General features: G+C 53.2%; 99 protein-coding genes and 2 pseudogenes (2 of these 101 cut by a window edge). 51 read left to right on the top strand and 50 right to left on the bottom strand.

Going from position 1 to position 115343, the window contains the following annotated elements; translation table 11 throughout:
* On the bottom strand, window positions 1-729 hold the 5' portion of the coding sequence (locus tag HV318_RS03340; protein WP_182271550.1) for a nickel/cobalt efflux protein RcnA. The gene continues 387 nt to the left of window position 1, outside the view; 729 of the gene's 1116 nt are visible here — the first part of the coding sequence; its start codon is at window positions 727-729; its stop codon lies off the left edge, out of view.
* 122 nt (window positions 730-851) lie between these two features.
* Between HV318_RS03340 and rcnR the strand changes: the two genes are divergently transcribed.
* A complete protein-coding gene (rcnR, locus tag HV318_RS03335) occupies window positions 852-1124 on the top strand; it encodes a Ni(II)/Co(II)-binding transcriptional repressor RcnR (RefSeq protein ID WP_182271549.1) in 273 nt (90 codons plus the stop codon).
* A 125-nt stretch (window positions 1125-1249) separates the two neighbouring features.
* Here the strand turns inward: rcnR and HV318_RS24325 are convergent, their stop codons facing one another.
* From HV318_RS24325 to HV318_RS03320, 4 genes are all read right to left on the bottom strand, one after another.
* The gene (locus tag HV318_RS24325; RefSeq protein ID WP_269062462.1) at window positions 1250-1375 is read right to left on the bottom strand and encodes a hypothetical protein; all 126 of its coding nucleotides are present in this window, start codon (window positions 1373-1375) and stop codon (window positions 1250-1252) included.
* 256 nt (window positions 1376-1631) lie between these two features.
* On the bottom strand, window positions 1632-2741 hold the full coding sequence (locus HV318_RS03330; protein WP_182271548.1) for a porin OmpC: 1110 nt from the start codon (window positions 2739-2741) through the stop codon (window positions 1632-1634).
* Between the two features lie 387 nt (window positions 2742-3128).
* A complete protein-coding gene (nifJ, locus tag HV318_RS03325; RefSeq protein ID WP_182271547.1) occupies window positions 3129-6653 on the bottom strand; it encodes a pyruvate:ferredoxin (flavodoxin) oxidoreductase in 3525 nt (1174 codons plus the stop codon).
* Between the two features lie 193 nt (window positions 6654-6846).
* Entirely contained in the window at window positions 6847-7728 is an 882-nt protein-coding gene (locus tag HV318_RS03320) for a hypothetical protein (protein WP_182271546.1), read from the bottom strand.
* A 206-nt stretch (window positions 7729-7934) separates the two neighbouring features.
* Here HV318_RS03320 and HV318_RS03315 point away from each other — a divergent pair, with 206 nt between their 5' ends.
* Window positions 7935-8201, top strand: a complete 267-nt coding sequence (locus HV318_RS03315; protein ID WP_182271545.1) for a putative hemolysin — start codon at window positions 7935-7937, stop codon at window positions 8199-8201.
* Here HV318_RS03315 and hslJ read toward each other — a convergent pair whose 3' ends face one another.
* The 4 genes from hslJ to HV318_RS03295 all read right to left on the bottom strand — a co-directional run bounded on the left by hslJ (window position 8202) and on the right by HV318_RS03295 (window position 11304).
* Entirely contained in the window at window positions 8202-8639 is a 438-nt protein-coding gene (gene hslJ, locus HV318_RS03310) for a heat shock protein HslJ (protein WP_182271544.1), read from the bottom strand.
* Between the two features lie 126 nt (window positions 8640-8765).
* Entirely contained in the window at window positions 8766-8894 is a 129-nt protein-coding gene (locus HV318_RS03305; RefSeq protein ID WP_182271543.1) for a DUF2474 domain-containing protein, read from the bottom strand.
* Window positions 8894-9904 (bottom strand): cytochrome d ubiquinol oxidase subunit II, encoded by a 1011-nt coding sequence (cydB, locus tag HV318_RS03300; RefSeq protein WP_182271542.1) that lies wholly within the window; start codon window positions 9902-9904, stop codon window positions 8894-8896. The genes HV318_RS03305 and cydB overlap by 1 nt, the downstream gene beginning before the upstream one ends.
* Complete coding sequence (locus HV318_RS03295) at window positions 9904-11304, bottom strand: cytochrome ubiquinol oxidase subunit I (RefSeq protein ID WP_182271541.1); 1401 nt, start codon at window positions 11302-11304, stop codon at window positions 9904-9906. Before HV318_RS03295 ends, cydB begins: the two co-directional genes overlap by 1 nt.
* A gap of 394 nt (window positions 11305-11698) precedes the next feature.
* On the opposite strand from HV318_RS03295, the gene ymcF reads away from it, so the two are divergent.
* The 7 genes from ymcF to patD all read left to right on the top strand — a co-directional run bounded on the left by ymcF (window position 11699) and on the right by patD (window position 19021).
* On the top strand, window positions 11699-11887 hold the full coding sequence (ymcF, locus tag HV318_RS03290; protein ID WP_182271540.1) for a cold shock small protein YmcF: 189 nt from the start codon (window positions 11699-11701) through the stop codon (window positions 11885-11887).
* 82 nt (window positions 11888-11969) lie between these two features.
* Window positions 11970-13379, top strand: coding sequence for an aminotransferase-like domain-containing protein (locus tag HV318_RS03285; protein WP_182271539.1), 1410 nt, complete (start codon window positions 11970-11972; stop codon window positions 13377-13379).
* A gap of 274 nt (window positions 13380-13653) precedes the next feature.
* Window positions 13654-14799 carry a putative ABC transporter substrate-binding protein YdcS gene (gene ydcS / locus HV318_RS03280; RefSeq protein ID WP_182271538.1) on the top strand — a complete coding sequence of 382 codons (1146 nt, stop codon included), beginning with the start codon at window positions 13654-13656 and terminating at the stop codon, window positions 14797-14799.
* Window positions 14800-14816: 17 nt separating this feature from the next.
* Window positions 14817-15830, top strand: a complete 1014-nt coding sequence (locus tag HV318_RS03275) for an ABC transporter ATP-binding protein (protein WP_182271537.1) — start codon at window positions 14817-14819, stop codon at window positions 15828-15830.
* A 7-nt stretch (window positions 15831-15837) separates the two neighbouring features.
* Window positions 15838-16776 (top strand): ABC transporter permease, encoded by a 939-nt coding sequence (locus tag HV318_RS03270; protein WP_182274520.1) that lies wholly within the window; start codon window positions 15838-15840, stop codon window positions 16774-16776.
* Window positions 16766-17572, top strand: a complete 807-nt coding sequence (locus HV318_RS03265; protein ID WP_182271536.1) for an ABC transporter permease — start codon at window positions 16766-16768, stop codon at window positions 17570-17572. The genes HV318_RS03270 and HV318_RS03265 overlap by 11 nt, the downstream gene beginning before the upstream one ends.
* A 24-nt stretch (window positions 17573-17596) precedes the next feature.
* Window positions 17597-19021: an aminobutyraldehyde dehydrogenase gene (gene patD / locus HV318_RS03260; protein WP_182271535.1), complete on the top strand. Its 1425-nt coding sequence runs from the start codon at window positions 17597-17599 to the stop codon at window positions 19019-19021.
* Window positions 19022-19507: 486 nt separating this feature from the next.
* On the opposite strand, the gene HV318_RS03255 is transcribed toward patD, so the two are convergent.
* From HV318_RS03255 to HV318_RS03245, 3 genes are read right to left on the bottom strand one after another with little or no spacing between them, the layout of a single operon-like run.
* Complete coding sequence (locus HV318_RS03255) at window positions 19508-19690, bottom strand: DUF1869 domain-containing protein (RefSeq protein ID WP_182271534.1); 183 nt, start codon at window positions 19688-19690, stop codon at window positions 19508-19510.
* A 4-nt stretch (window positions 19691-19694) separates the two neighbouring features.
* On the bottom strand, window positions 19695-20048 hold the full coding sequence (locus tag HV318_RS03250; RefSeq protein ID WP_182271533.1) for a TehB family protein: 354 nt from the start codon (window positions 20046-20048) through the stop codon (window positions 19695-19697).
* Between the two features lie 21 nt (window positions 20049-20069).
* Window positions 20070-20396 (bottom strand): TehB family protein, encoded by a 327-nt coding sequence (locus HV318_RS03245; RefSeq protein ID WP_182271532.1) that lies wholly within the window; start codon window positions 20394-20396, stop codon window positions 20070-20072.
* A gap of 245 nt (window positions 20397-20641) precedes the next feature.
* On the opposite strand from HV318_RS03245, the gene HV318_RS03240 reads away from it, so the two are divergent.
* Entirely contained in the window at window positions 20642-20815 is a 174-nt protein-coding gene (locus HV318_RS03240; RefSeq protein ID WP_032670341.1) for a GhoT/OrtT family toxin, read from the top strand.
* An 86-nt stretch (window positions 20816-20901) separates the two neighbouring features.
* Complete coding sequence (locus tag HV318_RS03235; protein WP_182271531.1) at window positions 20902-21660, top strand: alpha/beta fold hydrolase; 759 nt, start codon at window positions 20902-20904, stop codon at window positions 21658-21660.
* 29 nt (window positions 21661-21689) lie between these two features.
* Here the strand turns inward: HV318_RS03235 and HV318_RS03230 are convergent, their stop codons facing one another.
* From HV318_RS03230 to HV318_RS03220, 3 genes are read right to left on the bottom strand one after another with little or no spacing between them, the layout of a single operon-like run.
* A complete protein-coding gene (locus HV318_RS03230; RefSeq protein ID WP_182271530.1) occupies window positions 21690-23864 on the bottom strand; it encodes a virulence factor SrfC family protein in 2175 nt (724 codons plus the stop codon).
* The gene (locus HV318_RS03225; RefSeq protein WP_182271529.1) at window positions 23861-26842 is read right to left on the bottom strand and encodes a virulence factor SrfB; all 2982 of its coding nucleotides are present in this window, start codon (window positions 26840-26842) and stop codon (window positions 23861-23863) included. Before HV318_RS03225 ends, HV318_RS03230 begins: the two co-directional genes overlap by 4 nt.
* A 4-nt stretch (window positions 26843-26846) precedes the next feature.
* Complete coding sequence (locus tag HV318_RS03220; protein WP_182271528.1) at window positions 26847-28193, bottom strand: SrfA family protein; 1347 nt, start codon at window positions 28191-28193, stop codon at window positions 26847-26849.
* A 283-nt stretch (window positions 28194-28476) separates the two neighbouring features.
* Between HV318_RS03220 and HV318_RS03215 the strand changes: the two genes are divergently transcribed.
* A complete protein-coding gene (locus tag HV318_RS03215; RefSeq protein ID WP_182271527.1) occupies window positions 28477-30075 on the top strand; it encodes an ABC transporter substrate-binding protein in 1599 nt (532 codons plus the stop codon).
* A gap of 54 nt (window positions 30076-30129) precedes the next feature.
* Window positions 30130-30363, top strand: a complete 234-nt coding sequence (locus HV318_RS03210) for a YdcY family protein (protein WP_182271526.1) — start codon at window positions 30130-30132, stop codon at window positions 30361-30363.
* A gap of 3 nt (window positions 30364-30366) precedes the next feature.
* Here the strand turns inward: HV318_RS03210 and HV318_RS03205 are convergent, their stop codons facing one another.
* Together HV318_RS03205 and HV318_RS03200 are read right to left on the bottom strand one after the other, a co-directional pair.
* Entirely contained in the window at window positions 30367-30816 is a 450-nt protein-coding gene (locus HV318_RS03205) for a DMT family transporter (protein WP_182271525.1), read from the bottom strand.
* A complete protein-coding gene (locus HV318_RS03200; RefSeq protein ID WP_182271524.1) occupies window positions 30816-31331 on the bottom strand; it encodes a GNAT family N-acetyltransferase in 516 nt (171 codons plus the stop codon). Before HV318_RS03200 ends, HV318_RS03205 begins: the two co-directional genes overlap by 1 nt.
* Window positions 31332-31480: 149 nt before the next feature.
* On the opposite strand from HV318_RS03200, the gene HV318_RS03195 reads away from it, so the two are divergent.
* Both HV318_RS03195 and HV318_RS03190 read left to right on the top strand, forming a co-directional pair.
* Entirely contained in the window at window positions 31481-32056 is a 576-nt protein-coding gene (locus HV318_RS03195) for a helix-turn-helix domain-containing protein (RefSeq protein ID WP_182271523.1), read from the top strand.
* Between the two features lie 292 nt (window positions 32057-32348).
* Window positions 32349-33017 carry a GntR family transcriptional regulator gene (locus HV318_RS03190; RefSeq protein WP_182271522.1) on the top strand — a complete coding sequence of 223 codons (669 nt, stop codon included), beginning with the start codon at window positions 32349-32351 and terminating at the stop codon, window positions 33015-33017.
* A 146-nt stretch (window positions 33018-33163) separates the two neighbouring features.
* Here the strand turns inward: HV318_RS03190 and pqqU are convergent.
* Window positions 33164-35243, bottom strand: a pseudogene (gene pqqU / locus HV318_RS03185) (TonB-dependent receptor PqqU).
* Window positions 35244-35485: 242 nt separating this feature from the next.
* Here pqqU and yncE point away from each other — a divergent pair.
* Window positions 35486-36547, top strand: coding sequence for a 7-bladed beta-propeller protein YncE (gene yncE / locus HV318_RS03180; protein WP_182271521.1), 1062 nt, complete (start codon window positions 35486-35488; stop codon window positions 36545-36547).
* Between the two features lie 744 nt (window positions 36548-37291).
* Here yncE and ansP read toward each other — a convergent pair.
* The gene (gene ansP, locus HV318_RS03175; protein ID WP_182271520.1) at window positions 37292-38788 is read right to left on the bottom strand and encodes an L-asparagine permease; all 1497 of its coding nucleotides are present in this window, start codon (window positions 38786-38788) and stop codon (window positions 37292-37294) included.
* 426 nt (window positions 38789-39214) lie between these two features.
* On the opposite strand from ansP, the gene HV318_RS03170 reads away from it, so the two are divergent.
* Entirely contained in the window at window positions 39215-40198 is a 984-nt protein-coding gene (locus HV318_RS03170; RefSeq protein ID WP_182271519.1) for an aldo/keto reductase, read from the top strand.
* Between the two features lies 1 nt (window position 40199).
* Here HV318_RS03170 and HV318_RS03165 read toward each other — a convergent pair whose 3' ends face one another.
* Both HV318_RS03165 and HV318_RS03160 read right to left on the bottom strand, forming a co-directional pair.
* Window positions 40200-41054 (bottom strand): LysR family transcriptional regulator, encoded by an 855-nt coding sequence (locus HV318_RS03165; protein ID WP_182271518.1) that lies wholly within the window; start codon window positions 41052-41054, stop codon window positions 40200-40202.
* A gap of 41 nt (window positions 41055-41095) precedes the next feature.
* Entirely contained in the window at window positions 41096-43993 is a 2898-nt protein-coding gene (locus HV318_RS03160; RefSeq protein ID WP_001553819.1) for a Tn3-like element Tn5403 family transposase, read from the bottom strand.
* Window positions 43994-44087: 94 nt separating this feature from the next.
* Here HV318_RS03160 and HV318_RS03155 point away from each other — a divergent pair, with 94 nt between their 5' ends.
* Complete coding sequence (locus tag HV318_RS03155) at window positions 44088-44693, top strand: recombinase family protein (protein WP_000509966.1); 606 nt, start codon at window positions 44088-44090, stop codon at window positions 44691-44693.
* Between the two features lie 180 nt (window positions 44694-44873).
* On the top strand, window positions 44874-45272 hold the full coding sequence (locus tag HV318_RS03150; protein WP_182271517.1) for a (R)-mandelonitrile lyase: 399 nt from the start codon (window positions 44874-44876) through the stop codon (window positions 45270-45272).
* Here HV318_RS03150 and HV318_RS03145 read toward each other — a convergent pair.
* Window positions 45269-46804 (bottom strand): methyl-accepting chemotaxis protein, encoded by a 1536-nt coding sequence (locus tag HV318_RS03145; RefSeq protein WP_182271516.1) that lies wholly within the window; start codon window positions 46802-46804, stop codon window positions 45269-45271. The genes HV318_RS03150 and HV318_RS03145 overlap by 4 nt on opposite strands.
* A 460-nt stretch (window positions 46805-47264) precedes the next feature.
* On the opposite strand from HV318_RS03145, the gene HV318_RS03140 reads away from it, so the two are divergent.
* The 14 genes and pseudogenes from HV318_RS03140 to HV318_RS03080 all read left to right on the top strand — a co-directional run bounded on the left by HV318_RS03140 (window position 47265) and on the right by HV318_RS03080 (window position 58565).
* Entirely contained in the window at window positions 47265-48266 is a 1002-nt protein-coding gene (locus HV318_RS03140; protein WP_182271515.1) for an MsnO8 family LLM class oxidoreductase, read from the top strand.
* On the top strand, window positions 48263-49384 hold the full coding sequence (locus tag HV318_RS03135) for a M20 peptidase aminoacylase family protein (RefSeq protein ID WP_182271514.1): 1122 nt from the start codon (window positions 48263-48265) through the stop codon (window positions 49382-49384). The genes HV318_RS03140 and HV318_RS03135 overlap by 4 nt, the downstream gene beginning before the upstream one ends.
* Before the next feature lie 16 nt (window positions 49385-49400).
* Window positions 49401-50717, top strand: a complete 1317-nt coding sequence (locus HV318_RS24455) for an LLM class flavin-dependent oxidoreductase (protein WP_182271513.1) — start codon at window positions 49401-49403, stop codon at window positions 50715-50717.
* A 14-nt stretch (window positions 50718-50731) separates the two neighbouring features.
* Window positions 50732-51664 (top strand): ABC transporter substrate-binding protein, encoded by a 933-nt coding sequence (locus tag HV318_RS24450; protein ID WP_182271512.1) that lies wholly within the window; start codon window positions 50732-50734, stop codon window positions 51662-51664.
* A 9-nt stretch (window positions 51665-51673) separates the two neighbouring features.
* Window positions 51674-52183, top strand: coding sequence for a GNAT family N-acetyltransferase (locus HV318_RS03120; protein ID WP_182271511.1), 510 nt, complete (start codon window positions 51674-51676; stop codon window positions 52181-52183).
* 9 nt (window positions 52184-52192) lie between these two features.
* On the top strand, window positions 52193-53119 hold the full coding sequence (locus HV318_RS03115) for an amino acid ABC transporter permease (RefSeq protein ID WP_182271510.1): 927 nt from the start codon (window positions 52193-52195) through the stop codon (window positions 53117-53119).
* On the top strand, window positions 53103-53876 hold the full coding sequence (locus HV318_RS03110; RefSeq protein WP_182271509.1) for an amino acid ABC transporter ATP-binding protein: 774 nt from the start codon (window positions 53103-53105) through the stop codon (window positions 53874-53876). Before HV318_RS03115 ends, HV318_RS03110 begins: the two co-directional genes overlap by 17 nt.
* A 61-nt stretch (window positions 53877-53937) precedes the next feature.
* Window positions 53938-54555: a glutathione S-transferase family protein gene (locus HV318_RS03105; RefSeq protein ID WP_182271508.1), complete on the top strand. Its 618-nt coding sequence runs from the start codon at window positions 53938-53940 to the stop codon at window positions 54553-54555.
* Window positions 54556-54592: 37 nt separating this feature from the next.
* On the top strand, window positions 54593-54823 hold the full coding sequence (pptA, locus tag HV318_RS03100) for a tautomerase PptA (protein ID WP_182271507.1): 231 nt from the start codon (window positions 54593-54595) through the stop codon (window positions 54821-54823).
* Window positions 54824-55120: 297 nt separating this feature from the next.
* Window positions 55121-55228 (top strand): annotated as a pseudogene (locus tag HV318_RS24150) (recombinase family protein); the annotation flags it as partial.
* A gap of 55 nt (window positions 55229-55283) precedes the next feature.
* A complete protein-coding gene (locus tag HV318_RS03095; RefSeq protein WP_249421787.1) occupies window positions 55284-55808 on the top strand; it encodes a PAAR domain-containing protein in 525 nt (174 codons plus the stop codon).
* A gap of 3 nt (window positions 55809-55811) precedes the next feature.
* Window positions 55812-56990, top strand: coding sequence for a hypothetical protein (locus HV318_RS03090; protein WP_182271506.1), 1179 nt, complete (start codon window positions 55812-55814; stop codon window positions 56988-56990).
* Window positions 56991-56992: 2 nt separating this feature from the next.
* A complete protein-coding gene (locus HV318_RS03085) occupies window positions 56993-57388 on the top strand; it encodes a hypothetical protein (protein ID WP_182271505.1) in 396 nt (131 codons plus the stop codon).
* Window positions 57389-57542: 154 nt separating this feature from the next.
* Entirely contained in the window at window positions 57543-58565 is a 1023-nt protein-coding gene (locus tag HV318_RS03080) for an IS110 family RNA-guided transposase (protein ID WP_103856886.1), read from the top strand.
* Between the two features lie 486 nt (window positions 58566-59051).
* On the opposite strand, the gene HV318_RS03075 is transcribed toward HV318_RS03080, so the two are convergent.
* Both HV318_RS03075 and HV318_RS03070 read right to left on the bottom strand, forming a co-directional pair.
* Complete coding sequence (locus tag HV318_RS03075) at window positions 59052-60737, bottom strand: NAD-dependent malic enzyme (protein ID WP_182271504.1); 1686 nt, start codon at window positions 60735-60737, stop codon at window positions 59052-59054.
* Window positions 60738-60773: 36 nt separating this feature from the next.
* The gene (locus tag HV318_RS03070) at window positions 60774-61721 is read right to left on the bottom strand and encodes an AEC family transporter (protein WP_182271503.1); all 948 of its coding nucleotides are present in this window, start codon (window positions 61719-61721) and stop codon (window positions 60774-60776) included.
* A 418-nt stretch (window positions 61722-62139) separates the two neighbouring features.
* Between HV318_RS03070 and HV318_RS03065 the strand changes: the two genes are divergently transcribed.
* Window positions 62140-63465, top strand: coding sequence for a 2-hydroxycarboxylate transporter family protein (locus HV318_RS03065; protein ID WP_182271502.1), 1326 nt, complete (start codon window positions 62140-62142; stop codon window positions 63463-63465).
* A 116-nt stretch (window positions 63466-63581) separates the two neighbouring features.
* Complete coding sequence (locus HV318_RS03060; protein ID WP_182271501.1) at window positions 63582-64226, top strand: ECs1377 family protein; 645 nt, start codon at window positions 63582-63584, stop codon at window positions 64224-64226.
* 29 nt (window positions 64227-64255) lie between these two features.
* On the opposite strand, the gene HV318_RS03055 is transcribed toward HV318_RS03060, so the two are convergent.
* On the bottom strand, window positions 64256-64555 hold the full coding sequence (locus tag HV318_RS03055) for an ArsR/SmtB family transcription factor (RefSeq protein WP_182271500.1): 300 nt from the start codon (window positions 64553-64555) through the stop codon (window positions 64256-64258).
* A 160-nt stretch (window positions 64556-64715) separates the two neighbouring features.
* Here HV318_RS03055 and fusA point away from each other — a divergent pair, with 160 nt between their 5' ends.
* Window positions 64716-66818: an elongation factor G gene (gene fusA / locus HV318_RS03050; protein ID WP_182271499.1), complete on the top strand. Its 2103-nt coding sequence runs from the start codon at window positions 64716-64718 to the stop codon at window positions 66816-66818.
* Between the two features lie 206 nt (window positions 66819-67024).
* Window positions 67025-68899, top strand: coding sequence for a potassium transporter Kup (locus tag HV318_RS03045; protein WP_182271498.1), 1875 nt, complete (start codon window positions 67025-67027; stop codon window positions 68897-68899).
* A gap of 62 nt (window positions 68900-68961) precedes the next feature.
* Here the strand turns inward: HV318_RS03045 and HV318_RS03040 are convergent, their stop codons facing one another.
* Complete coding sequence (locus HV318_RS03040; protein ID WP_182271497.1) at window positions 68962-69534, bottom strand: flavin reductase family protein; 573 nt, start codon at window positions 69532-69534, stop codon at window positions 68962-68964.
* Window positions 69535-69644: 110 nt separating this feature from the next.
* Here HV318_RS03040 and nhoA point away from each other — a divergent pair, with 110 nt between their 5' ends.
* Entirely contained in the window at window positions 69645-70490 is an 846-nt protein-coding gene (gene nhoA / locus HV318_RS03035) for an N-hydroxyarylamine O-acetyltransferase (RefSeq protein ID WP_182271496.1), read from the top strand.
* A gap of 39 nt (window positions 70491-70529) precedes the next feature.
* Here nhoA and HV318_RS03030 read toward each other — a convergent pair whose 3' ends face one another.
* From HV318_RS03030 to HV318_RS03000, 7 genes are all read right to left on the bottom strand, one after another.
* The gene (locus HV318_RS03030) at window positions 70530-71498 is read right to left on the bottom strand and encodes an alpha/beta hydrolase (protein ID WP_220471150.1); all 969 of its coding nucleotides are present in this window, start codon (window positions 71496-71498) and stop codon (window positions 70530-70532) included.
* A gap of 302 nt (window positions 71499-71800) precedes the next feature.
* Complete coding sequence (narI, locus tag HV318_RS03025) at window positions 71801-72481, bottom strand: respiratory nitrate reductase subunit gamma (protein WP_182271495.1); 681 nt, start codon at window positions 72479-72481, stop codon at window positions 71801-71803.
* Window positions 72478-73173 (bottom strand): nitrate reductase molybdenum cofactor assembly chaperone, encoded by a 696-nt coding sequence (gene narW, locus HV318_RS03020; RefSeq protein ID WP_182271494.1) that lies wholly within the window; start codon window positions 73171-73173, stop codon window positions 72478-72480. Before narW ends, narI begins: the two co-directional genes overlap by 4 nt.
* Complete coding sequence (narH, locus tag HV318_RS03015; protein ID WP_182271493.1) at window positions 73173-74717, bottom strand: nitrate reductase subunit beta; 1545 nt, start codon at window positions 74715-74717, stop codon at window positions 73173-73175. The genes narW and narH overlap by 1 nt, the downstream gene beginning before the upstream one ends.
* Complete coding sequence (locus HV318_RS03010; protein ID WP_182271492.1) at window positions 74714-78454, bottom strand: nitrate reductase subunit alpha; 3741 nt, start codon at window positions 78452-78454, stop codon at window positions 74714-74716. Before HV318_RS03010 ends, narH begins: the two co-directional genes overlap by 4 nt.
* A 67-nt stretch (window positions 78455-78521) precedes the next feature.
* Window positions 78522-79907, bottom strand: coding sequence for a NarK family nitrate/nitrite MFS transporter (locus tag HV318_RS03005; RefSeq protein WP_182271491.1), 1386 nt, complete (start codon window positions 79905-79907; stop codon window positions 78522-78524).
* A gap of 210 nt (window positions 79908-80117) precedes the next feature.
* Window positions 80118-80693 (bottom strand): TetR family transcriptional regulator, encoded by a 576-nt coding sequence (locus HV318_RS03000; protein ID WP_182271490.1) that lies wholly within the window; start codon window positions 80691-80693, stop codon window positions 80118-80120.
* A gap of 115 nt (window positions 80694-80808) precedes the next feature.
* On the opposite strand from HV318_RS03000, the gene HV318_RS02995 reads away from it, so the two are divergent.
* The gene (locus tag HV318_RS02995; RefSeq protein WP_182271489.1) at window positions 80809-82296 is read left to right on the top strand and encodes an MFS transporter; all 1488 of its coding nucleotides are present in this window, start codon (window positions 80809-80811) and stop codon (window positions 82294-82296) included.
* 61 nt (window positions 82297-82357) lie between these two features.
* On the opposite strand, the gene HV318_RS02990 is transcribed toward HV318_RS02995, so the two are convergent.
* From HV318_RS02990 to yddG, 3 genes are all read right to left on the bottom strand, one after another.
* Window positions 82358-82798, bottom strand: coding sequence for a GFA family protein (locus HV318_RS02990; protein ID WP_395122705.1), 441 nt, complete (start codon window positions 82796-82798; stop codon window positions 82358-82360).
* Between the two features lie 80 nt (window positions 82799-82878).
* Window positions 82879-83961 carry a porin OmpC gene (locus tag HV318_RS02985; protein WP_182271488.1) on the bottom strand — a complete coding sequence of 361 codons (1083 nt, stop codon included), beginning with the start codon at window positions 83959-83961 and terminating at the stop codon, window positions 82879-82881.
* A 621-nt stretch (window positions 83962-84582) separates the two neighbouring features.
* Window positions 84583-85461 (bottom strand): aromatic amino acid DMT transporter YddG, encoded by an 879-nt coding sequence (gene yddG / locus HV318_RS02980; RefSeq protein WP_182271487.1) that lies wholly within the window; start codon window positions 85459-85461, stop codon window positions 84583-84585.
* Window positions 85462-85682: 221 nt separating this feature from the next.
* Here yddG and fdnG point away from each other — a divergent pair, with 221 nt between their 5' ends.
* From fdnG to fdnI, 3 genes are read left to right on the top strand one after another with little or no spacing between them, the layout of a single operon-like run.
* The gene (gene fdnG / locus HV318_RS02975) at window positions 85683-88730 is read left to right on the top strand and encodes a formate dehydrogenase-N subunit alpha (protein ID WP_182271486.1); all 3048 of its coding nucleotides are present in this window, start codon (window positions 85683-85685) and stop codon (window positions 88728-88730) included.
* Window positions 88731-88741: 11 nt separating this feature from the next.
* Window positions 88742-89626, top strand: coding sequence for a formate dehydrogenase subunit beta (gene fdxH, locus HV318_RS02970; RefSeq protein ID WP_182271485.1), 885 nt, complete (start codon window positions 88742-88744; stop codon window positions 89624-89626).
* Window positions 89619-90275, top strand: a complete 657-nt coding sequence (gene fdnI, locus HV318_RS02965; RefSeq protein WP_182271484.1) for a formate dehydrogenase-N subunit gamma — start codon at window positions 89619-89621, stop codon at window positions 90273-90275. Before fdxH ends, fdnI begins: the two co-directional genes overlap by 8 nt.
* A gap of 81 nt (window positions 90276-90356) precedes the next feature.
* Here the strand turns inward: fdnI and ppk2 are convergent, their stop codons facing one another.
* Window positions 90357-91175 (bottom strand): polyphosphate kinase 2, encoded by an 819-nt coding sequence (gene ppk2 / locus HV318_RS02960; protein WP_182274516.1) that lies wholly within the window; start codon window positions 91173-91175, stop codon window positions 90357-90359.
* A gap of 162 nt (window positions 91176-91337) precedes the next feature.
* Here ppk2 and araJ point away from each other — a divergent pair, with 162 nt between their 5' ends.
* Window positions 91338-92513, top strand: coding sequence for an MFS transporter AraJ (araJ, locus tag HV318_RS02955; protein ID WP_182271483.1), 1176 nt, complete (start codon window positions 91338-91340; stop codon window positions 92511-92513).
* 35 nt (window positions 92514-92548) lie between these two features.
* On the opposite strand, the gene HV318_RS02950 is transcribed toward araJ, so the two are convergent.
* Window positions 92549-94258: an ABC-F family ATP-binding cassette domain-containing protein gene (locus HV318_RS02950; protein ID WP_182271482.1), complete on the bottom strand. Its 1710-nt coding sequence runs from the start codon at window positions 94256-94258 to the stop codon at window positions 92549-92551.
* Window positions 94259-95130: 872 nt separating this feature from the next.
* Here HV318_RS02950 and HV318_RS02945 point away from each other — a divergent pair.
* Together HV318_RS02945 and HV318_RS02940 are read left to right on the top strand one after the other, a co-directional pair.
* On the top strand, window positions 95131-96579 hold the full coding sequence (locus HV318_RS02945; protein ID WP_182271481.1) for a PAAR domain-containing protein: 1449 nt from the start codon (window positions 95131-95133) through the stop codon (window positions 96577-96579).
* Entirely contained in the window at window positions 96572-96994 is a 423-nt protein-coding gene (locus HV318_RS02940) for a hypothetical protein (protein ID WP_182271480.1), read from the top strand. Before HV318_RS02945 ends, HV318_RS02940 begins: the two co-directional genes overlap by 8 nt.
* Before the next feature lie 548 nt (window positions 96995-97542).
* On the opposite strand, the gene HV318_RS02935 is transcribed toward HV318_RS02940, so the two are convergent.
* From HV318_RS02935 to HV318_RS02925, 3 genes are all read right to left on the bottom strand, one after another.
* Entirely contained in the window at window positions 97543-99240 is a 1698-nt protein-coding gene (locus HV318_RS02935; RefSeq protein ID WP_182271479.1) for an NAD-dependent malic enzyme, read from the bottom strand.
* A gap of 175 nt (window positions 99241-99415) precedes the next feature.
* Window positions 99416-99553: a stationary-phase-induced ribosome-associated protein gene (gene sra, locus HV318_RS02930; RefSeq protein WP_182271478.1), complete on the bottom strand. Its 138-nt coding sequence runs from the start codon at window positions 99551-99553 to the stop codon at window positions 99416-99418.
* Between the two features lie 100 nt (window positions 99554-99653).
* Window positions 99654-100505, bottom strand: coding sequence for a Vmh family MBL fold metallo-hydrolase (locus tag HV318_RS02925; RefSeq protein ID WP_182271477.1), 852 nt, complete (start codon window positions 100503-100505; stop codon window positions 99654-99656).
* A 111-nt stretch (window positions 100506-100616) separates the two neighbouring features.
* Between HV318_RS02925 and HV318_RS02920 the strand changes: the two genes are divergently transcribed.
* Window positions 100617-101498, top strand: a complete 882-nt coding sequence (locus HV318_RS02920) for a LysR family transcriptional regulator (RefSeq protein WP_182271476.1) — start codon at window positions 100617-100619, stop codon at window positions 101496-101498.
* 13 nt (window positions 101499-101511) lie between these two features.
* Here HV318_RS02920 and HV318_RS02915 read toward each other — a convergent pair whose 3' ends face one another.
* Window positions 101512-102423 carry a LysR family transcriptional regulator gene (locus tag HV318_RS02915; RefSeq protein WP_182271475.1) on the bottom strand — a complete coding sequence of 304 codons (912 nt, stop codon included), beginning with the start codon at window positions 102421-102423 and terminating at the stop codon, window positions 101512-101514.
* Window positions 102424-102566: 143 nt separating this feature from the next.
* On the opposite strand from HV318_RS02915, the gene HV318_RS02910 reads away from it, so the two are divergent.
* Window positions 102567-103316 (top strand): SDR family NAD(P)-dependent oxidoreductase, encoded by a 750-nt coding sequence (locus tag HV318_RS02910; protein WP_182271474.1) that lies wholly within the window; start codon window positions 102567-102569, stop codon window positions 103314-103316.
* Between the two features lie 37 nt (window positions 103317-103353).
* Here the strand turns inward: HV318_RS02910 and HV318_RS02905 are convergent, their stop codons facing one another.
* Genes HV318_RS02905 through HV318_RS02875 form a run of 7 tightly spaced genes read right to left on the bottom strand, consistent with a single transcriptional unit; the run spans window position 103354 to window position 110185 of the window.
* Entirely contained in the window at window positions 103354-104280 is a 927-nt protein-coding gene (locus tag HV318_RS02905) for an ABC transporter ATP-binding protein (protein ID WP_182271473.1), read from the bottom strand.
* Window positions 104273-105259 carry an ABC transporter ATP-binding protein gene (locus HV318_RS02900; RefSeq protein WP_182271472.1) on the bottom strand — a complete coding sequence of 329 codons (987 nt, stop codon included), beginning with the start codon at window positions 105257-105259 and terminating at the stop codon, window positions 104273-104275. Before HV318_RS02900 ends, HV318_RS02905 begins: the two co-directional genes overlap by 8 nt.
* Complete coding sequence (gene ddpC, locus HV318_RS02895; RefSeq protein ID WP_182271471.1) at window positions 105256-106152, bottom strand: D,D-dipeptide ABC transporter permease; 897 nt, start codon at window positions 106150-106152, stop codon at window positions 105256-105258. Before ddpC ends, HV318_RS02900 begins: the two co-directional genes overlap by 4 nt.
* Window positions 106149-107171, bottom strand: coding sequence for an ABC transporter permease (locus HV318_RS02890; RefSeq protein ID WP_182271470.1), 1023 nt, complete (start codon window positions 107169-107171; stop codon window positions 106149-106151). The genes ddpC and HV318_RS02890 overlap by 4 nt, the downstream gene beginning before the upstream one ends.
* A gap of 23 nt (window positions 107172-107194) precedes the next feature.
* Window positions 107195-108727, bottom strand: a complete 1533-nt coding sequence (locus HV318_RS02885) for an ABC transporter substrate-binding protein (protein ID WP_182271469.1) — start codon at window positions 108725-108727, stop codon at window positions 107195-107197.
* A gap of 15 nt (window positions 108728-108742) precedes the next feature.
* Window positions 108743-109318, bottom strand: a complete 576-nt coding sequence (ddpX, locus tag HV318_RS02880) for a D-alanyl-D-alanine dipeptidase (RefSeq protein WP_182271468.1) — start codon at window positions 109316-109318, stop codon at window positions 108743-108745.
* A 12-nt stretch (window positions 109319-109330) separates the two neighbouring features.
* Window positions 109331-110185: a MurR/RpiR family transcriptional regulator gene (locus tag HV318_RS02875; protein WP_182271467.1), complete on the bottom strand. Its 855-nt coding sequence runs from the start codon at window positions 110183-110185 to the stop codon at window positions 109331-109333.
* A 271-nt stretch (window positions 110186-110456) separates the two neighbouring features.
* Between HV318_RS02875 and HV318_RS02870 the strand changes: the two genes are divergently transcribed.
* Window positions 110457-111320: a DUF2971 domain-containing protein gene (locus tag HV318_RS02870; protein WP_182271466.1), complete on the top strand. Its 864-nt coding sequence runs from the start codon at window positions 110457-110459 to the stop codon at window positions 111318-111320.
* Between the two features lie 40 nt (window positions 111321-111360).
* Here HV318_RS02870 and HV318_RS02865 read toward each other — a convergent pair whose 3' ends face one another.
* The gene (locus tag HV318_RS02865) at window positions 111361-111999 is read right to left on the bottom strand and encodes a TetR/AcrR family transcriptional regulator (protein ID WP_249421786.1); all 639 of its coding nucleotides are present in this window, start codon (window positions 111997-111999) and stop codon (window positions 111361-111363) included.
* Window positions 112000-112104: 105 nt separating this feature from the next.
* On the opposite strand from HV318_RS02865, the gene HV318_RS02860 reads away from it, so the two are divergent.
* From HV318_RS02860 to HV318_RS02850, 3 genes are all read left to right on the top strand, one after another.
* Window positions 112105-112854, top strand: coding sequence for an SDR family NAD(P)-dependent oxidoreductase (locus tag HV318_RS02860; RefSeq protein ID WP_182271465.1), 750 nt, complete (start codon window positions 112105-112107; stop codon window positions 112852-112854).
* 69 nt (window positions 112855-112923) lie between these two features.
* Window positions 112924-113829: a fructokinase gene (gene cscK, locus HV318_RS02855; protein ID WP_182271464.1), complete on the top strand. Its 906-nt coding sequence runs from the start codon at window positions 112924-112926 to the stop codon at window positions 113827-113829.
* Between the two features lie 172 nt (window positions 113830-114001).
* On the top strand, window positions 114002-115343 hold the 5' portion of the coding sequence (locus HV318_RS02850) for a carbohydrate porin (RefSeq protein WP_182271463.1). The gene runs 176 nt beyond the window's last position; the window shows 1342 of its 1518 coding nt (coding positions 1-1342); its start codon is at window positions 114002-114004; its stop codon lies off the right edge, out of view.

Below are 115343 nucleotides of genomic sequence, written 5' to 3'. Positions count from 1 at the left end.
CGAGTGTTTATCCAGCCCTTCAGTACCCGGGTGATGATGGTCATGTTCACGGAATTCAAGATCGTAATCATGAACATGTCCGCGGTGGCCTAATGTGAGACGGACATCAAACTGATGCGGCTCAGGTATCGGGCGTGTTGATTCAAGGTAGTCACCCTTATCAGTGAAATCAAACACCTGGGAAAATGTTCCTTTGCCGCGGTGGGTAACCAGAGACACATCGGAGGCCTGCCATTTTCGGCCAGTGAGCGTTCGTAAACGCCAGTGCGGTGGCTGGTCTTCCTCAAAAATGGACAGTTCGGCCTGACCATGACCGGTATCGAACAGGCGGATGTCATCATGCTGATGATGTGCGTCATCACCCTGTTGCATCCCGTCCAGCCAGTTCTTTTCCCCTTTCCAGGTGCGCCATATCATCCAGATGGCGGTACCCAGAATAATGATGGCGGAAACCAGCTGTAACCAGGGTTCTGCCGTCTCCGCGGTAAATTTATGACTGACGTACATACCACCAAGGGCAATAAGCCAGACGATAGCCGTGTGCGAAACCGTGGCCGCCAGGCCAAGCATAACCGCCTGCCGGACGGTTCCCCTGATTGCAATGATAAATGCGGCCATCATGGTCTTAGAGTGACCCGGTTCCAGGCCGTGCAGTGCGCCAAGCAAAATGGCGCTGGGGATAAAGAACCAGGCATTGCCCTGCTGAAGCAGTGCTGTAAATTCGTTCATGAAAATCATTTCCGCCGGAGATGTAATGCCCCGGATGCTACTCCCCCTCAGTATAAAATACTACCCCCCAGTAGAATGTGAATGTTACTATCAGGCAGGTTTTCTGAACGATGAGGATATGTATGTCGCATACCATCCGGGATAAACAAAAACTGAAAGCACGCACCAACAAAATCCAGGGGCAGGTGACCGCGCTGAAAAAAATGTTGGATGAGCCGCATGAATGCGCAGCGGTGCTACAACAAATCGCCGCTATCCGTGGTGCGGTAAATGGGCTAATGCGTGAAGTTATCAAAGGCCATCTGACAGAGCATATTGTTCATGAAGCCAGTGAATTAAGACGCGAAGAAGATCTTGAGGTTGTCCTGAAAGTGCTGGACTCCTATATCAAATAATATAGCGCCGGACGACGCAGATGTTCTGCGACCTGAAATGGGGGACGCTGGGTTGTACGCGCCCAGGGGTTCCTGGCGCGGATACGTCATATCTTAAGGCAATCCTCTTTCTGTAAAGAGGCCGGCTAGTCATTTTCCAGCAGGTTTAACAACTCACCAAGGTGGTGAACGGCACCACCAAAATCAAAGAGTAGCGTAATCCAGATACAACTCAACAGGGCAAGCAGGACTAATGATACTCTGGGGAACACGCAGATATCCTTATGTAGTAAAACTCCGTTTTTACTGTACGCTGATTTTCTTAAATTTTCCCTTAACGATGCCGTCACAGGCGCATTTTATTTGAGATAGGTCTCATAAACCAGAAAATCTGCAGGCAGGAACATGCTGGTACTGAGATGTGGCGGGGAGCGAGAAAGTGGATTTCAGACGTGGTGCGGCAAGCTGAAAGGAGTATGGCGTAGGAGTATAAAAAGTTAGCCCGCAAAAATATGCGGGCTATTGGCATTAGAACTGATAAACCAGACCTAACGCTACGATATCATCCGTACCGATACCGTTGTTTTTGTAGAACGCGTCATCTTCGTCCAGCAAGTTGATTTTATAATCAACATAGGTAGACATGTTTTTGTTGAAGTAATAGGTTGCACCGACATCCGCGTATTTAACCAGGTCTTTATCACCTTCGCCGTTACCCAGGTCTTTGCCTTTTGACTGCAGGTAAGAAATTGCCGGACGCAGACCAAAGTCGAACTGATATTGAGCGGTAATTTCAAAGTTCTGTGTTTTGTTTGCCACGGCATCTTCGTTGTCACCGTAAGGTGTCATATTGCGGGTTTCAGAATACATTGTTGCCAGGTAGATATTATTGGCATCATATTTCAGACCTGCAGTCCATGCATCGGCTTTATCGCCGCCCGCTGTGGTGTTACGCACCTGGTCATTACTACGATCGGAGGAGGTATATGCCGCACCTGCACTGATACCCATACCGAAATCATACGTGGTGGAAATACCGAAACCGTCACCGTTCTCATGACGCGTGTCGCGACCGTTGTTAGTACCTTCCTGGTTGTTGCTGGCGTCTTCGTTCTTACCCTGATACTGCAGGGCAAAGTTCAGACCCTGAACCAGACCGTAGAAATCGGTGTTACGGTAGGTTGCCACGCCGTTGGCACGGCCGGTCATGAAGTTATCGGCTTTGGTGTAAGAATCGCCACCGAATTCAGGCAGCATATCGGTCCAGCCTTCCACGTCGTACAGCACGCCGTAGTTACGGCCATAATCGAAGGAACCGTAGTCGCCCACCTTCACACCTGCGAAGGCCAGACGGGTCCAGGACTGGTTATCCGAGCCTTCGGTATTGTTAGCCTGAATGTTGTATTCCCACTGTGCGTAGCCGGTCATCATGTTGTTGATCTGGGTTTCACCCTTGAAACCCAGACGCATGTAAGTCTGATCGCCATCAGCACCTTTGTCGTCGGAGAAGTAATGCAGACCATCTACTTTTCCGTACAGGTCTAATTTGTTGCCGTCTTTGTTATAGATTTCTGCCGCATGTGCAGCGCCAGCCATTAAAAGAGCTGGAATAATCAGAGCCAGTACTTTTCTTTGCATTGTGGTATTCCTTTGCAGTTGTTTTTATTTAATTACGTATTGAACTTTCTGAATGAGAAAGTTGTCTCATGCTAAATCACTCCCGCAAAGAGTAATAAAATATAATTGTTACTGATTAAGTAAAATCTAAACGGAATAATTCTGCGGTAATAGTGATTGGTTTCGTGAATGATTGGCGGCGATTTATACAAAAATAAAATTATTATTTCTCACGGGAAGACGGTAATCTCTGTGCTGTTATATGCCTTAAGATTGTTCATCCATAATTCATATGAATACTATTTAATAATTTAAATAGTTTATCTTTGATAATCTGGATTAGCCCGATGTAAATACATAGGGCATTTTTTTGCGTAAAAAAATGCCCGGACAAGCCGGGCAGAGAGATTATTCACCGGTTGACTTTTCCGCTTTACCGGCCATTTGTGCCAGGAAGTCATAGCGTTTCTGCAGGTCGGCGGCCGCATCTTTCCACAACTGCTCAGCCACTTCAGGCTGTTGCGCATTGAGGCGACGGAAGCGTTGTTCCTGCATTAACGTCTCGGCCAGGGCATCTGACGGCGGACGTGAATCCAGTGCCAGCGGCAATTTGCCTTCATCGGCACGACGTGGGTCGAAGCGATACAACGGCCAGAAGCCGGTTGCCGTAAGCTGACGCATCTGATCGTGGCTAAGTGCCAGATCGTAGCCATGCTCCTCGCAAGGGCTGTAGGCGATAATCAGCGACGGACCGGGGTAAGATTCCGCTTCCTGAATCGCTTTCACCGTCTGGTTAAGCTGGGCACCCAGCGAGATTTGTGCGACGTAAACATGCCCGTACATCATCATACTGACGCCGAGATCTTTACGCGCCTTGCGCTTGCCGTGTTCACCAAATTTGGTGACGGCACCCAGCGGTGTCGCTTTCGAGGCCTGACCGCCGGTATTGGAATAACACTGGGTATCCAGCACCAGAATGTTGACGTTTTCGGTCAGGCTCAGCACGTGATCCAGCCCGCCAAACCCGATGTCATAGGCCCAGCCGTCGCCGCCAATCAACCAGATAGATTTCTCAACCAGGGCGTCAGCGTCGGTCAGCAGTTGTTCTGCGCCGTCCACGCCCTGAAGGGCTTTGCGCAGCTCTGCTACCTGCTCACGGCGAACCTCTGGAGTCGCTTCGGCGTGCAGTGCCTCGTTCAACTCAGCGGGGAGCTTATCAGCAAACTGTGCCAGTAAACGCATCACGCGTGCGCGGTGCTGGTCAACGGTAAGGCGGAAACCCAGACCAAATTCGGCGTTATCCTCAAACAACGAGTTAGCCCATGCCGGGCCGCGGCCGTGTGCGTCGGTGGTGTAGGGAGTGGAAGGCAGATTACCACCATAGATTGACGAACAACCCGTGGCGTTGGCGATCAGCATCCGATCGCCATACAACTGCGTGAGCAGTTTAATGTACGGCGTTTCACCACAGCCGGAGCAGGCACCGGAATACTCAAACAGCGGAGTGATCAACTGCGAGGTTCGAATATCAATGCGTTCCAGTTTGCTACGATCGATTTCCGGCAGGTTCAGGAAGAAGTCATAATTCACTTTCTCTTCTTCAACGTGTTCCAGACGCGACATCATATTGATGGCTTTGATTTCCGGGTTCTGGCGATCTTTCGCCGGGCACACCTCGACGCACAGGTTACAGCCGGTGCAATCTTCAGGTGCAACCTGAAGGACATATTTCTGCCCACGCATATCGCGGGATTTCACATCCAGCGAATGCAGACTGGCCGGCGCGGCTTCCATATCTTCGGGAGAAACCACTTTGGCACGAATGGCCGAGTGCGGACAGGCGGCCACGCAGTGGTTGCACTGGGTACACAGCGCCTCTTTCCAGATAGGGATCTCTTCGGCAATATTGCGTTTTTCCCAGCGAGTGGTGCCCATCGGCCAGGTTCCATCCGGCGGCAGTGCAGAGACGGGAAGGGCATCGCCAAGCCCGGCCAGCATGGCTGCCGTGACGGTTTTGACGAAATCAGGTGCAGCATCAGACACCACCGGAGGACGGTTCGGGCTGGCGGCATTGACCTGCTGCAGTGGTACTTCGAACAGCGATTCACGGGCCAGCGCCAGCGCCTGCCAGTTACGCTCAACCAGCTCCTGCCCTTTGCTGCTGTAACTTTTGGCAATGGCACCCTGCAGTTCAGCCAGCGCGCTGTCCCCCGGGAGAATTTGGGTCAGATGGAAGAAGGCCATCTGCATGACGGTGTTGATACGCGCAGCCAGACCGCATTCGCGGGCAATTTTTGCCGCGTTAATCACGAAGAGGCGGGCTTTTTTCTGGTTCAGTACCGCCTGCACTTCCTGCGGCAGGCGTGCCCATACCTCATCCGCGCTGTACGGCGTATTGAGCAGGAAAATACCACCGGGTTTCAGACGTTCTGCCATCTGGTATTTGTCGATAAACTGCAGCTGGTGACACCCCACAAAATCGGCCTGCGAAATCAGATAGGCCGAGCGGATCGGGTGTTCGCTGACGCGCAGGTGGGAAACGGTCAGCCCGCCGGCTTTTTTGGAATCATAGACGAAGTAGCCCTGGGCATACCACGGTGTCGAGTTCCCGATGATCTTGATGTTGTTCTTGGTTGCCGAGACACTGCCGTCACTGCCTAAGCCATAAAATAGTGCTTCGAGTTTGGCCGTCGAGGGCAGGGTGTTTTCCGGTAAGACCAGGGAGAGATTAGTCACATCATCATAAATGCCGACGGTAAAGCGTGGCTTCGGTTTTGCTTCGTTCAGTTCGTTAAACACCGCAAGCACGCAGTCGGGGCCAAACTCTTTTGATGACAAGCCATAACGGCCGCCAGTCACGCGCGGCAGCGTTTCGCGTTCACCATTATTGAACGCTTCTGCCAGCGCGGTCATGACGTCCAGATAAAGTGGTTCCGCGTGAGCGCCGGGTTCTTTTGTTCGGTCGAGCACTGCCACGGTTCGTGCACTTTCTGGTAGTGCAGAGAGCAGATGCCTGGCTGAGAACGGGCGATAGAGACGCACTTTTAGCACGCCAACTTTTTCGCCACGCGCCAGCAGCTCATCCACCACCTCTTCACAGGTACCAATGGCGGAGCCCATCAGCACAATCACGCGTTCCGCCTGCGGGTGGCCGTAGTATTCAAACGGTTTGTATTCACGACCGGTAGCCGCGGCAAAGTCATTCATCGCCTGCTCAACATGGTCATATACGGCGTTGTACCACGGATTTGTCGCCTCGCGGGACTGGAAGTAGGTATCCGGGTTTGCGGATGTCCCGCGGATCACCGGATGCTCCGGATTGAGCGCGCGGGCACGATGGGCATCGATCTCCGCCTGTGGCAGAAGATTCAGGATCGTGTCGTCCGCCAGCGGAACGATTTTGTTGATTTCGTGAGAGGTGCGGAAACCATCAAAGAAATGAATAAACGGCACGCGGCTTTTCAGCGTCGCGATATGTGAAATCAGCGCGAAGTCCTGAGCTTCCTGTACGCTGCTGGCGCAAAGCATGGCGCAACCCGTCTGACGCACGGCCATCACATCTGAGTGATCGCCAAAAATGGAGAGTGCGTGGGTCGCAATGGTTCGGGCGGCGACGTGCAGGACAAACGGTGTCAGCTGACCGGCCAGTTTGTACAGCGTCGGGATCATCAACAGCAATCCCTGAGATGACGTAAACGACGTGGACAGAGCCCCCGTCTGAAGCGCGCCATGTACCGCAGCAATCGCACCGGCTTCGGACTGCATTTCAACCACGCGTGGGACATCACCCCAGACGTTTTTTAGCCCGTTCCCGGCCCAGGCATCTGCCTGTTCGGCCATTGTAGAACTTGGCGTAATCGGGTAGATGGCGATAACTTCACTGGTGCGAAACGCGACTGACGCGACTGCACCATTACCGTCAATAGTTTGCATAGGACGACACCCTTACATTGCGCAAAAAAGAGGGGTCTGTCATACCTCAACAGACCCTGAATATTATCTTTTCATTTTAGCAAAGGCCGGGTTTTGCGATTTTCGCTTTTGTGTCCTTGGCATTGTCGGCATCAATGAGTAGATCAATTTTTTGGCAGAAAATGCGCTCTTCTGCCCGTGCGATGTGTCGTGGTCAGTTCCAGTATTCGTATTTCGTCGTCAACACGGCTTTATGCTTTTCCACATACTGTTTACCCGTCCGGGAGACGGGTGTGATCGTGATATCCATATTGGCGCGTGTGCATTCTCCATGCGAATTCCACTCCTCGCAGGTGGTCAGATTTTTTTCGATAGTGAAATATGTCTGGGTCTTGCTGAGGGATAACTCACGGCCCTCGTTATCATAGGAATATTCTACGATGGTTGAGGGTGATTGAGTTTTGAGCAGACGATTATTGTCATCATAGCTGTATTCAGTCGTATTATTATCTATCGCCAGCGTTCCTTTGCTTGCTGCACTTGTCAGCAATCCTGATGAATTGAAGGTGTAGTCTATTTTGCTCACGGTGTTAATGTCTTTATCTCCCGGCCTTGTGGCCGCAATAACTGCACGGTTAACCGCGTGGCTGATAACGCCTTTATCGTTAAGCAGGAACTGTCCCTCCAGCGTCTGGCGATAGATCTGTGTGGTCTTCCGGCTGTTGTTATCGGTTGCTACCCCATTCGCGTTCAGCTGAATGCTCCAGCCAAACTCCTTTTTATTCAACTGAATATCATTAGTTGCCGTGAATACTGATTTCGGGCCTGTCGAGATTTTGACCTCTTTTACACTGCTGCTAATGAGCTCTCCGCATTGACTGAAGTGGCTTTGTGCCAGTGCGCGGATATACCCATCAGGACTCTCAATCGACATTTCAACAGATTTGGGGATGCCTGCTTTATTCTGCTGAGTCTGGAGGATGAAATTGTTCAGATTGTTTTTAGAGATGGTTTCCGCTGTGCATTGTGCTGCATAAGTCTGGAAGGTGCAGAGGGATAAGAGAGTAATAATCAGGTTCTTATTATTGAACGACATTATTTGTTGTCCTCAGAAATCCGGTAGTTATCTAAATGTAAGAAAGCAGGGGGCAATATACTGCAACCATAATGGTCTGGAACGAAACCCCCTAAAAATTGTGAGAAAACGTGAATGGAGCGCATAAATACGCACTTCCGCTCTCGACGACATGGTGCGTGATGCCTATGATGCATAGGTTTCGCTTTATTTATGGGGAAGAGAACATGCGTTCAGCGTTTTGGGTTGGGTGTGCCGCGTTATTGTTGTCGGCATGTAGCAGTGAACCTGTTCAGCAGGCAACGGCGGCGCACGTGACGCCAGGCATGAGAGCGGCTATGTCCAGCTCAGGACAAGCCAACTGCGCAATGGTTGGGGGTTCGCTTTCTGTCGCCCGTCAGCTCGACGGTTCCGCGGTTGGAATGTGCGCGTTGCCAAATGGCAAACGCTGCAGTGAACAGTCGCTTGCCGTTGGAACTTGCGGTAACTACTGATTACTCCGCGCGCTTAAACGTCAGCGTTTTTTCGGCTGTGGCCAGCGTTAACTGGTCTTCCGTCAGGTCGACCTGCGCGCCTTTGCGCAACATATCGCCGATGGCCTGATCCAGTGCATTAAGCTGTGGGTCGGTACATAATTTTCGGGTCATTGCCAGCGTTTTGACCTTCAGCTCGCCTTCGGACAATTTCCCCTGGCCGTTGAAGCGGTTGCACATTGCGCCGGAGACGGTGATGTTGTTCAGCAGGCTGATCTCTGGCAGGGCGCTGAAGCTGATCTCAGGTTGCGTTGTCGTGGTCTTCACGGCTTTACCGTCCACATTTTCCAGAACAAAACGGTGGTTCTGGAGTTGCTTAGGCTGAACGGACGCTTTACCTGGATTAACGCAGCCAGCAAGGACAAGACTGATAACACTTAACGCAACAAGCTTTTTCATTTTTCTTCTCAAACTATAAATACCGTAAATCAATTTTAGTGTAACGATACTCCGTGGCGTGTTAATGGGGTTTATCTGAAAGTGCGGGGCGTTACCGGGCAACACAGTGGCTGCCCGGGGTGTAAGTTAGTGAGATTTAAATCCTGCCGCCGTCATCAACATTCGAAAAAGCATACTCACGCAGGCCAGTGCCAGTACGCTTCCCCCCCAGATAATGACCAGCCATATCAGACGTTTCCAGACAGGTTGTTGCATCAGTGATACCCCTCGCCATGCTGAACTTTCCCGCGAAATACGTAATAACTCCAGAAGGTGTAGGCCAGGATAACGGGAATGATCAGCAGCGCGCCCACCAGCATAAAGCCCTGGCTTTGTACCGGTGCCGCAGCCTGCCAGAGGGTAATCGATGGTGGAATAATATGCGGCCAGATGCTGATCCCAAGCCCGCTAAACCCGAGGAAAATTAGCCCCAGCGTCAGAATAAACGGCAGGTTATGGCTATCAGGATTGTTCAGACTGCGCCACTGACACAGGCTCAGGGTAACAACCAGAGTCGGGACGGGCAGCAGGAAGAACAGATTTGGCAGCGTAAACCAGCGTGCGGCAATGGCCGGTTGCGCCAGCGGTGTCCAGAGGCTGATTACTGCAATGAAAGCCAGAAGCACGATTAACAACATTTTCGATACCCGGCGCATACGCTGCTGTAGGGTATTTTCACTTTTCATCACCAGCCACGTAGCCCCCAGCAGCGCGTAGGCTGCCACCAGGCCTGCGCCGCAGAACAGGTTAAACGGGGTTAACCAGTCAAATGGCCCACCGCTATACGCACGTTCTGTAACAGAGAACCCATTGATTACTGCCCCAACCGTAATACCCTGGGTAAACGTTGCCAGAATCGACCCGCCAATAAAGGCTTTATCCCAGAAGGGACGGTGTGCCGGTGTTGCTTTAAAGCGAAACTCAAAGGCCACGCCGCGGAAAATAAGTCCGATCAGCATTAATGTTAGCGGGATGGTGAGGGCGTCGATGATCACCGCGTAGGCCAGCGGAAATGCGCCGAACAGGGCCGCACCGCCAAGCACCAGCCAGGTTTCGTTACCGTCCCAGACGGGGGCGACGCTGTTCACCATCACATCGCGATCGTCGGCGTTTTGTGTGGTCGGGAACAGAATACCTATCCCCAGATCAAAACCATCCATCACGATATACATCAGGGTGGCGAAGACGATGATGACAAACCAGATAATGGAAAGATCGATACCCATTATGGCTTCTCCTTATAGTCAGTGGTGACAGCAGAAAGTGGGCGTGCCGGACGTCCGTCGGACTCGGTGGCGAACGATTCATGAGGCTGAGGCCCTTTCCTGATAAGGCGCACCATGTAGCTGTAACCCACGCCAAATACTGAGGTATAGACGACGAAGAAGGCCAGCAAACTCACGCTCATATGCAGATCGCCATGCGCAGAGACGGCATCTTTGGTTCGCTGTAGCCCGTAGACGACCCACGGCTGGCGGCCCACTTCGGTTGTCACCCATCCCGCCAAAATGGCAATCAGCCCGGACGGTCCCATCACCAGGGCAAACCACAGGAAGGGACGCGAAGAGTAGACGCGTTTTTTATAACGTAACCAGAGCGCCACCACGCCCAGCAGCAGCATCAACATGCCTAACCCCGCCATAATGCGAAATGACCAGAAGACGATGGTGGAATTTGGACGGTCTTCCTTCGGGAACTCCTTAAGCGCCGGAACCTGCTTTTCCAGGCTGTGCGTCAGGATCAGGCTACCGAGTGACGGGATTTCCAGACCAAAACGGGTGCGCTCCTGTTCCATATCCGGCCAGCCAAACAGCAGCAGTGGCGTCGGCTCACCCGGCGGATTTTCCCAGTGACCTTCAATGGCGGCAATTTTTGCGGGCTGGTGTTTTAAGGTATTAAGCCCATGCATATCACCCACCATTGCCTGAATGGGGGCCACAATCAGGGTCATCCACAATGCCATTGAGAACATGGCACGAATGGCGGGGGTATTATTGCCACGTAGCAGGTGCCAGGCTGCCGATGCTCCGACAAACAGCGCGCTACTGAGGAAAGCCGCTATCGACATGTGCAGGAGACGATAGGGGAAGGAAGGGTTAAAGACCACGGCAAACCAGTCCACCGGCACAACTTGTCCATTGACGATCTCATAACCCTGCGGGGTCTGCATCCAGCTGTTGGAGGAGAGGATCCAGAAGGTTGAGATGATCGTCCCCAGCGCGACCATGCAGGTGGCAAAAAAGTGCAGTCCCGGCCCGACTTTATTCCAGCCAAACAACATCACGCCGAGGAACCCGGCCTCAAGGAAGAAGGCGGTGAGCACTTCATAAGTGAGCAGCGGGCCGGTAATACAGCCCGCGAACTGGGAGAATCCGCTCCAGTTGGTACCAAACTGGTAGGCCATCACCAGCCCGGAGACCACGCCCATGCCAAAGTTAACAGCGAAGATCTTCGACCAGAAATGGTACAGCGAACGCCAGACCGGATTTTTGGATTTCAGCCACAAGCCTTCCAGCACGGCAAGATAGCTCGCCAGGCCGATGGTGATCGCCGGGAAAATAATGTGAAAGGATACGGTAAAGGCAAACTGTATCCGTGCAAGGTGAAAAGCATCTAAACCAAACATGCACAGCCTCAATGTCAAACGGTGTGCTGTTATGGTATAGGGCCGAAAGGGTAACTATCAGACGCAGAAAAGTGAAATTTATGTATAACAGTTACCTGAATCACCGCATTTTAGTCATCTGATATATATGATGTTCAGTGAATAAGAAATTTATTGTTATGAATTTTACGCATTAAACTGCTTGCCTTGTCGTCAACGACGTGCGTTAATGGTCTTCTGGTTTTGAGTCCAAATAAATATCTGACGTAGTTTTATAAAGCAGTTCTCATCACGTTGTGCCTCTCCGCAGCCTCTCTTGGGTCTTTATCTACATTCCGATTAGTTTTGTTTCAAACCACTATTGCCTGATCGGCCCATTAGTAATTTACGTGTTTTACGTTTACAGGAGAATCCTATGACTTCTTATATCCATTTCCGCTGCCCATGCTGTCATGGCTCGCAGTACCGTACCTCAGTTTTTGATGTGTCTGAGAAAAACCCTCATGGCGCGAAATGCATCTTTTGCAAATCGCCAATGATTACGCTCGACCACCTGGCCGCAGCGCGTATCGCACAACGTCACGTCACTGAGTTTCGTAAGTAATTAGCACCGCTTTCCATAACAGTTAGCAAAATCTTCTCTTTTTCTCCTGCTGATATACACTGTCGGCAATAAGGAGAATCTGATGAAAAAATACCAGCGTCTGGCGCAACAAATTATCTCGCAGATTGAGCTTGGCGTATGGTTGCCGGGCGATAAGCTGCCTTCGCTGCGAGAGCAGGTGGCGAGCAGCGGCATGAGTTTCATGACCGTTGGCCACGCGTATCAGATGCTGGAAAGTCAGGGGCGCATTGTCGCCAGACCGCAGTCGGGCTATTACGTTGCCTCGCGCCCGACCGCACAACAGCCTGCACCGCCTGCCCAGGTGATGCGCGACGAAGTGGTGGATATCAACACCTATATCTTCGACGTGCTACAGGCCAGCCGCGATCCGTCTGTTGTTCCTTTTGCTTCCGCGTTTCCTGACCCCCGACTTTTCCCGCTTCAGCAACTCAACCGTTCGCTGGCTAACGTCAGCAAAACCGCCACGGCGATGAGCGTGATTGAAAACCTGCCGCCGGGTAACGTTGATCTACGTCACGCCATTGCCCGTCGCTATGCGCAGCAGGGGATGAATATCTCACCGGAAGAGATTGTTATCACTGCCGGGGCACTCGAAGCGCTCAACCTGAGTTTGCAGGCAGTGACCGAACCGGGCGACTGGGTGATCGTCGAAAACCCCTGTTTCTACGGCGCATTGCAGGCGCTGGAACGCCTGAAACTAAAGGCGTTGTCGATTGCGACGGACGTTCGTGAAGGGATCGACCTGAATGCGCTTGAACAGGCGCTGAATGACTACCCGGTGAAAGCCTGCTGGTTGATGACCAACAGTCAAAACCCGTTGGGCTTTACGCTCAGCGTGGAGAAAAAAGCGCAACTGGTCGCGCTGCTAACAAAGCACCACGTCACGCTGATTGAAGATGATGTCTACAGCGAACTCTATTTTGGCCGGGAAAAGCCATTGCCGGCAAAAGCCTGGGATCGCCAGGACATGACGCTGCACTGCTCGTCATTTTCGAAATGTCTGGTGGCGGGATTTCGCATCGGCTGGGTGGCAGCGGGGAAACATGCGCGGCGTATTCAGCAGTTACAGCTGATGAGCACGCTTTCCACCAGTTCTCCCATGCAGCTTGCTCTGGTGGATTATCTGGCAACCAAACGTTATGACGCCCACCTTCGTCGCCTGCGACGCACGCTGGCCGAGCGCAAGCAACAGGCCTGGCAGTCACTTTTGCGCCATATGCCTGCAGGTGTCAAAATTCACCATAACGACAGCGGCTACTTTTTATGGCTGGAGCTTCCGGCACAACTTGATGCCGGGTTATTAAGCGAGAAAGCGTTAACCCACCATATCAGCATTGCGCCAGGTAAGATGTTTTCAACTTCGGATGCCTGGGTACCGTTCTTCCGTTTTAATACCTCCTGGACGTGGGGAGAGCGGGAAGAACAGGCCGTTATACAGTTAGGAAAATTAATTAGCGAGATGCTGGAATAATAAAGATTACCCGCTTATTTAAATAATCCTGTTTTATCTTTATGACGGCGCTGCAAATACCGCTCAGCGCCGTATCTCAGGCATTCTGCCTGCGCCCTCGCACTGCTAACCCCTTGTCTATAATCCAGTTAACGGGGAATGCGTCCTCGGTCACAACCTGATGAAATTTCCTTAAGCCGAACGGTGCGGCGCATTTGCGCGGTCTACGTTTAATAAGGGAGATATTTTTACGGCACGGCTGCCGCCAAATTTCATTGCGACAGGAGTAAATCTAATGAGCAAAAAATTTGCCCGCAGCAGCCTGTGTGCGCTCGGCATGGCTATCATGACAGCGCAAGCCGCTGAGCCACCCAAGGCTATCGGCGACGGGGAAGGACGGCTGGATATTATTGCCTGGCCTGGATACATCGAACGGGGTCAGACCGATAAAAACTATGACTGGGTCACGCAGTTTGAAAAAGAGACCGGTTGTGCAGTCAATGTGAAAACCGCAGCAACCTCTGATGAGATGGTCAGCCTGATGGCGAAAGGGGGCTATGACCTGGTCACCGCGTCGGGTGATGCTTCGCTGCGTCTGATCATGGGAAAACGCGTTCAGGCCATTAATCCCGACCTGATCCCAAACTGGAAAACCCTCGATCCGCGCATCGTCAAAGGCGAGTGGTTCAACGTGGGAGGCAAGGTCTACGGCACACCGTATCAGTGGGGACCGAACCTGCTGATGTACAACACCAAAACATTCCCAACCCCACCGGATAGCTGGAAGGTCGTCTTCGTGCAACAAGACCTGCCGGACGGTAAAACCAATCAGGGGCGCGTGCAGGCCTATGACGGCCCGATTTACATTGCCGATGCGGCACTGTTCGTCAAAGCCACTCAGCCCGCGCTGGGCATTACTGACCCGTACCAGTTGACGGAAAAACAGTATGCCGCCGTTCTGAAGGTGCTGCGCGAGCAGCATGCCCTGATCCACCGCTACTGGCATGACACCACGGTGCAGATGAGCGACTTCAAAAATGAAGGCGTCGTGGCCTCCAGCGCCTGGCCATATCAGGCGAATGCCCTGAAAGCGGAAAACCAGCCTATCGCCACCGTGTTCCCGAAAGAGGGGGTAACAGGCTGGGCAGACACCACCATGCTTCACGCGCAGGCAAAACACCCGATGTGTGCCTACAAATGGATGAACTGGTCACTGACGCCAAAAGTGCAGGGCGATCTGGCCGCATGGTTTGGCTCACTACCGGTTGTGCCGCAAGGGTGTAAGGCCAGCACGCTGCTGGGTGACAAAGGTTGTGAAACCAACGGGTATAACGACTTCGACAAAATAATGTTCTGGAAAACACCGATTGCAGAAGGGGGCAAATTTGTACCGTACAGCCGCTGGACGCAGGATTACATCGCCATCATGGGCGGCCGTTAATCGACCGGGAGCAGAACATGACGTACGCGGTAGAGTTTAATGACGTTTCCCGTCTGTACGGCGACGTGCGGGCGGTGGATGGGGTCACCATTGGTATTCGCGACGGAGAATTCTTCTCCATGCTGGGGCCTTCGGGCTCCGGCAAAACCACCTGCCTGCGCCTGATAGCCGGTTTTGAGCAGCTATCCGGAGGGGCAATTAGCATCTTCGGCAAAGAGGCGAGCGAACTGCCTCCCTGGGAGCGGGATGTGAACACCGTTTTCCAGGATTACGCGTTGTTCCCGCATATGTCGATCCTCGACAACGTCGCTTACGGGCTGATGGTGAAAGGTGTCGACAAGAAAAAGCGCCATGCACAGGCGCGTGATGCGCTGGACAAAGTCGGGTTAAGCTTTGCTGTTGCGCGCAAGCCCTCGCAGCTTTCGGGTGGACAGCGTCAGCGTGTCGCCATCGCGCGGGCGTTGGTCAACGAACCCCGCGTATTACTGCTGGATGAACCGTTAGGCGCACTCGATCTCAAACTGCGTGAGCAGATGCAGTTTGAGCTGAAGAAACTTCAGCAGGAACTCGGTATTACCTTCATTTTTGTCACTCACGATCAGGGTGAAGCCCTCTCAATGTCTGACCGGGTGGCGGTATTCAACAATGGACGCATTGAGCAGGTTGATACCCCGCGCGAGCTTTACATGCGCCCGCGTACACCGTTTGTGGCAAGTTTTGTCGGCACCTCGAACGTTTTTGACGCCAGTCTTGCTCAGCGGGTGTGCGGAATGGAAGGGATGTACTCCCTGCGCCCGGAACATATTCGCCTTAACGAAGGCGGCGAGGTTCAGGTGCAGGGCGTGGTGCAGGCGGTGCAGTATCAGGGGGCGGCTACGCGGTTTGAACTCAAACTCGCCGATGGCGCGAAACTGCTGGTGAGTCAGGCCAATCTTAGTGGTACAACGCTGCAGACTGGCGTTGAGCCTGGGCAGCCGGTGCTGGCATCGTGGTCGCGCGACGCCATGATCCGGCTGCATGAGGAGAGGTGACATGGATATGAGCGCTTCACACCCTCCCACACCGCGCAGCACCTTAAGCCGCCTTACCGCACTGTTCTGGCGCAAGCCGTCGCTTGGGCTGTTCCTGCTTTTGCTCGCGCCCCTGATGTGGTTTGGTATCGTCTATTTAGGCTCGCTCCTGACCTTACTGTGGCAGGGGTTCTATACCTTTGACGACTTTACCATGTCGGTCACGCCGGATCTGACCTTTGCGAACATTCAGGCGCTTTTCAACCCGGCAAACTATGACATCATCATCCGCACCCTGGTGATGGCGATTGCCGTCACAATAGCCAGTGCAATTCTGGCGTTCCCGATGGCGTGGTACATGGCGCGCTATACCAGCGGCAAGTGGAAAGCCTTCTTCTATATCGCCGTTATGCTGCCGATGTGGGCAAGCTATATTGTTAAGGCCTATGCGTGGACGTTGCTGCTGGCGAAAGACGGCGTGGCGCAGTGGTTCCTTAGCCATATGGGGCTGGAGCCGATCCTGGCATCTCTTCTTACACTGCCTGCGATTGGTGGAAACACACTGTCGACGTCAGGTCTGGGGCGCTTTCTGGTGTTCGTCTACATCTGGCTGCCGTTTATGATCCTGCCCGTGCAGGCGGCGCTGGAACGACTGCCAGTCTCTTTATTGCAGGCATCCGCTGACCTCGGCGCTCGTCCTCGCCAGACCTTCCGTTACGTCGTCCTGCCGCTGGCGATCCCGGGCATTGCGGCCGGGTCGATATTTACGTTCTCGCTGACGCTGGGGGATTTTATTGTTCCTCAGCTGGTAGGGCCGCCGGGTTATTTCATCGGTAACATGGTCTATTCCCAGCAGGGGGCTATCGGGAACATGCCAATGGCCGCCGCGTTCACGCTGGTTCCGATAATACTTATCTCTCTCTATCTGGCGTTCGTGAAACGTTTGGGAGCGTTCGATGCACTCTGAACGCGCACCGTTGTTCCTGAAAGTGGCAGCGTGGGGAGGCGTTATCTTTCTGCATTTCCCACTGCTGATTATCGCCACCTATGCGTTTAATACCGAAGATGCAGCCTTCAGTTTCCCGCCGCAGGGGCTCACGCTGAAGTGGTTTAGCGTGGCAGCAGGACGCGGGGATATCATTGATTCAGTGACGTTGTCACTTCAGATCGCTGCCTTATCGACCGGCGTTGCGTTAATACTTGGCACGCTTGCTGCAGCGGCGCTATGGCGAAGCGAGTTTTTTGGCAAAAACGCTATCTCGCTGTTGCTGCTGCTACCGATTGCGCTGCCGGGGATCATCACCGGTCTGGCGCTGCTGACGGCATTCAAAACCATCAACCTTGAACCCGGTTTTTTCACGATCGTCATTGGTCACGCCACCTTCTGCGTGGTGGTGGTGTTTAACAACGTGATTGCCCGGTTCAGACGCACCTCCTGGAACCTGGTGGAAGCGTCGATGGATTTAGGGGCAGACGGCTGGCAAACCTTCCGCTATGTGGTGCTACCCAATCTGGGATCGGCACTGCTGGCCGGTGGCATGCTGGCGTTTGCGCTGTCGTTTGACGAAATTATCGTCACAACATTTACGGCGGGACACGAGCGCACGTTACCGCTGTGGTTGCTTAACCAGCTCGGACGTCCGCGTGACGTACCGGTCACCAACGTGGTTGCACTGCTGGTGATGCTGGTCACAACCATCCCCATTCTGGGAGCCTGGTGGCTAACCCGCGACGGCGAAAACATTGCCGGTAGCGGGAAATAACTTTGATTTCAACAGGACAATGCTATGCAAAATCAACTGCTGATTAATGGTGAACTGGTGACCGGAGAAGGGGAAAAACAGCCGGTGTATAACCCCGCCACCGGAGAAGTCTTGCTGGAGATTGCCGAAGCCTCGGCGGCACAGGTTGATGCTGCCGTATTATCCGCCGATCGGGCATTTACTGAGTGGGGGCAAACAACCCCCAAAACGCGCGCTGAGTGTTTGCTGAAACTGGCTGACGTCATTGAAGCGCATGCAGACGAGTTCGCACATCTTGAGTCCCTTAACTGTGGCAAACCGCTGCATTGTGCGCGGGGAGATGAAATTCCGGCGGTGGTTGACGTCTTTCGTTTCTTCGCCGGGGCGGCACGCTGTCTGAACGGGCTGGCCGCCGGGGAGTATCTTGATGGCCACACGTCGATGATCCGCCGCGATCCGGTCGGCGTTGTCGCATCGATTGCACCGTGGAACTATCCGCTGATGATGGCCGCCTGGAAGCTGGCCCCGGCACTGGCGGCAGGAAACTGCGTGGTGATCAAACCGTCTGAAATTACCCCACTGACGGCCTTAAAACTGGCTGAGCTGGCGAAAGATATCTTCCCGGCTGGCGTGCTGAACGTGCTGTTTGGTCGCGGTAAAACAGTGGGTGACCCGCTGACCGGACACGAAAAAGTCCGCATGGTGTCGCTAACCGGTTCGATTGCCACCGGGGAACATATCATCGGGCATACGGCCTCATCCATTAAACGTACGCATATGGAGCTGGGTGGCAAAGCGCCGGTTATCGTCTTTGATGACGCGGATCTCGATGCGGTTGTCGAAGGTGTACGTACTTTTGGTTTCTACAACGCCGGACAGGACTGTACGGCGGCCTGCCGTATTTATGCCCAGAAGGGCATTTATGCCGCGCTGGTGGAAAAACTGGGGGCGGCGGTCGCCAGCCTGAAGATGGGCGCACCGGAGAACGGTTCGACTGAGCTCGGGCCACTCAGTTCTGCAGCGCACCTGTCACGTGTCTGTCAGGCCGTGGATGAGGCAAAAGCGCTCAGCCACATTCGCGTTGTGACGGGCGGAAGTAAAAAAGAAGGGGCGGGGTACTACTTCCAGCCAACCCTGCTGGCAGGGGCAAAACAGGACGATGCCATTGTTCAGCGCGAGGTTTTTGGCCCGGTGGTGAGCATCACCGAATTCGATGACGAAGCGCAGGTACTTTGCTGGGCTAACGATTCGCATTATGGTCTGGCTTCGTCTGTCTGGACAAAAGATGTGGGGTGTGCCCACCGCATGAGTGCGCGTCTGCAATACGGCTGCACCTGGGTTAATACCCACTTTATGCTGGTCAGCGAAATGCCGCACGGCGGAATGAAGTTATCGGGCTACGGGAAAGATATGTCGGTGTATGGTCTTGAAGATTATACGGTTGTACGGCATGTGATGATAAAACACTAACGGGCAATAGAAGTGGCTGAAATACCAGTTTATTGTATTTCGGCCACATTCTCGCAAGGCTCGAAATTTGATACCGTTTCCCCGATTCAAACCCTCTGCGTATTTTCGGGACGCTCTCTAAAAAAGAAGAACCGTGACCGTCACGGCGACAAATGCCATCAACAGTAGCACCATCACGGCTATCGCAAATGTCGTTGAATCCTGCACATATGTCTTTTCCTCCCCCTTCATTGGGCCGATAAGCATGATCCAGATGAAAATGAAGGTGATTGAGGCAATAAAAACTGAAACGAAAAACAGACTTTCTCTCAATGAATTACCTCAACGGGAATCTGTCAGGAATCAACAGGGTTCCCTGCAGCGACAATAATGACTCATTAAACCATCTCAATGGTTTCTGTGCCAGATTATAACGTCACGGCGCGTTCGGTAATAATAAAAGAAAGGGGTAGTGTAGCCCGACAGTACACCTGCCGGGCAGGCTGATTACCAGCCGCAGACCTCGTGTTCATTTTCCGTATCGTAGGCACGAACGGTATTTATCAGGTCTTTCACTACATCAGCAGCGATATCCGGAATTAAAAGCTCCATTGGGGCTTCTGTTTCATAATCCACCGAAACGCCATTGCTATTATTAGTGATGGTCACGGTGTAGGTCGCTTTACCCATGATATTACTCCTTATGTGTATTAACCACTTTACCTATGCCTGCACCGCTGAGCGTAATGTCGGGGTCGGCAAAAAAATCGATATTAAACAAGGTATCGTCGGTTAACAGTTCAATGCGGTGCCATTTTTGCGGTGGGGAGATCCCAAACGAACCGGCTTCAATCACCCGTGCCATATCCGGTTCGGTCGCGTCGCCATCAGCAAAGCCAAAGTAGCGCACTGCGCCCTGCATTACGGACAGACGGCCATACACGCCTGCTTTGGTATTGTGATGGGTGAGGAGAGCCTGGGGTACCGTCTCTTTGTTCCAGAATGGCGTCGCGCGGGTATGAACAAAATTTTCAGGAATACGTAGCATAATAGTTTCCTTATTAGTCTCTTAAAGAGATTTCAGCACTTCCGCTTCAACAAAGAAATCGATGTTAAACACGGCATCATCGGTCATGGCCTCAATGTGGTGCCATTTCTCCGGTGGAAAAACGCCGAAATGCCCCGCCTCAATAATCAGCTCGCTGTCATGTTCAGGCGTAAATTCATCGGCATAGCCCAAATAGCGCACTACGCCTTGCATAACAGAAAGGCGAGGGTAAACGCCTGGGCGGGTACCTTTATCGAGATGGCGTTGAAAGATCCCCGCAGGGGCGGTCTCTTTGTTCCAGAAAGGGGTCGAACGGGTATGAATACAACTCTGTGGAATGCGTAACATATTTTCTCCCTCGAATGTCTGGCTTTATTAGACTGCGTTCTGCGAGCGAGAATTTATCAAAAAGTGCATTTATAATGCGTCTTATCTTTAATGATAAGACCACCTCCTCCCATGTTGTAACGCACAATACTCAAATGTTATTACCCATGATATTTAAGTGGTTATTATGTAATGAAAAAACTTGATCTGTATCAACATATGACGCATATTGCGTGCGGTTATTTTTAACAGTTTGGGTTAGCAGGATGACGCTGTATCAAAAGATGTTAGTTTTTTACGCAATCATGGCGTCTGTCTGTGCACTAATTACCTGGTTCCTTTCTAAAGATCGCAAACGCATTCGCCTGTTGAGTGCTTTTCTGGTGGGATCGACCTGGCCGATGAGCTTTCCCGTTGCACTGCTGATCTCACTTTTCTGAAGCACGCTTCCACTTTTAAATACTGAATATAGCATTCCAGGTACAATAACTGTATAAAAACACAGTGCATCGTAAAAGGAATGCTTATGAACAGTTTTTACTCGCAATACGCTGGTTGCACCGTGCGCTGGCAAGACCTACCCGGTTCTGGTGAGCCTGTCGTATTTATTCACGGCCTGGGCTGCGCCTCTTCTTATGAATATCCCCGTATTGTCTGTGATGCACGGTTTGGTGCGCGCAGGGCCATTCTTATCGACCTCCCTGGTAGCGGTTATAGTGATAAACCCACGCATTATGGTTATCGAACCAGCGAACAGGCACAGGTTGTCGCTGAACTGTTGAATCACCTTAAACTCGATACCTTCTGGCTGTATGGCCACAGCATGGGGGGCAGCATCGCAATTGAAACGGCGGTTTTGATGCAGACTCGCGTCAGAGGTCTGATGGTCTCGGAACCCAATTTTCATCGCGGTGGTGGGGTGTTCAGCCGGTCTATTGCGGCACAAACAGAAAAGCAGTTTCTGGAACAAGGGTATGATGCGTTGCTTAGCGCGGAAACCACCGCGTGGGCGGGGAGTTTACAGAGCAATGCGCCCTGTGCCGTATGGCGTGGCGCGTCGAGCCTGGTGGCAGGCGTTGAACCTGAATGGGCAGAGCAATTTTTATCGCTAACCTGTCCGGTTACCCTTATTTTCGGGGCGTTGTCGCTGCCTGATACCGATGTTGATGCCCTTCAACAGAAAGGTGTTGAGGTGAAAATCATTCCTGACGCCGGGCATTCGATGTCCTGGGAAAACCCGTCCGCACTGGCACAGACGTTAGCGGATTGTATCGCGAAATCATGACAGCCCGCATTGCTGCGGGCTGGAACATACTAGCGCAATAGCGCCTGCAATGCCTGGCGCGCAGCAGGCTGAACATCATGCGGGTGCTGGTAATCAATGTTCTCAATCGCCCGGCTATAAAGTGCAACCAGCCAGTCATAAACGTACGCGGTGGCCGCGTGTACGGGTTGTTCCCCCAGACGCGTCAGGCGTGGTGTTGCGCTGCTGACCACAGGCGTCACAAAAATGGCCTGACCTTTACGGATGCGGCTTGCAGGACGCTGCACGGCAGGCGTCTGGTCGTAACCCAGCCAGCCGATGAAATTACCCATCACGGCATGCAGTTGCGCGGCACTGCTTTTGTCTGTTTCGACAATGCCCTGCAGCTGCTGAGGCAGGTTAAGACGGTAACTGGCTACCACCAGAACATCCGCAATATGCTGTAAGACCGCCGGCTCCAGCCCCAGGCGAGCGGCGGCTGCGTCATTACGGCTCCACTGGCGCAGATGGTTAATCCACACTTTATGCGCCAGACGCGCTTTGTCTTTTGTCTGGAACACACCGACAGTGTCCTGCGAATTATCGGCAAACAGATCGATGGTATCCGTAAACAGTCCGTTCACCTGCTCCTCACGCGGTTGCTGGACGGCCAGAAGTGTTTCAAAGGCTTTTAGTGGCGGCAGGAGTCCTTCGAGCAGTTCACCGTGGCGGGCGGCACTGCTTTGCAGCGTTCGCACCATGCTTTCGGCCTGAGCGCGTCTCGCGCCGGGTTCCTGAACCAGCGGGGCCAGATAGCTGTGCATCAGAGCCGAAAGCTCTTGCTGCAGCATCGTTTTCAGCGTAAGGAGACGTTTCTGCCGTTGCGCGGGTAGCGTGGCCTGCGACAGCCACTCGATCACGCGCTGCATGCTGTGGCTGTCCAGCGCTTGCAGCGTTCCCCAGCGCTGTCCAGGTTTGCCCAGCAGATGTTGTACGGCTTCATCAAGATTCTGTCGGGTGGTAAAGCGTGCATCGTGAGGCGTAATCGCCCACACCAGGCCTGGCAGGGCAGACTCTTCCGCAGGTTGTGTCTCTTTGACCCAGTTCAGCAGAACCTTCGCATTTTTTGCCGTTTGTTCGTGCTGTGCTGTGGCATTGCAGATAACCAAAACATCCGGCTGCAGTTGCTGACGATAATGCTCCAGCAGCCACTGGTATTTGGCCTGGCTTAACAGGTCGGTGCTGTGGTCTGAAAAAACAGGAATGTCAATAATATCAACGTTATCCAGCGTGCTGTTTTCCACGGGCATGACCAGTTCCCGGGTCAGAAACGCCAGTACGTCGACGGGGATGCTAATGGCGTTAAGCATTTCACCGTTGTTGAGCGGGTGGAGCAGCGTTTCCTGGGCTTCCGGAACGGCAAATGCACCGTGGGTGAGAAATCCTTCGCCCGGTAGGCCAAAGTTATCCACCAACAGGCTGAGCGGTGCGGCAAGCTCTCTGGCGTGGCTGGTCTGGTGCAGAACATGCGCTAGCTTTAACCACTGTTGGGTTAATTCCTGCTGCTCACCCCACAGCAGAGACCAGACGCTGGCACGCGTGCTGAGATCAAGTGAAGGGACAAGGAGCGCAAACTGATGCCACAGTGCATCATCAATTTGCTGTTTTGCCCCCGGGACCGTGCTCTGCCAGAAGCGGGCAATGGCACCCACTTCCTGAGCGGTGATCCCCGGTACCCCCTGGGGCTGGCGGAGTCCGCGCCACTTCTCAAGGCGCGTCTCAATAACCGCTTTATCCACCGCGCGGATCTGCGGGTGCAACGTCGTGCGGGCAATAAACAGCTGCACCAGTTCGGCTTCCGTCACCAGGCTCAGGCGTAGCGGAAACGCCTCATCAACGGTCTCCACATTTTCTCTGGTGAACCGGAGTGCCATGTTGGTCAGGGCATGCCCCGGGTTGATATGCGAAAAATAGTCGAACGTGCGTTGGCCGGGCGTAACGTTCAGTCGGCCATTACCACTGCCACACAGGGATAAAAGCAGGTGTGCTTTTGCTCCCTGGGAATGACCATACAGCCCAATGCTGCTCTGTCGGGTAAGGGCACGCGCAATGGCCTGTTCCCGCGCCTGCGCCGAGTTAACGCGGGCAAGCAGTGCATCGGCGTCGTTATCCAGCATCGGGGCGTTCAGGCGCGTCTCGTTAATCCACCCAATTAAGGCCTGAGTGGTGGTCGTCGTCGCAGTCATTTCAGGTATACGCTCCCGCTGTCGATCCAGTAGTGGCTGCCGCTATGACGGCGATCGGCCAGAGTATTCAGTTTAAAGGTCAATGCGTCCGGCGGAACCAGCGTGCCGTCCTGCAGCCAGGCCTCGCTCAGCTCAAAGGATTCCGGCCCTTCATGTTTGCTGCCCCCGCACAGTTTCAGTCGCACGTTCAGCACGCCGTCGCCTGCAATCGCTTTTGCCAGTTCGGCCGAGTTGATGCTCAGGGTATACAGCGGCGTCGCTGGCCAGCGTGCATTCGCCAGTTGGCGGAAGCCGAGCGTCACATTACCGCGCAGCGGGAAATGCAGATGGGCGTCCAGCTTAGCGCCTGGCTTATCAAGGTCGATGTCCTGATACCAGACGTTCTCCTCACGCAGCGTATTGACCGTGTTATCCAACACGCCCAGATAACGCACGGTAGAGTAGGCACCAATGTCGGCGGCCTTAAAGTTAAAACGCGGCAGACGCAGGTCGAGCGCCAGGCTGCACAGCATGGCCCCCACGGCGGCGGTTGATTTCGGGTTGCCAATGCGTCCTTGCTGACTGAAGGGATACCACTCATGTACCCGATACTTGTCCAGCCAGACGATGCGGTTGACCGGCACAGGCTGAAGGTGGCGAATTAACGCCTGGACGCCAGGCAGGCAGCCAGGACGACCGGTAATCAGCAAAATATCGCAGCCATAGTGGGAAATTGCCTCGCACACCGCATGGAGCGGGGCGGCCAGCGTGAACTGGCCGCCCAGCATCGCATCCTGCATTTCACGGAAATTCACATGCAGCGGAACGGCGAACAGGTCAAAGGCTTCTGAACCGGCAGGCAAGGCATGATCGATCGCCTGCTGCAGGTAATTCATGACGTTACGGGTTGGTTTCTGCGGGAGCAAGTCACCAATAGTGGCATGTAAACCGGCCAGCGGATCGTCAATATCGCTCGATTCCCATGCGGCCAGAATGGCATGACCAATCGGCATAAAGAGCTGAAGCGCCGTTTGCTGGCGCAATACCGCCTGGGTATCAATGCGCCCGGAGTCACCGAACAGCGATGCCATCAACAGAGACGCATCCGCCATGCCGGATTTTTGCAGTTGAGTTTGCAGGGCTGGCAACACATAGCGCTGGATCACATCCAGCAGGGTGTCGTCCCCTGCCACTTTAAACCCTTCGCGGAACAGGAGTTGTGGGGTGATCTTAACGTTATTACCGGAGCCATCATCAAGCTGATAGTGCGTAATCGCCATATCCGTTGTGCCCCCACCGATATCAATAGAGGCAACGCGCAGTGAACGTCCTGGCTGAGCACCCGGTTCAGATTCACGATCCGGGCGGGCGAGGGAGGCGAAGAATGCTTCCGTCTGGCCGCCGAAATGGGAGATGGCTTCGTTGTACAGCCAGACCAGTTGACCGCAGCTGGCTTCATCCCACTCCATTTGAATTTCAGGCACCGGCACCACGCTTTTTTCCTGCTGTTTGCGGCTGGCAAAATCTTCATCCTGCGGGTGCCAGCCCATCGCTTTCCAGACGATGGCAATCGCTTCAAACATACGGCGACGGAAGATCTCGCGCTCCTGTTTCGGCATGGCCGATGGCAGGGTGAGGATCAGCGTACGTATCTGGCGCGGAGAAGCCGGGAAACCCAGCCGTAAGCGCGTAGCCACGCTGTTGATCTGCCCCAGCGCTTGCGCCAGCAGTTCACACAACATGTGCGTCATCAGTGTGCTACGGCTGTACTGCGGTGAGAACACCGGCAGCCGCTCATCCTGCGGCAGCGTGAAGAGCGGCTCACCGTCGTCGTTCATCAGGTTCATCAGCGGGAACGCGGTTGCCAGCGGTTCTCGCTGGGTCTTACTGTTCATCTGGCTAAAGCGCCAGTCCTGCACCACCGGGGTTTCATCCCACAGGTAACGACGCGGGCTGGAGATGCCGCTGTTGCCTTCAGTTCCCAGACGCTGCATCGCCAGTTTGCGCGCTTCGTCGCCCACGCGAACAATAGACGGCCAGACGAACGCATCTTCACGGCCACTTTCCACTGAGAAATGCTGCTTGCCAAAACGCGCTTCTGAAAATTCCAGACGGCTGGTGAACAGCGGTTCATTCAGGAATTGCGGCTCACTTAACGAGCGCACCTGCAGCTCGGCGGTCTGGCGCAGACCATCGTTGGCATCGCCGTGATCTTCAATGATCACGCCGCAGGTATGGGTGTTCCCCACGTCGAGGATCAGGTCAACCGGAATAGCTGGCGTACTGAGCGTGTGGGTGACGAATTTCACTTCAGGTACGGTGAGCTGTTCACCCAGCATGGTCAGCAGGTTGAGCCAGTGTGCCTGATACTCAAAACTGCGCAGCGCCTGGTGCAGGTCACGTTCGGCGCGGTTTTCAACGCCTGCAGCAAACTGGGTAAACGCCTCGCGCAACCAGCCATCAATCCAGGTCTGATCGAGGAAACTTTCCACTTCGTCGTCTCGCCAGGCCAGTGCGAAGCGGGTACCGTTCAGAATATCGTTTTCGACCGGGGACAATGCAGAGGTGGCATGAGCCGCAATCTGGCTATCGAGTGCGAGGGTGACGCGGTGCGTATTGCCTGCCGCGTCGGGTGCATCCAGCTTACGCACCTGAACGCGTGCCCAGTTATCCGGGCCGTCAACAAAGGTGCGCGGCGGGTTGAAACGCAGGAATGGCACAGGGAGCCAGATGCCATCCAGCACCGTGAGCGACTGATGCAGTGCAATGGTCGTCTCGGGTTTCACCACTTCAGGCTGACCGCCGCCTGTCACCGGGAGCGTATAACGACCGTTGACCAGGTCGAAATCGAGACGCAGGAGTGGGCCATTGGCGGTTTTACGTACGAAACGCCCGTTGCTGGCGGTGTCCTGCGGCGTCAGGCCGAAATCGAGGAATTGCACGCCGCTGTTGGCAATAAGCGTGACGCTCTGTTTATAGTCGCAAAGATTTACCAGCATAGGGTCAGGCACCTGCTTTCTTGAACGTCAGTGGAACGACGGTTTTTGCATCATAACGGGCATTACATGTGGCGACATCGCTGGTACCTGCTTTGCAGGCGATTTCCGGCATCGGGTAGCGAGAACCGTCTGTACAGCGTGCAGTGCCGCGGCTTTTAATCATCAGCTCACCATTGCTGTGCAGCCCGGAGAACACTTCCACACGGCAGACAACATTATCGCCATGCACGACACGGGCGAGGCCCTTATTGTTCTGGATCTGGTAGCGCAGTGACGGCGGTTTGCCGGTCACCGGATCTTTCACATCCAGGATCGCGCGCCAGGTTCCATTCAGGAAGCGCGTCGACCCCGCTTTAACCTGGTTTGACTCCATTACCAGCGCATCTTTAGGGATAGCGGTAATCACCACCGGTGCAGGCTCTGGTGTGGGTGCAGGTTCTTTCACTTTACTCGCCAGCACTTCAGCCTGATGAAGGGGTAATTTCATTGCCAGCGGCTCCACCGCTTTAATCGGTTTTGGTGCAATCTCAACAGGAACAAGGGCCGGTGCAGGTGTGGGTTCTGCAGATGGAACCTGTTTTGGCCACAGCAGCGGCGCAGCAATTGCAGCAACAATCACGGCAGCAACCGGCAGTGACCAAAGGGGGACACGGCGTTTTTGGGCTACGACCACAGAAGCGGGGACTGGCTCTTCAACCGGTGGCACAACGACCGGGACAGGCTCTGGTTCATACAGCTCTTCCGGCGTGATGCGTACAACGGTTGTCGGTGAGACAAGTGGCTCATCGGCCTGTTCAAAGGTGATGATCGGAGCCGGTTCTGGTTCTGGCTCAGGGTCTTCAATGACAACGGGAGCAGGCTCAGGGATCAGCGATTCACGCAGGCATGCGAGCACATCGTCGCGCGCATTTTCGTTCAGATTAACAAAACCCCAGAAGCAAATGACCGGCTTCCCCTCAACCAGGTACAGGAAGTTTTCGTTCGGGAACTGGAAGGTTTTTGACAGCAGGGAACCGAAAAGTTGCTGTGCCGTTTTAGGCGACTGGAGGCATTTTTTACTCAGCGATTCGACGCTGGCAAGGGTATTTTCCAGATAGCGCAGGGCGCGAAAACGGGCGTCCTCGTCGGCGGCTTTCCAGCTGCTTACGGTGCCATCAACAGGTGAATACCAGTCAACACGATCGCCACCATCGTTTACCTGTGGAATGGCCAGACAATCAACAATGGCCTGTTGTTTGCGCAACCGGAGCGCTTCACGAATTTGCAACGCTGATTCAAAAACGGCCTGTCCGCCGCCGCCAACGGCCTGAAAATCATCCAGATTACCGCTGCGTAAAAGAGTTTTTGCCACGATTTGTTCCCATTTACTTCTTCACACCGTTACTTTAACGAAATCGGGGGGCAAGCAAACGGAGGAGGAGACGCCAAAAGCGCCGATTTCTTGTGGCATTGATCGTGACGGTTGTGCTTGACGGATAATGACACTTAAGGAAAATCGATGTTCATGTGCTGACTGCAAAAACAGCGAAAAACGAGATTTTAGAATAACACTGATAGTGTTTTGTTATTTGTCAGGCCATAACGGCTATGCTGTTATTACTGTCCGATATAATAAAACTGAAAGGGTTATAATCATGTCTACAGGGAAAACGCTGCTCGCCCTTGCGCTGAGCACTCTTTTACCGGCAGGTGCCGCATGGGCGGCGAACAATGACACCATTATTTACTGCTCTGAAGCTTCACCGGAGTCGTTTAACCCGCAGATCGCCAGTTCTGGCCCTTCGTTCGTGGCCAGCTCTCAGGTGCTGTATAACCGCCTGATCAATTTCGACCCGGTGAAAAATACCCCGGTTCCGTCCCTGGCGGAGTCATGGACTATTTCACCTGATGGTAAGACCTATACCTTTACGCTGCGTAAAGGGGTCAAATTCAACAGCAACAAATACTTCAAACCAACCCGCGATTTTAATGCCGATGACGTTATTTTCTCCGTCATGCGTCAGAAAGACCCTAAGCACCCATATCACAATGTTTCACAGGGCAACTACGAGTACTTTAACGATGTAGGCCTGGATAAACTGATTCAGGATGTCAAAAAGGTCGATGATTATCACGTCCAGTTCACCCTGAGCGAACCGAACGCCGCTTTCCTGGCCGACTGGGGGATGGATTTTGCCTCTATTCTGTCAGCCGAATATGCCGACGCGATGCTGAAAAAAGGGACGCCTGAGAACGTCGACACCTGGCCAATTGGCACCGGGCCTTATGTCCTGCAACAGTACAAAGTGGATTCGCTTATCCGCTACGTTGCTAACCCGAACTACTGGGATGGTGCGGTACCGACTAAACACCTGATCTTCTCCATCACGCCAAATGTGGAAACGCGTCTGGCGAAACTGCAAACTAATGAATGTCAGATCATTCCTGCGCCGTCGCCAGTGCAGTTTGATGTGATTAAGAGCAATAAAAACCTGACGCTGCATTCTGTGGATGCACTGAACGTGGGTTACCTGGCGTTTAATACCGAGAAAAAACCGTTTGATAACGTGCTGGTTCGCCAGGCACTTAACTACGCAACGGACAAAAAGGCCATCGTAAACGCGGTCTTTATGGGCTCCGGTACGGTAGCAAAATCGCCGATCCCACCGAATATGTTGGGCTTTAATAAAGAACTGAAGGATTACAGCTACGATCCTGAAAAAGCAAAGGCATTACTGAAACATGCCGGGCTGGAGAAGGGCGCGGAAGTGACATTGTGGTCAATGCCGGTGCAGCGCCCGTATAACCCGAATTCACGTCGTATTGCGGAGATGATCCAGGCCGACTGGGCAAAAGTGGGCGTGAAGGCCAAAATTGTCTCTTACGAATGGGGCGAGTACCTTTCCGGTATGCGTAAAGGTGAACATGACTCCGCCCTGTTTGGCTGGATGTCTGACAACGGTGACCCGGATAACTTTGCAGACGTGCTGCTGGGTTGTAACAGCATCAAAACCGGATCAAATGCCGCACGCTGGTGCGATAAAGGTTATGATTCCCTGGTGCAGAAAGCCAAACTGACCAGTAACCCGGGTGAACGTGCGAAGCTCTACAGCCAGGCGCAGGAAATTTTCTACCAGCAAGCGCCGTGGATTGCGCTGGCAAACGGGAAAACGTTCTACGCCACCCGCAGCAACATCACGGGGTACAGCGTGAGTCTGATGGGCAGTGATTTCTCGAAAGCGAAATTAAACTAAGTGCATCAAATGCCCGGTAAGCGCAGTGCCGCCGGGCAATTACAAGGAGTGACAATGTCACATTTAAATGAAGTCATCGCCCGTGTGGATGCGGCAATCGAAGAGTGTGTGATTACCCACATGAATGAATTGCTTATTGTATTAAGCGAGGATGCTGAGCTGAGCCGCGAAGATCGCTATACCCAGCAACAGCGTCTGCGTACCACGATTGCGCATCACGGTAAGCAGCATAAAGAAGAGATGGAAGCACGCCACGAGAATCTGACCAAAGGTGGTACCATCCTGTAACGGTCAAAACTGGCGTCGTGCCACCAGCCATGCCCCGATGACCAGCATCACTGCGCCACAAACAGGGCCGACCAGTGCGCGCAGCGGAATGCCATTGCTTTTTAGCACATCCATCACCAGGCCGCCAATCAGCTGGCTTGCCACCAGCACGGCGATGGTTGTCGCTGCACCAACGTTCTGATAGCCGCTGATGCTGGCAAAAACGAAAAACGACCCTAGCAGCCCAGGGATCAGCGTCCACCAGCGTACCGCCGAGGCCAGCTCGCTGAAGCCGGCGATACCTTGTCTGAGCAGCAAAATGCTGACAAACAGCACAATACCCACCAGTGAATTCAACAGCATCGCGATAAGGATGGTGGAGGAGGACTGTGTGATGCGCACCATCAGGGTGTTTTGCACCACCAGGCCAATACCCGCCGCCACCAGAAAAGCCAGCGTCAGTGATTGATTCATTAAATAGCATCCGGATCGCTGCGCTCATCAAGCTGCAGCTGCATGAAGGTTAAATCCAGCCAGCGACCAAACTTGGTGCCCACCTGCGGCATTTGGCCTGTTGTCACAAAACCGAGCGTCTCATGGAGATGGATCGAGGCATGGTTTTGCGCTTCAATGCCGGCCACCATAACGTGTTTGCCGATCTTGCGGGCTTCGATAATCAACGCTTTCATTAACGTCCGGCCAATCCCTTTCCCCTGATGGTCAGGGTGGACGTAGACTGAGTGCTCTACCGTATGACGAAAGCCGTCAAAGGCTCGCCAGTCGCCGAAGGAGGCATACCCGGTAATTGTGCCATCCTCTTCACTCACCAGTACCGGATATCCTGCGAAAGTCCGCGCCTCGAACCATGCGATACGGTTATCGGTATCGACGGTTTTATCGTTCCAGATAGCGGCAGTATGCAACACCGCGTGGTTGTAGATTTCACCAATCGCGGCGCAATCTTCTTTGCTGGCATGACGAACGATCATGGTTGAACCTCAGAATGTGTTGTTCACTATAGTATTACGATGTAGCTACGATATTACACAATAGTGTCGCCAGCGTGCTATGGCTTAAGTCATATTTTTTTGTGATGGAACGCCATTGAAATACCGTTCATACACTATAGTATGACGTCATGAACATGATGACAGATACGATGAATCAACGGATTAGCGCCCGAATTCGCATTGAACGTGAATCGCGCGGATGGTCGCTGAGCGAGCTTGCTGAGCGGGCAAGCGTGTCTCGCGCGATGATCCATAAAATTGAACGTGGGGACAGTAGCCCGACGGCGACCTTGCTTGCCCGGCTATCGGGTGCTTTTGGCATCAGCATGTCCACCCTGATCGCGAGAGCCGAGATGCAGGAAGGGAAGTTGCTGCGCCTGGCAAATCAGCCCGTCTGGCGTGACCCGCAAACGCACTATCTGCGCCGTCACGTTTCACCGCGCACTGACCTGCCTATTGATCTCGTCCAGGTTGAGCTGCCCGCGGGTAGCGATGTCCCGATGCCAGCCTCTTCCTATGCACTGGCACGCCAGCTTATCTGGCTCCAGTCCGGTGAGCTGGTGTTTCTGGAGGGCGATACCCGCCACGAAATGAAAGCGGGTGATTGCCTGGAGCTGGGGCCGCCAAATGACTGCCGGTTTATCAACGAAACAAACGAGTCCTGCGTTTATCTGGTTGTGCGACTTAACCAGTCTGGCTCGTGATCGCAGGTCCGGATTATGGCTACCGGATAACCAATAATAAGAGGAGGGTGGAATTTCCCGCCATAATAATTTGTGAAGATACGATGTATTGTCTTTAATTAAACCAGCATCGCTTTTTACGCCATCAGCATAGATGAGCCAGAAGCGACAAAAATGATGGTTTCCAGTATTTGGTTTTTTATATGCACTTCCCAGCACCAGGCAGGCATAACGATACAGGATATATCGAACCGGCGTCATTTTTTAAGCTGACGCTGAAAATAGCATTTTGTTTTGGCTACGGGAATTGAACATGCATAACTTAGAAAATTTAGAAAAAGCTCAGCGAATTAGTCTGACCATGCAAGTTGAGATCAGTTTGAAAGGGGCGTTAATTACGGGTTCACTAAAGCCTGGCGCGCGACTGATTACCAAAGAAATTGCCAATAAATTAGGCACCAGCATCACACCTGTCCGTGAGGCGCTTTTGCGCCTGGTTTCAGCAGGAGCGCTGCATGCCACACCGGCGCAGGCGTTTCTGGTGCCTGAAGTGACGCTGGATCGCTATAACGAAATTAACGCCATCAGAAAACAGCTTGAACCGATGGCGGTTGCTGCAGCCTGTCGGCATATGTCAGACAGTAAGCTGAGAACGCTGCGTGAACTGTCGGATGTGTTCCATGAAGCGATGCAAATGGGAAATATTCAGAAAATGCTGCACGCTAACCACGTTTTTCGTTTTACGCTCTATCAGTATGCAGAAATGCCCACGCTTAGTACATTAATTGAGCAATTATGGGTGCGCATTGGCCCATGTATTAACTTTTTACACCGGGAGCAAAGTAACATAATTGATTCTCCTTATCATTATGCTGATTTACTTTCAGCCCTCGAACGCAGAGATGCTGATGCCAGCCAGACGGCAATAAATAATCTGATTGACGAAGGGCATTCTCTTATACAACGGCAATATTTTGGTTAGGGAATGATTTAATCCAGGCTATATTTTTTCATTAAAATACCCACACCAGAAATAAGCCATTTTTTATATTTCAGAATGATAATTATTAACCCCCGATGGCGAAATATAAAAACACCCGGCAGCAATCCGCTACCGGGTGTTTTTACTTACTCGAAGCGATAAGAAACTGACAGGCCCACGCCGTAGTTGCGACCGGGTGCTGGCTCGTAATAGCGCCCGTTGGATTCGTTCACAATCACCGAGCCAACATACTCTTTGTCGAACAGGTTATCGACGCGCCCAAAGACATCCATGCCCCAGCTGCCGTAGTTGAATTTATACCCGGTATTCAGCCCGACCACCGTATAGGACGGAGCCTTCGCTGTGTTCTCGTCGTCGGCCATGATATCGCTCATATAGCGCACATCACTTCCCGCGTACCAGCCTTCTTCTGGCTGCCAGCCAAACGAAGCGTAACCCATGTTACGGGCAATGCCTGGCATCCGGTTACCGTTGCAGTCTGCATCGCTGCAGACGTTGGTACGGTAGGTGGCATCCAGGTAAGTCCACGCCATCTTCAGCTTCCAGTTTTCGGCAAACTGCTGATCAAGGGACACTTCCACGCCCTGACGACGGGTTTTACCGGCATTTTTATAGCTGGTGCGGCCACCGGAGCTGGTATCCACCACAATTTCGTCATCGGTATCGGTGCGGAACAGCGCCGCCGTCAGCAAGCCGTTACCGAGGCGAGTTTTGCTACCCACTTCATACGTATTATTGGTGGACGGCTTCAGGCCAAAGTTCAGCCCGCCCTGGTCATCGGAACGGTAGGAAAGTTCGTTGATGGTTGGGGTTTCAAACCCGCGTCCCGCTGCGGCATACAAATTCCAGCTGTCGGTCACGGCATATTTCACCGAACCTGCCGGGAGCCATTTATGGTAGTTCGCGTCGCCGCTGTCATCACCGTTGCCTGGCGTAATGTAATGATCGTTGGAGTCAAACCAGACTGAGCTGTAGCGGACACCTGCATCAACGGACAATTTTTGCGTTAACTGCCAGCGGGTTTGCAGGTAGGGATCAACGTTCCACATCAGATTGCGTTCATCGCGGCGTTTATTACCCTTCACGCCATAATCCGGTACGCCGTTGTCCATCACGAAGTTTTCATACCCGCGACGATCTTCGCTCATATTTTCGTAGTTCACCACGGTGTGTCCAGCGGGTATCAATGCCCTGATAATGACGCTGCATATCAATCACGCCGCCGGAGTGGGTGGCGGGTTTCTGATACTTAGCCATGATCGACTGGTACTGCGTCATTTCGCGCTCACCGGCGTACGTCATCACGCTGAGATCGTCCTGCGTACTGAGCTGACGGTCGTAACGCAGCCCGGCCTGCGTCTGCTTGATGGTCTTGCGGGTATTGAACTGCTCGCCGCGAGGAGACTGGCGCGGATTATCCCGCCACTCCTGATAATCCAGTCCACCCGGATCGTTGGCTTTCATGTCCACGCTGTTAACAATCAACGTCAGCTTGCTGACATCATCAATACGGACGCCAAGCTTAGCGTTGGCGAGATTTTTACGCGCACCGCTGTGATCGCGGTAACCTTTGGTGGTGAAGCGGGTAGTCGATACGGTGTAATCCACATCGCCCGCGTGCGTCCCGTCACCCATTGCTCCGGTGGCTTTCATACCGTAACGCCATGTTCCGTAACTCCCGTAATAACTGCTGGCTTCAATGGTTGGCGGTTGTTGCCCGGTTTGCGTGTTGATGTTGATCACGCCACCAGAGGCGTTGCCGTAAAGGGCGGAGAAGGGGCCGCGCAGCACTTCAACGCTATCCACACTGGAGAGATCAATGTTGGAGGTCTGCCCTTGTCCGTCTGGCATGGTCGCCGGAATACCGTCCACATACATTCTAATGCCGCGCACGCCGAAGGTGGAGCGGGCACCAAATCCGCGCATGGAGAGCTGGAGATCCTGGGCATAGTTCTGACGGTTCTGGATCTGCAGGCCAGGGACGCTGCCGAGCGATTCAGACAGGTTAATACGCGGAGTGGCCTGACGCATATCGTCACCACTCACGACGCTGACGGCTGCTGGCGTATCCAGCTCCGAGACGGTTTGCGGTGTGGCGCTAACGATCATGGGGGATTCTTCTGCACCCATCGTCGTGAGGGGGGATGAAATGAGCGGAACTAACAGTAGCGGGAGCGTTGCCTTACGGGCAGAAAAGATTTTCATGAATAAAACCGGTTGTAGATTAAGACGAACCAAACGAAACATATGTATGCATGTTAAATCTTTTGTAAATGTTTTGAAAATATTAAGCGCACATTGCGTTAAGGAAGAGGGCGAAAGGAAAGAAAAACTCCACATTTAGTTAATTAATGATTACTATTCTCATTAACAACGAGGCGACGCCATGACGTTGCCCGCCGGAAGCGATGTCAGCGGTACACCCCCTCTTTTAAAAAGGAATTGTTATGTCTTTACGTCATCTGTGCTCGCCGCGCCTGTGTGGTTCTCTGTTGTCAGGTGTTTTACTGTTTGCCGGAACGTTCCAGGTTCATGCCGCTGAAGAAATGCTGCGTAAAGCAGTGGGGAAAGGCGCTTATGAAATGGCCGTGAGCCAGCAGGAGAACGCGCTGTGGGTTGCGACGTCACAAAGCCGAAAAACCGATAAGGGCGGCATTGTTTATCGCCTTGATCCGGTCACGCTGGAGGTGACGCAGGCCATTCATAACGATCTTAAGCCGTTTGGTGCCACTATTGATAACGCCACTCAGACGCTGTGGTTTGGTAACACCACCAACAGCGCAGTGACGGCCATTGACGCCAAAACGGGGGATGTCAAAGGGCGTCTGGTGCTGGATGACCGCAAACGTAGCGAAACGGTCAAACCGCTGCAGCCTCGCCAGCTGGTAGCCGATGACGCCACCAATACCGTTTACATCACCGGTATCGGGAAAGAGAGTGTTGTCTGGGTGGTTGATGGCGCGACGCTGAAGTTAAAAGACACGGTCGCCAATACTGGCACGTTCAGTACCGGTCTGGCGCTGGATGCGCAGGCAAAACGCCTGTATACCACCAGTGCTGATGGTGAGCTGGTGACGATTGATACGGCAACAAACAAAATCCTCAGCCGTAAAAAAGTACAGGATGACGGGAAAGAACACTTTTATCTGAACCTGAGCCTGGACACCGCCGGTCAGCGCGCCTTCCTGACAGATTCAAAACAGCCGGAAGTGCTGGTGGTAAGCCTGAAAGATGGTAGTGTGATCGAAAAAATCGCCGCGCCTGAATCTCTGGCTGTGCTGTTTAACCCGACACGTAATGAAGCGTACGTCACGCACCGTGAAGCGGGAAAGGTGAGCGTAATTGATGCAAAAACCTACAAGGTAACCAAAACCTTTGATACACCTGTCTACCCGAACAGCCTGGCGCTGTCTGCGGATGGCAAAACGCTGTATGTGACGGTGAAACAGAAGTCCACCCGTCAGCAGGAAGCAACCCAGCCTGACGACGTGATTCGTATTGTGTTGTGATGCAAGGGAAGGCCGCTTGTCAGTTAAGCGGTATTAAGCCACTCTGTTATTTTAGTGGCATCGTTCCGTTCACTCGGACTTTCCTGCTACCTGCATAATCCGCTGCGGTGAACGTGCTAAGGGGGCTCCCGCCGCCCCCTTAGCAATCCCGGCTCCCGGCAAAGAAAATCGCCGCTTCGCGGTGCCCTCAGCTTATTCCTTCCGGCTTTTCGGGGACGGGCGGAGGCAACGTCCCTGTAAAGCCGCCCTCGCCGCGCATCCCTGCGCGTCGCCCCGGCCTCCAGGAAACGCTTCGGCGATTTTCAGCCGGACTCACGCTCCCTCAGCCTTCTTCATCGCCTGAATGTGGCACGGGTGTTGAGTCCCCGCTGAAATCGGCGAACCGGAGACCGGATGACAAGGGCTGGACGCCAGGGATGGCGGCCAGAGGCGAAACGAGACAGGACAAAATTGCCGGGAGCAATTTTGAACAACGCTTGCGTTGGCCCCGAAGGGGCGAGTCCCAGGGATGGGACGAGTAATCTTGAGTCGAGCCGACCGCAGGCAGCGGGTCGGGAGGTGAGTGCAGTGCGAAGCACCGATTTCTCTGCGGGGCCGCGGGGATTGATAAGGGGGCCGCGGTGGCCCCCTTGTCCCGTTCACAGATTGTGAGCGTATTATTTTCTGCGGATATTAAGGTGAACGGAATTATCCACCAGGTTTAACTGACAAGCATTAAGGCAAATGCCTTCCCTTTTTTGATAATTAACGCGAGGTCTCTTCAACCAGCGGGCCGTCTTGCTTTTCATCATCAGGATGAACCGGCGCGGTGCTGTGAATTTCGTGAACGCGTTTACGTACGCCAAACCAGCCTGCAATCAACAGCACTGCCAGCAGTGGGATGGTGGCAATGGTGTAGGTGCCGTTCGGGTAGTCAAACGCCATCAGTACCAGCACGCTGAACAGGAACAGCAGGGTGAGCCATGAGGTCACCGGTGCGCCTGGCAACTTAAAGCTGACGTCAGCGGCTTTGCCTTCTTTAATCGCTTTACGCAGACGCATCTGACAGACCACGATAAAGGCCCAGGAGGCGATAATGCCGAGTGCGGCAACGTTCAGCACGATCTCAAACACCTGAGACGGTACCAGATAGTTCAGGAACACACCGAAAACATACACCACCAGCGTTGCCAGAATGCCCGCGTAAGGGACATGCTGCTTGCTCATCTTCGACATGAATTTCGGTGCAGAGCCACCCATCGACATGGAGCGCAGAATACGACCGGTAGAGTAAAGACCGGAGTTCAGGCTGGAGAGCGCCGCAGTCAGTACCACGATGTTCATCACGCTGCCAACGTAAGGCACGCCAAGCTTAGAGAAGAAGGTCACGAACGGACTCTGACCTGCCTGGTAGGCATTCCACGGCAGCAGCAGAACCAGCAGTACCACGGAACCAACATAAAACAGGCCAATGCGCCAGATAACGCTGTTGATCGCTTTTGGAACCATCGTCTGCGGATCTTTACATTCGCCCGCCGCCGTCCCCACCAGTTCAATAGAGGCAAAGGCAAACACCACGCCCTGAACCAGAACCAGCGCAGGCAGCAGACCGTGCGGGAAGAAACCGCCGTTATCGGTTATCAGGTGGAAGCCCGTGGCATTACCGTCCAGCGGCTTACCGCTGCCGAGGAATACCGTACCAACCACCAGGAACACCACGATCGCCAGCACTTTTACCAGCGCAAACCAGAACTCCATCTCCGCGAACCACTTCACGCCGATCATGTTCATTGTGCCGACAATGGCCAGCGCACCGAGGGCAAACACCCATTGCGGCACATCGCCAAACGCGCCCCAGTAGTGCATATACAGCGCAACGGCGGTGATATCGACGATACCGGTCATCGCCCAGTTAACGAAGTACATCCAGCCTGCAACATAGGCGGCTTTTTCGCCGAGAAACTCGCGGGCATAAGAGACAAAACTGCCGCTGGAAGGGCGATGCAGTACCAGTTCGCCCAGCGCACGGAGAATAAAGAAGGAGAAGATCCCACACACCAGATAGACCAGGGCGAGAGCCGGACCCGCCATCTGCAGACGAGCACCAGCACCTAAAAACAGACCTGTGCCGATAGCGCCACCGATGGCGATCATTTGAACCTGACGGTTGCCCATCGCTTTGTGGTAGCCCTCTTCGTGGGAGTTCAACCAGCGACGTCTCGCAGCATGATGATCGGCTGCGTTTTTATTGCTTGTTTTCATTGAGTTACCTGTTTGCCTGTCTGAACCATTATCGTGATAGTCGTACCTGGCAGGGAGCGAAACAAACGATTGCTTCTGCGCAGACACATGTTGCCTTTCCAGTCATTCTGCGTATGGATAAGGCGAAACATGGCGAGGCATCCTACCCGCAATTGATAAGCGACGCAAAATATAACCGTGCCGAAAGTGATGCACGTCGAAGGAAATTGTGTGGTCAGAGCAGACGGGGATCACAACACGCTGAATCGTGGTGATTTTTTAGTCATAACATTCAGAGATGCGCTGATTTAATCATCAGATTAGCTTAATAGTTACGCGGCGGCATTGATGATTTGAATTCATAACGACAAGCTTTTCTTCTCTATAGTGCTCATAAAAGAAAGTGCATAGAGTTAATACATCAAAAGCAGATGTATGAGGTAAACAATGCAGCAGCGACAATTAGGACGACAGGGGTTAACGGTATCCGCACTGGGACTTGGCTGTATGGGGTTGAGCTATGGCTATGGTCCGGCCACGGAAAAACAACAGGCCATTGCGCTTATTCGTGCTGCGGTCGAACGCGGTGTGACCTTTTTTGATACCGCAGAAATTTATGGCCCTTTTATCAATGAAGATGTGGTGGGCGAGGCACTTGCACCCGTTCGCGATAAGGTGGTGATCGCCACTAAATTTGGTTTTGACTGCGATAAACCCGGTCAGATGCTTAACAGCCGCCCTGAGCACATACGCGCGGTAATAGAAGGTTCGCTAAAGCGATTGAAAACCGATTATATCGATCTCTATTACCAGCACCGTGTGGATCCGGATGTCCCAGTTGAAGAGGTCGCCGGTACGATTGCCGATCTTATCGCAGAAGGTAAGGTGAAACATTTCGGTCTCTCAGAGGCGAGTGCTGAAACCATCCGTCGCGCTCATGCAGTGTGTCCGGTCACGGCGTTGCAGAGTGAATATTCATTATGGTGGCGACAGCCTGAACAGGAGATCCTGCCGCTTCTGGCGGAGCTGAACATCGGCTTTGTTCCTTTCAGCCCGCTGGGTAAGGGCTTTTTGACCGGCGCAATTGACTCCCGTACCACCTTCGACAGCAGTGATTTCCGCAATATCGTCCCGCGCTTTAGCGAAGCGTCGCGTCTGGCGAATCAGCGGTTAATCGACGTGGTGAAAGCGCTGGCCGCAGAGCAGGGGGTCACGCCTGCGCAAATCGCACTGGCCTGGCTATTGGCAAAAGCACCGTGGATTGTACCGATCCCGGGGACAACCAAACTCCACCGTCTGGAGGAGAATCTGGATGCCGTTAACGTGACGTTGTCACAAAAAGCGCTTAATAACATCAACCACGCGCTGATGCAGATTGATGTTGTCGGTGACCGTTATCCGAAGCATCTGCAGGCACGCGTCGGGAAGTAACTTACTGTTTGCGCAGGGCTTCAACCAGTAAAGCAAAGGCAGTGGTGTGCTGGCGGCGACCAGGGTAATAAAGATGATAGCCGTCAAATGTCGGGCACCACTCCTGCAATACCGGGATTAACCGTCCCTGAGCGATGGCCTCCTGGACGGTGTCTTCAGGCACGTAGGCCAGCCCCAGTCCGTTTTCAGCGGCGTCGATACGCTGCGGTAGGTTGTTGAGCGTCAGTTGCCCCTCAACCCGAACGCGTAACTCGCGTCCGTCACGTTCAAATTCCCAGGCATATAACCCCCCGCGCGTTGGCAGGCGCATATTAATACAGCGATGCTGTTCAAGCTGCTCGGGTGTTTCCGGTACACCAAAACGCTGGAGATAATCAGCTGAACCCACCACGAGCATCCGCATATCTGGTGCGATCCGCACCGCAATCATATCTTTCGCCACCTGTTCACCCAGACGAATCCCTGCATCAAAACGGCCATCCACGATATCGGTCAGGCCGTTATCCACCGTCACTTCTACATTGATGTCGGGATATTTCACCATAAAGGGTTTCAGTACCGGCCACAGCACGGCGCTCATCGCGTGTTCACCGGCGGTGATGCGAATATTTCCTGCCGGTCTGTCGCGCGTGTCGCGCAGCGCAGTCAGTTCCTGTTCGATTTCCAGCAGATGCGGGCTTAAGCGCATAAAAAGCTGTTCGCCAGCCTCGGTTGGGGCGACGCTACGCGTGGTGCGGGTGAGCAGGCGAACGTCCAGCCGGGTTTCCAGATTGCGCATGGCATGGCTCAGCGCAGATTGCGAAACTCCAAGCTGTGCCGCTGCCCGCGTAAAACTGCGCTCGCGAGCGACGACCATAAAAGAGAGGGGTCGGTTCCGGCTGAGGGCGAAATGACACCCTAAGCTTTCGGTTCCTTGGGCCAAAGATATTCGCCAGTCAGTAGAATGTGCGCCCAGCCCAATGGGGATATGTGGGGAAGAAATTCAGGGGGAACATCCAACCCTTCGTTCCGCCGCTCCGTGACGGCATGACCAAGATGGACGGTATTCCAGTAAATGATCACCGCAGTCAATAAATTGAGCCCAGCGATTCGGTAGTGCTGCCCCTCTGTCGTGCGATCGCGAATTTCCCCCTGCCTCCCGATACGGAGCGCATTTTTGAGCGCATGGTGGGCCTCTCCCTTGTTAAGACCGATCTGAGCACGCCGCTGCATGTCCGTATCCAGGATCCACTCAATAATGAAAAGGGTCCGTTCAATACGACCAACTTCACGAAGCGCAACTGCAAGGTTGTTTTGTCGTGGGTAAGAAGCGAGCTTGCGCAGGAGTTGGCTGGGCCTGATTTTGCCAGCGGTCATCGTCGCGGCACAACGGAAAATATCAGGCCAGTTCGCAACGATAAGATCCTCCCGGGCTTTTCCACCTACCAACTTGCGTAACTCCCTGGGGGTCGTATCGGGATTAAATACGTACAACCGCTTCGATGGCAGATCCCTGATTCGCAGAACGAGATTGTAGCCGAGCAGGCTACTGGCTCCGAACAAATGGTCGGTGAATCCTGCTGTATCGGCATACTGTTCGCGAACATGGCGACCGACCTCGTTCATCAGTAGTCCATCGAGAATATACGGTGCCTCGCTCACGGTCGCCGGGATCGACTGACAAGCGAATGGCGCGAACTGGTCGCTTACGTGAGTATACGCTTTGAGGCCGGGAACAGAACCATATTTGGCATTGACCATGTTCATGGCTTCGCCATGCCGCGCTGTCGGGAAAAACTGACCATCGCTCGATGCTGACGTGCCCATCCCCCAGACGCGTGACATCGGCAGTTTACCCTGCGCGGCCACCACAATTGCCAATGCCTGGTTCATGGCTTCGCTTTCAACATGCCAGCGGGCAAGGCGTGAGAGCTGCCAGTAATCATGCGTGTTTGTAGCTTCCGCCATCTTACGCAGGCCCAGATTGAGCCCTTCAGCGAGCAGGACGTTGAGCAGACCGATCCGGTCGCGACATGGAGCCCCGGTTCTCAGATGGGTAAACGCATCTGTGAAACCAAGGGCTGCATCAACTTCAAGCAGCATGTCGGTAATCCGAACGGACGGCATTCGGCGATACAGATCCAGTATGAGTGCCTCGGCACCATCCGGCACGTCTGCTGTCAACCTGTCGATCCGCAACGTTCCATCTTCTATGCTACCGTGCGGAATAGTGCCGTTACGGGCAGCCCGGGCCAGCCGCTTAAGAGCGATCGTGAGTCGCGCCTTTCTGTCTGCCAGCCAATCCTGTGGGTTGGAAGGCACGGCCAGTTTTGCATTTTCCTGCGCCGCGATCATCGGCACCAGTACCTGCTTGAGGTCACCATAGCGGCGCGAATGAGCGAGCCAGACATCTCCGGAACGAAAAGCATCCCGGAGGTGAAAGAGTACCGCCACTTCCCAAAGACGGGTATCTCCTTTTTCCTGAGCTCGTAAATGACGGTTCCATTTGGAGCTGGGCCGCAGGAAACGCCTTTCTGGCGATGCAACACCTTTCATCTCTCCGATCGACAAAGCTGCTGCTACCAATGGTCCGGCGACCGGCGCGGCTTCGAGCTTCAGACAGCGCAACATGCGGGGCGCATAACGACGAAAGCGATGGTATCCCTGCCCGACATATGCAAGAGGCTCATCGGCTAGCGTGTTGCTGAGTTGAGTCCCTGTCGCTACCAGTTGAGCGAGCCGGTCCCATGCAACCGAACTGGCGACAGCCATCTCCAGCGGGGTTCCGTCACTGCGGGCCTCAAGCAACGAAGCTCCCAGCGCGGTGAAGGTACGGATCGTATCCGTGAGTGTGGCTTTAGAGCCGGAAATTGTTTCGTCATGCTGGCGCTTCGCTTCCCGCCAGGTTTTTCCTACGATCCTGTCATGGGTTTCGACTATGGCATCAGCAATCGCCGCTTCCCACTCCACAACACAGACGGCAAGGATCGCCCAGCGGCGGTCCGAAGTGATGTCACGCAAACCGTCGGTGAAGTAGCGTTCACCCTGCCGACGCAGCCGGGCAATGCGATGGGCAGGTATGCTGGCCAAAGCACTATGATTGATATTCAGGGTACGCAGAAATTCGAGCCTGTCGAGCAAACGGTTAGCAGCAGCCGAGTTGTTACCAACCTCGAAGTTGCGAAGCCAGATGAAACGACTGATATTGCCGGCGAGCATTTCACTCAGAAGTTTGTCCAGGTGATCGCGAACATCCGCTGTTAAATTTTCCGCAATCCGCGTTTCAATCCGCCGCTCAGCGGCGACCAGAGCATCCGCGCACAAGCGCTCGATTGTCGATACTGCGGGCAGAATGGTGGAAGTTTCCCGACACCGCACAATAAAACGATGAGCAAGATCCTCGTTTGATCTGGCATCTTCGGCCTGGCCGAAAGTCCACTCCCGCAGATCACGGGCACCACGGCCCGTGAAGGTCTTGTAGCCGTAAATTTCGCGCAGCGTGTCCATGTGCTGCTGACGGGTTTGGCGCCGTGTGGCATAAGTGAGAAGCGCATCAGCCGGAACTCCAAGCTGAGCACCGACGAAGGAAAGGACTTCACGCGGGATCATCTCACCAGGAGCCAGTGCACGGCCCGGATATCGTAAGGCACAAAGTTGCAGGGCAAAGCCAATCCTGTTTTCCGGTCTGCGGCGCTGCCTAATGTTTTCCAGGTCATCATCGCCCAGCGTGTAGAACTTCAGTAGCGACAGTTCGTCCGTGGGCAGATCGAACAGCGCTGCTCGCTGCCGTTCGGTGAAAATATGGCGTCGTGACATACAAATTCGTCCCTTTTGAAGTATAGTCTGTTTTGGACAACAGCCAGCCCATATAAATCAGGGCGTTCCGATACAAAAATCCAGGAGGGTTCAATTGGGACATCGTGCCGCCATTTACTGCCGGGTTTCAACAGCGGATCAGTCTTGTGAACGCCAGGAATTTGATCTGCGAGCCTTCGCCGGCCGTGCCGGCTACGACGTGGTGGGAATATTTAAGGAAACAGGTTCAGGAACTAAACTCGACCGGGCCGAGCGAAAGAAAGTCCTGGCGCTTGCCCAGTCCAGACAAATTGATGCAATCCTGGTCACTGAGCTTTCCCGGTGGGGGCGCTCGACGCTCGATCTGCTCAATACGCTACGTGAACTGGAGAACTGGAAGGTTTCCGTGATAGCCATGAATGGAATGGCGTTCGATCTTTCGTCGCCGTATGGACGAATGCTGGCGACGTTTCTTTCCGGCATTGCGGAGTTTGAGCGGGATCTCATCAGCGAGCGGGTCAAGTCAGGCCTTGCTGTTGCGAAGGCACGTGGTAAGAGGCTTGGTCGTCAGGCCGGAGTGCGACCAAAATCAGACCGACTTTTGCCTAAGGTGGTTGCGATGAGGGCCGAGGGACGCAGCTATCGCTGGATCGCACGCGAGCTCGGTATCAGCAAGAATACCGTCGCTGACATCGTGCAACGACACAGAGCTAACGCTTAGGGTGTCATTTCGCCCTCAGCCGGAACCGACCCCAAAGAGATCAGATCGTTGAAATTGTCTTTTAACATCACGGCTTACCCAATTTATGAATTACATTCATGGTTCCTTTCTTATTATGCAGTCTAATGCTCACGGCACACTTGCGCTACTGTTAGCACAACAGCAAATGAGGAGAACATCATGAAAATTATCTGTAGTGGTTCATTACCTTCGATTCAGGGACCAGAAGCCTGGTTTACCGGTACTGTTCGTATTGACGCGCCTTTCCAGGCGACGGAGCCCGCTAAAGTGGGTGGCGCAACGGTAACCTTTGAACCGGGGGCACGCACTGCCTGGCATACCCATCCTCTTGGACAAACGCTGATTGTCACCCAGGGACGCGGCTGGTTACAGGAGTGGGGTAAAGAGGCAGAACCGCTGAATCAGGGTGATATTGCCTGGATCCCGCCTGGCGTGAAGCACTGGCACGGTGCGAGCGCACAAACGGCGATGACGCATATCGCCATCGCCGAAGCAGTAAACGGCAGCCCGGTTGAGTGGCTGGAAAAAGTTACCGACGAGCAGTATCAGGGCCGTTAACCGCCAAAGACCGCAATCGCCTGCTGCAGACGCGTGGTGCGCTGCGTCAGGTGATTTGCAGCGCGGGTGACGTGATCCACCATCCCCGTATTGTTATGCGTCATCACGCCGATGCGGGAGATGGACTCGTTGATAAGTGCGAGTGCCTGAGTCTGCTCCTGCGTGGCATGACCGATCTCCTTAATCAGGGAAGACATCTGCAGTACGTTACCAACCATCACTGTCAGTTGTGTTTCGGTTTGCTCAACCATTTCCACGCCAGAGTTAACGCTGGAGACATTTTTCTCAATAAGCAGCTTGATCTCTTTGGCTGCTGTCGCGGAGTGTTGCGCGAGGTTGCGCACTTCTGCTGCCACCACCGCAAAACCACGCCCGGCTTCACCAGCACGTGCTGCTTCAACGGCTGCGTTTAGCGCCAGAATATTGGTCTGAAAAGCGATACGGTCAATCACACCAATAATATCGACGATTTGGCTGTTATCATGTGAAATGGACTGCATCATGCCGATGGTCTGTTTCATCATGGCTTCACCGCTGTTGGCGCTGGCGCTGGTGCGATCCGCCATCTGGATCGCTTCTTTTGCCGTTTCTGCCGTCTGTTGAACGGCGCTGGCAATTTCTTCTACTGCTGCGGCCGTTTGCTGCAGGTCATCTGCGGTTTCTTCCGAGCGCGCCTGTAATGCCACGCCTTCTTTTGCTACCTGTTGGCTAATGGTACCAATACCGGAAATTTGCGCGCCAACATCGTCTACCAGTGAATTAAGGTTTAACCCTGACTGATTCACCAGACGCATCATCAGGCCAATTTCATCGACTCTGTCAAAATGGTAATAGTCGGTTTTGCGACCCGAAACGACGCGCTGCATTTGGTGCACAATGGTTTTCACCGGGCGAGATATTTGTACATGCAGATAAAGAGCCAGAGCAATAAAGAGTGCAACAAGTCCACTTACCTGCGTAATACTTTGGGGGAATGAAAATACCAGCAAGCAGGCGAGCAGGGTGGTAACCGTAATTCCGCTATTAATGCGTTTTGTGGTACTCATTCGTTTAAAAAGAGAGGTGAAGGCAAGTATTCCTCTGCGAACCACTAACCCTTTATAAAAGCGATGCTGTTTTAATTCGTTGTTGCGGACTTTTTCATAGAGCTTTTCACTGGTGGCGATCTCTTCGCGGGTAGGAATATTACGTACCGAAATATAGCCAGTTAACGATTCATTCTGATACACCGGGGTGACGTTGGCGCGAACCCAGTAGTGATCCCCGTTGTGACGACGGTTCTTGACCAGCCCCGTCCAGCTCTCTCCCTGCTGCAGGGTGAACCACATATCTCCAAATGCCTCGGCAGGCATATCGGGATGGCGAATGACATTATGGGGTTCACCCAGAAGATTTTCTTCTTTATATCCACTGGCTTCAATAAAGGCTGAATTTGCATAGGTAATATGGCTATGCGTATTGGTAGTCGACATTAACGTCGAACCTTCGTTAAGTAAATACTCGTTTTGTGTAACGGGAGTGTTACGCCGCATGAGTAACTCCATAATGATATATAAGTAAAAGAAATACCACCCAATAAAACGCAGGCTAGATTGAGAATTTATTCTGTTGTTTTGCTGTCGGCGTATTCTCCACGAAAATGAAGATATTCTAAATACCCTAAGTTAACTATTTTTTACATGTTTAAAGAGGATGTTGTAATAAATATGAAAATAACTGCAGGTTCATTTTTCTACCTCAATGCAAATGATTGACCTAAACCAAATTATGAGCGCGACGTATATCCTCCAGTAAAACTGAAAAATTGAAATAGCGTTAGATTAACAGGGTGGCAACGTATGGTGGCAAGTACGCCATGCGCTCACTAAAGGCTTATGCATAGCAGGGTTTTGTATATCTGATTTCTGGCAATCTAAATGTAAATTAATTGTTTCTCAGCGGTGAAATACACCTTTAATAATGTCGACATGTTAAGTCAAACGAGAACGCAACATGTCCTGGCGAATCAGCATTCTGGATAAAAGCCCCATAGCTGAACATGAAACGGCCGCCGATGCGCTGGCGCGAACCTTAACACTGGCACAACAGGCGGAAACACTGGGTTATCACCGCTTCTGGATTGCCGAGCACCACAATACCCCGCAGCTGGCGAGCCCCTCACCGGAGCTGCTGATTGCCTGGATACTGGGACAAACAAAACGTATTCGCGTGGGGTCGGGCGGCGTGATGCTGCAACATTACAGCCCGTACAAAGTTGCCGAAAACTTCAATGTATTAGCGGCGCTTGCGCCGGGTCGCGTGGATCTGGGTGTCGGGAAAGCCCCCGGTGGTTTGCCACTCTCTACCCGCGCGTTACAGCACGGTCTGAATCAACAGGCAAAGGGCAGCTTTGCCGAACAGCTGACGCAACTGGACAGCTGGATCCATCCGGAAAACACGTCAGGGGAAGAGGCCGTACGCGCCACCCCGTTACCGCCGGTACCGGCACAGGGTTTTTTGCTGGGGGCGAGCACGGAAAGCGCGCAGCTGGCGGCATCACTTGACTGGCACTTTGTCTTTGCCGCACACCTGAATGGCGATCCCGAGCTTCTGCGTGACGTTGTAACGTTCTGGCGCAAAAACAGCACCCGAGAGGTGATTGTGGCCGTGCAGGTGATTGTTGCGCCGACACAGACCGAGGCAGACGCGCTGGCGCAAAAAGTTGAAGTGTGGGGCGTGGAGCTGGCAAACGGCCAGCGCGTCACCGTGGCCAGCGAAGAGCAGGCCTACGCCTTTGCACGCCAGGCGGGAAGTGAGCCGGTGCGGATTGCCCGTCGGGCGCAGTCTCTGCTGGCGGGTACCGCTGAGTCGGTACTGGAGCAGTTAGATGCATTACACCAGAAATGGGGCATTGCCGAATTTATGATCGACACGCCGGTTGCCGATGGCTCAACGCGCGTCCAGTCCCTGCGTCTGCTGGCGCAGGCTCGTCCCGACAAGGAGGTCACGGCATGAGTTTTGGTGAACAACTGATTGCCTGGCGTCGTGAGCTGCACCAGAACCCTGAACTGTCTGGTCAGGAGGTCGAAACGACGGCCCGCCTGCGCCAGTGGCTGACGAATGCCGGTATTACCCCGTTACCTTACGAACTGCCTACTGGGCTGGTTGCGGAAATCGGCACGGGTAAAAAGCTGATTGCACTGCGGGCCGATATTGACGCGTTACCCGTGGAAGAGCGCAGCGGAGTTGCGTTTAGCTCACAACGTGCAGGGGTGATGCATGCCTGCGGGCACGATATCCACACCAGCGTGATCCTCGGCGCGGCATTAAAACTGAAAGAGCGTGAAGCGTCGCTCAACGGTCGCGTGCGGATCCTGTTTCAACCCGCCGAAGAGAACTTTGGCGGTGCGAAGAGCATGGTTCGGGCGGGAGCCTTGCGTGATGTCCGCGCCATCTTCGGCATGCACAACGAGCCGGGTCTGCCGGTAGGTGAGTTCGCCACCCGTGGAGGACCGTTCTACGCCAGTGTCGATCGGTTTGTTATCCGCATTACCGGTAAAGGTGCGCATGCCGCTCGCCCACATGAAGGAAACGATGCCATCGTGCTGGCGAGTCAGCTGGTCACGGCGCTGCAAAGTGTCGCCAGCCGTAACGTCAATACGCTGGATTCTGTGGTGCTGAGCGTTACGCGTATCGCCGGTGGAAACACCTGGAATGTGTTGCCGGAAAGCGTCGAGCTGGAAGGCACCCTGCGCACACATCGCACCGAAGTCCAGCAGAATGTCAAAGCGCGTGTGGGTGAAATTGCCTCCGGGTTTGCCCGCGCGTTTAGCGCGCAGATTGATATCACCTGGTATGCCGGGCCAGATGCGCTGGTGAACGACGAACGCTGGGCTGAATTCGCCACATCTGTTGCCAGAGACGCAGGATACGAAACCCGGCACGCCGAACTGCATATGGGCGGGGAAGATTTCGCGGTCTATTTGCAGCAGATACCAGGGGCATTTGTCAGTATTGGCAGCGCCAGCCCGTTTGGTCTGCATCACCCGGCATTTAACCCGGACGAAGCACTCATTGAACCCGCCGCTCGCTATTTTGCCCAGCTTGCGGAAAAAGCACTTCATCAAATTTAATTTATCAGAGGTGAATATGTCTGCAACGCGTCAATTGCGGCTGGGAACCATTTTACATGGTGCCTCCGGAAATATGTCTGCCTGGCGTCATCCTGCGGCGATCGCAGATGCCAGTATTAACTTTGATTTCGTCAAAGCGACGGCGTTAAAAGCGGAGGAGGGGAAGCTCGATTTTTTATTTGTCGCTGACGGCCTTTATATTAACGAGAAATCGATCCCGCATTTTTTAAATCGTTTTGAGCCGTTAACGATGTTATCTGCACTGGCGGGTATGACTTCACGCCTGGGGCTGGTAGGAACGTTATCCACCTCCTACAGTGAGCCTTTTACCGTGGCGCGTCAGTTTGCCAGCCTGGATCACCTGAGCAATGGCCGCGCAGGCTGGAACGTGGTGACCTCGCCGCTGGAAGGCTCGGCGAAGAATTTTTCCCGCGAAAAACACCCTGAGCACGCCCTGCGTTACCGTATTGCCGACGAATATCTGGAGGTGGTGAAAGGGCTGTGGGACTCCTGGGAGGAAGACGCTTTTGTGCGCGACAAAGAGAGCGGACAGTTCTTTGATCCGGCAAAACTGCATACCCTCGATCATCACGGTGATTTCTTCCAGGTGGCCGGGCCGCTTAATATTGGCCGCACGCCGCAGGGTCGCCCCATTGTATTTCAGGCCGGGGCATCAGATGACGGTAAAAAACTGGCGGCGAAACACGCCGACGCCATATTTACTCATCACGACACGTTAGACGAAGCGAAAGTGTTTTATCGCGATGTGAAACAGTTGCTGGAAATAAATGGCCGCAGGGCGTCCGATTTACATATATTCCAGGGCGTCAGCGTAATTGTTGGAGAAAATGCTGAGGACGTGGAGAAGCAATATCAAACGACGGCGGCACTGGTGTCAGTTAACGATGCCCTGAATTACCTCGGACGTTATTTCGAACATCATGATTTTAGCCAGTATCCGCTCGACGAGCCGTTCCCGGATATTGGCGAGCTGGGGAAAAACAGCTTCCGCAGTACCACCGATGAAATTAAGCGTAATGCCCGTGAACGCCACTTAACCCTGCGTCAGGTGGCACGGGAGGCGGCGTCTCCGCGACCACGTTTTTCCGGCACGCCAGAACAGGTGGCAGACGGCCTTCAGGCCTGGTTTGAGGGATATGCGGCAGACGGCTTCATCATTCAGGGCGGTACGCCGGACACCTTCCCGCGCTTTGTGGAACAGGTGGTGCCTGTCTTGCAGGCTCGTGGCCTGTTCCGTACTGAATACCCGGGCACCACGCTGCGCGACAGTCTGGGTTTAGACGAACCTAAAAATCATTTCACACAACAATAAAAGAGAACACCGCTATGCAAAAAACATCGCTTATTCTGGCGCTCGCGCTGGCCTTTACCCCTGCCGTCTGGGCAGAGAATGTGAACATTAACGGTACTGGCGTGAGCATTGAGGCCAATAAAAATCCCGTCAATACCGCTAAAAATGGCGACGCGATCGCACAGTTACCGAAAGACTATCGTTTTGCCGTACCGGGTAAATTTACCGTTGCGGTGGCAGGTCTGAATCAACCGCCGCTGACGGTTTTCTCCGATGACAACAAAACGCTGCTCGGGAGTGAAGTCGACATCGCCCGTCTGGTGGCTGACAGTCTGGGGCTGGAGCTGAACGTGGTGCCCACCTCCTGGGAGGACTGGCCGCTGGGCGTGGCGTCCGGGAAATACGATGCCGCCATCAGCAATATCACCGTCACCAGAGAGCGCAAAGAGAAGTTTGATTTTGCGACGTACCGGAAGGATTCACTCGGCTTTTACGTGAAATCAACCAGCCCGATCACCTCGCTTCAGAAGGCGGAAGATATCGCCGGACTGCGCATTATCGTGGGTTCCGGCACAAATCAGGAGGCCATTTTGCTGGCATGGAATGCTGAAAACCTCAAAAAAGGTCTCAAACCCTTTACCCCTGTGTACACCAAAGACGATGCGGCGCAAACCCTGGCTATCCAGTCAGGACGTGCAGATGCGTACTTTGGCCCGAACGTGATTGGTGCGTGGAAAGCGGCATTGACCGGTAAAACTAAGCTGGTCGGCAGCGTCGACGGCGGCTGGCCGAAGGCGGCACATATTGCAGTGACGCTGAAAAAAGGCAGCGGCCTGGTTGAACCGGTACAAACCGCGCTTAACGGGGTGATCAAAAACGGCGATTACGACAAAGTGCTGAACCGCTGGGGGGAAGGGGTAGAGCGTATTCCCGGTTCAGAAGTGAACCCGGCCGGGCTGGGTGATTAAGGAGAGGATATGAGCGAGCAATTTCGTGACGTTTCGCCGGAAGATGCCGATCTTCAACCCATCATCGATGGGTTGTTCGGTGAGTACGCTGCCCGGTACGGGGACTACTTCTCTAAAGACGCCGAAGTGGAGCTGACGGAGTGGTACTTAGCGCCACAGGGGCTGTTTATTGTGCTGGAGCGTGACGGAGAGACCATCGCTACCGGCGCGTACAAACCCTTTGACGAACATACGGCCGAAATCAAACGCATCTGGACGCATAAGGCGTTACGTCAACAGGGTCTTGCGGCCCGCGTGGTACAGGAGCTGGAGCGTCGGGCTGTGCTGGCAGGTTACAGCCAGATTTACCTCACCACCGGTTTTCGTCAGCCGGAGGCGGTCAGGCTCTATATCAGCCAGGGGTATCAGCCGCAGTTTGATCTGAATCGCGATCCGGAAGAGTACAGCCAGCCGCCGTTTGATGGCCGGCTGCGTTTCACCAAAACGCTGGTACGCGAAGCGTTCAGTAAAACTGCATGAGGAACGACGATGAGCAACGTTGAAACCATTAAGGTTGTCCCGGCACGATATCCGCTGCGTGCCGTCGGTGCAGTCGCGGCGCTGTTTGTGCTGGCGATCGTGATACAGTCCGTGGCCTTTAATCCTCGCTGGGAGTGGGCGGTATTCGCCCGCTGGTTCTTTGACCCGGCGATCCTGGATGGTGTCGGGCAGACGCTGCTGTTGACGCTGATTGGTACTGCGCTGAGTGTGATAATCGGCGGCATGCTGGCGCTGGCAAGATTGTCCTCTTCCTGGTTGTTAAGCAGCCTGGCCTGGGGTTACATCTGGCTGTTTCGTTCTCTGCCGTTGATTGTGGTTCTGATCATCCTCTACAACTTCTCATACCTCTACGACACACTCTCCCTCGGGGTGCCGTTTACCCGCATCACCTGGGGCAGTTTTGAAACCATCAACGTGCTGGGGCAGTTTTCCACCGCCGTGGTGGGGTTAACGCTGGTGCAGAGCGCCTATACCGCTGAAATTATTCGCGGGGGCTTTCTTGGTGTCGATCACGGTCAGTATGAAGCCGCCGCCGCGCTTGGGCTGCCCGCCTGGCGTCGTACCGTGCGCATTATCCTGCCTCAGGCGTTGCGCACCATTCTGCCGTCCGGATTCAACGAAATCATCAGCCTCGCCAAAGGGACGGCGATGGTGTACGTCCTGGCGATGCCGGAACTGTTCTACACCATCCAGATGATCTACAACCGCACGCAGGAGGTCATTCCACTGCTGATGGTGGGCGCTGTCTGGTATCTGGTGATTACCACCGTATTGTCTGTTATTCAGCACGTTGTCGAACGCGGGCTCGCCCGCAGCGAACGCCGCTCTGCCGTTAATCAGAACCGGGTGACCCACCGCGTCCGTTCTGTCACCACCACACCAGTACAGGAGCCTGTCCATGCAAGCCTCTCCTGAAGGACATATTTCAATCACCGGCGTCAGTAAGTTCTTTGGCCGCCATAAAGCGCTCGATAACGTCACGCTTGAGATCCCGCCGGGTTCCGTTACGGTAATTCTTGGGCCGTCAGGCTCCGGTAAATCGACACTGCTGCGCACCATTAACCATCTGGAACGTGTCGACGAAGGGTTTATCCAGATTGACGGGGATTACATTGGTTATCGCCGTCAGGGTGACAAACTCTACGAGCTGAAAGAGAAAGAGATCCTCAAACAGCGCATCAATGTGGGATACGTGTTCCAGAACTTTAATCTCTTTCCGCATCTGACGGTGCTGGAAAACCTGATTGAAGCGCCTGTTGCGCATAAAAAACTCAGCAAAAAAGAGGCAGTGGAAAGGGCATACAGCCTGCTGGATATGGTGGGGTTGCGCGATAAAGCAGATGCGTGGTCGCGTCACCTCTCCGGCGGTCAGCAGCAGCGTATCGCGATTGCTCGCGCACTGGCGCTGCACCCCCGCGTGATTTTGTTTGATGAACCGACTTCGGCACTCGATCCGGAACGGGTGGGTGAAGTGCTGGACGTGATTAAAAAACTCGCCCGTTCGGGCACCACACTGGTGGTCGTCACCCATGAGATCGGTTTTGCCCGGGAAGTGGCGGATCAGGTGGTATTTATGGTTGACGGTAAAATTGTTGAGCAGGGCAGCAGTGACGACGTGTTGAACCGTCCGTCACACGCGCGAACGCGCCAGTTCCTGTCAAAAGTGCTGTAGGTGAACCCGTGACTGACTGATGCTGCTCTACACTTAGGGTTTTGAACCCTGAGGGGGCAACATGATTAAACTCTATGGCGTACCCGGCTGGGGCTCGGCAATCAGTGAAGTGATGCTGACCCTGGCAGACATTCCTTACCGCTATATCAACGTGAACGGGTTTGACACGCCCGGTCCGCAGCGCGACTTGCTGGAAAAGCTTAACCCACTGTGCCAGGTGCCGACGCTGGAGCTGGAAAACGGCACGATCATGAGCGAAACGGCAGCGATTGCCCTGATGGTGCTCGATCGATGTCCCGATCTTGCTCCGTCTGTCGGTCAGCCTGAACGCCAGCAGTTTCAGCGTTTGCTGATTTGGCTGGTCGCTAACGTTTATCCTACGTTCACCTATGCCGATTACCCTGATCGCTGGGTTCCGGATGCCCCTGATCAGCTCAGGCAGAATTGCCTCGAATATCGTAAATTTCTCTACCTGTGGCTGGATAACCATCTTCAGGCGGCACCGTTTACGTTTGGTGAGCAGTTGACCCTGATTGATGTCTATATTGCGGTGATGCGCACCTGGGGGCCACGGCACGAGTGGTTTGCGGAAAATACACCGAAGATAACGGCCATTGCGGATGTGGTCTGTTCGCTCCCTGAACTGCACAAGGTGTTAAAGGCGAACGAGATTATCTGATAACGTGGACCCCTGACTCACAACCGGAAGCCTGCTCATGCCACACGTAGATATCAAATGTTTTCCCCGCGATCTCAATGACGAACAAAAAACCGCACTGGCGGCGGATATTGCTGAGGTGATTATTCGCCATTTCAACAGTAAAGACAGTTCCGTGTCAGTTGCGCTGAACCAGGTGCAGCCTGAGGACTGGAAAGAGCAGGTCTGGGACACGGAAATTGGCCCGAAGCTGGATGAGTTGATTAAAAAGCCTGGGTATTCGATGTGATGCTTGCCAGTTAAGCGACACAAAGGCACTTTGTTATTTCAGTGACATCGTTCCGTTCACTCAGTTATTCCTGCTACCTGCATAATCCGCCGCGTGAACGTGTTAAGGGGACTATCGCGCCCCCTTAACAATCCCGTCTCCCGACAAAGAAAATCGCCGCTTCGCGGTACCCTCAGCTTATTCCTTCCGGCTTTTCGGGGACGGGCGGAGGTAACCTATATGGACACTCCCGGAATGCAATGCTTTCTTCAGTTCAGTAATAAAACGGGTAGGTGCAGCCATATATCTGGTTTCTTTAAGAAACTGAGTATCAGGGAAACAGCGGATGCAACAGGATACAGCCCTTCTCAGATATGCCGCATCCAGGCGCTGTACCGGCAATCAGAAGCGAGTAATTTTGGTTAAGTTGTGATTGTTGTATGATGCCAGCGAGTATAACCGCTTATATATTGTGGAATTAATGATGGCAAGAGCACTGGCCTGCCTTGGCGACAAAACGAGTTACGGTGAGATTATTTCTGCCACCGCGTCCTGGTTCGAAGGAAGTAAAGCAATAGCCCGGACTGGCGACAAGGCATCATGCAGCAAATGCAACGGGTATTTTGAAATCCTTGCCTCTGCACAGGACTGGGCAGAAGAAGGCAAAGCATATGCTGCCACGGGTGACAGAGTGCTGTGCCGTTGCCCCGATCACTATGTTTACGGTTCAGCCACACAGTCTACCAGCACAGGTACTGGCTCTCTGACCTTCCGCAATACCCGTCAGTCGTCTGTCCCGGTGCAGCAGACCCTGGATGCCAGCGCCCGGAACTGTATTCGCTTTCAGTGCGCCGGTGACGATGGCCAGCTAATGGCTGGCTGTCGTTACACCCTGATGTTTCCGGACGGACGTTCTGAAGCTGGCGTTACCGATGAGTACGGGGTTACGGGGTGGCATTATGCCGAATCCGCTGAAAATATTAACCTGCATATATTAATGGATTAACTTATGGCTGTTTACCACCTCAGTACACGTATTAACTCTAATGTTCCTGCTGATTATCTCCGGTATGACCTGTGTATTTACCGCATGGACTCCGAAAGGAATAAATCCCCCCTGATTGATGTGAAGCAACAGCCGTTTCAGGGAAATTATGAAACACAGAGTCATATGACCGGAAATATAAACGAGCCACTCTCGGCCATTTATATTATGGAAGTGAAGCTTTACCGAAAAACCATGTTGTATACACATTGTGTGACGCCCGTTCCATTCACTAAAATGTATACACTGGAGGAATTTGCGTCAGGCAAAGCCTGGTCTCCGGTGAAGCGGGAGAACCCCTGTTATTTTGAGTCAAAAGGGACAATGAAACCTGAGAGTCAGGGGGGAGAAACAAAGCACATTAAAATCACTGTCCCGGAACGACCATTTATTGAGAAAGAATACCCCATTGGTAATTCCAGAGACCCTTTTGATAAAAAATTAATAGAACGTCAAATTGATGAAAGATTTAACGGGTTTGATTTCCCTAATCAAATAGCTGCAAGTGTATGTGGCCCTGCTGCATTTTTTTACTGCCTGCAAAAGGATCGCCCTGATGCGTATGCGCAAGCTGCCCGTGAACTTTGCCGATACGGAAAAACTAAAATAGGCGATTTAATCATCTCACCAGGTGAAGGCTGTCGGCACCCGACAGGTGCATTTTACTATGATGACGGCAGGCCGAAGATAGCTGGTACTGACTGGATGACCCTGGCTGGACTCAGGGATTCAGAGAATACCGTGCTGAGCTTTGATGCTCTTGATTCTCCAGTTGCGGGGATCACAATGTGGCAAATACTGACGGAATGGTTTGAAAAAGCCGGTTATGAAATGGTCTTTAGTAATGTAGGAATCACTCAGGCGGGAGCCCAGGGGATAAGAGATTTAAATAAGTATATTGAGCAAGGTTATAAAGTTGTCACATTAATAAACGATGGACTTCTTGGAAATAGTACAAACAAAACAACGTTACCTACACACTGGGTTGTCTGGAATGGTTCAGTCACACAAGATTCCAACGGATATATTGGTTTGGAATTATTTTCTTGGGGAAAAATAAGAAACTGGATAAAACCCAAAAGAGATTTTCAATTTTTTATCAACAGATTTTTTGGAGGAATGGTTTTTAAACCATTAAAATAAAAATGAGAGAGGTATTTTTTGTTTTATCTTTGTTTTTACTATCTTCCTGTTCGTTACAGGCAGAATTTACTCCAGAAGGAGAAATTCTTAGTGATGCAACTGTTGGGGTCCCCTATTATAATCAAATAAATATATTTGGAGGAATAGTTCTTTCTTATAATCTTTATGGTAAGCAAGTCATTGCAGGAGATATTCATCCAGATAATTTAGGTCTCCATCTACAGTATTGTGATGATGATGAATTCAATAATTGCATTCAGATTAGGGGAACACCAACAAAAGCAGGTGTAGCTAAAGTGCGAGTACATGGCGGCTTAGGTGGCGGAATGCTTTCAAAATCAGGAGAATTCGACAAAACCTATACTATTACGATCAAAGATTCAGAAGGATCTTCTTAAGATCTTTTAAGTTGTGCGCCGTATTGAGCTTCTCCTGAAGATACGAGAAACGGTAAAAATTCAGCCTTAACGAATGGAAGGGACTTCCCCTGATTATGCGCCTGATTAACTCTTGTGCAATCATGGGGTACACATCGTCCCGGAGGAATTCGTTATGACTATCACGACTGTCGGTATCGATCTTGCTAAAAATGTGTTTGCTGTTCACGGTGTTGATCAAAATGGTAGAACTGTTCTGGTTAAGCCTAAAGTATCGCGTGCTGCACTTCCTGAGTTAATTGCAAGTTTTCCTCCCTGTGTTATCGGGATGGAAGCATGCTCCGGGGCTCACTACTGGGCAAGATTGTTTCGGCAGTATGGTCATGAGCCACGTCTGATGGCTGCTAAGTTTGTATCGCCTTATCGTATGGCCGGAAAATCAGGAAAAAATGATGCAGCTGATGCTCAGGCTATCTGTGAAGCTGTTCGTCGTCCGCATATGCGGTTCGTACCAGTGAAAGACGAAAGCCAGCAGGCCATGCAGTGTTTACATCGTACCCGTCAGGGTTTTATCGAAGAGAAAACAGCAACGTATAATCGTCTGCGAGGATTGATATCTGAATTCGGTGTCATCGCGCCACAAAGTGCTGATGCCCTGCGCCACATGGTTTCTGTGCAGAAGAGCTCTTTACCGCTTCAGGTTCAGCAATGTGTTGATGATTTGATGGAACACGTTGATCGCATTGAAGCTAACATCACTGAATATGACCGAATTTTGTCCCACATAGCCAAAACAGATCATCGCAGTCAGCGGCTGATGGAGCTAAAGGGCGTTGGTCCCACAACGGCCTGTGCACTGGTCGCCAGTATCGGTAATGCACATGATTTTAAAAATGGACGTCAACTGGCAGCCTGGCTGGGGCTGACGCCATCACAATACAGCAGCGGGGGAAAGTCGAAACTCGGCAGGATCACAAAAGCCGGTGATTCGTATCTGCGAACGCTTCTGGTTCAGGGGGCTCGTTCAGTGCTTATTGGCGCCGGGAAAAGGACTGACTCATTCAGCCGTTGGGTTTGTATGTTGGTTGAGCGCAGAGGGTACTGGCGGGCTGTTGTGGCCATCGCCGCCAAAAATGCGCGGCTGTGTTGGGCATCACTACATTACGGTGATGATTTCCGGCTGTACTCAGTCAACTAAAGCTCGAAGCTGTATAACCATCTGACCTGCAATTCGTTGATGATAAAGGGTTAGACCCCGTGAGGCCTATCTGGCTATTGTACAGGATATACGTATCCGCTTAACGAACAAGAACCTCACGCGCGTCTTTCATCAGGGCCCGAATCGATGACGATTCATCATGGCCGTTTATAGTACCGCAGTCTCTCCCCTTTATTTTTACTGAAGAGCAGACAGAAACCATAAATACCGGCTTTGACATGCCGGGGAAGTCCTTATAGTACAATATTTTTCGTTTCCCAAACGGAGCCCTTCTTCATCACGGGTGTTGAGTCCCGCGGGGATTGATAAGGGGGCCACGGCGGCCCCCTTATCCCGTTCACAGGTCGTGAGCGTATTATTGATAGTAAGGTGAACGGAACTCTCCACCAGGCTTAACTGACTGGCATTAGGGTATTCGATGTGATTTTGGGCCGGGTGACGTGACGCTTCACCCGGCCTGAGACGTTACAGTGATGACCTGCGATACGGCGCATAATCCGCCTGCCAGTACGTCTTCTCGATACGCGCCATGAGTTCCTCGTCATCTATCGCTGGCGCAATGCCTTGCTCAATGGCAGCACGGGCAACGGCAAACGCAATATTACGTGACACGGTTTCAATCTGATCGACCGGTGGCAGCAATCCGCCTTTTTCGGTGGTGACCAGTGGCGATTGTGCTGCCAGACTGCGGCTTGCCACCATCAACATCTCCTCGGTAACCCGGCGGGCATTGCTGGCCAGTACCCCCAGACCTAGCCCCGGGAAGACATAGGCATTGTTACACTGGGCAATGTCATACTGTGCGTTCTGCCAGAACACCGGGGCGAACGGGCTTCCTGTTGCCACAAGCGCGGCACCCTGCGTCCATTCGATCAGATCCTGCGGCTGTGCTTCTGCGCGTGATGTCGGGTTCGAGAGCGGCATAATAACCGGACGCGGGCAGTGGCGGTGCATCTCTTTGACAATCTCTTCGCTGAACAGACCTGGCTGCCCCGAAACGCCAATCATCACCGTCGGATGCGCATTTTTTACCACTTCCATCAGCGAAATATTGTTCGATTCCACCTGCCAGTCGCGAATGTCTTCACGCGCGGTCAGCAGCTTTTTCTGGAAGTCGAGCAGGTTGGTCATATCGTCGGTCAATAAGCCAAAGCGATCGACCATAAAGACCCGGCGGCGGGCTTCGGACTCCGTCAGCCCGTCATCAACCATCAGCGCCACGATTTTTTCTGCGATACCGCATCCGGCTGAACCGCTGCCCAGGAAGACCACGCGCTGATCGCGAATGCGGGTTCCGGCAGCGTGGGCGGCTGCAATCAGCGTACCGGCGGTGACGGCCGCTGTTCCCTGGATGTCGTCGTTGAAACAGCAGAGCTGGTCGCGGTAACGCTGGAGCAGTTTGGTCGCGTTTTTCTGCGCGAAATCTTCAAACTGCAACAGCACATCAGGCCAGCGGTTTTTGACGGTATTGATAAACATATCCATAAACTCAGCGTACTGATCGTCGCTGATACGTGGATGACGCCAGCCCATATACATTGGGTCGTCCAGATGCTGCTGATTATTGGTACCCACATCCAGCATAATTGGCAGGGTGGAAGCCGGATGAATACCGCCGCACGCGGTATACAATGACAATTTGCCAATGGGAATGCCCATCCCGCCGATACCCTGATCGCCAAGCCCCAGAATACGCTCACCGTCTGTCACAACGATCACGCGAATATCATTGCGCGAGAAGCTTTGCAGCATCTCATCAATACGATGACGGTTAGGCCATGAAATAAACAGGCCACGCGCGCGGCGATAAATAGTGGAGAAATGTTCGCAGGCTTCGCCGACCGTTGGGGTATAGATAATGGGTAATGTCTCTTTCAGATGCGAACGCAACAGGTTGTAAAATAAGGTCTCGTTAGTATCCTGAATGTTGCGCAGGTACACGTGACGAGAAATATCACTTTTAAAATGGCAGAATTGTACCCAGGCACGTTCAGTTTGTTCTTCAATGGTTTCTACATTGTGTGGTAATAAGCCATGCAGGTTAAAGTTATCACGCTCTTCTTTAATGAATGCGAGCCCTTTATTTAATAACGGATTTTCCAGTAAAACAGCGCCATTATACGGCGTGTAGAGCACTTCTTTACGAGACATGGTTGACTCCTGAAATATTTTTTAAAATAAGGCAGATTAAGAAATTAAATAAATCATGATGCCTTCGGTCACGACGCCGACGGCAGTACCAATTAAAATGGAAGAGGATGCAGTATCAATATACGTATCGCTGCGCAAGGCAAACATCCCTGCGGCGATAGCAGAAGGGGTCGCGCCAATAATGACGACCTGTTGCAGTAATGTATGGCTAAGACCAAATGCCAGCCCTGCAGCTGCCATCATGGCAGGTTGAATAAGGTTTTTAATCCCGATATTGGTAAACGTCTGCACATTCAATGTTGGACGTTCGCCGTAGAACAACAGGCCGAGAGCAAACAGTGAAAGACCGCCGGAAACTTTACCTACCATCTCAATCGGCATACTAAGAATATGGGGTATCTGTAAACCCGCCAGGCTTAATAACACCCCCGTTACCGGGATCCAGACGATTGGGTTGCGTACCGCTTTAATCAGGTTTTGCATCACCATAGCGCCCGGATGTAGCGCATTAAGGCTGTCGTCACCGTTCTTATCACCCATACGAATCAAGACGATAGTCAACGGGATCATGATGACACTGGTAATAATGTTGCCGATAAGCACGCCGATAAATCCTTCCGGGCCAATCAATACCGCAAGAACGGGGGCACCAAAGTAGGCCATATCCGGGAAGGCACAAACCAGTGACTGAATGGCGCTGGTTTTGATATCGTGACGAAAGACAAAGCGTGAAATAAATAACGTCAGTAAATACGAACCCATTAAGCCGACAACCAGAACAGCCATAAATGTCATGTTCTTAATTTTACCTGGGTCCGTATTTAATGCGCCGATAAAAAGATGGAATGGCAGGGCGAAACGGATGACTACCGTCGCCAGGACGTTTGCATCTTCGCGACGAGTATATCCGAGTTTCCCGCTTAGCCATCCGAGTAACATAATAAAGACGAGCGGAAACAGTGACTGTAGCAGTAATGAGGGCATAATATTTCCTGTAGGGTATTTTATGGGTTTTGTTGACGCACAATCTAGCGGTTAGGAAACAGGGCAGGAGTGATAACGGTCACACTCTCCCTGGTTTTATTAATTTCAAAAAGATTGTTTTAGTTGGATAACTAATGAGCGCGTCATAAATTGATAAATGACAAGAAAATGCGTTGAGACAGGCGCAATCTCACTTTTAATTACTTTAGTTACTTAATGATGAATTAAGTTATTTAAAATAAAACCCCCATAGTGTTCACATTTCCCTTAACACCATCATGCTATTTTCACCCTGAGCCTGTTTTTATAAATGGCCTTTTTATTACGTATTTCATATTTAAGAATATTTTATCATCAGGAATACTCTGTGTTTATTCCTGTTTATCTGTATATCCGAACTCACTAATCAGGTGATTATATGAAAGATAATCCTGTACAAACCTCTCCTGCACCATCCTCGCGTTTTGCCTTCGGGCTGAGCAATACCGACGTGGGTACTGTCCCGCTGTTGCTGTTTGTGGGCATTGCGACCATTGTGGCGACTTCCGCCTGGGCAGGGCTACTGCCAAAAAACATGATTGGCGGACTTGCGGTGATCATGACCCTCGGTTTTGCGTTTGCCAAAATTGGCCGTCAGATCCCTGTCCTGAAAGATATCGGTGGCCCGGCAATACTGTGCCTGATGCTACCCTCCGTGCTGGTTTACTTCGGCGTATTTGAGAAACACACGCTGGATACCGTTCATCTGCTGATGAAAGAGGCGAATTTGCTCTATTTCGTCATCGCCTGTCTGGTGGTGGGGAGTATTCTGGGGATGAACCGTATCCTGCTGATCCAGGGGATGATCCGTATGTTCGTGCCGCTGGTGGTGGGAACGCTGATGGCGGTGTTGAGTGGGCTTATTGTCGGTTCGTTGTTTGGCTACACCCCATATCACACGTTCTTCTTCATCATCGTACCGATTATTGGCGGTGGAATTGGTGAGGGGATCTTGCCGTTGTCGCTGGCCTATTCGGCAATACTGGGGCAAACCCCTGATGTGTATGTCGCGCAGCTGGCACCGGCTGCCGTGGTGGGAAATATCTTCGCCATCATCTGTGCAGGCACGCTGGCGCGTCTGGGGATGAAACGTCCTTCTCTGTCCGGGAATGGTATGTTAACCCGCAGTAAAGACGACCATAGTTTGTTTACCAGCACGCAGAGCGTACAACCGACCGATTTCCACCTGATGGGCGGTGGGCTGCTGATGGTGTGTGCGTTTTTCATTGTCGGTGGGCTGTTTGAAAAACTGGTGCATATTCCAGGCCCGGTACTGATGATCCTGATTGCCGTACTGTGTAAGTATTTCAAATTGATCCCGGACTCAATGGAGCAGGGGGCGCACAGCTGCTATAAATTCGTCTCGGCAGCGCTGGTCTGGCCGCTGATGATTGGTCTGGGCATGTTGTATGTTCCGCTGGAGAGCGTGGTGTCGGTCTTCTCCGTCGGCTACGTTGTGGTGTGTGGTTCGATCGTTATTGCGATGGCGTTAAGCGGCTACTTTATTGCGTCGCGTCTGAATATGTACCCTGTTGAAGCGGCTATTGTTACCTGCTGTCACAGCGGCCTGGGTGGCACCGGGGATGTGGCAATTCTGTCTGCATCCAACCGGATGTCGTTAATGCCTTTTGCGCAGATCGCCACCCGTATTGGCGGTGCGTCGACGGTGATTTTCGCGACGCTGTTGATGGGCTGGATGATGTAACGTAGCCGGAAGAGTGAACCGTAACGGCACCTTCCGGTTGCCGTTACGGTTCAGGCCTTTATAAAAATTGTGTCTCTGGATAGAATCACCATATCCACAGCGACGGGATACAAAATATGACCGGAAGAGTCGATTATCACATCGAAAAATATCTCCTGACTGAAGCGGCAGAGCCGGAGCGGCTCACGCGCCAGTGGGCAGAAGTGATGGAAGAATGTCGTGAACAAAAGTCCGGCGCAGCAGACAGGTTGCGTCACGCGCTGCTTAATGTGGATTATGTGACCAGTTTTGAGCTTCCCTTCAGACTCCTCCTCACCCGTACGCCACAGTTAATTGATGATATCAGGGATGAATTTCAGCTCAGCCAGAAAAATGTTCTGTTCAATGGAAAGCGATTCGGCTGCGTCTATAGCCTTAAAATGAATCTGGACGGGATACCCGACGAATTTAGCTATCATCTTAAGACCCGTATCCAGCGAAGTGATACCACCGGCGGTAATGAGGTTCCTTACCGACAAATTGCACAGCAGGTTAAACCTTCCCGGGAACGGCTCAGACTGGCGCTGGAAAACGGGCTGGCTGTGACGGCACTCGATGGGCTTTTCTGGTTCGGTATTCAGCGCATTGCCGCTGATGTGCAAAGGTTAAGGAAAACCGGGATGAGGATAGTGACATCAGAGACTGAGGTGTTCGATACGCTCACGAATACAACCCGACGCATCCCGGTTTATCGGCTGGATGATGTAATGTCAGCGTCATAAACCAGGAATAATGTCCGGTTCACTCCGGGTTACTTCGCCTGAAGCAGTATGTCCATCAGCCCCGGAAAACGGGCGTCCAGATCTTCACGTCTGAGTGAAATCATATTCTCTCTTCCCTGTGGGCGTTGCCAGATCACGCCACTGTCGCGCAGAACGCGCCAGTGGTGCGTCATGGTGGATTTCACCACCTCCTCTGGCCGCAGGGCATTGCAGCTGAGTTCGCTGCCATCGGCAAGGCGACGGATAATCGATAAACGTAGCGGGTTGCCGAGGGCAAACAGCACATTTTCCAGCAATATTTGTTCAGGTTCCGGGTGGTTTGGGATCATAGTTTTCCTGCGTATGACGTCAGATTGAGCTATATCAACAATAGGTCAACCGTTAAAAAATAGTTCGATAATACTCGTACAATAGGACTATTATAGCAAACGAACAAACACACGACCATCCCGGTCGTCACATACATGTCTTAATGACTAAGGAAATATCATGCCCCGACCCATCCCCCTCGAACGTTATCGCAACATCGGTATCTCCGCGCATATCGATGCCGGTAAAACGACCACCACCGAGCGCATTCTGTTCTACACCGGAATGAGCCACAAACTGGGTGAAGTTCACGATGGCGCGGCAACAACCGACTGGATGGCGCAGGAGCAGGAGCGAGGGATAACCATTACCTCGGCAGCCGTAAGTTGCTTCTGGCCGGGTATGGATAGAGGGTTTGAACCGCACCGGATTAACATCATCGACACCCCGGGGCACGTGGATTTCACCATCGAGGTGGAACGTTCCATGCGTGTGCTCGACGGTGCCGTCATGGTGTATGACTCCGTTGGCGGCGTTCAGCCACAGTCGGAAACCGTCTGGCGTCAGGCGAACAAATACCACGTCCCGCGTCTGGCGTTCGTCAATAAAATGGATCGTCCGGGGGCCGACTTCTTCCGCGTCGTGCGGATGATGCAGGAACGCCTGAAAGCCAATCCGGTACCGATTGTGATCCCGGTGGGTGCAGAAGATCACTTCTCTGGCGTGGTGGATCTTATCAAGATGCGTACCATTCTGTGGGACGACGCGACCCAGGGCATGGTGTTTAGCTATGCGCCCGTACCAGACGACCTGCTGGAGACTGCGCGGGTGTGGCGGGAAAAAATGGTTTCTGCAGCGGCGGAGGCCAGTGATGCGCTGATGGATAAATACCTGGAGACGGGCGATCTTGATGAAGCTGAAATCATCAACGGTCTGCGTATTCGTACCATCTCCGGGGAGATCCAACCAATGCTGTGCGGCAGTGCCTTTAAAAACAAAGGGGTACAGCGCATGCTGGATGCGGTTGTCGAACTGATGCCATCGCCACTGGATATTCCAGCCATCGATGGTGTGGATGAAAAAGGGCAGCACGCTGAGCGTCACCCAAGCGATCAGGAGCCATTCTCGGCGCTGGCGTTCAAACTGATGAGCGACCCGTACGTTGGGCAACTGACCTTTATCCGCGTTTACTCCGGCGTGCTGAGAAAAGGCGATGCGGTGTACAACCCGGTGAAAGGCAAGAAAGAGCGTATTGGCCGTATCGTGCAGATGCATGCTAACGACCGTCATGAAGTGGACGAACTGCGAACGGGGGATATCGCGGCCTGCGTTGGGCTGAAAGATGTCACCACGGGAGATACCCTGACTGACCCGAATGCGGTGATTACGCTCGAACGCATGGAGTTCCCGGACCCGGTGATCTCGCTGGCCATCGAGCCAAAAACAAAGGCTGACCAGGAGAAAATGGGGATCGCGTTGCAACGACTGGCCGCGGAAGATCCCTCGTTCCGTCTGCACACTGACGAAGAGTCCGGCCAGACGATTATCTCCGGGATGGGGGAATTACATCTGGAGATTATTGTTGACCGCATGAAGCGCGAGTTTGGCGTCGAGGCGAATATTGGGCGTCCACAGGTAACCTACCGTGAAACCCTGCGCAAAGCGGTGAAGGATATCGAAGGCAAATTTGTCCGTCAGTCCGGCGGTAAAGGGCAGTACGGTCATGTGGTGCTGAGCCTGGAGCCGTTAGAGCCTGGCAGTGGCTTTAAGTTTGAAGATGCCACCAAAGGCGGCGTGGTACCGCGTGAGTACATTCCGTCCGTCGAAAAAGGACTGCGTGAAGCCATGAACACTGGCGTACTGGCGGGTTATCCGGTTGTCGATGTCAAAGCGACCCTGACGTTTGGTTCATATCATGATGTCGACTCCTCGGAGATGGCGTTCCGCATGGCGGCCATTCTCGGGTTTAAAGACGGAGCTCGTAAAGCAGACCCGGCGATCCTTGAGCCGGTAATGCATGTTGAGGTGGAAACGCCGGAAGAGTATGCCGGGAACATTATGGGCGATCTCTCTTCCCGTCGCGGGATGGTGCAGGGCATGGAAGAGCAGTATGGTAGCCAGATTATCCGGGCTGACGTGCCGCTGGCAGAAATGTTTGGTTATGCCACTACGCTGCGTTCGATGTCGCAGGGGCGCGCAACCTACACGATGGAGTTCCATCATTTCGCAGAAGCACCGCGTAATGTGGCGGATGAAATTATTGCGGGACGCGCAAAAGGTTAATACGTGAAGTGAAACAGGGCACTGTTATTCGCGACAGTGCCCATTCTTTGGGCTATAACTCTGTGATCCCTGTAGTTTTTATAAAGGGTAATGAATTAACGGATCTGATACGGCAACGGGCTGAACGTATGCATATATTAACGCGACAGTTTGCCCAACATCAGTGCCCGGACGTTAAGTAAAACAACTCAGTGCACGGAAAAATTATGGACAATAATAACGCAGCAAATCACAGTACGTCAGGAAGGCTCATGCTGACGGGCGGTGCACTTGGCGTGGTTTTTGGTGATATCGGTACCAGTCCACTTTATACCCTAAAAACGATACTGCTGTTGTCCGGGGATAACCCGACTCCTGAGGTGATTCTGGGGTTACTATCGCTTATCTTCTGGACACTTATTCTGGTCACTTCGGTGAAATATGCCATCTTCGCCATGCGTATCGACAACAATGGCGAGGGGGGCATCATGGCATTAATGTCATTGCTGGTGCATAAAGGAAAACACAGCAAATGGGTAATCTTTGCCGCGTTGCCCGGTGCCGCGTTGATATACGGCGATGGGGCAATAACACCCGCCATTTCAGTTCTTTCCGCACTTGAAGGGCTTAACATCATCTTCCCTGAAGCCCAGTCTATTGTCGTGCCTGCCACGGTGTTCATTCTGGTGGCATTGTTTGCCATTCAACCCTTTGGTACCGCGAAAATAGGAAAAATCTTTGGCCCGGTTATGACGCTGTGGTTTGTGGCGATTGCCGTGCTCGGTGTGTCCGGCATTATCAAACACCCGTCGGTGTTGATGGCCATTAATCCGGCCTACGGCGTGATGTTTTTATTCTCAAATGGCTTCAGCAGTTTCCTGGTTCTGGGAGGTGTTTTTTTATGCGTGACCGGTGCTGAGGCACTGTACGCAGATATGGGGCATTTCGGCAAAAAGCCTGTCTGGCTCGCCTGGTTCGGCCTGGCGTTTCCTGCTTTGTTACTCAACTACGCTGGTCAGTCAGCAATGATCCTGTCGGGTGCTGACATCACGCAGAACGTCTTCTTCCGCCTGTGCCCGCCATTCCTGCAAATTCCGCTGGTCATTCTTGCCACGCTTGCCACCATTATTGCCAGCCAGGCAATTATTACCGGGGCGTTTTCAATGACCCGGCAGGCGATCCAACTCGGCTGGCTCCCGCGTTTACGTATTAAGCAAACGACAGCGGAAAGTTACGGACAGATTTATATCGGTACGATTAACTGGCTGCTGATGGTGGTCACGGTCGGCCTCGCGATATCGTTCAAATCATCGGAAAACCTTGCTGCAGCCTACGGCATTGCGGTGTCACTGACCATGCTAATGACATCCGGGCTGTTGTTCATGGCGATGCGGCAAATCTGGGGCTGGAGTCTGCTCGCCAGTGGCCTGGTTGCCACCTGTTTTCTGGTCATCGACAGCAGTTTCCTGATTGCCAACATCGTGAAAGTGATGGATGGCGGCTACATCCCGCTGATGCTGGCGGCCATCATTTGTGGCGTTATGCTGATCTGGAATCGGGGTGTGAAGGCGACGTCGCGCGCCATCAATGAGAAGGTGATCGATGTTGACGAGTTATTCCAGCATATCAGTGAGATGCAGATCCCACGAGTGCAGGGTACCGCTGTGTTTTTAACCCGAGCTCAGAATGGTGTTCCCCCGGTCATGCGCTGGCATGTGGCTCGTAACCATGCGTTGCAGCAGCGGGTGGTGTCGTTGACAATTGAGGTGCAGAACGTCCCTTATGTGAAGGCGGGTGAGCGACTGGTGTTTAGTGAACGGGCTCCGGACTACTGGCAGGGTGTGGCGCGCTATGGTTTTATGGAGCAACCGCATATCCCGCAGCTACTGCAGAGCGTTTCTGGCCCGCCTGCGCCGTTTGTACCAGAAGAGATAACCTGGTATCTGGGGCATGAGACCATCATTGCCCGTGAGGGGCACGGAATGGCTTCATGGCAGCGCAATTGTTTTGCTTTTATGGTGAGAAACAGTACCCACATTACCAATTACTACCGTCTGCCGGGTGACCAGGTCGTCGAAATTGGTCGGCGGGTGGCAATTTAGCTTTATTGTATGTGGTCAGAAACCTCAACCGCCTTTTTGAGTTTTCTGACCACAAAATGTATTCACTCCAGTGCCTTCACCCTCTTCCCGCTGGCGACAAATGTCCCGGCTCCCAGATGATGCAGGGTGTTCAGTTTATCTCCGTCAAACTGCCAGCGTCCGTCCACGAACGCGCGTTCATCTGCCGCGGCAAAAACCACTTCACCAAACAGCGTGTCGTATTTCTCTGCCGCCGCGGTCGCGGGCAATAATCGACACTCCATCCATGCCAGACATTTTTCTTCGATTACCGGCAAACCCAACACCGGGCCAGTGATTGCAGGGATCCCGTAGCAGTTGAATTTGTCTTCGTCGCGTCCGCTGACGCTGCCCACGGCGTAGGTCCAGTTGGCGGCCGCAACACCCGGAATAACGATGCCGAATTTTCCGCTACGCTCTATCAGTTCCCGCGACCAGGCGCTTTTGTCCACCACAATCGCGATGCGCGGAGGATCAAACTCGACGGGCATTGACCAGGCCGCAGCCATGACGTTGCGCCTGGCGATGGTTTCATCCCGGCTGGTGATGAGCACGGTTGGGCCGTGATTCAGAAGGCGGCTGGCATGATGTAATTCAACAGGGCGAAAGTGGCTCATAGGGTTTCCTCATATACACAACGTTGAGTATGGCGAAAAAGCACGTAAATCAAAGTGGGCGCGTAAAATTAGTTTATAAACAAAGCATCACTATCAAAGGAAACTGATGCATGTCCCCATTTCTGACTGCCTATTTTGCCCGCATCGGCTGGAAGCAACCGACATCGGTTGATATCGACACCCTGCGTGCGCTGCATTTACACCACAACTGTGCGATCCCTTTCGAGAATATCGATGTCGTTCTGCCGCGAGAAATTCATCTGGAAGATCAGTGTCTGGTCGACAAGCTGGTTACCGCGCGGCGTGGCGGCTACTGCTTTGAGCAAAATGGTCTGTTTGAGCGCGTATTACGCGAAGTCGGGTTTACGGTGCGCAGCGTTCTGGGGCGTGTGGTGTTATCCAGTCCATCGCAAATGCCGCCGCGTACGCACCGTCTGCTGCTGGTCGAGCTCAACGGCGAGCGCTGGATTGCCGATGTTGGCTTTGGTGGCCAGACGCTGACGGCTCCGGTTCGTTTAATTGCCAACGAGGAGCAGGAGACGCCGCACGGGCTTTACCGTCTGTTGAGCGAGGGCAATGACTGGGTGCTGCAGTTCCGTCACCACGAGCACTGGCAGTCGATGTACCATTTTGACCTCACGACGCAGTATTTCAGCGATTACGTGATGGGCAACTTCTGGTCGGCACACTGGCCACAATCACATTTCCGTCATCATCTGCTGATGTGCCGCCATCTGCCGGACGGCGGTAAGCTGACCCTGACCAACTTCAACTTTACCCGCTGGCAGGGGGGCCATGCTGAAGAACAGATCCATTTGCCGGATGCAGAAGCGCTGTACGCACTGATGCAGGCGCGGTTTGGTCTGGGGGTTGACGATCCTAAACACGGTTTTTCGCTGGAGGAGCTGACGGCGATAATGGCGGGATTTGAAACACACCCTCAGGCGGGGAAATAGCCGGGCAGGCACAGCACCGCCCGGCCAGAATGAGATGGCTTAGCGAATCAGAACCGTTTTCCCTTCGCCATCAACCGCTCGTGTCGACATGGTATAACGGTCGACACCGATCAGCGTGCTGAAAAGGTCTTTGGTGAAAACGGTATTCCCAAAATACCAGGAGTGGGTTGGCATGCCTTTTATGCCATGCGGTTCATCCTGTTTCATAACAGAAGCGCTACTGTCCAGTAGCCCGTAATATTGTGTGCAGTCAACATTAATGGCATTGGCTGGCACATTGTCCGGTAATCCGATGCGCCCGACGCGTGGTGCAATACCCACGCGTTTAACGTTCGATATATCAAGAGCCTGATCGAGTCTGCTGGAATAATTTGTCAGGCGAATGCAGTGCCGATATATAGAGTCACTTCGTGGATCGGGAGTAGACATAACATTACTTGAAACATCGCCGGCAATAAAAATAATCTGGCTCACTTTCCAGGCACTGTTGGCGAGGTTTGTATCATCGGCATCATCAAATGCCTCAGTTAAAACATAAGCACCGGTGGAATGTCCTAATACATGGATATTCATCGGGCAGTCCGGTTTTTGTTTTTCAGAAAGATACGCAATCCCCTCAGACATGAGCCGCATTGCGGTAAGTTTGGCTTTGTGTCTGTCAGAAAGGTAGGCGAGCGCTTTGTCGTCACTCGGCCAGTCGAATGAAACCACCAGCCCCTTAAAGCCAACGTCATTCAGCCCGTCGGCCAGAAGTCGATGTCGTTCAATGACTTCGCTTTCACTCATGTTGTATCCATGTACTGAAAACAGGAGATCCCCGCGTTGTTCACCTTTATCGTTGCGCCACTGTGCCAGTTTAGTGACTTTATCAAACCAGTCCTGAGAAGGAATAGCATGGCTGGGGTCGGGATCTTTACCGTCCGGAACCACCAGATAAGTTGTCTCGCCGACTTCAGCGGTGAATTTTCCTCTTGAGGCTTTACGAACGGACATAACATACGAAGGCATGATTAACTCCCACGATGGGTAATAAAATTTTTATGAAAAATACAGTAAGGTTATTAAGGAATATTCTTTTAATTGCTGTGATTTCTGACGTTCCTTTTTGGGCTATGCATAAAGATGAAGTGTATACGAGGGCGCTATTAAGTTGATTCTTTGCCATTCTTTATTATTGGATTTTGACATTCCTCGCATTATTTATTTGTACGGAACGCAAATTCATTCACATAGTGAATGCAAAGGTTGTTTTTTGTTGAGACAATAAAAAAGCCTGTTGCTTGCAACAGGCTTTAGAGAAAACAGTGTGTTTACCTACGCGAGCGTACCACCTGGTATCTGCGCGTCAGATATTCCACCGGTGCGCTCCACACATGCACCAGACGCGTGAACGGGAACAGCAGGAAGATGGTCATCCCCAGTACCAGATGCACGCGGAAGATAAACGCCACGCCGTCCAGATGTTCAGATGCACCGCCCCGGAACGTGACCACCGCCTGTGCCCAGTCCACCAGTTTCAGCATTTCGCTGCCGTCCGGATGTTGGGCGGAGAACGGTATCGTGGTGAGTCCCAGAATACACTGTATCAGCAGCACGCAGAGGATCAGGATATCCGCCGTGGAGGAGGTAGCGCGAATACGCGGATTCGTCAGACGACGAATCAACAGACCTGCACCGCCCACCAGCGTCAGCACGCCGCACACTCCACCTGCGATCATCGCCATCTGTTGTTTCTGCGACATCGGCAGGAACCAGGAATAGACCCAGTGCGGGGTCAACATCCCGAACAGATGCCCGAAGAAAATCCCCAGAATGCCGATGTGGAACAGATTCGACCACAGCACCATCCCGCGTTTATCCAGCATCTGGCTGGAGGAGGCGCGCCAGGTGTACTGGCCGTAGTCGTAGCGCAGCCAGCTTCCCAGCAGGAAAACGGTGCCGCACAGGTAGGGATAGATATCGTAGAAAAAGACGTTCAGATACTGGATCATTTTGGGCCTCCGGCGCTGACGTCGACATACTGCGGGGCGACGTCCTGGCTAAAGCGTCGTTGATATTGCTGCATCGGCGAGCTGTCGCACGATGTGGCGTTGTCCTCGATAAACTTGACCTGTTCCTCTTCCCAGACGGCATCCAGTGCCTGACGGGTGTCATCACGTTTTTCACCGGAAACCTGTTTGGTGACACTGTCACTTGAAAGGCGACTGCCGGCGAGGGTAAGCAGGGCGTCGAACAGCTGATAATGCGCCACACCGCGCTGTTTCAGGCGTCCACCGATCAGCGCCAGGATCGGCGCAACGTTTTGCAGCCCTTCGCGTGCTTCGTCGTCGGTGACGATGCTGAGATATTCCAGATAGAGCGGCAGATAGTCTGGCAGCTCGCGACAGTCCAGCTGCAGTCCGGCTTTCTCGTACTGGCTCATCAGATCGACCATCGCCTGACCGCGATCGCGGGACTCAGCATGAACATGCTCGAACAGCAGCAGCGATGTCGCGCGACCCCGTTCAAACACTTCGCACCACTCCGCTTGTTTATCCAGCAGTACCGCCCCCAGGTGCTGCCGGGCAAACGGCAGCAGCATGGGGGCATCCTGTTCTACAAGGGAAAGTGCTTCCTCGCGGTTTTCCCATAACGTTTCATCGGGATACTCAATCAGTAACGCGATGATCTTGAGGATTTGCATTATTCTCCCTCCCCATGTTCGCGTACTTCAGTGATGTTGATGGCATCAATGCGGTGGCTGTTGAAGAGGTTGAATTTGGTGTCGGAGCCGTGGCAGCCGTCGCCAAAGGTAAAGCCGCAGCCATTTTTCTCCGGGAAGGCATCCTGCGCCATTTCGCGGTGGCTGGTCGGGATCACGAAGCGGTCTTCGTAGTTGGCGATAGCGAGGTAGCGGTACATCTCCTCAACCTGTTCAACGCTCAGGCCCACTTCTTCGATGGCGCGGGTATCGGTCACGCCCTCAACGGTCTGAGAACGCTTGTAGTGACGCATCGCCATCATGCGTTTCAGGGCGCGCAGCACCGGGCCGGTATCGCCTGCACTGAGCATGTTCGCCAGGTACTGTACCGGAATACGCAGGTTCTCTACCGCAGGCAGCACACCGTCGTTCATCGGCAGGCCACCGGCGTCGGCGTAAGACTGAATCGGTGACAGCGGCGGTACATACCAGACCATCGGCAGGGTACGGTATTCCGGGTGCAGTGGCAGGGCGAGCTTCCAGTCCATCGCCATTTTGTACACCGGTGATTTTTGTGCAGCTTCAATCACGTTCGCCGGAATACCCTGTTTCAGCGCTTCTTCAATCACCGCCGGATCGTGTGGGTTGAGGAACACGTCGCACTGGCGTTCATACAGATCGGTTTCATGCTCGGTGCTGGCCGCTTCTTCAATGCAGTCGGCGTCGTACAACAGCACGCCGAGATAGCGGATGCGCCCGACGCAGGTTTCCGAGCACACCGTCGGCTGGCCGGATTCAATGCGCGGATAGCAGAAGATGCATTTTTCTGACTTCCCGCTTTTCCAGTTGAAGTAGATCTTTTTGTACGGGCAGCCGCTGATACACATGCGCCAGCCGCGGCATTTGTCCTGGTCGATCAGCACAATACCGTCTTCTTCACGTTTGTAGATGGCTCCGCTCGGGCAGGTGGCGACACAGCTTGGGTTCAGGCAGTGTTCGCACAAGCGAGGGAGATACATCATGAAGGTGTTTTCAAACTGGCCGTACATCTCCTTCTGGATCTTCTGGAAGTTGCGGTCGCGGGCACGCTTTTCGAACTCGCCCCCAAGCAGCTCTTCCCAGTTTGGGCCGCCGACGATTTTGTCCATCCGCTTGCCGCTAATCAGCGAGCGCGGGCGGGCGGTGGGCAGGTGGTCGCCCTCCGGCGCACGGTGCAGATCCTGGTAATCAAAGGTGAATGGCTCGTAGTAATCGTCGATGCCCGGCAGGGACGGGTTAGCGAAGATTTTCGACAGTACGCCCACGCGGCTGCCGAGGCGTGGCGTGAGTTTGCCGGTAATACCGCGCACCCAGCCGCCTTGCCACTCCTCCTGATCTTCCCAGTTTTTCGGGTAGCCAATACCCGGTTTCGTTTCGACGTTGTTAAACCACGCATATTCCATGCCTTCGCGTCCGGTCCAGACGTTCTTACAGGTGACCGAGCAGGTATGACAGCCAATGCACTTATCGAGATTCAGTACCATTCCAACCTGTGAGCGTATTTTCATTTTTTCGCCTCCTGTACCTGATCCCGACCTTCGCCATCCAGCCAGTTAATGTTTTTCATTTTGCGGATCATAATGAACTCGTCGCGGTTGGATCCGACGGTACCGTAATAGTTGAAGCTGTAGGCCAGCTGCGCGTAACCGCCAATCATGTGCGTCGGTTTTGGACACACGCGCGTCACCGAGTTATGGATACCACCGCGGCGTCCTGTCACTTCGGAACCCGGAATGTTCAGGATGCGCTCCTGGGCGTGGTACATCATGGTCATGCCCGGTGGAACACGCTGGCTCACCACCGCACGGGCAGTGAGCGCGCCGTTGGCGTTGAAGACTTCGATCCAGTCGTTGTCCTCAATGCCGAGCTCTTTGGCATCGGCTTCGCTGATCCAGACAATCGGCCCGCCGCGCGACAGCGTCTGCATCAGCAGGTTTTCGCTGTAGGTGGAGTGAATGCCCCATTTCTGGTGCGGTGTCAGGAAGTTGAGCGCTTTCTCCGGGAAACCGTTCGGCGGAATTTCCCGCATATGGGTGACGCTACGGGTATCAATCGGCGGACGGTAGGCCACCAGGCTCTCCCCGAAAGCGCGCATCCACGGGTGATCCTGATACAGCTGCTGGCGACCAGAAACCGTGCGCCACGGGATCAGCTCGTGCACGTTGGTGTACCCGGCGTTGTAGGAGACATGTTCGCTCTCAAGACCGGACCAGGTCGGGCTGGAAATGATTTTTCGCGGTTGGGCCTGGATATCGCGGAAACGAATTTTCTCGTCTTCTTTGTTCAGCGCCAGGTGGGTATGGTCGCGCCCGGTCAGTTGCCCGAGCGCCTCCCAGGCTTTTACCGCCACCTGGCCGTTGGTTTCCGGCGCAAGGGCGAGGATCACTTCCGACGCATCAATCGCCGTTTCAATCAACGGTCGGCCTTTCGCCGGGCCATCACGTTTGACGTAGTTCAGCTTGCCGAGGAAATCGACCTCGTTCTGCGTGTTCCACGAAATGCCTTTTCCGCCGTTGCCGAGTTTGTCCATCAGCGGGCCAAGCGACGTGAAGCGCTCCCAGGTTTCGGGATAGTTACGCTCGACAACGGCAATGTTGGGAGCCGTTTTGCCGGGGATTAAATCGCATTCACCTTTGCGCCAGTCCTGGATATCAAACGGCTGCGACAGCTCGCCCGGGGAGTCATGCTGTAACGGCTGCAGCACCACGTCCGTTTCTGTGCCCAGGTGGCCGACGCACACTTCCGAGAACACTTTGGCGATCTCTTTGTAGATTTCCCAGTCGCTGCGGGATTCCCACGCCGGGTCAACGGCGGCAGAAAGTGGGTGAATAAACGGATGCATATCCGAGGTATTCATGTCGTCTTTTTCATACCAGGTAGCCGTTGGCAGGACGATATCGGAGAACAGGCAGGTGCTGGACATGCGGAAATCCAGCGTGACCAGCAGGTCGAGCTTGCCCTCAATGGCTTTGGTCTGCCACTCCACTTCTTCAGGCTTGACGTCATCGGTCGAACCGAGATCCTCGCCCTGAATGCCGCTCTCGGTACCCAGCAGGTACTTCAGCATATATTCATGGCCTTTACCGGAGGATCCGAGCAGGTTCGAGCGCCAGACAAACAGGTTACGCGGGTGGTTTTTGCCGTTGTCCGGTTGTTCACAGGCAAAGCGGATATCGCCCGATTTTAATGCCTGAACGGTGTACTCCTGCGGCGTCATGCCTGCCGCGTCGGCGCGTGCTTTCACGTGCAGCGGATTGAGGTTGAGCTGCGGAGCGGAAGGCAGCCAGCCCATGCGTTCGGCGCGGACGTTAAAGTCGATCAGATGTCCGGTGAATTTCGAGGCGTCCGCCAGCGGGGAGAGCAACTCCTGCGCCGTCAGTTTTTCGTAACGCCACTGGCTGGCGTGGTTATAGAAGTATGAGGTGCTGTTCATCTGACGCGGTGGACGGTTCCAGTCCAGCGCGAAAGCCAGCGGCAACCAGCCGGTTTGTGGGCGCAATTTCTCCTGGCCGACATAGTGCGACCAGCCGCCGCCGCTTTGCCCGACGCAACCGCAGAAGACCAGCATGTTGATCATCCCACGGTAGTTCATATCCATGTGGTACCAGTGGTTCACACCGGCACCGAGGATGATCATCGAACGACCGTGAGTTTTGTGGGCGGTGTCGGCAAACTCCCTGGCGATTTTTTCGATAAGAAAAGCAGGCACGCCGGTAATTTGCTCGCCCCAGGCCGGGGTGTAGGCTTTGATTTCGCCGTAACTTCCTACCGCGTTACTGTCTTCCAGACCGCGATCGAGACCGTAATTAGCCAGTATCAGATCGTACACGCTGGCGACACGCTTTTGGCTACCGTCAGCAAGCGTCAGGGTTTTGCTCGGGACGCGGCGATACAGCACCGGCTCCTGTTTCACACTGCGGAAGTGCGGGTTTTCGTTACCGCCAAAGTAAGGGAAGGCCACGTCAGCGACGTTGTCATGCGTAATCAGCAAAGAGAGCGTCAGCTCGGTTTCATGGCCTGCTGCCAGTGGCTCAAGGTTCCATTTTCCTTTTTCGCCCCAGCGGAAACCAATAGAACCATTTGGCACCACCAGATTACCGGCGATATCAAAGGCGATGGTTTTCCATTCCGGGTTATTGGTTTCGCCAAGACCCTCGGCCAGGTCCGAGGCGCGTAGCATACGCCCCGGTACCACGCGGCCATCCTCTTGCTCGTCGAGAAGTACCAGCATCGGCATGTCAGTGTAGCGGCGGCAGTAGTTGAGGAAATAGTCGCTTGGGTTATCAAGGTGGAACTCTTTGAGGATCACATGGCCCATGGCCATCGCCAGCGCGCTGTCGGTGCCTTGTTTCGGCGCGAGCCACTGGTCACTCAGCTTTGCCACTTCGGAGAAATCCGGGGTGATGGCGACGGTTTTGGTGCCTTTGTAACGCACTTCAGTAAAGAAGTGGGCGTCGGGCGTACGCGTCTGCGGTACGTTCGAACCCCAGGCAATGATGTAGCTGGAGTTGTACCAGTCGGCAGACTCCGGCACGTCGGTCTGTTCGCCCCAGGTCATTGGTGAAGCCGGGGGTAAGTCACAGTACCAGTCATAGAAGCTCAGGCAGGTACCGCCGAGCAGGGAGAGATAACGCGTACCGGCGGCGTAGGAAACCATCGACATCGCCGGAATAGGCGAGAAACCGGCCACGCGATCCGGGCCATAGTTCTTGATAGTCCAGACGTTGGCGGCGGCAATCAGCTGATTCAGCTCTTTCCAGCTGGAGCGGATAAACCCGCCACGCCCGCGCGCCTGCTTGTAGCTTTGGCTCTTTTGCGGATCGCCCTGAATCGCGTCCCAGGCCAGCACCGGGTCGTTGTGCTGTGCCAGTGCCTCGCGCCACAGCTCAATCAGTTTACGGCGCACCTGCGGGTATTTCAGACGGTTGGCACTGTAGAGGTACCAGGAGTAACTCGCGCCACGCGGGCAGCCGCGCGGTTCATGGTTGGGCAGGTCAGGGCGGGTGCGCGGGTAGTCGGTCTGTTGGGTTTCCCAGGTCACTAGCCCGTTTTTGACATAAATCTTCCAGCTGCAGGAGCCGGTACAGTTCACGCCGTGGGTGGAGCGCACAATCTTGTCAAACTGCCAGCGCTGACGGTAGCTGTCCTCCCAGTCACGGTTGGTGTTATACACCTGCCCGTGTCCATTGGCGAAACTGTCGCCCTTTTGTTTGAAATAGCGGAAGCGATCCAACAGTTTACTCATGACATTTCTCCTGCTCCGATAACATTGCCGGACGGCACTGCACCGCTATCCGGCGAAAGACGATGCGTTATTTTTGTGAGGATTTACGGCCATACGTCAGCCAGGTGACGAACACGCAGATGATGTAAAACACGAGGAAAACTTTCATCGCACCAACCGGTGAGCCGGTCATCGCCAGCGAGGTGCCAAAGGCTTTTGGGATAAAGAACCCGCCGACGGCACCAATCGCCGAGATAAAGCCGAGCGCTGCGGCGGTTTCGGTCACCGCTTCATGCTGCGCCTGCTCGTCGGTTCCTCCGCGCTGTTTCACGCGGGTAATGGTTATCTGACGGAAAATGATGGCAATCATCTGGAAGGTGGAGCCACTGCCCAGTCCGGCGGTGAGGAATAACCCCATAAAGACCAGATAGAAGGCGATAAAGTTGCCTGAACCGGAGCCGGGGAGCGTCAGGAAAAGCAGGGCGCTGAAGACGGCCATAAAGATAAAGTTGATCAGCGTGACGCGCACACCGCCGAGCTTGTCTGAGATCATCCCGCCAGCGGAACGCGCCAGCGCACCAATCAACGGGCCAAAGAAGGCGAGATGGAGAATATTGACGTCAGGAAATTGGGTTTTCGACAGCATGGCAAAACCTGCCGAGAAACCGATAAAAGAACCGAATGTTGCCAGATAGAGCAGGCTGAGTAGCCAGAGATGAAAACGCTTCAGTACCGGGAGCTGACTGGCAATGGAGGCTTTTGAGCTGGCAATATCGTTCATGCCAAAAAAGGCCGCAATGGTCGCCAGCAGCAGAAGCGGTGCCCAGAACCAGGCCGCATTTGCCAGCCACATTGACGAGCCATCCTCCTGCGGTACGCCTTTTACGCCGAGGAAGGTAAACATCGGCAGGAATATCACCAGTGGCGCAACCAGCTGCATCACGCTGACGCCCAGATTGCCCAGCCCGCCGTTGATACCCAGCGCGCTGCCCTGTTTTGCTTTCGGGAAAAAGAAGCTGATATTACCCATGCTGGAGGCGAAGTTGGCTCCGGCAAATCCGCACAGCAGCGCGATGATGATAAATACCCAGTACGGCGTGGCCGTATTCTGAATGGCGATCCCCAGCCAGACGCAAGGAATAATCAGGATCACCGTACTTAATACCGTCCAGTAGCGCCCACCAAATATCGGTACCATGAAAGAGTAGGGGACACGCAATATCGCACCGGAAAGAGAGGGTAATGCGGTCAGCATAAAAAGCTGGTCAGTGGTGAAATGAAATCCGACTTTATTGAGATTGACCGTAATGGCACTAAATAACATCCATACGCAAAAAGCCAGTAGCAGACAAGCCACAGAAATCAAAAGATTTCGTCGTGCGATATGTTTTCCTTTATTCTCCCAAAAGTCGGCGTTTTCCGGTTTCCAGTTACTCAACAGATGATGATTGTTTTTCTCACTTTGTTGTGACATATCGCCCTCTTGCTTAACCAGGTAAAGAGAAAAGTGAAGTTAAAACAGATAGATAACTGCCTGAATATTGTTAAAGTTATTAGGTGTTTTGGGATACCATTGAAAGGATAGATAAAAAAGCGAACCCCCGAGTGTGGAGTGGAAACATGGATTCGCTTAATGTGTTACTAAGTGTAACTTTTGACGGGAGTTAATACTCCGTAGGAGGTATTAAAACAATTCCAGTGAGATGAGCTTGTCGAGATGTTTATTAAACGCCGCATCGTCCATTTCGGGCATATTTAAAATATAAATTCCGTCAAGGCCACACACCAGCCCGATCAACCGCCACGCAACATTTTCTGCCCGGTCAGTATGGGTGAACTCACCGGCCTCTCTGCCTGCGCAGATAATCGTGACGGTCTCCTGGTGCCACATTTCCATCGTCAGCACATAGGCACCCTTAATGTCATGATCCCGGCTCGCCAGAATTTGAGCCTCCCGCCACAGGCGAATATAAGGTTCAAACCCACCCTCATCGCTGCCAAGCATGGCACGCAGGCGCTCCCGCCAGCTGACGTTTTCACCGGCCACTTCGGCATCAAGCAGTTCGCGGATCAACCGGACAAAGGCCAGTGATTTTAACTCGCCACCGGAAGTAAAATGGTGGTGGACTTGCCCGGTCGCGACACCCGCTTCGGCAGCAATGCGGCGTACCGTCATTGCCGACAGCCCTTCGACCAGTGCCACGCACATGGCCGCCTGTAAGATCTCTTCCCGCCGCTCATCCTTGCTCAGATAACGCATTTTTACTCACTCTCAATGGGGATGAAACAAGTGTAACAAAAAGCTGGACACGTGTTCAACATCGCGTAGGATCGCATTCTGGACGTGTGTCCAGGTTTGAGTGAAAAGGAAATTTATGTTTCGTCAGTGGTTAGCGTTAGTGATTATCGTGCTGGTTTATATTCCGGTGGCGATTGACGCGACGGTACTGCATGTTGCTGTGCCGACATTGAGTATGACGCTGGGAGCCAGCGGTAACGAATTATTGTGGATCATCGATATTTATTCGCTGGTCATGGCCGGAATGGTGCTGCCAATGGGCGCGCTGGGCGACCGCATTGGTTTTAAGCGGCTGTTAATGATTGGCAGCACGTTGTTTGGCGTATCATCGCTGGCGGCAGCATTAGCGCCCTCGGCGGGCTGGCTTATTGCGGCGCGCGCCTCGCTGGCGATTGGTGCGGCCATGATCATCCCGGCTACGCTTGCGGGGATCCGCACCTTGTTCGTCAACGCCCGGGATCGCAATATCGCGCTCGGCGTCTGGGCGGCGGTGGGTTCTGGTGGCGCTGCTTTTGGTCCATTGATTGGCGGTATGCTGCTGGAGCATTTTTACTGGGGATCGGTATTTTTGATCAACGTACCGATCGTACTGGTCGTTGTCTCGCTGGCCGCGCGTTTTGTTCCGCGCCAGCAAGGACGACCTGAACAGCCATTGAATATTAGCCATGCAATCATGCTGATTGTGGCCATTTTGCTGCTGGTCTACAGCGCAAAAACGGCGCTGAAGGGGGCACTTTCTCCGTGGCTGGTGGTGGGGACGCTGCTCACCGGTGCGGTGATGCTGTTTATCTTCGTGCGTATTCAACTGCGTGCCCGCGTGCCGATGATTGATATGCGCCTGTTCTGTCACCGTATTATTTTAAGCGGCGTGGTGATGGCGATGACCGCGATGATTGCGCTGGTTGGGTTTGAGCTGCTGATGGCACAAGAGCTGCAGTTCGTTCATGGCTTCACGCCGTTTGAAGCCGGGATGTTTATGTTGCCATTGATGGTTGCGAGTGGGTTCAGTGGCCCAATTGCTGGCGCGCTGGTCGGGCATCTGGGGCTGCGCACCGTCGCTGCCGGGGGGATGGGACTGAGTGCCGTGAGCTTTATTGGGCTGTCGATGCTCGATTTCAGCACCCAACAGTGGCAGGCGTGGAGCCTGATGGTGCTGCTCGGCTTTAGCGCCGCCAGCGCGCTGCTGGCATCCACCTCGGCAATTATGGCGGCCGCACCAAAAGAGAAGGCCGCTGCCGCAGGGGCAATTGAAACCATGTCTTATGAGCTGGGGGCAGGGCTTGGGATCGCCATTTTCGGTCTGCTGTTAACCCGCAGTTTCTCAGCGTCGATTGCGCTGCCACAGGGGCTGGATACATCGCTGGTCGACCAGGCGTCCTCATCAATTGGTGAAGCGGTGAAGGTGGCGCAGGATCTTGCTCCAGACACGGCAGACGCACTGATCGCGGCGGCAAAATCCGCGTTTATCACGTCACACAGCATTGCGTTGGGCAGTGCAGGGGGCATGTTGTTGATACTGGCGGTCGGAATTTGGTTTAGCCTGGCAAAAGTGGCTAAGCAGTAAAGACAAGCCCGGCGACGAGCCCTTTGAAAACGGGCTACGCCGCATGCAAAGGGATAACTGCCTACGACGCAAGCAGGCAGCCTTTATCCAGCGCTTCAATCTCAGTGCCGCTGAAACGGGCATATTGTCCGGTCAAGCGCCAGAACGCGGGTTGCGTTTCGGTGTAAATTTCAGCGGCCAGTACCAGACGTCGTCTCTCATCTTCGCTCATTTCCAGCAACGTCCAGGGAATAAAGTACCGCGCCGTTGAAGTCAGTTCGAGCCACAAAGGGCAACCACATCCCGGGCAAAACCAGCGTTCACCGCGTGCGGATGACGAGAAATGGGAAGGTGCGATGGAGCCTTGCTCAACAAGGGGTTTTCCCTGTGCTTCCAGGTACATACCGATACCACCAGACCATTTCTGGCACAGCGTGCAGTGACAGGCGTAGACGTCGAAATCATTGAGGCTTACGCTGAACTGACTCATCCCACATAAGCAGCGTCCTTTAAAAATATGCATGGCGTTCTCCTTTATTACGCCAGTAAAACTGGTATAAAAAAAGCCAGCCACGAGGGCTGGCCTTTTCAGACTGACAAATCTTAGAACTGGTAGGTCAGGCCTACAGCTACGATGTTGTCGGTAGTCACGCCAGCAGCTTTGGTGAATTTGTTGTCATCAAGCAGGTTGATTTTGTAATCAACATAGGTGGACATGTTTTTGTTGAAGTAGTAAGTCGTGCCCAGATCGATGTACTCAACCAGATCCTGGTCGCCGTAAGTACCGATGTCTTTACCTTTGGATTTCAGGTAAGCGATGGATGGACGCAGACCGAAGTCGAACTGGTACTGTGCAACCACTTCGAAGTTCTGAGCTTTGTTCGCGATATAACCGTCACCGAAGTTGGTCATGTTGCGGGTTTCAGAGTAGGTGGTTGCCAGGTAGATGCTGTTCGCATCATATTTCAGGCCCGTTGCCCACACTTCAGCGTTCTCACCACCAGCGTTCATGGTGTCAATTACGCGACCAGCACTAACCTGCTTGTCAGTACGGTCAGATTTCGCATAGGTTGCACCCACGCCGAAACCGTTCATTTCGTAGGTAGAAGACAGACCCCAGCCGTCGCCGTTCGCTTCGGTGATGTCAGCACGGTCGTTTTTACCCTGGTACTGAGCAGCAATGTTCAGACCGTCAACCAGACCGAAGAAATCGCTGTTACGGTAGGTTGCAACGCCAGTGGTACGCTGAGTCATGAAGGCGTCAGACTGGGTCCAGGTATCGCCACCGAATTCTGGCAGAACGTCAGTCCATGCGCCGATGTCGTAAGCCACACCGTAGTTACGACCGTAGTCGATAGAACCGAATTCGTTGAATTTCAGACCCGCGAATGCCAGACGAGTTTTGTTGCCGTCAGCACCCTGAGATTCAGAACGGTTGCCTTTGAACTCATATTCCCACTGGCCGTAACCGGTCATCTGGTCGTTGATCTGAGTTTCACCTTTGAAGCCCAGACGAACGTAAGTTTTGTCGCCGTCGTCGCCAGTAGCATCAGAGAAATAGTGCAGACCAGTTACTTTACCGTACAGATCCAGCTTGTTACCGTCTTTGTTAAATACTTCAGCAGCGTTTACAACGCCAGCTGCCAGCATAGAAGTTACTGCCACTGCAACTAATTTAAGTTTCATCTTAAATAATCCTTATAATTTTCTTTAGGTATTCCTGAACCATTATTGAACGATTTTTAAACGAGGCCGCTCGTCAATGGCATGCTATTTTTAAAAATCTTGTATCCCCCTTTCAATAATAAGTTTCAAAATATTAGCAATAATTTCAATTAGTGTGATCGGGATCGAAAAAATTGCCGAAAAATGCACTGATTTGGTTATCATTTAACCAAATAATGATTGTTTTACAGACATGACAATTAATGAAAATATAGTTTTTTAGTGGTTTAGTTTTTCTTTGTAATTATTGTTGTTTTCGTGGGGTTTGTGATAGCTGAGATGAGAATGATGACGTTAAAACAGTGTGTTACGGTGATCTTCGGGGTAATTCTTCTCCGGATTTACTGAAATATCCAGAAATAAACTATTGCAATAAGTGCTATATACATCGTAAATATTTGCAGGGAAGTAGTCACGTTACGTTGTCAGTTTGTGTCAATTAATGCATTTCAGAATTTACGTGACAAGGGAATATAAACAAAATTTTCCGGCGTCCTCCATCGTCCTGATAAATATTCTGACACCCGATCACACTTTAAATTTAGGTTAGTTTTTGCCGGGCAGAAACACGCCCGGCACGGGTTATTTTCGCGTGGCAAACCAGCACAGCAGTGACCCGGCGCAGACCATCAGAGCACCTTGCCAGAAGGCGAATGACAGTGGGGCGCTCAGTAATACACTCGCCAGCGCAGCCGATAATACCGGGGTAAAATAAGAAACAGCAGCCAGTACAGTAACGTTGCCGTGGAGAATACCGATATTCCACGAGGCATAGCCAAACCCCAGTGCCACACCACACATGAATAACTTCACAACCACCGGGATACTGAACACCATTTCAGGTTGATCGCTTACCGCGTATTTCACCCACAGACTGAGCGCCGTAAGCAAAACAAAGAGGGTGATACCGTTTTGCCCTTTGGCAAATTTGCTGGTCACGGTGCAGTAGGCCGCCCAGATAAATGCACCGGCAAACGCCAGCGCATAACTGAGCGGATTAGAGATAACGTTGCGGACTATTTCATCCACGTGGAGCCCGTTCTCCCCCCCTAATACCCAGCCCACCCCAAGTAGCGAGATAGCTAATCCGGGGATCACCCACAGGGTTGATTTTTGACCGTTGAACAAAATCGCAAACACAATGGTCAGGCTAGGCCACAGATAATTAACCATCCCGACCTCAATGGCCTGAGAACGCGTTGCGGCATATCCGAGCGACAGCGCAAGGCAAATTTCGTAGGTGACAAACAAGACGCTACCCGCAATAAGATAACGTGGAGAGAAACGTCGAATATCAGGAAAACCAACCGTTACCAGACACAATAACCCGCTCAGGGTGTATATCATCGCCGCGCCGCCCACTGGCCCCAGTCCCTCACTCACGCTGCGAATGAGTCCAACCATTGTGCTCCATAACAGGATTGCTGCCAGACCAATGAGCGTTGCTCTTTTTCTGTCCATTACCTTGCCATCACCATCAATATCAAAGGGAAAATGTATAGCATTAATCCGCCGTGTATCGCGAATTATTCCGTTAACCGCTTAATCATAAAGGGGTATTTAAATTCACCAGGGGTGACTATTAAGGGGGCGAAGACTGGCGACCTTGATTTGACGCAAAAAAATCAGGGGCTTTGCTGTTAGTTTGCGGCGCGAAGTCTTATCAGATAACGAGGACAACAATGGACGTCAGCCGCAGACAATTTTTTAAAATCTGCGCGGGCGGTATGGCCGGAACCACAGCCGCGATGCTGGGATTTGCTCCCAAAATGGCGCTGGCTCAGGCGCGCAACTATAAACTGTTGCGAGCCAAAGAGATCCGTAACACCTGCACATACTGCTCCGTAGGTTGTGGGCTTTTAATGTATAGCCTGGGCGATGGCGCGAAGAACGCCAGAGAAGCGATTTATCATATCGAAGGAGATCCGGATCATCCGGTGAGCCGTGGGGCGTTATGCCCGAAAGGAGCCGGTTTGCTGGACTACGTCCACAGTGAAAACCGTCTGCGTTACCCGGAATACCGTGCGCCAGGTTCCGACAAGTGGCAGCGAATCTCCTGGGGCGACGCGTTCTCCCGGATAGCCAAACTGATGAAGGCCGACCGCGATGCCAACTTTATGGTGAAGAACGCCCAGGGCGTGACGGTTAACCGCTGGCTTTCCACCGGGATGCTCTGTGCCTCTGCGGCAAGTAATGAAACCGGCATGCTGACGCAAAAATTTGTGCGCTCACTCGGCATGCTGGCGGTAGACAACCAGGCACGCGTCTGACACGGACCAACGGTAGCAAGTCTTGCTCCAACATTTGGTCGCGGTGCGATGACCAACCACTGGGTTGATATCAAAAACGCCAACGTCGTGATGGTGATGGGCGGCAACGCCGCTGAAGCACATCCGGTGGGATTCCGCTGGGCGATGGAAGCGAAAAACAACAACGATGCGACGCTTATCGTCGTCGATCCGCGCTTTACGCGTACGGCATCGGTGGCCGATATCTATGCACCAATCCGCTCCGGTACGGACATAACGTTCCTGTCTGGCGTGCTGTTGTACCTGATCGAAAATAACAAAATTAACGCGGAATACGTTAAACACTACACCAACGCGAATCTGCTGGTGCGGGATGACTTTGCCTTCGATGACGGTCTGTTCAGCGGTTATGACGCACAAAAACGTCAGTACGATAAATCGTCCTGGAACTATCAGTTCGATGAGAACGGCTATGCGAAACGCGATGAAACCCTGACCGATCCGCGCTGCGTGTGGAACCTGCTGAAACAGCACGTTTCCCGCTATACGCCGGATGTGGTGGAGAACATCTGCGGTACGCCGAAAGCGGACTTCCTCAAAGTGTGTGAAGTGCTGGCTTCCACCAGTGCGGCGGACAGAACCACCACGTTCCTGTATGCGCTGGGCTGGACGCAGCACACCGTGGGCGCGCAGAACATCCGTACGATGGCGATGATCCAGTTGCTGCTTGGCAACATGGGTATGGCGGGTGGTGGCGTGAATGCGCTGCGTGGTCACTCCAACATCCAGGGATTGACCGATCTGGGGCTGCTTTCCACCAGTTTGCCGGGTTATCTGACGCTGCCGTCAGAAAAACAGACTGATTTCCAGACCTGGCTCACGGCGAATACGCCAAAAGCCACGCTGGCCGATCAGGTGAACTACTGGAGTAACTATCCGAAGTTCGCCGTCAGCCTGATGAAATCTTTCTACGGCGATGATGCGCGCAAAGAGAACGACTGGGGCTTTGAATGGTTGCCAAAATGGGATCAGTCTTACGACGTCATCAAGTATTTCAACATGATGGATAAGGGTAACGTCACGGGCTATATCTGCCAGGGCTTTAACCCGGTGGCCTCGTTCCCGGACAAAAACAAGGTGGTGCGCAGCCTGAGTCAGCTGAAGTACATGGTGGTTATCGACCCGCTGGTGACTGAAACCTCCACGTTCTGGCAGAACCACGGTGAATCAAACGATGTCGATCCGGCATCGATTCAGACCGAAGTGTTCCGTCTGCCGTCGACCTGTTTTGCCGAAGAAGACGGTTCTATTGCTAACTCTGGCCGTTGGTTGCAGTGGCACTGGAAAGGTCAGGATGCACCGGGTGAAGCGCGTACCGACGGCGAGATCCTGGCCGGGATTTACCATCGTCTGCGCGAGATGTACCGCACCGAAGGCGGCAAAGGTGCTGAACCACTGCTGAAGATGAGCTGGGACTACAAACAGCCTGATCACCCGGAGTCCGAAGAGGTGGCCAAAGAGAACAACGGCGTGGCGCTGGCGGATCTCTATGATGCCAGCGGTAACCTTGTGGCGAAAAAAGGCCAGTTGCTGAGCAGCTTCGCGCTGCTGCGCGATGACGGTACGACGGCATCTTCCTGCTGGATCTACGCCGGTAGCTGGACGGAGCAGGGTAACCAGATGGCCAACCGCGACAACGCTGACCCGTCAGGTCTGGGCAATACGCTGGGCTGGGCATGGGCGTGGCCGCTGAACCGCCGCGTGCTGTACAACCGCGCCTCAGCGGATATCAACGGTAAGCCGTGGGATCCGAAACGCATGTTGATCCAGTGGAACGGGTCGAAGTGGGCGGGTAACGATATCCCGGACTTCAACACCGCCGCGCCGGGCAGTGCGACCGGGCCGTTTATCATGCAGCCGGAAGGGCTGGGGCGTCTGTTTGCTCTCGATAAGCTGGCGGAAGGGCCATTCCCGGAACACTACGAACCGATGGAAACGCCACTGGGCACTAACCCGCTGCACCCGAACGTGATCTCCAGCCCGGTGGTGCGTATCTACGAGGACGACGTGCTGCGTTTAGGCAAGAAGGATAAGTTCCCGTATGTGGGGACGACCTATCGCCTGACCGAGCATTTCCACACCTGGACTAAGCACGCGCGGCTTAACGCCATCGCCCAGCCGGAACAGTTTGTGGAAATCAGCGAAACGCTGGCGAAAGCGAAAGGGATTGCTAACGGCGACCGCGTGAAGGTCAGCAGCAAGCGCGGCTTTATTCGCGCGGTTGCGGTAGTGACCCGCCGTCTGCAGTCGCTGAACGTTCATGGTCAGCAGGTGGAAACGGTGGGTATTCCGCTGCACTGGGGCTTTGAAGGTGTGGCGCAGAAAGGCTACATCGCCAATACCCTGACGCCAAACGTCGGCGATTCCAACTCGCAGACGCCGGAGTATAAAGCGTTTCTGGTCAACATCGAGAAAGCGTAAGGAGCGAATAAATGGCGATGGAAACACAAGACATTATTAAGCGCTCCGCGACCAATCCGATCACGCCCGCACCTCGTGTGCGGGACGACAAGGCTGAAGTCGCAAAGCTAATCGATGTCTCTTCCTGCGTGGGCTGCAAGGCCTGCCAGGTGGCCTGTTCTGAGTGGAATGACATCCGCGACGACGTGGGGCACTGCGTGGGGGTTTACGATAACCCGGCGGATCTGAGCGCCAAATCCTGGACGGTGATGCGCTTTAGCGAAACCGACCAGAACGGCAAGCTGGAATGGCTGATCCGCAAAGACGGCTGTATGCACTGTGAAGACCCGGGCTGCCTCAAGGCATGTCCGTCTGCCGGGGCAATTATTCAGTACGCCAACGGGATTGTCGATTTTCAGCAGGACAACTGTATTGGCTGCGGCTACTGCATCGCGGGCTGTCCGTTTAACATTCCGCGACTCAATAAAGAGGATAACCGGGTATACAAATGCACCCTGTGTGTGGATCGCGTCAGCGTGGGACAGGAGCCTGCCTGTGTGAAGACCTGTCCGACCGGGGCCATCCACTTCGGCACCAAAAGGGAGATGCTGGAGGTGGCGCAGCAGCGCGTGGATAAACTGAAAGCACGCGGTTACGAAAATGCAGGCATTTATAACCCGCAGGGCGTGGGCGGTACGCACGTGATGTATGTACTGCACCATAACGACCAGCCGGAGTTGTACCACAATCTGCCGAAAGATCCGGCGATCGATACCTCGATCAACCTGTGGAAAGGGGCGCTTAAACCGCTCTCTGCCGCGGGCTTTATCGCCACCTTTGCCGGGTTGATTTATCACTACATCGGTATCGGGCCAAACAAAGAGGTAGATGACGACGAGGAGGAGCATCATGAGTAAGTCGAAGATGATTGTGCGCACGAAGTTTATCGACCGCGCCTGTCACTGGACGGTGGTGATCTGCTTCTTTCTGGTGGCGGTTTCGGGGATTTCGTTCTTCTTCCCGACGCTACAGTGGCTGACTGAAACGTTTGGTACGCCGCAAATGGGACGAATTCTGCACCCGTTCTTCGGTGTACTGATTTTCGTGGTGCTGATGTTTATGTTTGTGCGCTTCGTGCACCACAACATCCCGGATAAGCAGGATATTCCGTGGGTCAAAGGCATCGTCGAAGTCCTGAAAGGGAACGAACATAACGTTGCGAAAGTGGGCAAATACAACGCCGGGCAGAAGATGATGTTCTGGAGCATCATGAGCATGATTTTTGTGCTGCTGGTGACCGGGGTGATTATCTGGCGTCCGTACTTTGCGCACTATTTCCCGATTCAGGTGATTCGTTATGCGCTGCTGATCCACGCGACGTCGGCCATTATTCTGATCCACGCCATCCTGATCCATATGTATATGGCGTTCTGGGTGAAAGGATCGATTAAAGGGATGATTGAAGGAAAGGTGAGCCGCCGCTGGGCGCAGAAACACCATCCACGCTGGTACCGTGATGTTGAACGTCTTGAAGCGAAACAAGACAGTACGGAAGGCATAAAGTAAGCCCTGCGCCGTCGGCGTTGACCGACGGCGCTTCGCTTGCGTGGGCCATTAACGCGTCAATACAGCAGACTCCCGGCCATATCAGAACCGCTCGTCAACATAGCGGAACGGATATTTTGTAGGTTTTACCTTGCCAATTTTTCGCTTCGGTAATTCAACGGGCTCAACGTGCATCGCTTTATAGGGGATCTGCGTGAGCAGGTGAGAGATAATATTCAGCCGCACACGTTTTTTATCTTCCGAGCGCGCCACAAACCACGGTGCCCATGCGGTGTCAGTGGCGGAAAACATCGCGTCTCGTGCCACGGTATATTCGTCCCACATGTTGAAAGACTTAATGTCCATCGGGGACAGTTTCCAGATTTTGCGTCCGTCGTTGATACGATCGCGCAGTCGGCGTTCCTGCTCTTTCGGCGTGACCTCAAGCCAGTACTTCACCAGAATGATCCCCGCATCGACCATTGCTTTCTCCATAACAGGCGTACCGTCGAGAAATTTTTCTACCTGCTCCGGGGTACAGAATCCCATGACTCGTTCGACGCCTGCACGGTTGTACCAGCTACGGTCGAAAATGACGATCTCTCCCGCTGCAGGCAGGTGGGGAACGTAGCGCTGGAAATAGAGCTGGGTTTTCTCTTTCTCGGTGGGCGCGGGGAGTGCCACAACGCGAAATACGCGCGGGCTGACACGCTCGGTTATCGCTTTGATGGTTCCGCCTTTACCGGCTCCGTCACGCCCTTCGAACACAATACACACTTTCAAACCTTTAGCGACCACCCACTGCTGAAGCTTAACCAGTTCAACATGAAGACGGCGCAACTCTTGCTCATACACTTTCGTTTTCAGGGGGGCATTTTTAACGACATCAGCAACGACACTGGCTTTCTTCTTACTGACCATAATTGTCATCCTCTTGTTGTCCTGCCGCGGGGAAGGAGCTGTATTTGAAGTGTAATCTATCTGTATTAATGGATTAACGTGTCAGAGAGGCGATTTGAACTGGCTCACCATACAAGATTATTCAATAATGGCTGTTGCGAACGTTTAACAAGTGGTTGTTGTATGAAAAAGACAATTTTTTCGTTGGCACTTGGCACATTTGGCCTGGGGATGGCTGAATTTGGCATTATGGGTGTGTTGACGGAACTGGCGCATGATACCGGGATTTCAATTCCCTCCGCCGGGAATATGATTTCGTTTTACGCCTTCGGTGTCGTAATAGGTGCGCCGGTTGTGGCGCTGTTTTCCAGTAAGTTCTCACTAAAATCGACGCTGCTGTTCCTGGTGGCCATGTGCGCGGTCGGAAATGCGATTTTTACCTTCTCATCATCGTATCTCTGGCTGGCAACAGGACGTTTGATTTCGGGTTTTCCGCACGGAGCCATTTTTGGCGTCGGGGCGATCATTCTTTCCAAAATTGCACCGCCGGGTAAGGTAACGGTCGCCGTTGCGGGCATGATTGCCGGTATGACCGTAGCCAATCTGGTGGGTGTTCCGCTGGGGACGTGGCTGGGGCATGAGTGCAACTGGCGCTATACCTTTATGCTGATTGCCATATTTGATGCGCTGGTGATCTTTTCGGTGCTGATGTGGGTGCCGAAAATTCACGATAAATCAGAAACCAAATTGACCGCGCAGTTCCATTTTCTGACGAAACCGGAACCCTGGCTGATTTTCGCCGCCACCATGTTTGGCAATGCCGGTGTGTTTGCGTGGTTCAGTTTCGTTAAGCCGTTTATGGTTAACGTCTCTGGTTTCTCCGAAGGGGTGATGACCGTCATTATGATGCTGATGGGCCTCGGGATGGTGCTGGGTAACCTGCTGAGCGGCAAATTGTCTGGCCGTTTTAGCCCACTGCGCATTGCGGCAACGACCGATCTGGTGATTGTGGCCTCACTGTTGTCGCTTTTCGCCTTTGGCGAACAGAAAACCGCCTCACTGGTGATGGGGTTTATCTGCTGCGCCGGGCTGTTTGCACTCTCCGCACCGCTGCAAATTTTGCTACTGCAAAATGCCAAAGGGGGCGAGATGCTGGGGGCTGCCGGGGGACAGATGGCGTTTAATCTGGGCAGTGCGATTGGCGCGTATTTTGGCGGGATGATGATTACGCTCGGATATAGCTGGAGTTATATCACGTTACCGGCGGCCATTTTGTCTTTCTCCGCCATGACTTCGCTGTTGATTTACGGCCATTTGAGCGCCAGAAAACGTCAGGCCAACGCGCGTGCGCTAGCCTGATCTGGCCCGGCGGAGACTGCCGCCGGGCGCAGACGTTAAAGCTGTGCTTCTATTGCCTCAATCTCTTTACGCCATTGCGCCTGCAGCTGCGGCTTTTGATGTTTCGGCTTACGCGCGACATCCTCCGCAAGCAGCGTTTCCAGTGCAATCAGCCGTTCAAGCAGATCGTCCGACAGTGCCGGGGCGTTTTCCACCGGCGGTGATGACTCAGCCTGGTATGTCAGGCCTGCACTTTCACGCAGCCTTTCGAATACGGCTTCGGCATCATGCCACTCGCTCAGCATGCCATCCTCAATCAACCAGAAGCGGTTACAGCTTTGGCTAATCAACTGACGATCGTGGCTGACCAGCAGCACACCACCTTCAAACTGTTGCAGAGTGTCGGCCAGCGCTTCTTTGCCCTCCATATCCAGATGGTTGGTCGGTTCATCCAGCATCAGCAGGCTATAACGGGCAAGCGTCAGCCCAACAAACAGCAGGCGAGAACGCTCGCCGCCGCTGAGCGTGTTGACCTTTTGTCCGTGACGCGCCCACGGGAACCCGGCACCGATCAGCGCCATCTTGCGATTCTGCGGATCGGGTGCAAAAGGCTCCAGTGCATCAAACAGCGAGGTATCGTCCGGCAGCTGGTTCAGCGTCTGATCGTAATAACCTGGCGAGACACGCGGATGGATTTTCAGCCTGGCGTCCGTTAGCGCATCGGTAAAATGTCGCCAGATAAGTTTCATCAACGACGATTTACCGCAGCCGTTACGCCCGACGATCGCCACCCGATCGCCACTTTTCAGCCTGGCAATGTCGACATTAAACAGATCCGGCAGCCTTGGAGCGGGCGGAACACCGAGACGTTCCATCTCCAGCAGACGGTCGGCCCGCAGCGCGTCGCCCCGCAGGGTTAATGTCCACTGACTGCCTACGGTGACTTCCGTCTGGTTCTCTTTCAGCCGCTCGACCTGTTTTTCCATCTGTTTGGCTTTGCGGGCAAGATCTTCGTTGTCGTAGACCTTGCCCCAGGTTGCCAGCCGTTTGGCGCTGGTCGTGATGCGGTCGATTTCCTTTTGTTCAGCCTTATGGCGTTGCGCATCGCTTTCGTCTTTTGCGACCAGCGCCTTGCGCGCCGCCGAGCAGGGAAGCGCAAAGTAGTGCAACGTCTTATCGCGCAGGATCCAGCTACCGTTAGTGACGGCGTCCAGCAGTTGTCTGTCGTGCGAGACCAGCACAAAGCTGCCAGACCAGCGCTGTAGAAATTGTTCCAGCCAGAGCATCGTTGGCAAATCGAGATGGTTGCTCGGCTCATCAAGCAGGAGCAGATCGGGATCGCTAATAAGCGCTCTTGCCAGCAGAAGACGCGTATGTTGGCCACCGCTCAATGTGGCCGATTGTAATGCCATATCCTCTGGTGTGAAGCCCATTCCGGCCAGTAGGGTTTCTGCTTTCCAGCGCAGGTTGTCTCGTTCAGCAGACGACAGTTGTGCCAGCACCGCATCCAGCATAGTCAGCGGATAAATGGCGTCCGGCAGATGTTGCTCAACGCGCGCCATCAGGCAGTGCCCGGCCAGCGCCACCGTTCCGGCAGCAGGGGAGTTTGTGCCGTCCAGGATCTTTAACAGCGTACTTTTGCCGCAGCCGTTATCACCCAGCAGACCAATGCGGTCGCCTTTTTTCAGCGTAAAGGAGAGGGCGTCGAAGAGCGTGCCAAACGCCGTATCAACACGTAAAGATTGTGCAGTGAGTAAAGTGCTCATTATTGCTTACCCAGGAGTTACAGGCATGTTTATGCCTCGTCAAACATCGCTGACGATAACTCAGTAAGCCCGAGAGAAGGGATTTCAGGGGTTGGTGTCTTCGCTCAAGCCGAAGTTATCGCAGCACGATATCGATAACGCCTGAGCAGGTGCGATCACCAAGTGTATGTGAAACATTGAAAATTTCACAGTACAGCATAATTGGCCTCCTTATATATTCAGTGGGTTAATGGATGAAAGGAGTGTAGCGGGGGAAAGAGGATTTAGCCAGAGGGAGAAGGCCAGACGGTGCAGTCTGGTGCCCTCACTCCAACCCTCTCCCACAGGGGAGGAAGTCAAAAAAATTGAACAAAGAGTGAGATAATTTAATTATAAACACGTTGATTTCAATTCCGGTGTTAGAGATTTCAGAAGATGAAGCATATATAGGCGAACGATTTCTTAGTTTTGACGAACTGGCTTTTCTGTTGAAAGAAACTCAGAATGTTTTTTCATCCCGATGTAGCTGTTTTCATACAGCTAATCTTTTTCTGCGGGGGGCAGTGTCCTTGTGAAATACTGGTTTTGCAAAAAATAAGCGCTTTTTAAATGGGAAAATAAACCACATGAGTTAATGAAGTTCTAAATCAGTTATTCAACAGTAATCATCATCACCAAGAATGATATGCAGCATATGATTCCTGGTGATGATAATTTAATTTTTCGTTACTTTTCCCCACGCAATAAATGTGATTCACCCCTCAATTCTCTTATGTAAAATGTATATTATCTTACAGTTAAAATGGTACTTAATTATTAGCTGCTCAGCTAACGGGAATTGAATGCATGGAGAATGTCAAATTTAAATAATACTGTTAATTAAGGATGATATCATGGCGAGAGGATATTTTTTGACTGTGGGCTGTCAAACAACATGTGGTGGCTCAATCATTACAGGTTATGCGGGACATTCATTATCAGGGCAACGTACAGCCAGAAATGGAGATAAATACATATGTGGAGTTGATAAACAAGTTCATACCATTTTGGGCGGAATTCCGTTCTATTCTATAGATGGTGTAGCAGCAGGTACTTTGCATAGCCGGGGAAGTTGTGATTGTAAATGTGAATTTATCCCCTCTGATTATTCGATGTCCTATGGTGATGAGCCTGTATCCAGACCTCAAAGACTTCAATCGTCCATACCAACCCCGATAGCACCAAAACCGACGTCAGAACCAACTTTCTCTCCTCAGCCACCAGCAGCCACACCTCCAAAACCAATTTCCCCTGTGCCAATGAAAGAGAAAGAACAGCGCGAATCAGTAGATGCCGGGTATTGTATACTCCCATATGGAAGCCACACCCGAGCATATGACCCCTATCTGTTTCTAAATCCACCAAATGGCGTGCGCGAACTGTATCTTTCATTGAACGGTGAAGATAAACAGTATAAAGCCGGTTCTATCCTGCTCATTGTTGACCCGGAGAAGCAGGACGAGAAACAAATAGCGCACTTGCAAGCTGCGAAGGAACGAATTGATACAGCCCTGGCCCCGCTTTCACATCAGCAAGCGCGATTTCTGTTTAAAAATAAAGATACCATTGAAATGTTTGCAGCCGCTGCCAGTAAAACCAGCGAAATTTACGGGTACTCAGGACAGGTCACAGAAGCAGCAAAGGGATATTTCCAGCAGGTTGAAAATATCCTTGTCAGTATCGAGAAATCCTATCAAAACCACTACATCACCAGCGGCGCGTTGATCAGTGAGCAGTTTTACGTTGAGCGCCGTCAGTTGCTTGGTCAGCTTGATAGCGTCCTTAAAATGTTCTCAAAGCACCGTTTCATGTTCAATGAATATACCGACCTCAAAAAATCACTTGGACTCTCAACCCATGCAATTACCCATCGCTGGAATGAAACAGGGGTAAGCGATATCGAAGGTTATGCGACTCACATCGAGAAGCTGGCGAAGTATGTCAAGTTAATGGAAACTGCCGGGAAGATTGGCGTTGGCCTGGCTGCATTAGATACAGCATCGAAAATTACAGAAGCCTGTGCCCTGGGCAGAGATTGTGCTAAAACTGCCTTTACATCTATTGGGGAATTTTCCGGTAGCCTGGCTGGAGGATACATAGCTGAACAAATAGTAGAAAGAGGGGCATCAGGAGCAATATGCTCCCTTGTGTTAGGTGCAGCTACGTTTGAAGCTGGAGGTGCAGGGGCTTTACTCTGTACTATTGGTGTTGCAGGGGGTATAGGTTGGGGGAGTGAGGCGGTTTTATCCTCTGATGGAGAAAAATTAGGCAAACGACTTTATGAGATCACAAACGATGATTAAAGTAAGCGATTTGATATTTATCACCTTCAGTTTACTAGGCTTTTTTCTTATTTGTTGTAGTTTTATCTTATCTGCATTGAATCGGAAAAGATATGACGAAATTTGTATTTTATATAAAGAAAAACACGGTAGTTTGCCAGAGGCTATTACGCTTTTCAAAGACTCTGATAAAAACATGTTGAATATACTATATTTTAATTATGGATATGCAGTAAAAAGACAATTTATAATGATGCCAATCTTAAGTAATAAGAATTCAATTCACATGCCAGATGTTGATAAAGAATTTATCCGTGGATTACCCAAACATCTTATTAGACCATTCTTAATAGAGCATTATCTTGCAATAATTGGAGCAATTCTTATAGTTGTGGGTTTGGCTTTAATGAAAATTATTCATCATATTAATCTATGAATATATTGAAAATATCTCTAAAATAATAAAAACAAGCCCTTGGTGGGCTTGTTTTTATCCTAAAAAGTATCATTCCCTCAACAAACATCACTCATTCTGATAATTTACTTATTGAACTCTGTCACGAACATTAAATTGGATGTCTATATTCTAATTATTGAAATGTTTGAACGTTTCAAGAGAGATCAATCTACATAAATAAGGATATATTGATGGTAAACAGGGTTCATTGCCGTGTTGATGATCGACTCATTCACGGACGTAAGATGCCCCCACAAATGGCGACATTTGCAATTCTTATGCAAGCCATAGCGCAGCGGCGATTTTCTTGCCGGGAGCCCGGGTTGCCAGGGCGGTGGCGGTGAACCGCCCTGGCACGTTCACCTGTGTCGTCGTTACAGAGCAGCAATCAACATAAAGTGAACGGAATGACCACCGCTGCCTTATGTTCCCCCTCACCCCAGCCCTCTCCCTCAAGGGAGAGGGGGTATTCTGTGCCAATCTGTAATTTGTGGGGAACCCGGAGAGAGGGCCGTCCGTAACCGTAGTTAAATCGAGGTACGACGATAGCTGCGGTATTCCGGCATCCAGAAGTTATCATCAATGGCTTGCTGCAATGCATCGGCAGAGGTTTTGATTGCCACACCTTGCTGTTGCGCCATCTTGCCTACTGCAAACGCAATAGCGCGAGACACTTTGTGGATGTCCTTCAGCTCCGGCAATACCAGACCTTCACCGTTGTTAACCAACGGAGAGTATTTCGCCAGCGTTTCACTCGCGGACATCAGCATTTCGTCGGTAATGCGTGACGCCCCGGAAGCGATAACACCCAATCCAATACCCGGGAAGATATAGGAGTTGTTGCACTGGGCAATGGGGTAGGTCTTGTCTTTCCACACCACCGGATCAAACGGACTGCCGGTGGCAACCAGCGCGTTACCTTCGGTCCAGGCGATGATGTCCTGCGGCGTGGCTTCCACGCGGGAGGTTGGGTTAGACAGCGGCATCACGATAGGGCGTTCGCAGTGCTTGTGCATTTCGCGAATAATCTCTTCGGTGAAGAGACCGGTCTGCCCGGAAACGCCGATCAGAATATCCGGCTTCACGTTGCGCACCACGTCCAGCAGGGAGAGCACCTCGTTGTCGGTATCCCAGTTTTTCAGGTTGTCGCGCTTTTGCACCAGCTTAGTCTGGAACGGCAGCAGATTTGGCATGCCGTCGGTCAACAGACCGAAACGGTCAACCATAAAGACGCGGGAGCGGGCCAGTTCTTCGCTCAGGCCTTCGCGCTGCGTCTGGGCAATAATCTGCTCGGCAATACCGCAACCCGCAGAGCCTGCACCGAGGAAGACGATTTTTTGGTAGCTCAACTGGCTACCTGCCGCACGGCTGGCAGCGATCAGCGTACCGACCGTCACGGCTGCAGTGCCCTGGATATCGTCATTGAACGAGCAGATCTCATCGCGATAGCGGTTCAGCAGCGGCATCGCGTTCTTCTGCGCAAAGTCTTCAAACTGCAACAGCACGTCCGGCCAGCGCTGTTTCACGGCCTGAATGAAATCGTCGACAAACTGATAGTACTCGTCGTCGGTAATACGCGGATGACGCCAGCCCATGTACAGCGGGTCGTTCAGCAATTGCTGGTTGTTCGTGCCCACATCCAGTACCACTGGCAGGGTGTACGCCGGGCTGATACCGCCGCAGGCGGTGTAGAGGGAAAGCTTACCGATGGGGATCCCCATCCCGCCAATACCCTGGTCACCGAGACCCAGAATACGTTCGCCGTCAGTCACCACGATCACTTTAATGTTGTGATTTGGCACGTTCTGCAGAATATCGTCCATGTTGTGACGGTTCTGATAAGAGATGAACACGCCACGGGAACGACGATAAATCTCAGAGAAACGCTCACAGGCCGCACCGACCGTCGGGGTGTAGATCACCGGCATCATCTCTTCGAGATGGTTTTGCACCAGGCGGTAGAAGAGGGTTTCGTTGGTGTCCTGGATGTTACGCAGGTAGATGTGCTTATCGATTTCAGTTTTGAAACCCTGATACTGGATCCAGGCACGTTCTGCCTGTTCTTCGATGGTTTCAACCACTTCTGGCAGCAGGCCAAGCAGGTTAAAGCTGCTGCGCTCTTCCATGCTGAAGGCACTGCCTTTGTTCAGCAGGGGGAATTCAAGTAAAACCGGCCCGGCATACGGGATATATAAGGAACGATGTTTTTTCAGTTTGTTGTCCATGTCACTCACTCTTTTTTTGAAGATCCGTCCCTGACACTGCTGTTTGTCATCTTTCTGGCCTGTGCTGCGGGGTTCGGTCGGGAGGTATTATAAAGGAGCTAAATGTTAATTACCGCAACACATAAAAAAAACACCATCGGTTTTGCCGATGGTGTTGCAGATCTTTTACCGGGACTTACTTGCCTGCGTGGCGTTTTCTGCCGGTAGCGTGGGTGACCTGCGTTTCGATGTCGCCCTCAATCACCACTTTGCGCTGGTTTGAAAGCTTGTAGTTCAGCCCCAGAATATGGCGTGCCTGACGGTTCGATTTCATGTTAACTCCTCAATCCTGTTGATAGTTTTAAGGACAAGTTCACTTTCGTGAACGAAATGTAACCCCTTAGGTTGCCCATCAAGCGTAGCAGGTTTTCAGCTTACCATTTCATTTCACCGGTATTCACTTTGGCGCTCAGCTCCAGCGAGCTGGCTTCAGCAAGGTTAGGCCACTGTTTTTTCATGCTGGCGATCACCCCTGCAGAATCTTTATGTTCAGCCAGCGCGTGTTCGAACTGCTGCAGATACTGGCGGGTAAAGTCGATAGCGCCGGTTCCTGCCGGAGGTGTACCGAGATAATGGCCCGGGATCACGCGCTCTGGCTGGTGGGCTGCCATGTCATCCAGCGTTTGCTGCCACTGCTTGCGGCTTGCCTGGGTCTGGGTATCCGCCGTCCAGACGTGAATACCCCAGGAGACGCCGGTGCCGCCGAGGATTGTTTTTGCCGACGGGATCCACACGTATGCGGCGTAGCTGTTCGCCTGTTCGATATCAATTTTCTCGCCATCAACCATGAACGTTGTGGAGGCCAGAACCTGCGGCACAACCAGCTCCGTTGGCGCACCGTCTTTCATCTGCGGTCCCCAGAATGCGAGTTTGGCGTCTTTGGTGGCCTTGATGTGGTCAACCACCGGCTGAGTGGCCACGACTTTGGCATTCGGGAACGCTTTGACCAGTGGCTGCAGGCCAAAATAAAAATCTGGATCGCCGGAGGTGATCACAATCTTATTCAGCGTTTTACCGCTGTGGCGGATTTTTTCCACCAGCGCTTCACCATCCTTTACGCTGAACTGCGCGTCAAACAGAACGGCTTCTTTCGGCCCGGAAACCAGCGTGGAAGAGACAGCAAAAATGCCTTTCTCCTGTGGGTTATAGGTATCAATGGTTAACGGTGCAGCAAAAACGGCTGGGGTAAAAAGGGTACACAGCACTGCAAGGCGGGTGATTTTCATTCTGTTGTCTCTGTTCTTCAGGAAAGTCTCTATTGTACCGATCTCTTCATTTGCCAGAATTCCTGAAACAAGACATGCTTTGTTTCATAAATCGAGCAAATGGAGCTTTATATGGATCGCGTTATTGCCGCTCAGGTCTACAACCGTATTTGTGAGCTGGGGAGTTTGAGTGCCGCCGCGCGTGCGCTGGGGATCTCCCGTCCAATGGTCAGTCGCTATCTGGAACAAATGGAAAAGTGGGCGGGGACGCGGCTGGTCAACCGCTCGACGCGCAAGCTGACGCTGACCGCCGCAGGGGAAAAAGTGCTGCAAAAAACACGCACGCTTTCACAAATCTCGCAGGAAATTGAAGATCAGTCGGCGAAAGATTTACCCTCCGGCACGCTGCGGGTGGCCTGCGCGCATTTTACTGCCATGCATATGATTGCCCCGGTGCTGCCCGGTCTGCTTTCCAGATACCCGCAGTTGCGTGTAGAGCTGGATGTGAACAACCATCCGGTAAGCCTGGTGGGCGAGCGTATTGATGTGGCGATTCGCATCACCGATAACCCGGAACCCGGCATGATTGCCCGCAGACTGGGGGAGTGCCGCTCCGTTTTGTGTGCCTCACCTGCGTATCTGGCAACGCACGGTACCCCCGACAGTGCTGACGATCTGGCGCAACATAATTGCCTGCATTACAGCTTTTTTGCCGGACAGTCCTGGCATTTCCTGACGCCGGAGGGCGAGAACCTGAGCGTGGCCGTGAGTGGCAATCTCAGCGCCAGCATCTCGTCGTTATTGATGGAGGCGGCGGTGAATCACTGCGGGATAGCCATGCTCCCGGAACGGGAAGCACAGACTGCACTTGAACGAGGGGAACTGGTGCCCGTGCTGACGACGTTAAAACCTAAGCCCCTTGCTATTTATGGTATTTATCAATCCCGTGAATATCAGCCCGCCGCGCTGCGCGTATTTCTTGACGAACTGGCCCGTAACCTGGCGGATCCATGAGGGGCGACTCTCATCAAGCGCCGGGTGTAAGCCCGGCAGGGAATACCTCTCCAAGCCATGCAATAAACACCCTCAGGCGATGCGTCAGGTGCCGGTTCTGCGGATAGACCACATGAAAAGGGTATGCCTTCGGACGCCAGTCATGAAGGATCTCAACCAATGTTCCTGCGGTTAAGTGGTGCTGGATTGAGTAACCAAACGTCTGAATAATGCCTAACCCCGCCACCGCCGCAGCCAGGTGGGCATTACTTTCGTTCACGCCAAGATAGTGTGGTACACGGATCTCCTGTTCTTCGCCATTTTCTCTGAAGCGAAAAGGAAAAGCGCGTCCTGTCACAGGTGAAAGGTAGCTAACGAGCTTATGACCGTTGCGTAGCTCCTGTGGATAAGCCGGAACGCCGTGATTTTTCAGATATTCCAGTGTTGCACAGGTGACCATTTCGGCGTCACCAATGTGTCGGGCAATAAGGGTTGAGTCATCAAGGGGACCTCCACGGATCACGCAGTCCACATTACCGCTGATCAAATCAACGGGGCGGTCGGCCACGCCGAGATCAATGCGGATATCCGGATAACGCTGCATAAAGTCCGGGAGCAGAGGGATCAACACATCACGGGCGGTTGAGCCACCAACATCAACGCGCAAATGACCTTTTGGTGTACTGCGCGATACGCGAAACGAGGTATCAATTTCCTCGATGTCAATCAGCACGCGCAGCGCTTTTTCATAGTATTCCGCGCCCTCCGGCGTCGTGACCACGCGGCGGGTGGTTCGGTGTAATAGCCTTATCTCCAGATGAATTTCAAGCGATTTCACCAGTTTGCTCAGGGTGGCTATCGGCATGTTCAGGGAATCTGCTGCCCGGGTAAAACTCCCGGATTCCACTACGCGTGTAAACGCGCGCATCGCCATTAACTGATCCACGCTTTTCCCCTCTGATTATTTCTCTGTGTAAATAGTCATTTTCATTTTTGCCCATTTTTCGCCAATCCCGCAAGGGATAAAGTCTGTTCAACGCAAGCGACAGTTCGCTTGCATCTTAAATCACGTAACAGAAGGTGAATGACATGAACACGACTTTCTCAGGCAAAATCGCACTGGTCACGGGGGGTAGCACAGGTATTGGTCTTGCCACGGCGCAGGAGCTGGCGGCACAGGGTGCGAAGGTATACATCACCGGGCGTCGTCAGGCGGAGCTGGACGCGGCGGTGGCGGAAATTGGCTCGGCGGCGGTAGGTATTCGTGCGGATGTTGCTAAACTCTCCGATCTGGATCGGATCTATGCCCAGATAGCACAAGAAGAAGGGCGTCTTGATATTCTGTTCGCCAATGCGGGTGGTGGTGACATGCTGCCGCTGGGCGCAATCACCGAAGAGCAGTTTGACCGTATTTTTGGTACCAATGTCCGCGGCGTGCTGTTCACGGTACAAAAAGCGCTGCCTCTGTTATCAACCGGGTCGTCCATTATCCTGACCGGATCGACGGTTTCCATTAAGGGGACGGCGAACTTTAGCGTGTACAGTGCCAGTAAAGCCGCCGTGCGCAACTTTGCCCGTTCCTGGGCGCTGGATTTGCAGGGCCGTGGCATTCGCGTCAACGTCGTTAGCCCGGGTCCGGTCAAAACGCCGGGGCTTGGCGACCTGGTGGCGGAAGAACATCGTCAGGGGTTGTATGATGCTCTGGCTGCACAGGTACCACTGGGTCGTTTAGGTGCGCCGGGGGAAGTGGGTAAAGCGGTCGCGTTTCTGGCTTCGGATGCCGCGAGTTTTATCAATGCTACCGAGCTGTTTGTTGATGGCGGGATGGCGCAAATTTGAGGTGTGAGATCGCCGCCCGGGCGGCGATCTGCTTACATTAGACATTACGCCAGCAGCGTACCGTTCGGCCTTCGGTTGACGGTTGTAGTGCCTGCGGGCGTTCGCATCCCTGGGTTGCCAGCGGACAACGGTCGCGGAAATAACACCCGACGGGCAGGTGACGGTTGCCGGGAAGTTCTGTTTTGCGCAATGCCAGCCCCTCATCCAGCGGTTCGCCGGTTCTGGGGACGGAATCAAGCAGTAACCGGGTATAAGGATGTCGGGGCCTGACCAGTACCTGCGCGGCGGTTCCCAGCTCCACAATCTGCCCCAGATACATTACCGCCACGCGATCGCTCATGTGCCGGACGACCGAAACGTTATGAGAGATCAGGACATAGGTCAGGTTGCGCTGTTGTTGCAGTTTCACCAGTAAATTCAGGATCTGCGCCTGCACGGAGATATCCAGCGCGCTGGTCGGCTCATCCAGCACGATGATGTCCGGGTCGGACGAGAGCGCCCGGGCAATGGCGATACGCTGACGCTGTCCGCCGGAAAAGGCATGTGGCAGGCGGTCAAGGTACTCCGGTCGAATGCCCACCTGCTGCGCCAGGTCTTCCGCCAGCTGACGACGTTCACGTTCACTGCTGCGTTTTTGCACCCACACCGGCTCGGTGATGATGCGCCAGACGGGCAGACGCGGGTCGAGCGAGGAGAGCGGATCCTGAAACACCATCTGCATACCGCCTGCAGAGTTTGTCCGCTGGCATGCCCCGGTGCTCGGTTTGAGCATTCCCATCAGCAGCTGTGCCAGGGTGCTTTTTCCGCAGCCAGATTCCCCCACAATGCCCAGCGTTTCGCCCCGGCGGATCTGCAAATCCATTCCGTTGAGCGCATGTACCTGCTCCGTTACGCGGCCCAGCCAGTTTTTACGCGCAGGGAAGTTCACGTGTACACTATCCAGTTCCAGCAAGACATCAGACATGGTGTTTCTCCTGTTGCGGGTACCAGCAGGCAGCCCGCTGGCCTTCTGCACCATTGGGCATTAAGCGCGGTGTTTCACCACATTTCGCCCCAGCGGCAAAACAGCGCTCGCGAAAAGCACACCCGCGTGGCAACTGGCTGAGATTGGGTACCGTACCGGGGATCGCCGGTAGCATTTCGCGTGGTTCGCCGTTCTCCGGTGCGCACTGCAGCAGACCGATGGAATAAGGATGAACGGGATGCTGGATCAGCGTCTGCGTGGTGCCGCTTTCGATCACACTGCCCGCATACATGACGTACATCCGGTCGCAGAGCTGTGAGACCACGGCCATATCATGGCTGATAAACAGCACCGACGTGCCGCTGGCACGTGCTTTATGTTTCAATAATCGCAGTACCTGAAGTTGCACTGTCACATCCAGGGCGGTTGTCGGTTCGTCGGCGATGATAAGCTCCGGCTCGCAGGAGAAGGCAAGGGCGATCATGACCCGCTGGCGCATGCCGCCGGAAAGTTCGAACGGATAGCGATCCATCACCTCCGTTGCATCCGGAATTTGCATCTCTTCCAGCAGGGTAATCGCTTTTTGCTGCGCCTCGCTGCGGGTGAGTGGCTGATGCTGGCGGATCACTTCAACCATCTGTTTGCCAATTCGTCGCGTTGGGTTCAGTGCCGTCATCGGTTCCTGAAAAATCATCGCCACTTTTGCGCCGCGCCACTGGCGAAGCTGTTTTTCTGACGCATTCAGCACATCTTCGCCGAGCAATTTCACCTGCCCGTGATGAACCCGGTAGCTGCCTTCCGGCAACAGACGCATTGCCAGCATCGCTGTGACCGATTTTCCCGAGCCGGATTCGCCAACCACACCGACAATTTCGCCCCGGGCGATCTCCAGTGAGACGTTGTTGAGCGCATGGACTTCACCACGAAAAACCGGGAAGCTCAGGTGCAAATCTTCAATGGATAATACGGTTCCACTCATGACGGTTTCCCTCCCGATTTCGGATCAAGCAGGTCGCGGATGCCATCACCAAACAGATTAAAACCGACGGCAGTGATCAGGATCGCCGCCCCCGGAAAGGCGCAATACCACCACTGATCGAGCACATAGTTACGGCCCACGGCCACCATTGCCCCCCATTCGGCGGTGGGCTGTTGCGCCCCCAGGCCGATAAACCCCAGCGTGGCGGCCATCAGAATGGCACTACCGATGTCCAGCGAGGCCTGCACAATCAACGGCGGCAGCGCGTTGCGCAGGATATGCCAGCTGATCAAATGCCAGCGCGATGCACCAAAGGTACGGGCGGCCTGTACATAGGTAAACTGACGGACGATCAGCGTTTGCCCGCGGGCCAGACGCACGTAAAACGGAATACGCACAATCGCAATCGCCAGCATGGCGTTAAACAGGCTCGGGCCAAGTGCCGCCGCCAGCGCCATTGTCAGCACCAGCGAGGGGATAGAGAGCATGATATCCATTACACGCATAATGATGGCGTCACCGCGTCCACCCAGCACGCCGGACAAGCACCCCAGCAGCGAGCCAATTCCCCCCGCGATAGCAACTACCGCCAGCCCGGCAGTGATGGACTGTTGGCTCCCCACCAGCACGCGGCTGAACAGATCGCGTCCTACTTCGTCGGTACCAAACCAGTGTAGTGCCGACGGAGCCTGCAGCCGGGCGGTCAGATCCAGGGCATTTGGGTCATGCGGCACAATCCACGGCGACGTGACCATCAGTAACAGCATCAGGATCATAATCACGCCACCAATCAGCGTGAGCGGGCTTTTACGTAGCATCCAGAACAGCTTTGCCCAGTCGATGCGCGGTTTGGTGGTTTTAACGGGGACGGGCGTTTCCTGAGTCAACATCATTCGGCACCTCCGCGCCCGATTCGCGGGTCAATCCACAGATAGAGCAGATCAACCACCAGATTGACTAACACATAAGCCAGCGAGACCACCACGGCGAAGCCCATTACCGCAGGGAAATCGAGCGCCTGAATGGAGGTCACTACCCACGCGCCCATCCCCGGCCAGGCAAAGACGGTTTCGGTGAGCACGGCACCGTAGAGCAGATCCCCCAGTGCCAGTCCCAGTACGGTAATTGATGGGATCATTGCATTCGGTAACGCGTAGCACAGAACGATGTACCAGCCAGGCAAACCACTGGCGCGGGCGGTACGGATGTAATCCTCGCTGAGCTGTTCCAGCATGGCAGAGCGCACCTGGCGTGCCACAATCCCCAGGTGGACAAACGCCAGCGTCAGCGAGGGTAAAATCAGGTGTTGCAGGGCGTTAAAAAAGACCTCGCCGTTACCTTCCAGCAGGGCATCTATCAGATAAAAACCGGTGATGTGTGCAGGCGGGTCGAGCCAGTCGTCCAGCCGACCGCCGCCTGGCAGAATTTGCAGATGGCCGTAGAACAGCACAATCACCCCCAGCCCCAGCCAGAATGCGGGGGTGGAGATCCCGGTCATCGCCATCAGCCGCACCAGGTGATCCAGCCAGCGGTTACGGTACACCGCCGATAAGATCCCCAACGGTACACCAATCACCAGCGCCAGCAGCAGAGAGCAAAATGCCAGCTCCAGTGTGGCGGGGAAAAAGGCTTTCAAATCTTCCGCCACCGGTCGTCCGGTACGGATGGAGGTGCCCAAATCACCGTGTGCGAGGGCATCCACATAGCGACCAAACTGGATATACAGCGGCTGATCCAGCCCCAGTTGCTGGCGAATGCTTTGTACAATTTCGTCGCTGGCACGGTCACCGGCCAGCAGACGGGCCGGATCGCCGGGGATCATGTGTGAAATAATAAAAGTAATGATACAGACACCGGCCACCACCAGGAGTAACCCCCAGCAGCGCTGGCGCACAATGCTCCAGAACGTCATACACTTTCTCCCGGCGAGAACCGTTACTTGCTCATGGTGGCGATATTGAACACCTGCTCGAGCATCGGATTAAAGGTGAAGCCTTTGACCTCTTTGTTCATCGCCAGTTGGTAGTTCTTCTGGAACAGATAAACGTAGGCCGCCTCGTCGATCACAATCTTCTGGGCCTGTTGGTAGTCTTTGGTGCGTTCTGCCTGGTCGGTGGTTTTCAGGGCGGCCTGCAGCAGGGCGTCGACCTCTTTGTTGTCATAGAACGAACGGTTGCCCGGCAGACCTTTTTTGTCTGACTCGAACCAGTAGTTCATGAACATGTACGGGTCGGCGAAATCCGGGCTCCAGTTGCCGATGGCAATGTCGTAATCGCCTTTGCCTACGCGGTCACGCATGGTGGCGTTAGCCAGTTTCTCCAGTTTGACGCTGATCCCCAGTTTACCGAGGCTCGCCTGGGTAGAAAGGGCGATCGGCTCCCAGTTCGGATCGTTATCGGAGTAGAGGAACGTCAGGCTGGCGGGTTTGTCTTTTACGTTCTCCAGCGCCGCTTTGGCTTTGGTTTCGTCGAAGCTGTACTGCATGGCGGTGGCATCAAAGCCCCACATACCGTCAGGAATTGGGCCACGCATCTGTTTGCCGTTGCCGCTGAGAATACCGTTCACCATCCCCTGATAATCCGTCGCCCAGGAAACCGCCCGGCGCAAATCCACCTGGTTCATTGGCGCTTTGCTGTTGTTGAGATACAGGTAGGTCACGCGCAGGGATGGGTATTCCGCCACGGCCACTTTACCTTCCTGTTTCAGGGCTGAAAGCTGATCCACTGGCAGGGAGTCGGCAATGTCCAGATCGCCCCGGGAAAGCTGCAGGCGACGCGAAGCACTTTCACCAATGATCTTCACCGAGACGCGCTTAAAGTGTGGTTTATCGCCCGGCCAGTGCGGGTTAGGCACCAGTACCAGTTGCTGACCTTTCTGCCAGCTTTTCAACATAAACGGGCCGGAACCCGCGGTGTTTTGCGCCAGATAACCACGCGCATCATCGGCGGCATTGGCTTTCAATACCGCGGGGTTGATTATCGAGGCTCCGTCGTTTGCCAGCGTATAGAGGAACGGGGCAAACGGCTGGCTGAGGGTGAATTTCACCGTGTGGTCATCAACCGCATCTATTTTGAGATCTTTCGGAAACGCTTCCGACGGCCCCTGGCTGATTTTCAGCAGACGCTCGAACGAAAGTTTGACCGCCTCCGCGGTGACCGGCGAACCGTCGGAGAATTTTGCCTTGTCCGTCAGAGTGAAGGTCCACTCTTTCTGGTCATCGGATGCCTTCCAGCCTGTTGACAGATCGCCTTCCACTTCAGTCGTGCCCGGTTTGTATTTCACCAGACGTTGATAGGAGGGATAGGTCACCGTCCAGTCGTTGTTGTCGATAGTGACCGCCGGGTCGAGCGTTTGCGGATCGGCCGCTTTACCGATCACCAGCATATCTTTCGGGACAGCCGCCAGCGCGGCAGGTGCGCTCATTGCCAGCGTGGCGGCGATAAGCATGGTAAGCATTGTTGTTTTCATAGCCGTGCTCCAGTGTTAAAGGGATGTGTGCGTCAACGGGAAACAGTCAAAACGATCTTTAAGCAGGGGATAACGGGCCGCGTTCGGCAGCTCAAAATGCCACCATTCACTGCTGATCCCCACAAAGCCGCCGCCAAACATGATGGCGTTGAGTAGCAGGCGGTTGCGCTGGGCATGGGGAGGGACTGACGGATGATACGGGTGTGAACGGTCGTGCATTTCGTCAAACCCGGCCCCCATATCCAGCACAGTGTTGTGTTCATCCATCAGGGTGACATCGATGGCAGTCCCCCGGCTGTGGTTAGAGCCTGTCGCCACATCAACCACGTATTCGGGATCCGGGCAGGCATCCCAGAGTTGTGCCTGGGCCTGTTGTGGGCGGTAGGCGTCGTAGACCACCAGTTTTAACCCGGCCAGCGTCGCGATACTGATGGCTTTTGCCAGAGCAGTAACGGCATCGGTGTGCAGCAGACACCGGGCTTCCTGATAAATTGGCCGGCCGGTAATGTTGTCGGCGGTGGCGTATTTCAGATCGATATGCAGCGAAGGAAAGGTTTTCGCCACATCAACCAGTTGACACTCTTCGGGCATAGCTCCGCTCCTTTAGCGTTCGAATTGACCAAACTCTTGTTGTAATTGTCGGTTTACCGCCAGACGGTCGGGAAGGGCATCACCCAATGCTTCCACCACGCCTGACAGCAGCAGGTTGAACAGACAACTCACAGGTGCCAGCGAATCCCAGAAATGGCCGGTATCGGTTTTCACCTGCAGTAAATCAATGGGGTAATCCCGCGCCCACGGGCACCAGATATCGGTGATTAGCACCATCGGGATCCCTTTTTCACTGGCGACCCGGCAATACTGCCGGGCAATGGCAGAGTAGGCGCGGGTATCCGTCAGCACGACGTAAGGATGCGAAAACCCCGAGTTCAGCGATTCGACCCAACTGCCGGATAACCCTTCGGAATAGCTCACGCGAGGGCGCAGATATTCCAGATGGCTGAAGAATGCGTTGGCGATCCCACGCGTAGACTGAATGCCCAACACAAATACGGCATCCGCATGCGTAAGCTGGTGGACGACCTGCTTAAAGGTATCGCTTTGCGCCAGCTGATAGGCATGGGTAATTGCGTCCACCTCCAGCGACAGCGAGTGCTGAACGCGGTCTGACAGCGGTTGTTGCTGCTGCCAGGAGTCCAGGCGCTCGTTCATTCCCCAGGGCTGATACGGATCGCGCAGGCTTTTTTTGGCATCTTCCAGATTGCGGTAACCCAGCTTGCGCAGGAAGCGACCTACAGTGATCCCGCTGGTGCCCGTGGTCAGCGCCACGCTTTCCGCCGTTTCAAACGGGATCTGCGCGGCGTGAGCCAGCATCCAGCTTGCGACCCGCTTTTCGCTGGGGGTGAGCTGGCTAAAGGTTGCTTCGATACGGCTTAGCACTTCGGGTTTTGTCGTCATACCGCCTCGCTGTTAACAGGCTGTCAAACGCCGGATGTGTGTTACCTGATTAACAATGCATGACGCGTGCCATGTTCACAGAGCGTGTCACACCGCCTGCGCTGCAAAGTTAATGCAATATTTATTTAACCAATGATCAACATTTGTGCAGCGTAGTTCACTTTTGGTGCATTGTCTGACCAGGAGGGGCGGAATTTGGTGAATACGTCAGTGTCTTCACATTTTTGTTAGGATAGGGGCACGGTAAATCAGAAGGGGACGACTGAATTTTATGAACGATCAAAACAACACATTATGTCATTACACTGATTTAACTGGGCTGATTGGTATCATTGGATCTGGCTCGTTTTGGGCCACTAACCTGGCTTTCATGAATGATAAGTCTGAATTAGTTCATGGCCTGGACTGCGCCAAAAAGGCCATCAGGTTTATGCAGCCATCGCCCTTATTTAGCGACTGGAATCAGGATTTTACCGATGCGATCGATCGCATCAAAGAACGAGATATCAATGATATTTTTACGGTGAGTTTTTGCCGCAACCCTGATTTATTGAGTCAATGGCGGGGTTATGGAAAAGCACAGGGCGTATCGCTGGTGCTTGATCAGACCCTGCTGGTGAATAGTTTTGAAGCGTTCATTAAACGTGAGAATACAACGCCGGATAAGGGAATTAGGCTGGATCACTATTACATGATAAATGATAGTGTTACCTATAACCGACCCGAAGAAACTTTTGAGCTAAAAAACAAGCTCCAGAGTCACATTGACGGTTACGCGCAGTTTGTTGAAGAGGTGGGTACTGATGCACCTGACCAGTTTGCGTACCTTCAGCATATCATTTCGCAGGTGACACCGTTCTTTAAGCACAGCGGGTTTAGCGAGGAAGAAGAGTACCGAATTGTTATCAGAAATCTGTGCAGGGATAATAAAATAAAATTCAGAACTGACGATAAAATGATTATTCCTTATATTCCGGTTTTGCTCACCGGAGAAAATAAATTGCCATTGCGAGAGATAAAAGTAGGGCCATGTGAAGATTTTACGCTAGTGCGAAAGGGCATCGAACTGCTACTCAACGTTAATGGCTACTCTGACGTCAAGATCACGCCATCAACCATCCCGTATCGGGGGTGATGGCGGTGCGGTGCTGAATGATGCCTGTAAGAGGGCATCATTAAACGGTACCTTGCTTATGCGCAGTAAGGTAAGCACGGAACATCAGCACCAGTTGTCGCTCAGCTTCCACTCCCGCGCTGGCGGACATCACTCTCATACAGAATACCGGGACTGTTCCGAAAAGGACGGCCGCCATCGTCTGGGCAATCACATGACATTCGCTGAAATGACTATCACTGGCCGATGCCAGTAATTTCTCAATTGCCTGAACACTTTTTTGGACTGCGCCATCAAGCAATTTGCCGGCATCCAAATCTACCGCAATGTAATAGAGCGCGGGAGAAACCTCAGCATGCGTCATAATGGCCTCAAGGTAGGCCCTGACGACGACAGAAGCAATTTTATCTGACTCAGCATGCAAATTTTCATGGCAGGCATTTTCAACAATATGGGTAAGGGATATCAGATGTCGTTCCAGCAGGGCCAGCAGCAAGGATTGTTTGTTAGGAAAATACTGATACAACGTACCGACTGAAACACCTGTCCGCTCAGCAACACGTGTAGTGTTAAGACGTATTGGGCCTTCAGCTAACAAAACCTGAATGGTTGCCTCAAATATTGCGTCGACTGTTATGAGGGATCGCTCCTGACGCGGCATTCTGCGGCGCTTGAGCTGTTGGGATGAAACCTTAGCCATAAGCGAATCCAAAACATGAAGAATGATTCATATAATAATTTCCCGACGCCTTTCGCTCAATCCCCATCATGAGCTGAAGGGGAATATGAATATCAGGAGGCATATATGGGTAAGCTGGACGGGAAAGTTGCAGTAATAACTGGCGGCAGTGACGGTATCGGGCTTGCAACGGCTCAGCTGTTTAGTCAGGAAGGGGCGACAGTGGTGATCACTGGCCGGGATCAGTCCAGACTGGATTCAGCAGGTCTGCATTCTGGCGGTAAGATTGACAGGGTACGCAGTGATATTTCTGTTATGGCGGACATAGAGCACCTCTGTACCTATGTCAAAACGCACTATGGTCACGTTGACATCCTTTTCGCCAATGCTGGCGGTGGCCGACCGGGGCTGTTTACGCAAATTACCGAAGAAGACTTTGATTTTACGGTCACCACGAACTTTAAAGGCACCTTTTTTACAGTGCAAAAACTTATCCCCCTTATGAACCGGGGGAGTTCTGTCATTCTGACCACGTCGACGCTGAATCAGCAAGGCCAGCCGTATGTCAGTGTCTATTCGGCAACAAAAGCCGCCATTCGCTCATTAGCCAGATCGCTTGCGGCAGAACTTTCTGATTCTGGCATTCGTATTAACGCACTCTCACCGGGTCTTATTGATACTGACCAGGCCAGAAAAGTAGGTATGAGTGAAGAAATGATCGAACAATCGAATGCACATTTGCATACCCTGATACCAATGCATCGCAGTGGCACTGCGGATGAAATTGCCAGGGGCGCTCTTTTCCTGGCATCCGGAGATTCCTCATACATTACCGGGTCAGAACTGTGCGTTGACGGGGGATGGGCCCAGGTTTAGGTTTCCCCTTTGTGACACCTGTGCTTAAATAGCTAAAACGGTTTAACATGGTTTAGCTGAGAGGATGACATGGAAAAAATCTGGGTGCTTGGGGATGCGGTTGTGGATCTCCTGCCGGATGGTGAGGGCAAACTGCTGCAATGCCCCGGTGGCGCACCGGCAAATGTGGCGGTTGGCGTCGCCCGGTTAGGCGGAAAAAGCGCCTTTATCGGCAGAGTGGGTGACGATCCTTTTGGCCGCTTTATGCAGAAAACGTTAGCGGATGAAAAGGTTGATGTGCAGTGGATGCGCCGCGATCCTGCACACCGCACCTCGACAGTGGTGGTTGACCTGGACGAACAGGGGGAACGCTCGTTTACGTTTATGGTGCGACCGAGCGCAGATCTGTTCCTGGCACCCGATGATATCCCACCATTTCAGGCCGGAGAGTGGCTGCATGTCTGCTCGATTGCCCTCAGCGCTGAACCCAGCCGTTCCGCGACACTCAAGGCGATGGCAGCCATCAGACAGGCGGGCGGTTTTGTCAGTTTCGACCCCAATATTCGCCCCGATCTCTGGCAGGACGATGATGAATTGCGCCACTGCCTTGAACAGGCACTGCTCAGCGCCGATGTGGTGAAACTCTCCGTCGAAGAACTTCAGTTTTTAACCGGAGATACGCGGGTGGAAGACGGGCTACTCGCGCTGATGCGTCACTGTCCGGCCAGCCTGGTGCTGGTGACGCAGGGGAAAGAGGGGGTGCTTGCCTGGCACCAGGGCACGGTGACTCACTATCCGGTTACACCGGTGGAGTGCGTTGATACCACCGGCGCAGGTGATGCTTTCGTGGCAGGGCTTCTCTACGGTCTGGCCTCGTCCGGAGCCGCCGCCAGTGGTGCTCTTGCCCTGATCATAGGTTTAGCTCAGCGCTGCGGCGCACTTGCCACAACGGCCAAAGGGGCGATGACCGCTCTGCCATACCACCACGAACTGTAATTTTCCCCCACAGGCCGCCATCCGGTGGCCTGAATTGTTGCCTTGATCACACTTACTAAATCGGTTTAGCAAAAAACATTGCCGATCCAAAATTCAGCGGTTTAGTATCAGCAACCTAAACCGGTTTAGCAATTTAGCAAATATAAAAATCTTCCTTTAGGGATGCGCCAAAATGTATAAAAAACGCAAACTTGCCGTGATAATTGGCATGCTGGCCGGTAGTACCTCTGTTTTTGCCCAAACGGATATGACCTCAATCGAATCTCGTCTTGCCGCGCTCGAACAGCGTCTTCAGGATGCGGAAAACCGCGCCCAGGTCGCTGAGAAACGCGCCACGGCCGCGGAACAAAAAACGCAACAGCTGGTGGCTGCTCAGCAGCAAGCGCAAACCACCACGCAGGAGGTGGCTCAACGTACCACCGTGCTGGAAAAGAAAGCCGACCAGAGCAGCGGGTTTGAGTTTCATGGTTATGCCCGTTCCGGTCTGCTGATGAACGATGCGGCATCGAGCAGCAAAAGCGGACCTTACCTGACTCCCGCCGGGGAAACCGGTGGCGCGGTTGGCCGCCTGGGGAACGAAGCGGATACTTACGTTGAGCTGAATGTGGAGCACAAACAAACGCTGGACAACGGTGCAACAACGCGCTTTAAGGCGATGCTGGCGGATGGCCAGAAAAACTATAACGACTGGACTGCCGATACCAGCGACCTCAATATTCGCCAGGCCTTTGCCGAGCTGGGCAATCTGCCTGATTTTACCGGTGCGCTGAAGGGCAGTACCTTCTGGGCGGGTAAACGTTTTGACCGCGATAACTTTGATATCCACTGGCTGGATTCCGACGTGGTATTCCTTGCCGGTACCGGTGGTGGTGTGTATGACGTGAAGTGGAACGATACGCTGCGCAGTAACTTCTCCATCTACGGGCGCAACTTCGGCAGCGAAGAGCAGATCGACAACAACGTTCAGAACTATATCCTCAGCATGAATCATTTCGCCGGGCCGTTCCAGCTGATGGTTAGCGGCTTGCGGGCAAAAGATAACAACGATCGTAAAGACAGCAATGGCGATTTCATTAAAACCGACGCGGCGAATAATGGTGTTCATGCCCTGGTGGGTCTGCACAATGAAAGCTTCTACGGTCTGCGTGAAGGCGTAGCCAAAACCGCGCTGCTGTATGGTCATGGGCTGGGTGCGGAAGTGAAAAGCATTGGCTCTGATGGTGCGTTACTGTCTGACGCCAATACCTGGCGCTTTGCAAGTTACGGTGTCACGCCTCTGGGGGGAGGATGGCACATTGCGCCTGCGGTACTGGCTCAAAGCAGTAAAGATCGCTATGTCAAAGGTGACAGCTATGAATGGGTCACCCTTAACACCCGCCTGATTAAAGAGGTCACGCAGAATTTCGCCCTGGCGTTTGAGGGGAGCTATCAGTACATGGATTTAAACCCGGAAGGTTACAAAGATCGCAATGCGGTCAACGGAAGCTTCTACAAGCTGACTTTCGCTCCGACGT

The sequence above is a fragment of the Enterobacter sp. RHBSTW-00901 genome, assembly GCF_014103115.1.
GTDB classification, from domain to species: Bacteria; Pseudomonadota; Gammaproteobacteria; order Enterobacterales; family Enterobacteriaceae; genus Enterobacter; species Enterobacter cloacae_P.
Note: the sequence above shows the minus strand (reverse complement) of the source record. Positions and strands in the feature narration are given on the sequence as shown.

Excerpts from the sequence above, each read along its gene's own strand:
- ydcS (WP_182271538.1), top strand. The coding sequence starts at position 13,654 with ATGAGCAAAAAATTTGCCCGCAGCAGCCTGTGTGCGCTCGGCATGGCT.
- HV318_RS03055 (WP_182271500.1), bottom strand. The coding sequence starts at position 64,555 with ATGATCCCAAACCACCCGGAACCTGAACAAATATTGCTGGAAAATGTG.
- HV318_RS03095 (WP_249421787.1), top strand. The coding sequence starts at position 55,284 with ATGATGGCAAGAGCACTGGCCTGCCTTGGCGACAAAACGAGTTACGGT.
- HV318_RS02990 (WP_395122705.1), bottom strand. The coding sequence starts at position 82,798 with ATGCATATTTTTAAAGGACGCTGCTTATGTGGGATGAGTCAGTTCAGC.
- HV318_RS03065 (WP_182271502.1), top strand. The coding sequence starts at position 62,140 with ATGAAAGATAATCCTGTACAAACCTCTCCTGCACCATCCTCGCGTTTT.
- ansP (WP_182271520.1), bottom strand. The coding sequence starts at position 38,788 with ATGAAAACAAGCAATAAAAACGCAGCCGATCATCATGCTGCGAGACGT.
- HV318_RS02875 (WP_182271467.1), bottom strand. The coding sequence starts at position 110,185 with ATGACGACAAAACCCGAAGTGCTAAGCCGTATCGAAGCAACCTTTAGC.
- pptA (WP_182271507.1), top strand. The coding sequence starts at position 54,593 with ATGCCACACGTAGATATCAAATGTTTTCCCCGCGATCTCAATGACGAA.
- ddpC (WP_182271471.1), bottom strand. The coding sequence starts at position 106,152 with ATGATGTTGACTCAGGAAACGCCCGTCCCCGTTAAAACCACCAAACCG.
- cscK (WP_182271464.1), top strand. The coding sequence starts at position 112,924 with ATGGAAAAAATCTGGGTGCTTGGGGATGCGGTTGTGGATCTCCTGCCG.
- HV318_RS03085 (WP_182271505.1), top strand. The coding sequence starts at position 56,993 with ATGAGAGAGGTATTTTTTGTTTTATCTTTGTTTTTACTATCTTCCTGT.
- HV318_RS02905 (WP_182271473.1), bottom strand. The coding sequence starts at position 104,280 with ATGTCTGATGTCTTGCTGGAACTGGATAGTGTACACGTGAACTTCCCT.
- HV318_RS03070 (WP_182271503.1), bottom strand. The coding sequence starts at position 61,721 with ATGCCCTCATTACTGCTACAGTCACTGTTTCCGCTCGTCTTTATTATG.
- ymcF (WP_182271540.1), top strand. The coding sequence starts at position 11,699 with ATGACTTCTTATATCCATTTCCGCTGCCCATGCTGTCATGGCTCGCAG.
- nifJ (WP_182271547.1), bottom strand. The coding sequence starts at position 6,653 with ATGCAAACTATTGACGGTAATGGTGCAGTCGCGTCAGTCGCGTTTCGC.
- HV318_RS03295 (WP_182271541.1), bottom strand. The coding sequence starts at position 11,304 with ATGTTTGGTTTAGATGCTTTTCACCTTGCACGGATACAGTTTGCCTTT.
- HV318_RS03005 (WP_182271491.1), bottom strand. The coding sequence starts at position 79,907 with ATGTCACAACAAAGTGAGAAAAACAATCATCATCTGTTGAGTAACTGG.
- HV318_RS03225 (WP_182271529.1), bottom strand. The coding sequence starts at position 26,842 with ATGCTGGTAAATCTTTGCGACTATAAACAGAGCGTCACGCTTATTGCC.
- fusA (WP_182271499.1), top strand. The coding sequence starts at position 64,716 with ATGCCCCGACCCATCCCCCTCGAACGTTATCGCAACATCGGTATCTCC.
- HV318_RS03190 (WP_182271522.1), top strand. The coding sequence starts at position 32,349 with ATGCATAACTTAGAAAATTTAGAAAAAGCTCAGCGAATTAGTCTGACC.
- HV318_RS02865 (WP_249421786.1), bottom strand. The coding sequence starts at position 111,999 with ATGGCTAAGGTTTCATCCCAACAGCTCAAGCGCCGCAGAATGCCGCGT.
- yddG (WP_182271487.1), bottom strand. The coding sequence starts at position 85,461 with ATGGACAGAAAAAGAGCAACGCTCATTGGTCTGGCAGCAATCCTGTTA.
- HV318_RS03230 (WP_182271530.1), bottom strand. The coding sequence starts at position 23,864 with ATGACTGCGACGACGACCACCACTCAGGCCTTAATTGGGTGGATTAAC.
- HV318_RS03285 (WP_182271539.1), top strand. The coding sequence starts at position 11,970 with ATGAAAAAATACCAGCGTCTGGCGCAACAAATTATCTCGCAGATTGAG.
- HV318_RS03140 (WP_182271515.1), top strand. The coding sequence starts at position 47,265 with ATGTCCTGGCGAATCAGCATTCTGGATAAAAGCCCCATAGCTGAACAT.
- HV318_RS03110 (WP_182271509.1), top strand. The coding sequence starts at position 53,103 with ATGCAAGCCTCTCCTGAAGGACATATTTCAATCACCGGCGTCAGTAAG.
- HV318_RS03040 (WP_182271497.1), bottom strand. The coding sequence starts at position 69,534 with ATGAGCCACTTTCGCCCTGTTGAATTACATCATGCCAGCCGCCTTCTG.
- HV318_RS03315 (WP_182271545.1), top strand. The coding sequence starts at position 7,935 with ATGCGTTCAGCGTTTTGGGTTGGGTGTGCCGCGTTATTGTTGTCGGCA.
- HV318_RS03320 (WP_182271546.1), bottom strand. The coding sequence starts at position 7,728 with ATGTCGTTCAATAATAAGAACCTGATTATTACTCTCTTATCCCTCTGC.
- HV318_RS03150 (WP_182271517.1), top strand. The coding sequence starts at position 44,874 with ATGAAAATTATCTGTAGTGGTTCATTACCTTCGATTCAGGGACCAGAA.
- HV318_RS03255 (WP_182271534.1), bottom strand. The coding sequence starts at position 19,690 with ATGGGTAAAGCGACCTACACCGTGACCATCACTAATAATAGCAATGGC.
- narI (WP_182271495.1), bottom strand. The coding sequence starts at position 72,481 with ATGATCCAGTATCTGAACGTCTTTTTCTACGATATCTATCCCTACCTG.
- HV318_RS03080 (WP_103856886.1), top strand. The coding sequence starts at position 57,543 with ATGACTATCACGACTGTCGGTATCGATCTTGCTAAAAATGTGTTTGCT.
- HV318_RS24455 (WP_182271513.1), top strand. The coding sequence starts at position 49,401 with ATGTCTGCAACGCGTCAATTGCGGCTGGGAACCATTTTACATGGTGCC.
- ddpX (WP_182271468.1), bottom strand. The coding sequence starts at position 109,318 with ATGCCCGAAGAGTGTCAACTGGTTGATGTGGCGAAAACCTTTCCTTCG.
- HV318_RS02925 (WP_182271477.1), bottom strand. The coding sequence starts at position 100,505 with ATGAAAATCACCCGCCTTGCAGTGCTGTGTACCCTTTTTACCCCAGCC.
- HV318_RS03305 (WP_182271543.1), bottom strand. The coding sequence starts at position 8,894 with ATGCAACAACCTGTCTGGAAACGTCTGATATGGCTGGTCATTATCTGG.
- HV318_RS03205 (WP_182271525.1), bottom strand. The coding sequence starts at position 30,816 with ATGAATCAATCACTGACGCTGGCTTTTCTGGTGGCGGCGGGTATTGGC.
- HV318_RS03060 (WP_182271501.1), top strand. The coding sequence starts at position 63,582 with ATGACCGGAAGAGTCGATTATCACATCGAAAAATATCTCCTGACTGAA.
- HV318_RS03235 (WP_182271531.1), top strand. The coding sequence starts at position 20,902 with ATGAACAGTTTTTACTCGCAATACGCTGGTTGCACCGTGCGCTGGCAA.
- HV318_RS03210 (WP_182271526.1), top strand. The coding sequence starts at position 30,130 with ATGTCACATTTAAATGAAGTCATCGCCCGTGTGGATGCGGCAATCGAA.
- HV318_RS03215 (WP_182271527.1), top strand. The coding sequence starts at position 28,477 with ATGTCTACAGGGAAAACGCTGCTCGCCCTTGCGCTGAGCACTCTTTTA.
- HV318_RS03075 (WP_182271504.1), bottom strand. The coding sequence starts at position 60,737 with ATGTCTCGTAAAGAAGTGCTCTACACGCCGTATAATGGCGCTGTTTTA.
- HV318_RS02860 (WP_182271465.1), top strand. The coding sequence starts at position 112,105 with ATGGGTAAGCTGGACGGGAAAGTTGCAGTAATAACTGGCGGCAGTGAC.
- sra (WP_182271478.1), bottom strand. The coding sequence starts at position 99,553 with ATGAAATCGAACCGTCAGGCACGCCATATTCTGGGGCTGAACTACAAG.
- HV318_RS02870 (WP_182271466.1), top strand. The coding sequence starts at position 110,457 with ATGAACGATCAAAACAACACATTATGTCATTACACTGATTTAACTGGG.
- fdxH (WP_182271485.1), top strand. The coding sequence starts at position 88,742 with ATGGCGATGGAAACACAAGACATTATTAAGCGCTCCGCGACCAATCCG.
- HV318_RS03245 (WP_182271532.1), bottom strand. The coding sequence starts at position 20,396 with ATGTTACGCATTCCACAGAGTTGTATTCATACCCGTTCGACCCCTTTC.
- HV318_RS02950 (WP_182271482.1), bottom strand. The coding sequence starts at position 94,258 with ATGAGCACTTTACTCACTGCACAATCTTTACGTGTTGATACGGCGTTT.
- HV318_RS02940 (WP_182271480.1), top strand. The coding sequence starts at position 96,572 with ATGATTAAAGTAAGCGATTTGATATTTATCACCTTCAGTTTACTAGGC.
- HV318_RS03240 (WP_032670341.1), top strand. The coding sequence starts at position 20,642 with ATGACGCTGTATCAAAAGATGTTAGTTTTTTACGCAATCATGGCGTCT.
- HV318_RS03270 (WP_182274520.1), top strand. The coding sequence starts at position 15,838 with ATGAGCGCTTCACACCCTCCCACACCGCGCAGCACCTTAAGCCGCCTT.
- patD (WP_182271535.1), top strand. The coding sequence starts at position 17,597 with ATGCAAAATCAACTGCTGATTAATGGTGAACTGGTGACCGGAGAAGGG.
- fdnI (WP_182271484.1), top strand. The coding sequence starts at position 89,619 with ATGAGTAAGTCGAAGATGATTGTGCGCACGAAGTTTATCGACCGCGCC.
- HV318_RS03265 (WP_182271536.1), top strand. The coding sequence starts at position 16,766 with ATGCACTCTGAACGCGCACCGTTGTTCCTGAAAGTGGCAGCGTGGGGA.
- HV318_RS03165 (WP_182271518.1), bottom strand. The coding sequence starts at position 41,054 with ATGGTCGTCGCTCGCGAGCGCAGTTTTACGCGGGCAGCGGCACAGCTT.
- HV318_RS02945 (WP_182271481.1), top strand. The coding sequence starts at position 95,131 with ATGGCGAGAGGATATTTTTTGACTGTGGGCTGTCAAACAACATGTGGT.
- HV318_RS02885 (WP_182271469.1), bottom strand. The coding sequence starts at position 108,727 with ATGAAAACAACAATGCTTACCATGCTTATCGCCGCCACGCTGGCAATG.
- HV318_RS02900 (WP_182271472.1), bottom strand. The coding sequence starts at position 105,259 with ATGAGTGGAACCGTATTATCCATTGAAGATTTGCACCTGAGCTTCCCG.
- HV318_RS03170 (WP_182271519.1), top strand. The coding sequence starts at position 39,215 with ATGCAGCAGCGACAATTAGGACGACAGGGGTTAACGGTATCCGCACTG.
- HV318_RS03330 (WP_182271548.1), bottom strand. The coding sequence starts at position 2,741 with ATGCAAAGAAAAGTACTGGCTCTGATTATTCCAGCTCTTTTAATGGCT.
- HV318_RS02920 (WP_182271476.1), top strand. The coding sequence starts at position 100,617 with ATGGATCGCGTTATTGCCGCTCAGGTCTACAACCGTATTTGTGAGCTG.
- cydB (WP_182271542.1), bottom strand. The coding sequence starts at position 9,904 with ATGGGTATCGATCTTTCCATTATCTGGTTTGTCATCATCGTCTTCGCC.
- HV318_RS02935 (WP_182271479.1), bottom strand. The coding sequence starts at position 99,240 with ATGGACAACAAACTGAAAAAACATCGTTCCTTATATATCCCGTATGCC.
- yncE (WP_182271521.1), top strand. The coding sequence starts at position 35,486 with ATGTCTTTACGTCATCTGTGCTCGCCGCGCCTGTGTGGTTCTCTGTTG.
- HV318_RS03145 (WP_182271516.1), bottom strand. The coding sequence starts at position 46,804 with ATGCGGCGTAACACTCCCGTTACACAAAACGAGTATTTACTTAACGAA.
- HV318_RS03030 (WP_220471150.1), bottom strand. The coding sequence starts at position 71,498 with ATGCCTTCGTATGTTATGTCCGTTCGTAAAGCCTCAAGAGGAAAATTC.
- HV318_RS02890 (WP_182271470.1), bottom strand. The coding sequence starts at position 107,171 with ATGACGTTCTGGAGCATTGTGCGCCAGCGCTGCTGGGGGTTACTCCTG.
- HV318_RS03135 (WP_182271514.1), top strand. The coding sequence starts at position 48,263 with ATGAGTTTTGGTGAACAACTGATTGCCTGGCGTCGTGAGCTGCACCAG.
- HV318_RS03160 (WP_001553819.1), bottom strand. The coding sequence starts at position 43,993 with ATGTCACGACGCCATATTTTCACCGAACGGCAGCGAGCAGCGCTGTTC.
- HV318_RS03010 (WP_182271492.1), bottom strand. The coding sequence starts at position 78,454 with ATGAGTAAACTGTTGGATCGCTTCCGCTATTTCAAACAAAAGGGCGAC.
- HV318_RS03250 (WP_182271533.1), bottom strand. The coding sequence starts at position 20,048 with ATGCTACGTATTCCTGAAAATTTTGTTCATACCCGCGCGACGCCATTC.
- HV318_RS02995 (WP_182271489.1), top strand. The coding sequence starts at position 80,809 with ATGTTTCGTCAGTGGTTAGCGTTAGTGATTATCGTGCTGGTTTATATT.
- HV318_RS03045 (WP_182271498.1), top strand. The coding sequence starts at position 67,025 with ATGGACAATAATAACGCAGCAAATCACAGTACGTCAGGAAGGCTCATG.
- HV318_RS03195 (WP_182271523.1), top strand. The coding sequence starts at position 31,481 with ATGAACATGATGACAGATACGATGAATCAACGGATTAGCGCCCGAATT.
- HV318_RS03120 (WP_182271511.1), top strand. The coding sequence starts at position 51,674 with ATGAGCGAGCAATTTCGTGACGTTTCGCCGGAAGATGCCGATCTTCAA.
- HV318_RS03090 (WP_182271506.1), top strand. The coding sequence starts at position 55,812 with ATGGCTGTTTACCACCTCAGTACACGTATTAACTCTAATGTTCCTGCT.
- HV318_RS03275 (WP_182271537.1), top strand. The coding sequence starts at position 14,817 with ATGACGTACGCGGTAGAGTTTAATGACGTTTCCCGTCTGTACGGCGAC.
- HV318_RS02985 (WP_182271488.1), bottom strand. The coding sequence starts at position 83,961 with ATGAAACTTAAATTAGTTGCAGTGGCAGTAACTTCTATGCTGGCAGCT.
- HV318_RS03000 (WP_182271490.1), bottom strand. The coding sequence starts at position 80,693 with ATGCGTTATCTGAGCAAGGATGAGCGGCGGGAAGAGATCTTACAGGCG.
- HV318_RS03105 (WP_182271508.1), top strand. The coding sequence starts at position 53,938 with ATGATTAAACTCTATGGCGTACCCGGCTGGGGCTCGGCAATCAGTGAA.
- rcnR (WP_182271549.1), top strand. The coding sequence starts at position 852 with ATGTCGCATACCATCCGGGATAAACAAAAACTGAAAGCACGCACCAAC.
- HV318_RS02910 (WP_182271474.1), top strand. The coding sequence starts at position 102,567 with ATGAACACGACTTTCTCAGGCAAAATCGCACTGGTCACGGGGGGTAGC.
- nhoA (WP_182271496.1), top strand. The coding sequence starts at position 69,645 with ATGTCCCCATTTCTGACTGCCTATTTTGCCCGCATCGGCTGGAAGCAA.
- HV318_RS03200 (WP_182271524.1), bottom strand. The coding sequence starts at position 31,331 with ATGATCGTTCGTCATGCCAGCAAAGAAGATTGCGCCGCGATTGGTGAA.
- narW (WP_182271494.1), bottom strand. The coding sequence starts at position 73,173 with ATGCAAATCCTCAAGATCATCGCGTTACTGATTGAGTATCCCGATGAA.
- HV318_RS24450 (WP_182271512.1), top strand. The coding sequence starts at position 50,732 with ATGCAAAAAACATCGCTTATTCTGGCGCTCGCGCTGGCCTTTACCCCT.
- narH (WP_182271493.1), bottom strand. The coding sequence starts at position 74,717 with ATGAAAATACGCTCACAGGTTGGAATGGTACTGAATCTCGATAAGTGC.
- ppk2 (WP_182274516.1), bottom strand. The coding sequence starts at position 91,175 with ATGGTCAGTAAGAAGAAAGCCAGTGTCGTTGCTGATGTCGTTAAAAAT.
- araJ (WP_182271483.1), top strand. The coding sequence starts at position 91,338 with ATGAAAAAGACAATTTTTTCGTTGGCACTTGGCACATTTGGCCTGGGG.
- HV318_RS03115 (WP_182271510.1), top strand. The coding sequence starts at position 52,193 with ATGAGCAACGTTGAAACCATTAAGGTTGTCCCGGCACGATATCCGCTG.
- hslJ (WP_182271544.1), bottom strand. The coding sequence starts at position 8,639 with ATGAAAAAGCTTGTTGCGTTAAGTGTTATCAGTCTTGTCCTTGCTGGC.